The following is an 88,274-nucleotide window of genomic DNA, read 5'->3' as shown; positions in this document are numbered from 1 at the left end:
CAAAAGCCATCCGGCCTGCGCTACACTCTGTCTGCATCGGGTCTCTGGCCTCGCTCGCGGATTTTGCTTTTCCAACAAGAACTTTCGCCGATTTCAGAGCCCGATGCACCTTCCCGTGTGAGATTTCCGGGCTAGGGCTTTGTTAAACGTGCTGCCTGTCCAGAAAAAGGACAACCGCCAGCTATATCAACTGGTTAGACGCGTTTTGCATCTGGGGAAGGGGGCTTGTGAGCTATTAAAAGTCGAATGCTCTACCGACTGAGCTACCGGCTCACCGGAACCGCCTTGCGGTGCGGCTCCGGGTACCGGCTTCAGGCGGTCAAGTCAACCATCAAAGCGGCTGACGGCACAGGGTTGGTCGGCTACGACGCGACCGGACGCATGGAGATGATGCGGTCGGGGTCCTGCACCACGCCGCTCTGACCCGCGCCGCGCTTGACCTGATCGATATGCTCCATGCCTTCGATCACCTGGCCGACGATGGTGTACTGGCCATCGAGGTGGGGCGAGGGCTCGAACATGATGAAGAACTGGCTGTTCGCACTGTCGGGATTCATGGTGCGGGCCATGCCGACGGTGCCGCGCTCGAACTTCGCCGTGCGGCTGAACTCGGCCTTCAGGTCGGGCAGATGGCTGCCGCTGGTGCCGGTGCCCGTCGGGTCGCCGCCCTGAGCCATGAAGCCGTGGATAACGCGGTGGAAGGGAGTGTTGTCGTAGAACCCTTCGGCGGCCAGCGTGCGAATCCGCTCGGCGGCCAGGGGGGCCAGATCGGGGCGCAGTTGGATGATCACGTGGCCGGTCTTCAGTTCCACGTCGACCAGGTCGGCCTTCGGTGCGGTGTCAGACATCGTTCGTATTCCAGTCTTGTTTGCGTGGCGCACGGCATGGATGCCGCGCGGCCCGCGTTATGTCCCCAGTCGCGCCATGATTCGCTGGCGGGTGAAGGGGGGAACGAAGCTGGTGATGTCGCCGCCCAGACGGGCGACCTCCTTCACCAGCCGCGAAGAGATATATTGGCCGCGTTCGGTCGCCATCAGGAACACCGTCTCGATATCCGGGGCCAGATGATGGTTCATGCCGAACATCTGGACCTCGTAATCGAAATCGGTGACCACGCGCAGCCCGCGCACGATCACGGACGCGCCACGGCTGCGCGCTTCCTCGACCAGCAGGTTACCGAAGCCGATGACCGAAATCTGGCTGCCCGTTCGTTCGGCGATGGGCCGGGTTTCCTCGGTGACGCAGATGATGCGTTCGTCCAGCGACATCAATGGCTGCTTGCCGGAATTCTCCGCAACCCCGACGATCAGCCGGTCGACCAGCCGCGCCGCGCGTTCGACGATGTCCAGGTGACCGGTGGTCACCGGATCGAACGTGCCGGGATAGAACCCGGTGCGCGGCCCGGTTTCAGCCATCGGTGCTCTCCTGCGGGGGCGCGTCTTCAGCCGTGGCGTCGCCTTCGTCATCATCGCTCTCCATGACGGGGAAGACGCTGATGACATGTTCGGTCGCGTCCAGCCGGAACAGCGTGACGCCGCTGGCCTGCCGCGACATGACCCGGATCTGGTCGATCGGCACACGGATCAGCCGGCCGGCATCGGTGACCAGCATCACGTCGGTTCCGCCGATGACCGGCAGGGTGGCCACGACTTCGTTCCCGCGCTTGCCGGACGTGAAGGTCATGTTGGCGATGCCCTGGCCGCCACGGCCGGATACCCGGTAATCATAAGCCGAGGACCGACGCCCGAAGCCCGCATTGCTGACGGTCAACAGGATTTCCTCGGCCAGTTCGAGTTCGGCGAACCGGTCCGGGTCGATCATCGAATCGGTGGGGAGCGATTCGTCGTCGGAAGGTTCGGCGGATATGTCGGTCGCGATCTCCTCGGTGTCCTCGCCGCCCTGGCTGGCCGCCAGTTCCGCCCGGCGGCGGGCATTGGCCATGCGTAGATACGACGCCCGTTCCTCGACCGTCGCCTCGACATGATTGAGGACGCACAGGCTGTTGACCTCGTCACCTTCACCCAGGCGGATGCCGCGTACGCCTGAACTGTCGCGACCGGCGAAGACGCGCAGTGTGTCCTCGGTGATCTGGAAGCGGATGCAGCGGGCTTTGCGGGTGGCCAGGAATACGTCCTGCCCCTCGCGGCAGGTCGCGACCCCGATCAGCCGGTCGCCTTCGTCCAGCTTCATCGCGATCAGGCCCGAGGCGCGGATATTACGGAAATCACTTAGTCGGTTGCGGCGCACCGTGCCGGAGGCGGTGGCGAAGACCAGGTGGAGGTTCTCCCACAGCGTCTCGTCCTGCGGCAGGGGCAGGACGGCGGTGATCGAATCGCCGCCCAGATCGGGCAGCAGATTGACCAGCGCCCGGCCCTTTGCGGTGGGACTGGCTTCGGGCAGGCGCCAGACCTTTTCGCGATAGGCCTTGCCGCCCGAGGAGAAGAACAGCACCCACTGATGGGTGTGGGCGTTGAACGACCGGATGACGATGTCGTCGCCACGGCGGCCGGCGGCGGTGCGACCGCGTCCGCCGCGATTCTGCGCGCGGAAGACTTCCAGCGGCGTGCGCTTAATGAAGCCTTCGCGCGTGATCGTCACCACCATCTGGCCGGGTTCGATCAGGCTTTCGTCCGTCTGGTCGCCGGCATAATCGACGATTTCGGTCAGGCGTGGGCTGGCCAGTTCGGCGCGGATCGCCACCAGTTCCTCGCGCATCACTTCCATGCGGCGGGGGCGGCTGGCGATGATGGCCAGAAGTTCGTTGATCTTCTCCGCGACCTCGGACAGTTCCTGCTGGATCTTCTCGCGCTCCAGCCCGGTCAGGCGTTGCAGGCGCAACTCCAGGATACCGCGGGCCTGGGCCTCGGTCAGGTGGACCGTGCCGTCCACGATGACATTGCCTTCGTCCAGGATCAGCGCCAGCAGCGGCTCGACATCGGCGGCCGGCCACGGTGTGGTCATCAGCGCCTCGCGGGCGCTGGCGGCGTCGGGGGCGGCGCGGATCAGCGCGATCACGGCATCGATATTGGCAACCGCGATCACCAGCCCGACCAGCAGGTGGGCACGGTCGCGCGCCTTCATCAGGTCGTAGCGCGCCCGGCGCAGGATCACTTCCTCGCGGAAGGTGATGAAGGCTTCCAGCACGTCCTTCAGCCCCATCAGGCGGGGCTGGCCGTTGTCCAGCGCCAGCATGTTGACCCCGAACGAGGTCTGGAGCTGGGTGAAGCGGTAGAGCTGGTTCAGGACCACTTCGGGCGTGGCGTCGCGCTTGATCTCGATGACGATGCGCATGCCCGACCGATCGCTTTCGTCGCGGATGTCGGAAATGCCCTCGATCTGTTTGGCGCGCACCAGATCGGCGATGCGCTCCTGCAAGGTCGATTTGTTCACCTGGTACGGAATCTCGGTGATGATGATCGCGTGGCGGTCGCGATTCAGGTCCTCGATCTCGGCGCGGGCGCGGATGATCACCGAGCCGCGCCCGGTCTCGAACGCGCTGCGGATGCCGGCGCGCCCCAGAATGATGCCGCCGGTCGGGAAATCCGGCCCCGGGACGATCTTCATCAGCTCTTCGAGCGTCAGGTCGGGCTGGGCGATCAGGGCCAGTGTGGCGTCGATGATCTCGCCCGGATTATGGGTCGGGATGTTGGTTGCCATGCCGACCGCGATGCCCGACGCGCCGTTGATCAGCAGGTTGGGGAAGGCTGCGGGCAGGATCTTGGGTTCCTGCTCGCTTTCATCATAGTTCGGCTGGAAATCGACCGTGTCGCGGTCGATATCGTCCAGCAGGAAGGACGAGGCCTTGGCCAGCCGCGCTTCGGTATAGCGCATCGCGGCGGGGGAATCTCCGTCGACCGAGCCGAAATTGCCTTGGCCGTCGATCAGCTTCACGCGCATCGACCAGGACTGCGCCATGCGGACCATGGCGTCGTAGATCGAGGAATCGCCGTGGGGATGGTATTTACCCATTACGTCGCCGACCGCGCGGGCCGATTTGCGATAGGGCTTGTCGTGGGTGAACCCGCTTTCGCGCATTGAATACAGAATGCGCCGATGGACCGGCTTCAGCCCGTCCCGCACGTCAGGCAGGGCGCGGCTGACGATGACCGACATCGCATAGGCGAGGTAGGAGGAGCGCATTTCCTCCTCGACGGTTACCGGAACGATGTCGGAGGGGGCCGGCGGCTGCGGCGGGTCGGGAATCTCGGTCAAGGCATATCCGTCATGTCAGTGCCATACTCTTCTTGCGCCGGCGCACGCCGCATGGCGGGAACTGGTCCGGGCCCGGCGCCGGTGGACGCGACCACCCTAGCATAGAGTGTCGGCCGGGGAAAAACCGCGCCCCGGTGGGGCCCTGGGGAGAAGCCGCACCGGCGTGGCGCCGGCCGGTCAATTTTTTTGTGGCCCGCTGATCCGGGAAATTCTCATGAGAATTTCCCGGGCGGGACAGTTAGAACGGAATCTCGTCGTCGAGGTCGCTGCCGCCGCCATGTGGGGCATCCCAGCCGCCACCGGCCGGCGCGCTGGGGGCGCCGTGGCCACCACTCGCCGTGTTGCCGCGCGCGCCGCCGATCTGGCGGGGGGCGGCGGCGGAGGCATATCCGCCGCCGCCGTAGCCGCCCTCGTCTCCGGATTCGCCGCCACGATTGCTGTCGAGCAGCACCAGATCGCCGCGGAAGCGGTCAACGACCACTTCGGTCGTGTAGCGTTCCTGTCCGGACTGGTCGGTCCATTTGCGGGTCTGGAGCGATCCTTCCAGATAGACCTTACGGCCCTTGCGCAGGAAGCGCTCGGCCACGTCGGCGATGCGCTCGTTGAAAATCACGACGCGATGCCACTCCGTCTTCTCGCGTCGTTCGCCCGACATCTTGTCGTTCCAGGTGTCGCTGGTGGCCAGCGTCAGCGACACGATTTTCGCGCCGTTCTGGCTGTTCCTGACTTCGGGGTCTTTCCCCAGATTGCCCACGAGGATGACCTTGTTGACGCTACCCGCCATAGTGCTGCCCTGCCGCTGTCCGGTCGGGGGCCGCGCATCCGGGCGCCGCCCCATCAAAAAAACCGTCCTCCCGGACCGGTGCGGTGGGGGGACGGGACTCAGTCGTTATCCTAACCCAGATGGCCGTCGGATGATACCGGCATGTACGGCGCCCCGTAGCTCGGGAGCGGGCCGAGGTGGCATTTTCCGGCGAGTGGATCTTGGCGGCGGCTCTGGAACCCGGCAGAACAGAGTATGAACGACTCAGCCCGGCGCGCGCCGGAGCAGAACGGAGAGCGGACTTCATGGCGAATCGATCCAGCCCGGTCGCGGCCGAGCCGACAGAATCGATCCCGATGCGCGGGGCGCAGGCGATCCGGGTGCGTGGCGCCCGGGCGCATAATCTGAAGAATGTCGATGTCGAGATTCCGCGTGATGCGCTGACGGTGGTGACGGGCCTGTCGGGTTCGGGCAAATCGTCGCTGGCGTTCGACACCATCTATGCCGAGGGGCAGCGGCGCTATGTCGAAAGCCTGTCGGCCTATGCGCGGCAGTTCCTGGAATTGATGGGCAAGCCCGATGTCGATGCGATCGAGGGCCTGTCGCCCGCGATTTCCATCGAGCAGAAGACGACCTCGAAAAATCCGCGCTCAACTGTCGGTACGATTACCGAAATTCATGACTATATGCGTCTGCTGTGGGCGCGGGCGGGGGTGCCTTATTCGCCGGCTACCGGCCTGCCGATCGAAGCGCAGACCGTGAGCCAGATGGTCGATCGCGTGATGGCGATGCCCGAAGGCACCCGGCTGATGCTGCTGGCGCCCGTGGTGCGCGACCGCAAGGGAGAGTGCCGCAAGGAACTGGCGGAATTGCAGCGCAAGGGCTTTGCCCGCGTGAAGGTGGATGGAGAACTGTACGAGATCGGCGATGTGCCGGACCTGAACCGCAAGCTGCGCCATACGGTCGAGGCGGTGGTGGACAGGGTGGTGGTGCGGCCGGGGATGGAATCGCGGTTGGCGGACAGTTTCGAAACCGCGCTGGGGCTGTCGGACGGGCTGGTCTATGCCGAGGAGGTAGGGCGCGCTGGGGCGGAGGTGCCGCCGCATGTCGTGTTTTCCTCACGGTTTGCCTGTCCGGTCAGTGGCTTCACGCTGGAGGAGATCGAACCCCGCCTGTTTTCGTTCAACGCGCCGCAGGGGGCCTGTCCGGCCTGTGACGGGATCGGGACCGAGACCTTCTTCGACCCGCACCTGATCGTGCCGGACGAATCGCTGTCGCTGGCGGCGGGGGCCATCGCGCCGTGGCGCAACACGCAGAGCCCCTATTACCAGCAGACGCTGGAAAGCCTGGCTGCCCATTATGGGGTCAAGATGAGCACGCCGTGGCGCGATCTGCCGGCGGGTGTGCGCGAGGTGATCATGGAGGGCGGCGAGGACGAGGTGGCCTTCCAGTACCGCGACGGGCGCAAGAGCTACAGCCTGACCAAGCGTTTCGAGGGGGTGGTGGCCAACCTGCGCCGCCGGATGGCCGAAAGCGACAGCGTGTGGGTACGCGAGGAACTGTCGCGCTACCAGTCCGACAAGCCCTGTCATGTCTGCCATGGCGCGCGCCTGCGGCCCGAGGCATTGTCGGTGCGGGTGGCGGATCGTACCATCGCCCAGGCCTCGGACCTGCCGATCCGGCGGGCGCTGGAATGGTTCGGCACCGTGGAGGCGACGCTGACGCCGCAGCGCGCGGAGATCGCGCGCCGCATCCTGCGCGAGATTCTTGATCGGCTGCGCTTTCTGGACGATGTCGGGCTGGATTACCTGACGCTGTCACGGGGATCGGCCACCTTGTCCGGGGGCGAAAGCCAGCGGATTCGTCTGGCCAGCCAGATCGGGTCGGGCCTGACGGGCGTGCTGTATGTGCTGGACGAGCCCTCGATCGGGCTGCACCAGCGTGACAATGAACGGCTGCTGGGGACATTGCAGCGGCTGAAGCGGCTGGGAAATACGCTGATCGTCGTGGAGCATGACGAGGATGCGATCCGCTCCGCCGACTGGCTGATCGACATGGGGCCGGGGGCGGGCGTCAATGGGGGCCATGTGGTGGCCATTGGTACGCCGGCGCAGGTAGCGGCCAATCCGGCGAGCCTGACCGGCGATTATCTTTCGGGGCGCAAGCAGATCGCGGTGCCGGCGAAGCGCCGGAAGATAGACCCCAAGCGCATGCTGGTGCTGGAAGGGGCCAGCGGCAACAATCTGCATGATGTCACCGCGCGGTTTCCGCTGGGCACCTTTACCTGCGTGACGGGGGTGTCGGGTGGCGGCAAATCGACGCTGGTGATCGATACGCTATACAAGGCGCTGTCGCGGCAATTGATGGGATCAGGTCAGAATCCGGCGCCGTACCGGCGGATCGCCGGGTTGGAACTGCTGGACAAGATCATCGACATCGACCAGTCGCCGATCGGGCGCACGCCGCGATCCAACCCCGCGACCTATACCGACTTGTTCGCGCCGATCCGCGACTGGTTCGCCGAACTGCCGGAGAGCAAGGCGCGTGGCTACAAGCCCGGCCGGTTCTCGTTCAACGTCAAGGGCGGGCGGTGCGAGGCCTGCCAGGGCGATGGGGTGCTGAAGATCGAGATGCATTTCCTGCCCGACGTGTTCGTGACCTGCGACACCTGCAAGGGCGCGCGCTATAATCGCGAAACGCTGGATGTGAAGTTTCGCGGCAAGTCGATCGCCGATGTGCTGGCGATGACCGTGGACGAGGCGCTGCCGTATTTTTCCGCCGTGCCGCGTATTCGCGACCGGCTGGCCATCCTGCAGCAGGTGGGGCTTGGCTATGTGGCCCTGGGCCAGCAGGCGACCACGCTGTCGGGTGGCGAGGCGCAGCGCGTGAAACTGTCCAAGGAACTGGCCAGGCGCGCCACCGGCCGCACCCTGTATATCCTGGATGAGCCGACGACGGGCCTGCATTCCGAGGATGTACGCAAGTTGCTGGACGTGCTGCATGCCCTGGCGGATCAGGGAAACACGGTGCTGGTGATCGAGCATAATCTGGATGTCATCAAGACGGCGGACTGGGTGCTGGACATGGGCCCGGAAGGTGGCGATGGCGGCGGTCGCATCGTTGCCGAGGGGACGCCCGAGGACATCGTGGCCTGTGCCGAAAGCCACACCGGGCGCTTCCTGGCTCCGCTGCTGCCTGCGTCGAGCAAGGGGCGGAAACGGCGTGCCAAAGGCTGAAACGCGTCCCGGGGAAGAAGCTTGTGTGAAAGGATTGAAAAAAAACAGGCCCGGAGGGCAAAAACGCTTGCGTTGACAGGGGGAAGGCCTTATCAGCGGCCCCCTTGGCCCAAGGGGGCGATCCCGCCCAACAGGCTGTCTACTGGTTTGGGGGTACGTGATGAACGCACTTGCTCAGCTGGGGATGGTCTCGGAACTCCCGAGCAATATCCAGATGTCTTCAACTCCTTCCTCGTCCGACGAGGATCGGAAGGATTATTTCGTCGAGCGGGACGGGATGAAGTTTGCGGGAACGCATCTTCTTGTCGACCTCTGGGAGGCCCGGAATCTGGATGATCCGGAACAGATCGACCGTACGCTGTGCGAAGCGGCGGTGACTGCCGGAGCGACAATCCTGCACAGCCATTTCCATCACTTCACGCCCAATGGCGGCGTGTCGGGCGTGGTCGTGCTGGCCGAGAGCCACATTTCGATCCATACGTGGCCCGAGCGGAATTTCGCCGCTGTCGACATCTTCATGTGCGGCGTGTGCGATCCGCACCTGGCGATCCCGGTGATGCAGCGCCTGTTCCAGGCGGGCCGGGTGGTTGTGGACGAGCAGCGCCGCGGCCGCGTGGCCTGATGGCGAGGGTGCCGGCATGTCCGGCACCCGTCCGTCCGGCGCGGTATGACGCCGTGCGAGATTTCGAGGGCCGGATTCGTCCGGCCTTTTTTTATGTGTCCATTTTTCGTGACGGGGAGACACACGCAATGACCGACGCATGGATCGGCGAGACACTCTATGAAGGCTGGCAGCAGCGTTTCCGTGTTCGCAAGGAACTGGCTCGTACCAAGAGTGACTTCCAGGATATCGTTGTCTTCGAAAGCGAGACGCATGGCCGCGTGCTCGTGCTCGATGGTGTGATCCAGATTACCGAGGGGGACGAGTTCGTCTATCAGGAAATGCTGACGCATGTGCCGGTGCTGGCCCATGGCGACGCGAGGAGCGTCCTGATCATTGGGGCCGGCGATGGCGGCGTGCTGCGCCGGGTGCTGCATCATCGCGGGGTCGAGCGTGCCGTGATGGTCGAGATCGATGGCGCGGTGATCGAACTGTCCAAGCAGTTCCTGCCGGGGATCGCCGGCGATGCGTGGACCGACCCTCGTGCCGAGGTGATCGTGGGGGACGGTATCGATTACGTCGCCAGGGCGGAAAGCGGCTCGGTCGATGTCATCATCGTCGACAGCACCGATCCGATCGGAGTGGGTGAGGTGTTGTTCACCGATGCGTTCTACCAGCATTGCGCCCGTATCCTGACGCCCAATGGCATCATCGTGAACCAGTGCGGCGTGCCGTTCATGCAGGCTGACGAACTGCGCGAGACCAGCCTGCGGCGCGCGCAGTTCTTTCCGCATGTTTCGGCTTATGTCGCTGCCGTGCCGACCTATGTCGGTGGCTTCATGACGTTGGGTGTCGCGGCCAAGGGGACCAACCCGGCCCTCCATTCGGTCGAGACGATCCGCGCGCGGGCAGAGCAGGCCGGCATTCTGGGCACCACCGGCTATTGGACGCCCGAGATCCATGCCGGCGCCTTCAACCTGCCGCCTTATATCGCCAGGAATCTGCCGGCGTCGAAGTAACGCTCCATCCGGTGCGGGGTCATGTTCCCCGCATCGGCTCAGTTCAGGCGCGGTGTGTTGCCAGGAAACGCACGCCGACCGTTTGGATGCCCAAGTCAAGCACCGCGTCGGCGAAAACCTTGTAATGCGGGGTCGTCAGGTGGGTGTCGAATGCCGCCCGGTCGGTATAGACCTCGTGCAGGATGACGACGTTCGGCTCGCCGTTGGGTAGCAGGACGTCGAAGGCGTGGCATCCGGCTTCGTCCGCCACGGAGCGTTCGGCGTCATAGGCGCAGAATTCGAGAAACTTTGTTCGATTTTCGTCGGTTGTCGCGAATTCCGCGATAATGGTCAGCTTGCTGGCATCCATGGTCGGGGCCCCTTCGTCGTCTTCTGTTCAGTCGCCGAGGGTAGGGCGGAGATCGTCCTCGATCCAGCCCCCGCTGGCGATGTCAGGACGATTGACTTGATCGCGCAACATATGCGAAGCATCGGAAAGCTGACGCGGGAGAGACTGGCGAGAGCCAGCGCCGAAGGAGCAACCGCCCCGGAAACTCTCAGGCCAAAGGACCGCCCGGCTTCGACTTCTGGAGAGAGGCGCTTCGAGCGCCCGCCGACGGGATAGCGATCTCAGGCAAACCGACAGAAGGGGCATTCGGATCCGGTCGTGGGTTCAGGAGGCTCTGTTCGTGTCACGTTGGCCGTCTTTCCTTGTTTTCTGTTCGTTCTCCCTCACGCCCGGCGTCGGGAGGGCGGCATGAGCGATTCGCTGCTGCGGACGCCGCTGTACGACCTGCATCTGTCGCTGGGCGGGCGCATGGTGCCGTTCGCGGGGTATGACATGCCGGTCCAGTATCGGGCTGGCGTGATGGCCGAACACCAGCATACGCGCACCGCCGCGGGTCTGTTCGACGTGTCCCATATGGGGCAGGCGCATCTGCGGGCGCGCTCGGGTCGGGTCGAGGATGCGGCCCTGGCGCTGGAACGGCTGGTACCGGCCGATATCCTGTCGTTGAAGACGGGGCGCCAGCGTTATGCCCTGCTGACCGACGGCAACGGCGGTATTCTGGACGATCTGATGGTCTCGCGCCTGGGCGATACGCTGATCCTGGTGGTCAATGCCGCCTGCAAGGACGCGGACCTGGCACATATCGCCGCCGCGCTGCATGAGGATTGCATCGTCGAGGCGCTGCCGAAGCGGGCGCTGATTGCCGTGCAGGGGCCGCAGGCCGGCGCGGTGCTGGCGCGCCTGGCACCGTCGTCGGTGGACATGCGTTTCATGGATGTGGCGGAATTCGAGGTCGCCGGCGTGCCCTGCGTGGCATCTCGGTCCGGTTATACCGGCGAGGACGGGTTCGAACTCGGCATGGCGGCCGATGGTGCCGTGCGTGTGGCCGAGGCGCTGCTGGCGGAACCCGAGGTGGCGCCGGCGGGTCTGGGCGCGCGCGACAGCCTGCGGCTGGAAGCCGGGTTGTGCCTGTATGGGTCGGATATCGATCGCGACACGACGCCGGTCGAGGGCGCGCTGGAATGGTCGATCCAGAAAAGCCGCCGCACGGGCGGGGCACGGGCAGGGGGCTTTCCGGGCGCGGACATCATCCTGGGGCAGATCGCGGGTGGAGTGAGCCGGCGCCGCGTCGGCATTGCGGTCGAGGGCCGCGCGCCGGTGCGCGGCGGGGCGCGTCTGTTCGCCGATGACGCGGGGACGAAGCCTGTCGGGCATGTGACCTCCGGCGCGTTCGGCCCGACCTTCGGTGCGCCTGTGGGCATGGGCTATGTCGAGGCGGGTTTCGAGGCGGCGGGCACGCCGCTGTTCGCGGAATTGCGGGGGCGCTATTTGCCGGCCGCCGTGGCGGCGCTGCCATTCGTGGCGCCCGGCTTCAAACGTTGAATTCCAGAAACTGACCTGTCGGGTGGAGATTGAAACATGACCGTTTATTACACGAAAGAACATGAGTGGTTGCGCGTCGAGGGGGATGTCGCGGTCGTCGGCATCACCGCCCATGCCGCCGAGGAACTGGGGGAACTGGTCTTCGTCGAGGCGAAGGACGAGGGCACCGCGCTGTCGCAGGGCGACAGCGCCGCCGTGGTGGAATCGGTCAAGGCCGCGTCGGATATCTATGCTCCTGTTTCGGGCACGGTCGTCGGCTTCAATACGGCGCTGTCGGATGATCCGTCGCTGGTCAATCGCGATCCGGAAGCCGAGGGCTGGATCCTGAAGCTGCGCGTCGCCGATGCGGGGCAGCTTGCCGAACTGCTGGACGCAGACGCCTACGCCGCTTTGATTGCCTGATCCGATTTTGTCGGGGAGAAACCGATCGTGACCTCCACTACGCTTTGGCAGGGCACCCGGCCCGCCACCGATGCCTTCTGCACCCGCCATGTCGGGCCGGGGGCGCGGGATGTCGACGCCATGCTGGAGGTCGTGGGCGCAGGCTCGCTCGACGAACTGATGGACCAGACGGTGCCGCCCTCCATCCGCCTGCGCGGCGAGATGGGGCTGGGGGCGGGCTTGTCCGAACCCGAGGCGCTGGCCCGGCTGCGCGTGCTGGCGGCCCGTAACCGGGTGATGACCTCGCTGATCGGCCAAGGCTATTACGGCACGGTGCTGCCGGGCGTCATCCAGCGCAATGTGCTGGAGAATCCCGCTTGGTATACGGCCTATACGCCCTATCAGCCGGAGATCAGCCAAGGCCGGCTGGAAGCGCTGCTGAATTTCCAGACCATGGTGCGCGACCTGACGGGCCTGGATGTCGCCAATGCCTCGCTGCTGGACGAGGCGACGGCGGCGGCGGAGGCCATGGCCCTGGCGCGCCGGGTGGCGAAGTCGAAAGCCGACGGGTTTTTCGTCGATGCGGATTGTCACCCGCAGACGCTGGCGGTGCTGCGGACGCGCGCCGAGCCGATGGGCTGGCGGATCGTGGTCGGCGACCCGGCGCGCGATCTGGAGCCGGGGGCGGTGTTCGGTGCGCTGCTGCAATATCCTGGTTCGTCGGGCCTTGTGCGCGATCCGCGCGCGTGGATCGAAAACCTGCATGGCGCGCAGGCGGTGGTGGCGATGGCGGCCGACCCGCTGGCGCTGACCGTGCTGGAATCGCCGGGTGCGCTGGGTGCCGACATCGCCGTGGGCTCGATGCAGCGCTATGGCATGCCGATGGGAGCTGGTGGCCCGCACGCGGCCTATATGGCCGTGCGCGATGCCTACAAGCGCAACATGCCCGGCCGCCTTGTCGGCGTGTCGGTGGACAGCCGGGGCGAGCCAGCCTATCGCCTGGCGTTGCAGACGCGCGAGCAGCATATCAGGCGCGAGAAGGCGACCTCTAATATCTGCACCGCGCAGGTGCTGCCGGCGGTGATTTCCGCGATGTATGCGGTCTATCATGGCCCCGAGGGGCTGTCGGCCATCGCCCGGCGGGTGCATCGGCTGGCGGTGATTCTGGCCGAAGGGCTGCGCGCGCTGTCGATCGATGTCCAAACCGATGCGTTTTTCGACACCATCACGGTCGCGACTGGTGGCGAGGCCGCCCTGGTCCGCGCCCGCGCCGAGGAGGCGGGGATGAACCTGCGCGCGATCGATGACGATCATGTCGGGATCAGCCTGGACGAGACGACGACCCCGGAGGTTGTGCGTGCCGTGTGGCGCTGCTTCTGCCCCGACGCGCAGCGTCTGGCGGCGATGGAGCAGGAACTGGACGTGCCGGACAGCCTGTTGCCGCGGGCGCTGCTGCGTCGGAGCGCCTTCATGACTCATCCGGTCTTTCATGCCCACCGTTCCGAGACCGACATGCTGCGCTATCTGCGCCGCCTGTCCGATCGCGACCTGGCGCTGGATCGCACGATGATCCCCCTGGGATCCTGCACGATGAAGCTGAACGCCACGGCCGAGATGATACCGGTCACGTGGCCGGAATTCTGCGATATTCATCCCTTCGCCCCGGAGGCGCAGCTTCAGGGCTATGCCGCGCTGTTCCGTGACCTGGAGCGGATGCTCAAAGCTGTCAGCGGCTATGACGCGGTGTCGTTGCAGCCCAATTCGGGTGCGCAGGGCGAATATGCCGGGCTGCTGGCCATTCGCGCCTATCACCGGTCGCGGGGCGATGCGGGACGCGATGTCTGTCTGATCCCGGCTTCGGCCCATGGGACCAATCCGGCCTCGGCCCAGATGGCGGGGATGCGGGTCGTCGTTGTGTCCTGCGACGACCAGGGCAACGTGGATATCGGCGATCTGAAGGCGAAGATCGCCCAGACTGCCGACCGGCTGGCGGCGATCATGATCACCTATCCCTCGACGCATGGCGTGTTCGAGGAAACGGTCGTCGAGATCTGCGACCTTGTGCATGAAGCGGGGGGGCAGGTCTATCTGGACGGCGCGAACATGAATGCGCAGGTCGGGCTGTCGCGGCCGGGCGCCTATGGCGCCGATGTCAGCCATTTCAACCTGCACAAGACCTTCTGTATTCCGCATGGCGGCGGAGGACCGGGCATGGGGCCGATCGGGGTTGGAGCGCATCTGGCGCCGTTCCTGCCCGGGGCGCCGCAGGAAGGCGGGGCGAACGCGGTTTCGGCCGCGCCGTTCGGATCGGCGGCGGTGCTGCCGATTTCCTGGACCTATATGACGCTGATGGGCGATGCGGGCCTGCGTCGGGCGACCGAAATCGCGATCCTGAATTCCAACTATATCGCGGCACGCCTGTCGGGCCATTATCCGGTGCTGTATCGCGGGACCAATGGCCGGGTGGCGCATGAATGCATCGTCGATCTGCGCCCCATCCGCGATACGGTGGGCGTGACGGTGGACGATATTGCCAAGCGCCTGATCGACCATGGATTCCATGCGCCGACGGTCAGCTTTCCGGTGGCGGGGACTTTCATGATCGAACCCACCGAATCCGAGGGGCGGGTGGAACTGGACCGGTTCTGCGATGCGATGATCGCCATTCGAGAGGAGATCCGCGAGATCGAACAGGGACGCATCACGGCCGAGCAGAGCCCGCTGCGTCATGCGCCGCATACCGTGCGCGACCTGGCCGATCCCGAGTGGGACCGCGCGTATGACCGGCGTCTGGGGTGTCTGCCGGGCGACGTGGTGGCGGAGTCGAAATACTGGGCACCGGTCAATCGACTGGACAACGCCTATGGCGACCGTAACCTGGTCTGTTCCTGCCCGGATATCTCAGCTTATGTCGAGGAAGGCGCCGCGTGACCTGACGCGGCACACCATTCCACCGGCGTGTCATGCATAAGGCGCCGGGCTTTGCCCGGTGCCGTGCGGCGGGCGCCGGGATTGTGCTGATTGACGTCAAGAGATTGCGACTGATCGCGAATCGCTCTTGGGAGCGGGGTCTGGCAGGGCGCATGATAAGGGGCAACCGGACGAACCCGTCGCAATACGCGACAAAGAAGAAGGGACGGTCCGGGGGAGGCTCATGATGTTTCATATTGGTGCGGCGGGGCCGAAGCGGCCCCTTCTGAACGGTTCGTGGCACGCGATCGCCTTGCGGCACGATGATCCGGCGTGGATTGATGCCCGTGACCGGATGATGGTCGGGCTGATCTGTTGCGGTCTGCTCTGCGCGTTCCTGATCGACATGGCGATCCTGTATTTTTCGATGTTCCGGCCCTGAGCTTCGGGCCGGGAATCGATCAATATTCCGGAAGCTGGCCCTTTATGGGGATTGAGGTCGGGACGCCGGGTGTGCCGGCATAGGTGATCAGGAGTACCGTCTGGGTGTCGCCCGCCTGGCCGCGATGGATGTCGTCGACCGATTCTCCGAAGGCTTCGCCGGCATGATAGACGTGCGACTTGCCGCTCTCGCGGTCGGTGATGGTCAGGGCGCCTTGCAGCACATACACCGCATTGGGGAATGGATGCTTGTGCCACGGCAGGGCGGAATGGGCGGGAATCGTCAGGCGGATCATCGTCAGTTCGGGCCTTGCGGCCGGATAATGCGTGTAGGGCACGCCGTTCCACGAATGGTCGGTCTGGAGCAGGATGTCGCGATGGCCCGAGGCCACCGTCTGCGCGATCGCGGGTGGTGTGATGGCGAGTGCGGACAGAGAGGCGGCAATCAGCGTCGGGCGGATTGAGATAGTCATCGCTTGTACTCCTTCGAGGCCGAAGGGTGATACAGAACGGGCGCTTCGCATCATAAAAAGAGTTTGAATCTTTGGGTCGCCGGGTGTTGCGCGACGCCGTCGGTCATGTGTCGGGGGTGACGGATCTATCTGGCGGGATATAGTTCTCCGGTCGGGAAAGGGCCGGGGATGAGACGATATGCTGCGCAGGCCGCCTTGCGGCTTGTTGTTACGACTGGCTGCCTGGTGTGGCCCGCCATCGGGTATGGGCGTGTGGTGGTGGATATGGCGGGACAGCGCGTGACCGTTCCGGATCATCCGGCCCGGATCGCGGATCTATGGTTCGCGCATAATGCCGTTACCATCATGCTGGGCGCCACCGCGCGGATTGCCGTCACCAATGACCTGCCGGCGACGCGCCCGTGGATGTATCGGGTCGCGCCCGGCCTGCATCGGGCGACCGGCGTGGTCGGGCAGGTGCCGAATGTCGAGATGCTGCGCGATGCCGGGGTGGATGTCGGGTTCGTTTCCACCGGCGCGCCGGCCTTGACGCCCATGCGGCGGATCGGATTGCCGGTGGTGCAGGCGGGGTTTACCGACGAAGCGTCGCTGCGCCAGGCGGTTGCGTTGACGGCGGAGGTGTTGGGCGACCAGCGCGCGCGGGATAAGGCCAGGCGCTATGGCGCGATGCTGGATGCGACGCGCGATCGGGTTGCGGCGATGGTGGGCGGCACGGTGCCGTCGCGCCGGCCGCGCGTGCTGCATATCCAGTCCCTGGCGCCGTTGAAGATCGATGGCACGCATACGATCATCGACGAATGGATCACGCGGGCGGGCGGGCGGAACGTGGCCGATATTCCCGGCAACATGCGTCCGGTTTCGGTCGAGCAGGTCGCCGCCTGGGACCCCGACATCATTATTCTGGGTGGGGATGCCGGGGCGTTCGACCCCGCTTCCGCGCAATGGGCGGGGCTGCGCGCGGTGCGGGCGGGACATGTGTATCGCAATCCGGCGGGGGTGTTTCCGTGGGACCGCTATGGGGTCGAATTTCCGCTCCAGCTTCTTTGGGCGGCGCGAACGCTGTATCCGGACCGTTTTGCGACGCTGGATATGGTGTCGGAAACGATCAAATTCTATCGGGATTTCTTTGGCTACGATCTATCATCCACCGACGCCGCGCGCATCCTGGCGGCCGAGGGGCCCGATCGAGCGCCATGACGGTGTGGCGGGAGCGCACGGGCTGGGCGGTGGCGCTGGGTGGGTTGGTTGTCCTGATGGTGGTGTCGCTGGGGCTTGGCCGCTATCGGGTCCCCCCGAGCGAATTGTTGTCGGTACTGCTGGGGCGTGACGGGGGGATGCCGGACGCGCAGCGGGCCCTGCTGCATGCCATCGTGCTGGCCACGCGCCTGCCGCGCGTTGCCGGCGCGGTGATCGTGGGGGCGGCGCTGTCGGTTTCGGGGGCGGGTTTCCAGGCCGTGTTCCGCAATCCGCTGGTATCGCCCGGGTTGCTGGGGGTACTGGCCGGTGCCGGGTTTGGTGCCGCGTTTGGGATCGTGGCTGGCGCGTCGCCCATGGGCCTGCATCTTCTATCCTTTGCGGGCGGGGCCGTCGCGGTCGTGGCGGCGGTCGGCGTGGCGCGGCTGTTCGATGCCGCGTCGATGCTGATGCTGGTGTTTGGCGGGCTGGTCAGCACCGCGCTGTTCACCGCGCTGCTGTCGCTGCTGAAATATGTGGCCGATCCCGACAAGCAATTGCCGGACATCGTCTTTTGGCTGCTGGGCAGCCTGACGCAGGTGACGGGGGCCGATCTGGGCGTGATGGCGGGGCCGGTGGCGGTCGGCATCGTGGGGCTGACGCTGTGCGGGCGCATGCTGGATGCGCTGGCGATGGGCGATGACGAGGCGCGGACCCTCGGCGTGCCGGTCGAGGCCCTGCGTTATGGGGTGATCGCGGCGGCGACCGTGCTGTCGGCGGTGACGGTGTCCGTGGCGGGGATGATCGGGTGGGTCGGGCTGATCGTGCCGCATGTCGCGCGACTGCTGGCAGGGCCGTGCAATGCTCGCGTGCTGCCGCTGAGCGCCTGCCTGGGCGGGGCGTTTCTGCTGGTCTGCGACGATCTGGCACGATGCGTGTCGGTGGAAGAGATTCCGGTCGGGCTGGTCGCGGACCTGTTCGGGGTTGGTGTCTTTCTGTCTGTGTTGCGGCTGATCCGGCGCGGATGGGTGGAATGACCGGCCTTGTGGTCGATGCCCTGTCCTTTGCGCGGGGCGGTAGGACAGTGCTGGACGGGGTGTCGTTCGTGATGGGGCCGGGTGAGATGGTTGCGCTGCTGGGGCCGAACGGTGCGGGCAAGACGACGCTGCTGCGGCTGCTCCTGCGGCTGCTGCGGCCCCGGTCGGGGCGGGTTCTGCTCGATGGGCGGCCGGTGGCGGCCATGACGCGGCGTGTGCTGGCGACCCATCTGGCCTATGTGCCGCAGGGCCATGGGGTGGTCTTTCCCTATCGGGTGCGCGACGTGGTGGCGTTGGGCCGGCTGGCCGGCGGCGCGATGCTGGCGCCGGTCGTGCCGGCCGCGGACCGGGAAGCCGCCGAACAGGCCATGGCGCGGCTGGCGATCGGCCATCTGGCGGGCCGGTCCTATGCCGCGCTGTCGGGCGGGGAGCGGCAGGCGGTGCTGATCGCGCGGGCGCTGGCCCAGGGGGCGCGCCTGCTGGTGCTGGACGAGCCCGAGACCGGGCTGGATTACGGCCAGCAGCAGCGCCTGTCCGACCTGCTGCGGCGGCTGGCGGCCGAGGGCTATGGCATTCTGGCGACCACGCACGACCCGGTGCGGGCCGCGCGGATCTTCAGCCGTGCGATCCTGATGCGCGAGGGGCGGATCGTCGCGGACGGGGTGGCCGCCGACGCCTTGTCGGCGCGGGCGATCGCCGATCTGTATCGCGGGAATGATGGCTGATCCGGAATAGGCCTGTCACCGTTTCGGGCCGGCCTCGCGCTCGCTTTCATCGATCCAGCCAAGATCGAACATGTCCTGGGTGATCCAGTCGAAATCGGCCTCCGTGACCTCTTCCGCGACGAAGGTGACCGGTTCGGGGGTCGTTTTCTCGTCAAGCGTCGCGAAGGTCGCGCGGGCGGGCAGGGCGAGGCCGCCCTCCTCGGGCGGGAGGGCGAGGCCCTGCGCGATGGCGTGCCGGTTCGCTGGCGCGCGGCAGTACGACACGGCCTCGCCCAGGGCGGCCTTGAGGCGGTCGGCCTGGCCGGCAGCCGCATCGGAAACGACGAGGAGTTTTTCGAGATGGCCGGGCACGATGGTGGAGGAGCCGCCGACCAGGAAGCCGAGGCCGCGCAGGCAGGCTTCGGTGCCCCATGAGGGACCGACGCAGCCGCCGTCGATGGCGCGGTCGGCCAATGCGCTGATCATGTCGGCAGGGGGCATGACGACGAGTTCGATCCCGCTGTCCATATCCACCCCGATCATGCGCAGAAAACGGCGCAGGATGAGCAGGTGGGTGGAATACATATGGACCACCGCGAGGCGGGGCCGGCGGCCCAGGCCGCGTTGCCATTGCGCGAAGGCCTGGTGCCCGGCGGGGCCGGTCGGCCATGGCGTGGCGAGCGGGTTGGTGCCGCGCAGGACCAGCGTGTTGCCGCCGCGGCTGAGCGTGCAGAGCGGGCGCAGGGAGGCGGCGTGGCCACGGCGCCCCAGGGCCGTCATCATGGCCAGGGGGGGGAAAATGACGGCGGCGTCGAGTGTTCGCCAGGCCAGTCCGTCGGCGATGTTGGACCAGGAGGGGGAGACCACGATCTCGGCCGCGATGCCGTGTTGCGCGAACAGGCCGTGATTGCGGGCGATGATGACGGGCGCGCTGTCGGTGAGGCGCAGCAGGCCGATCCGCAGGGCGTGGGTCATGGCGCGTCGTTCCGGTCATGGGCGGACAGGTAGTCGGCGGCGACGGCGGCGATGCGGCGCGCGGACTGCATGGCGCGGCGGCGGAACCAGCGATAGGCCTGATCTTCGGTTGCGTTCTCGTTCTTCATGAAGAGTCTCTTCGCCTGATCGACCAGCTTCTGTTCCGCCAGCTTGCGTTGCGCCTCGGTCAGTTCGCCGCGGGTGCGCTGGAAGCGGCTGTACAGGGCGATCGCGGCGCGCAGCAGGGGTTTGACGTCGTCGGGTGGTGCGTCCAGGACATTGTAGGAACAGATGCCGATATCGAAGGCGGTCTCCATCAGTTGGACATCGTCGCGATCGACGAACAGGGCCACGGGGCGTTCGAGCGCGGGCTGGGACAGGGCGCGGATGCTGTCCAGCGCGTCGCGGTCCGCGCGGCCCATGTCGACCAGTACCACGTCGGGCTGATGTTGCCGTACCGCGTCGATCAGGGCCATGCCCGCCGGGACGGAGAGGACATGCAGTGACGGATCGGCCCGCAGATCGTCAGAAAGGGCGCGGGCGCGGCGAGTGTTGCCGTCGGCGACCAGAACGGTCATCGGCGGACGGGCCGTGCCGGGGGGAGCGTCAGTAGACATCGCGCAGATAGCGGTTCTCCCGCGTCAGTCCGGTCACGAACGTGGCGGCCTCCGGGGCGGACAGGCCGCCATGGCGGGCGATGATCCTGTGCAGGGCGGCATCGACATCCCGCGCCATGCGGGTGGCGTCCCCACACACATAGACGAAGGCGCCGGCTTGCAGCCAGTCCCACAATTCGGCCCCGGCTTCCTCCATCCGGTCCTGAACGTAGATGCGGGTGGCCTGGTCGCGCGAGAAGGCGGTGTCGAGCCGGGTCAGGCAGCCGGCGGCGCGGTAGCTGTCGAGTTCCTGCCGGTAGTAGAAGCCCTGGCCGGCGTGGCGTTCGCCGAAGAACAGCCAGTTGCGGCCGGTGCTTCCGCGGGCCGCGCGCTCCTGGAGGAAGGCGCGGAAAGGGGCGATGCCGGTGCCCGGGCCGATCATGACGATCGGGGCGTCGTCGTCGCGCGGCAGGTGGAAATGGGAGGTCGGCTGGACGAAGACCGGTACCTCGCCGCCTTCCGCCAGCGCGGCGAGCCAGTTGGAGCAGAGGCCGGGCCAGGGGGAGCGATTGACGCCCATGGTCAGTTCCACGATCCGGCCGGAGATCCTGGGGGAGGAGGCGATGGAATAGAGGCGAGGCTGCATGCGCCGGAACAGGGGCGGGATGTCCCGCGCCGCGACCGTCAGGACCGCGTCGCGCAGCAGGTCGGGGAGAAAGCCGCCTTCGGTCCGGCCCAGGGCGGCGAGCAGGGCGGGGTTGGGGCGGGAGAGGTCGAGATGGCGGCGCAGCGCTTCGCGCAGTCCGACGGTGCCGTGGCCGCGCAGGACGATCGGCGTGTCGTCGGGCAGGCGTAGCGCGGCGAGGACGGTTTCGACATGCTCGGGCGGGTTGCAGGGCCAGATGCCCAGCGCATCGCCCGGTTGCCAGGCGAGGTCGGTGGCGCCCAGATCGAGGCCGATGCGGCGGGTGTCCTTCTCCGATCCCGGGTCCGACCCTGGGTCCGATCCGGGACCGCACAGGCGTTCGTTGAGGACGAGGCGGGCGATGGCGGGCAGGTCGCGGGTGCCGAGGGATGGTGCCTGGGGCGGGGCGGGCGGTTCGGCGTCCGTACGGGCGCCGAGGGCGGTCAGCAGCGTGCCGCGCCAGGATTCGACCGTGTCGTCGAGATCCGGTTCGCAATCCGTGCGGTCCAGCAGCATGGTGGCGCCCAGCGCGCGCAGGCGCGCATCCAGCGCGCGGCCGAAGCCGCAGAAGCTGGCATAGGAGGAATCGCCGAGCGCGAGGACGGCGCAGGTGAGGTCGGTCAGCGGGGACTGACGGGCGCGCAGGGCGCTCCAGAACGGGGCGGCGCAGTCAGGCGCGTCGCCGTCGCCGAAGGTGGAGACGACGAAGATGGCGCGGCCGGGGCCGGGATCGCCGGATTCGCAGCTATCCAGGCAGGCGAGGCTGACCGTATGCCCGGCCTCGCGCAGCCAGGTGGCGATGGTGGCGGCGAGGGCCTCGGCGCGGCCGGTCTGCGAGGCCCACCAGACGCGGAGCGCGGGGGGCGGGGCGGCGGCCTCGGCGCGGCTGTAGAGGCCGGCCAGCAGGCCGCCGACATGCGCGCGGGCACGCGGGTCGAGCGGCGCGTTGGCGGGGATCAGCGGCAGGGTGCCGGGCGCGGGCGGGGCGAGGCGCAGCCCTTCGAGAAAGCCGGACAGCCAGGCGCGGCCGTCTTCGCCGAGCGCCAGGGGTTCGGGCGGGGCCAGGCCGAGATGCCGGGCGAGCGGGCCGGGTTCCATGTCGTTCTGTCCCTGGGGAGCGGGTGGGGCGGCGGGGATGCGTTCCAGCGCGACGGCGCAGAGCTTGAAGCCGGGTTGGAGGGAAATCGGATCGACGGCGTCGGAGGTGAGCGTGTTGACGGCGATGTCGTCGCCGAACCGGTCGTTCCAGTGGAAGGGCGCGAAGCAGGTGCCGGGGCGGATGGCCGGCGTGATGCGGGCCGGCAGGGTGATGCTGCCCCGGCGGGATGTGATGCGGACGGCATCGCCCGCCGCGAGGCCGAGCGCGCGGGCGTCCTCGGTGGCGATTTCGACGAACGGGCCGGGATTGAGACGGTTGAGGCTGTCGACGCGGCCGGTCTTGGTCAGAGTGTGCCACTGATGTTGCAGGCGCCCGGTGTCGAGCACGAAGGGGTGGGTTTCGTCGGGCCATTCCCGGGGGCGCATCCAGGGACGGGCATGAAAGACGGCGCGGCCGCCAGGGGCGGGGAAGATGGGTGCGGCCGAGGTCGGGGAGCGGTAGCGGATCGGGTGGCGGGAGGCGGTGTCGCCTTCGGCGCAGGGCCATTGGACGGGGCCCGCGTGGAGGCGGCGGTGGGAGATGCCGGCGATGTCGTAGCCGGTCGCGGGATTGGTGAAGCGGCTGGCCTCGGCGAAGATTTCGGCGGCCGAGGTGAAGGAGAAACCGTCCGCGAAGCCCATGGCGCAGGCGACCTGGGCGATGATCCGCCAGTCCGCCATGGCCTCGCCGGGCGGGGCGACGGCCTGGCGGGCCAGGGTCATGGTGCGGTCGGAATTGACCTGCACGCCGTCGGCCTCGGCCCACAGGGCGCCGGGGAGCAGGATGTCGGCGTGGCGTGTGGTCTCGGCGTCGGCGAAGGCGTCCTGCACGATCACGCATTCGGCGGCTTTCAGCGCGCGGACGACGTGGTCGCGGTTGGCGACGGTGGCGACGGGGTTGGTGCAGATGACCCAGCAGGCGCGGATGGCGCCGCGCTCCATGGCATCGAACATCGCGATCGCGCCGGTGCCGCCCGCGTCGCGCAGCGTGCCGGGGGGGAGAGCCCACTGGCGTTCGGCGAAGGCGCGGTCGGCGGCGACCAGGGCGCTGCGCTGGCCGGGCAGGCCGGGGCCCATATAGCCCATCTCGCGCCCGCCCATGGCGTTGGGCTGGCCGGTCAGCGAGAAGGGGCCGCAGCCGGGACGGCAGATCGTGCCGGTGGCCAGGTGCAGGTTGCACAGGGCGTTGACGTTCCACGTGCCGGTCAGGCTCTGGTTGAGGCCCATGGTCCACAGGCTCATCCATGCGCCGGCTTCGGCGATCCAGCGGGCGGCGGTCAGGATGTCGGCCGCCGGCAGGCCGGTGAGGGCGGCGACGCTATCCGGCGGGTAGTCGGCCAGGAACGCGGGCATGGCGTCCCACCCCGTGGTCGCCTGCGCGATGAAGGCGGGATCGATGGCGCCGTTGCGGACCAGGAGATGCAGCAGGCCGTTGAGCAGGGCGAGGTCGGTGCCGGGACGGATGGGCAGGTACAGATCGGCCTTTTCGGCCGTCGCGGTGCGGCGGGGATCGACGACGATGAGCTTCGCGCCCGCCCGCTTGCGGTCCATCAGGCGCAGGAACAGGATCGGATGGCAGTCGGCCATGTTCGCGCCGATGACGAAGAACAGGTCGGTGCAGTCGAAATCCTCGTAGCTGCCGGGTGGGGCGTCGGCGCCGAGCGAGAGCTTGTAGCCGCTGCCGGCGGCGGCCATGCACAGGCGGGAATTGGATTCGATATGCTGGCTGCGGATGTAGCCCTTCGCCAGCTTGTTGATGAGATACTGCGCCTCCAGCGACATCTGGCCGGAGACGTAGAAGGCGATGGCGTCGGGGCCGTGCGTGTCGAGGATCTGCCGCAGGCGCGTGGCCGTGGCCTCGATCGCCCGATGGAGCGGGACGGGCGTGGGCTCGCGGCCGCGCTGGGCGCGCAGGGCGGCGTTGGCCAGCCTGTGGGGCGAGGACAGGGGCTTGTCGCACGAACTGCCCTTGGTACACAGCCGGCCGGCATTCGCCGGGTGCGCGGCGTCGCCGCGCACCCTGGCGATCCTGCCGTCTTCCACGTCGAGGATGATGCCGCAGCCGACCCCGCAATAGGGGCAGACCGAGCGGATCTCGTCCTTCGCCATGACGTGTCAGGCGGGGACCAGGTCGGGTGTCGCCGGGAGTTTCGCCCGGATCTGCACCTTGCCGTCGCGGAGCCGGGTGTCCCATGTCCGCAGGCGGATGGAGGAGTCTTCGAGGCACTGGCCGTCTTCCAGGCGGAAATGCTGCTTGTAGAGCGGGGAGGCCACGATGCGCTGCCCCTTGAGGTCGCCCATCAGGCCGCGCCCGATGACGTTGGCGTTGGAGAACGGGTCGTGATTGTCGATGGCGTAGACATGGGCGGCGTCGGTCCCTGATTCGGGCAGGTAGAACAGGGCGACCTGGCTGCCGTCATGCCAGGCGACGACGCCGGAGCGGGCGACCAGGTCGGCCTGGGCGCAGAGATCGGTCCAGTCCGCCGGGCCGGCCCCGGCCGCGGTCTCGGGCAGGTTGTCGGCGGGGCGGGTCTGGTCGCGCTCGGGCAGGGTGCGGACGTTCGGGTCCGGCCGGGCGTCGTTGACGAAGGTGCGGAAGCGCCTGAGCTTGTCGCGGTCGTTCAGCGCGTCGCGCCATTCGCAATGATACTGGTCGACCACCGACTGCATCTGCTGTTCCAGTTCCGCGCAGATGCCCAGCGAATCATGGATGATGACGTCGCGCAGATAGTCCAGCCCGCCTTCGAGGTTCTCGCGCCAGACGGAGGTGCGCTGGAGCCTGTCGGCCGTGCGGATATAGAACATCAGGAAACGATCAATATAGCGCACCAGGGTTTCGGCATCGAGGTCGGTCGCGAACAGTTCGGCGTGGCGGGGGCGCATGCCGCCATTGCCGCAGACATAGAGGTTCCAGCCGTTTTCGGTGGCGATGATGCCGACATCCTTGCTCTGGGCCTCGGCGCATTCGCGCGTGCAGCCGGAGACGGCGAATTTCAGCTTGTGGGGCGAGCGCAGGCCCTTGTAGCGGTTTTCCAGGTCCAGCGCCTTGGCGACGCTGTCCTGCACGCCGTAGCGGCACCAGGTGCTGCCGACGCAGGATTTGACGGTGCGGGTCGATTTTCCGTAGGCGTGGCCGGTTTCGAACCCCGCGTCGAGCAGTTCGGTCCAGATGTCGGGCAGTTGGTGAAGCTGGGCGCCGAACAGGTCGATGCGCTGGCCGCCGGTGATCTTGGTGTAGAGGCCGTATTTCTTCGCGACCTGCCCGAGCACGATCAGGCGGTCGGGCGTGATTTCGCCGCCGGCGATGCGCGGGACGACCGAATAGGTGCCGTTCTTCTGCATGTTGGCCATGAACGTGTCGTTCGTGTCCTGCAACGGGATGTAGAGCGGGTCGGTGATCGGCTTGTTCCAGGCGGAGGCGAGGATCGAGCCGATGGCGGGCTTGCAGATGTCGCAGCCCAGGCCGCCATTGCCGTGCCGGGCCATCAGGTCCTCGAACGTCCGGATGCCGTGGACGCGGACCAGCGAATAAAGCGCCTGCCTGGTATGGGAAAAATGCTCGCACAGGCTGTGGTCGACGGTGATGCCGCGAGCTTCCAGCTCGGTCTCGAACACATTTTTCAGCAGGGCCGCGCAGCCGCCGCAGCCGGTGCTGGCCTTGGTGCATTGCTTGAGGGCGGCGAGATCGGTGCTGCCGTCGTCGATGGCGGCGCGGATCGCGCCCTTGGTGACGTTGTGGCAGGAGCAGATCATGGCCGTGTCGGGCAGGGAGTCGGCGCCCAGCAATTCCGCGCCCTCGCCGCGCGGCAGGATCAGCGCCGCCGGATCGGCGGGCGGTTTGATGGCGTTCTGCACATATTGCAGGATCGTGTCGTAATAGGAATTGTCGCCGACCAGCACGGCGCCGATGACCCGCGTGCCGTCGCCCGAGAGGACCAGGCGGCGGTAGGAGCCCTCGGCCTCGCCGATGAAGCGGTAGCTGCGGCTGCCAGGCGTGGCGCCATGGGCGTCGCCGATGGAGCCGACATCGACGCCGAGCAGCTTGAGCTTGGTGGACATGTCGGCGCCGGTGAAGGCGGCTTCCTCGCCCGCCAGGTGGGCGGCGACGGTGCGGGCCATGGCGTAGCCGGGCGCGACCAGGCCGAAGACCTGGCCGTTCCACGCGGCGCATTCGCCGACGGCGAAGATGGCCGGGTCGGCGGTGCGGCAGGTGTCGTCGATGACGATGCCGCCGCGCGGACCGAGGGGGAGCCCGCACGCGCGGGCCAGGCGGTCCTGCGGGCGGATGCCGGCGGAGAAGACCACGAGGTCGGTTTCCAGCGTGCCGCCGTCGGAAAAGACCAGGCGGTGGCGGCATGTCTCGCCGGCGACGATCTGCTGCGTGGCGTGGCCGGTCAGCACCGTGAGGCCCAATGCCTCGATGCGGTGCTTCAGGGCCTGTCCGCCCTCTTCATCGAGCTGGACGGGCATCAGGCGGGGGGCGAATTCGACGACCGTGGTGGCCAGGCCCAGGCCGGCCAGCGCGTTGGCGGCCTCCAGCCCCAGCAGGCCGCCGCCGATGACGGTGCCGCGCGCGGCGCCCGCGGCGGCCGCGCGGATCTGGTCCAGGTCGTCCAGCGTGCGGTAGACCAGGCCGGCGGTGCCGCTGTTGCCGGGCACGGACGGCACGAAGGGCGTGGAGCCGGTGGCGATGATGAGCGTGTGGTACGGCAGGGTGCCTTCGCTGCTTTCGATGGTGCGCGCCGCGCGGTCGATCGCCGTGACGCGGACGCCGCGATGGAGCGTGAGACCGTGGGCGGTGTGGAAATCCTCCTGATGCAGGGAGAGGGCGGCGGCATCCTGCCCGGTCATGTAGGCGGTGAGATGCACGCGGTCGTAGGCGTCGTGCAGTTCCTCGCCGAAGACGTGGATGGCGTGGTCCTGATGCAGGCTGTGCATGACCAGTTGCTCGGCGCAGTAATGGCCGACCATGCCGTTGCCGATGATGACGATGTTGCCGGTGCCGGTCATGCTGTCTCTTCCTTTGTCGTGCCGCGCGCGTCGCGTGGTCAGAACTTGAATTCCACGGTCTGCATGTAGAACACGCCGCTTTTGGCGCCGGCCTGTCGCATGCCCTGCGAGGCGGCCAGGCCCGCGATGTCGTGCGTCCATGTCCAGTGCGGCGCGAAGTGCCATGCCGCCTGTGCCTGGGGTGTGACGCCGATGAACCCGCCATGCAGGGTGTTTCGCCACGCATAGATCTTGCCCGTGCCGTAGACGGCGTCCTGCGTGCTGTCGCGCCAGAATACCGGTACATGCAGCCGCAGGTGAAGGGTGGAAAATGGCGTGGCGGTGATGACGGGGCCGACGCCGATGAGATTCTGCGAGGTGAGGGCCAGCGTGACGTCATTGTAATAAGGCAGCGGGAAATAGGGCGTGGCGAAGGTGCCGACGGCGCCGTCCTTGCTGTGGTAGGACCCGCCCGAGAACAGGTCGGCCTGGATGCCGAGCGAGGGCTTGCCGGGCAGGCCGCTTGCGTTCCAGTTCGCCACGCCGTTGACGGCGTAGGCGCGAACCGCGCGGGTCGGCCCCGCATTGTGCGCCGGGCGGAAGTCGCCGCCCTGGAACACGCCCGTCAGGCTGGCATCGAAGGGGCCGGCGGTGCCCCACAGGCGGGTGCCGATATTGTCGCGGCGGGTCGAGCCGGCCTGGGCCGCGCCGGTCCTGGCCAGCGGCAGGGATGCGGCGGGGCCGCCGAAGAGATAGCCGAGGAAAAAGACGTCGGCGAAGATGTGCGCCTTCTGCCCCAGGATGGTGAAGGCGGGCAGCGACGTGGACGTATAGGCGCCGTACATCCGGGCATTGTAGTTGGTGCCGTCGGCGAAGACGTTGCGCGGCAGCTTGTTGGTCTGCATGAAATCGAACAGGTCGAGGCGGAAGGATTTCCATACCGCGTAGCCCCGGACGCCGTCCCAGGTCTGCTGCACGTTGGGCAGGTCGCGGGCGGACTGCATTGAGATGGGGGCGTCGAGGAACACCTGCCGGCCGCCGATCGCGCCCATCCTGGCGCCGAGGAGCTTGCCCTTGACCTCCAGGATGCCCTGCTGGAGGTCGAGCCGCTCGCGCTGGATGCCGGTCTGGTAGCCGTAATAATTGCTGCCGCCGGCGACGCCCCAGAGAAATTCGGCGTAGGCGCGGACATGGTCGCCCAGATGCAGGTCGGCGCCGTACAGGTTGCGCAGCAGCAGGCGGCTGGCGTTGGTCTTGCCGGCCGTGCCCATCATCGGCTGGTTTTCGAAAATATAGCGCAGCCGTTCCTCGCCGCTGATCGACAGCCAGATATCGCCCTTGTCGGTCAGGCGGATATATTTGAGGCGGTTGAACCAGTCCTGCCGGCGTTGCGCCGGGGGCGTGGTGGCGAGGTCGCTCCAATCCTCCGCCCAGCGGGCCTGGCCGTAGCCGTTCATGGCGCCGAAACCGGCGGCGGCGCCCTTGCCGGCGTTGAAGACGCCCCAGTTGCTAGTGTGGGGCGGCCTGGCGGCGGCGGGCGGGGTCTTTCTTTCCGCCTTCTTCTGGCTGGTCGCGGGCGGTGCCGTGCGGTCGGCCGGGGTGGCGGCGTGGGCCGGTCGGGCCAGGATGGCGGCGGCCAGCAGCGCGGCATGGGCGTGGAGGCGATGCGGGCGAGCGAGGGCACGCGTCTGGCGCGCGCCGGGCGGGGTGTGGGGCACGTTATGGATGTCCGTGGCTCGAAAAAAGATCAGAGGGCGGCGGGAAGTTCCGTATCGCCGGGCAGCGGGGCGGCGGACGCGGCCTTCCAGCGGCGGCGGCAGACGGACACGCAGCCGAGGGCGAGCAGGGCGATGCCCGCGAAGGCCAGGAAGCCGGGACCGTACGACCCGGTCGATTGGCGGGCCGCGCCGAGCGACGAGGCGAGGTAGAAGCCGCCCACGCCGCCGCTCATGCCCACCAGCCCGGTCAGGATGCCGACCTGGTGGGGGAAGCGTGTCGGCACGATCTGGAACACCGCGCCGTTGCCCAGCCCCAGCAGGAGCATGCCGAGGAAGAAGGCGGGGAAGGCCAGCCAGATGGTGGGCAGGCCGTAGCCGATCAGGGCGAAGACGGCGGCGGCGGCGGCGTAGAGGAGGAACAGCGCGCGGTCGCCGCCGATGCGGTCGGCCAGGGCGCCGCCCAGGGGACGGACGAACGAGCCCACGAACACGACCAGCGCCGTGCAGCCTCCCGCTACCGCCGGCGGCAGGCCGTACTGGTCGTTGAAATAGATGGTGAGGAAGGAGGCGAGGCCGACGAAGCCGCCGAAGGTGACGCTGTAGAAGAACATCAGCGCCCAGCAATCGGGTTTTTTCAGGACCGGCAGCCATGCGACGAGGCCGGCGCTGGGGCGGCGGGGCGGCTCCTTGGCCAGGAACAGGAAGGCGACGAGGACGGCGGCCAGCGGCAGGGTGGCCAGGCCGACCACGTTGAGCCAGCCATAGAGGATCGCCAGGCCGGGGGCGAACAGGGCGGCGAGCGCGGTGCCGGAATTGCCGGCGCCGGCGATGCCCAGCGCCGTGCCCTGATAATGCGGCGGATACCAGCCGGAGGCGAGGGGCAGGGCGACGGCGAAGGAGGCGCCCGCCACGCCGAGGACCAGGGCGAGGGGGAAAAGCCCCGAATAGGTGTGGGGGGCGGCGACCCAGGTCGCGGCCAGGCCGGCGATGACCAGGAGCTGCATCAGGATGGCGACGCGGCGGGGGCCGAAATGATCGACCAGCGCGCCGGCGGCGACGCGGAACAGCGCGCCCGCCAGCACCGGTATGGCGACCAGGAAGCCCTTCTGCCCGGCATTCAGGTGCAGGTCATGCGCGATCGCGATGCCCAGCGGCCCGAGGAGCACCCAGACCATGAAGGATGCGTCGAAATAGAGAAACGCCGCAAGGAGCGTGCGCGGGTTGCCGGCTTTGAAGAATTGTCTGTCCACGGTGCAGCATCCAGCGCCCGCCTGGCATCGGGTGGGCGCGCCCTCTGCGGGCATGATGGCCGTCCTTGACCACCTGGTGTCTCGTCGTGTGCGCCGTCGCCCCCGGTTGGTCCGCCGTCATTGGCGGGAACCGATGCTGGAGCGTGCTTCGGAATTATTATCCGGCAAGAATGATATGGAGTCAAAATAATATTTCGGCGAACGGGATTGCGATGACCGAAAGCCGTGTGGACGGCCTGCGCTGTTTGCCCTCGGCCATGTCATGATACGATGTGCATGATGGGCTGTCAGGACGGGCGAGAGAAGCGGGAATGGGATTGAACGGCACGATAAAACCTGTCGAGCGCTCGACGATACAGGAGCAGATCTACACGGATCTCCGTCACCGCATCATGTGCGGCTTTTTTTTTCCGGGGCATCTCTTCAAGCTGATGGAGGTGGCTGCCGCGTATGGCAGCAGCGCGATGCCCGTGCGGGAAGCTCTGTCGCGGTTGGTGGCCGAACGGGCACTGGAAAACGCGCCCAACCGATCGATCGTCGTGCCGGTACTGTCTGAGGACCGACTGGAGGACCTGCGGCGTGTCCGAAAGACAGTGGAGGGATTCGCCATTCGGGCGGCATTCGACCATCTGACGGCGCCCGACCTCGATGAGATCCGGGCGCTCCTGGCGTATCAGGTTTCGCTGGAAGGGACGGGAAACATTCCTGAGGCAGTCGAAGCGAATGCGCGCTTTCATTTCCAACTGTACAGACTGTCTCGTTCGGTCGTTCTGATGCCCATCATCGAAAGTCTGTGGCTGCAATTCGGACCTTATCTCGGCCATGCCACGGCGCTGAACGACCTTAATCCGGGGCGGGGCCTGGTTCATCATCATGCGATGCTCGCCGCGCTGGGCAGGCGTGACCTCGACGCGACGATCGCGGCCTTTGAAAAGGATGTCGACATTTCGTTCGATCTGCTGGCTGCGAACCCGCCCCCCGGCCGAAAGAAAGTCGCGGAGTAGCTAATAATATCTTTGATCAAAGATATTATCCATGCCACATTGTCATCGCAACGTGGAGGATGGCATGGACGAGCGGCCGGCTGCGCCAATGGCGCCCGATGAATTCGAACTGTACGACCTTCGAATTGAGCTTGTCGCGCCGGAAAGTGCCAAGATCTGGTGTAACGGGAAGCCAGGCGATTACTTTGAAATGCGCGGAGAACTCCTGTATTTCCGGGAGGATATGCCGTTTAGCGCCTATTCGCTGGCCGCCGTTCTTCCGCTTCTTCCCGCGAAGCAGCGCGTAACGGCCGCGCAGGACTGGATGAGTACCGATAGCGAGGTAGCCTGTCCTGATCCGTGCTGCCCTTCGCGCCTGCGTATCACCCGTATCGGGCGCCGTCGCTTCAAGCATGAGGAGACAACGGCCGTCCCGCTCGCAATTTCCAAAGACACGGCGGCATAATGGCAATCGAACGTTTTACCCTGGCGCCAGGATATGAAATATCACGAATTATAAAGGGAGGCTGGCATCTGGCCGGCGGGCACGGGGAGGTCGACCGCGCGCAGGCCGTAAAGGACATGGCTGCGTTTGTCGAAGCGGGGATTACGACCTTCGATTGTGCCGATCATTATACGGGTGTCGAGGAGCTGATCGGAGATTTTCGGCAGGCATGCCCGTCGCTGGCCGGGCGGGTGCAGGTCCAGACGAAGTTCGTGCCGGATTTCGACGTGCTGCCGACGATCGACCGGCAATATATTACGGGGATCATTGATCGCTCCCTGAAGCGGCTGAAGGTCGATTGTCTGGATCTGGTGCAGTTCTTCTGGTGGGATTTTGCGATACCGGGCGCCGTCGAAACGGCGCTGGTGCTGAAGGAACTGATGCAGGCGGGTAAAATCGCGAGGCTCGGCGTTACCAATTTCAGCGTTCCGCAACTTAGGAAACTGGTCGATGCCGGTGTTCCGTTTGTTGCGACGCAGAACCAGTATTCGCTGATCGATCAGAGGCCCGCCCGCTTCCTGCAAGGCTATGCGCTCGAAAAGGGAATGAAGATTCTGACCTATGGGCAGCTTGCCGGTGGGTTCTTCTCAGAAACATGGTTGGGAAAAGCCGAGCCTGTGGACGGGGTCGTGAATCGGTCTCTGATCAAATACAAGCTGATCATCGATGATTATGGTGGGTGGGGCGCCTTTCAGTCGCTGCTGCGTTGCCTGGCGGATATCGGCAGGAAGCACGGTGTGGGGATAGGTGAGGTTGCCGTTCGGTGGGTACTCGATCAGCCGTTGGTCGCGGGGTGTATCGTCGGCGCGACATCCACGCGCTATCTTGAAAGAAATAAAGAAATATTCTCGTTTTCTCTGGATGAAGACGATCTTTCCGCAATCAGGACAGAGGTCGGCACGGCAACCGGCGTGGAAGGAGATTGTTATGAGCTTGAGAATGATCGGCAGGGACGCCATGGCCGGATCATGCGTTACAATCAAAACCAGACCTGAGGGCCTGGGTCGGAAAGCGGCCTGATTGATTGTCCGCAGAACGCCGCGGATGTGGGCGATCATCAACCACGCGCAGGATGACGGGAGCGTTGTCTCGACATCCTTCGTGAGGCGGCGGGAACGTCCGATCCATGTCAGTCCGGGCCTGCCTGACTTCATCAGGTTCTTGCGAATCAATGAATCATAAAATCATGAAATCGCGTCACTCGCTTCCGGTCGGATATTGAAATCGATATACGCGCTGCAATGCCGAGATATCGCGTTGGCATGCAAAGTGACTCCAGAGGCGGTGCGCTTTGGAGTCGTTGGAGAAGATAGGAACTCTGGCCTGTCGAACAGGGTGGGCCTTATGCCGAAACGGCCGATTGGTTGTTCAACTGGGACAGCGCGTATGCAAACCGGCTCAGATTTCCGGCATTCAGGCCCGCCAGATTGATTCGTCCGCTCGATGGAATGTAAATGGCGTGCTTCTTCCTCAAATGAATGAGATTCTGCTCCGAGAGCGGCAGGAGTGTAAACATGCCGTGGCCATCGGCGACATGACGAAGGTCGCGTCCGGCAAGTGCCTGATGGCAGGCAAACGTAGAGCGGATTTTCCCCAGGCGATTCTGCATGTCTGCGAGTTCATCGATCCAGATACGGCGAAGAGCCTCATTTGCAAGAATGTGACCGACGATACTGCCACCATGCGACGGCGGCATCGAATATGCTGCGCGAGCAATCGCACTCAGATGGGGGTGGATCGCCATTGCCAGGCCCCGCTTCAGTCCCCCTACGATCAGCGCCCCTACGCGCTCGCGGTACAGGGAGAAATTCTTGCTGCATGAATAGGACAAAAAAGCGATTTCCGCCTGGGAAAATACGCGATGCACACGGCTGATATCGTCGTGCAACCCGCGCCCAAGGCCGTGATAGGCCACGTCGAGTATTGGAATGAGGCGTGAGGCGATGCAGGCGTCGGCGATCGCGGACCATTCCTCGTCTGTCCAGTCGTCTCCGGTGGGATTGTGGCAGCCAGGTTGAAGCAGAATGATGTCACCGGGCCGGGCCTGATGCCTGATGACGCGCATGAACGCCGGAAAATCACGTCGTCCAAGGGAATCGCTGCGGCCGAGACGGCGAACGGTCAGACCCGAGCGCTCCATGACCGGAACATGATTGCTCCAGGCGGGCACGGGAACCCAGACGGTTCTATTTTTCGTGAACCTGCAGAGAAATTCGGCGGCGAGGGAGAGGGCGCCGGTGCCGCCGACGGCCTGGATCGTGACGATGTCGGAGCAGGTGACTTCGCCCCTTGGCAAGAGAAAGCCTGTTATTTCTTCGCAGAACTGCTCGACGCCGTCGGTGGACAGGTAGGATTTCGTCCTTTCGGTTTCGAGAAGATGTTTCTCTGCCGATTTCACGCTTTCCAGGACAGGCGTCTGCCCATGCTGGTCACGGTAGACGCCGATCGTCAGGTCTATTTTCTCCGGCCGACGGTCGAGGCGGGCAAGTTGTGCGACCTGCAAGAGCGGATCGGGGAGAATGGCGGGCAAACTTTTCAGGGGAGACATGTTTCTGCTCTCGTCATGCAACCAGGAATATGGCTGAATCCATGCGTTGTAAAAAGGAATCTCAATTTCTCTTTTCTTTCGAACAGTGAAATAGCATGGAGAGAACTGGATATGGAAGATGTGGGAATTGCATGGTTCTTGCATCGGATGATGCTTTCGAAGCGTTTCATGTTCATATTCCATCGTGGAAGAAAGGAATTTGCATGGAGTGCCTATTTTAGAAAGGAACATGCACGTTCCTTGTAAATTTCGATGAACGCATATTTTCGTTATGGTTTTGGAACGGGATATGGCTTATGAAAGAGGAAATCCGGCGCTGATAAGTGGATTTGGTTCGATCGCATCACGACGAGGGCGTGAAACGGAATGGATAATTTTGATCGGGCGATCCTCTCGGCCCTCCAGGAGAAGGGTGATATCAGCCTTACTGAACTCAGCGCGATCGTAAATCTGTCGAGTTCGCAATGCTCGCGTCGTCTTCAGCGTTTACGTGAGGAGGGGTATATCGCGCGGGTTGTTGCGATTCTCAATCCGGAGAAGGTCAATCTTGGAGTCTCATCGTTCATTATCGTAAAATTGAATTCCCACTCCCAGGAAGTGGAGGAGAGGTTCCGTAGACATATGGAGAATTTGAAGGAAGTCCTGTCCTGCCATTATATAACGGGATCACTTGATTTCATTCTTATGGTACAGGTCAGGGATTTGAAGGCGTATAGAGAATTCCTGTCGCACAGGCTTCTGTCCTTGTCGGATATCGGGTCCATAACGTCGCACATCATTCTGGGAAGTGTGAAGAATACCACGGCCCTGCCTCTGAATTACGTTTGATCCGAACATATCCGTCTTGTTTGGACATCTGTGCGGACGAAATAGATGCGAAACAGAAATGAGATAATCGAATAGGGGTTCTATCGATGCAATTCCGCTATGGCCTTCTGGCTGCCTGTATTCTGACGCCTGTGGCGGTGACGCCTGCGCTGGCCAATCCGAACGATGTGAAGCCGTCGACATCGGCGCATGGCGGTCGACGTGGAGCGGTCGTCAAGGCGACGGCGCACCGGGCCATGCCCCCGAAGGTGACCGCGCGCGCCGAGCCGCCGGAAGCGGTGATCGTGACCGGAACGCATGCGCGGAACGTTACCGCTCGCCAGAGCACGAGTCCGATAACCGTGATCTCGGCAGCCATGTTGCAGCGATCCGGGCAACTGAATCTGGCCGACGGGCTGACGCGTGTCTATCCGTCGATCAACGTCAGCCCGATGGGAACCAATGCGAGTGCCCTGACCTCGGCGATCCGTATGCGTGGGTTGAATCCCAACGAGGTTCTTGTTTTGGTCGATGGAAAGCGCCGGCATACCACGGCCAATATCTCGGCCGATGCGGGGCCGGATTTCGGATCGACGCCGGTTGACCTGAACATGATCCCGGCCGGGGCGATCGACCATATCGAAGTGCTGGAGGATGGTGCGGCAGCGCTCTACGGCTCCGATGCCATTGCCGGTGTCGTGAACATCATTACGAAAAAGACAAATCACGGGATGTCGGCGACGACCCAGACGGGGGCCAATGCCTACAATGGCGACGGTTGGCAATATCAGGTCGGCGCGGATGGTGGCCTTTCCCTTGGGGGAGATGGCTATATGCATATCAGTGGGCAGATTTACCATACGGATCATATGATTCCGAAAGCGTATGACCATCGTCTGCTGGATTGGGCGCCTGTTGGGGCCTATACGGGTTCGAACTATACGGGTTCGGCGAACCCGCCGCGGGATTCCAACCATTTTACCAGCACGCCGGAGGAAACGCGCGAGAATCTGAGCATCAATTTCGGGAAGAAGATCGCATCGGGCGTCCAGTTTTACGGACTGATCACCTATGCGCATCGGCATGCGGAGGCATTCGAGAATTACCGTACGCCCAGTACCGCGCCTTCGATCTATCCGGAGGGGTTTTCGCCCATTCTGGTGAACGAGGAAAATGACTATGCGGCCACGCTGGGGCTGAAAGGGGACAATTTCCTGGGATTCAACTGGGACCTGAGCACGACATATGGTGCCGACCAGACGCGGATCGACAATCAGGACACCGTCAATCTCGGCATGTTGAGTCCGGAAGGGGCCGGATGTTCGACATCGGTTTCCAGCGCCTATTATTCCTCGCGGGGGTGTGGCTGGTCGCCGACCAAGGTGCGGGCGGAGACGTTCCGGATGGCCCAATGGACCAACAACCTGGATTTCCGTCGTCAGTTCAATATCGCGCATGCCGTGCCCATGACGTTGGCCTTCGGTGCGGAGCACCGGCTGGAGACCTACCAGATCAAGGCCGGGGAGCCGGCGTCGTACGAGGACGGAGGTGTTTCCGCCTTCAATGGCCTGCAGCCGCAAAGTGCCGGCAACTGGAGCCGTGACATCTGGGCCGGCTATCTGGATGGCGATTTCCATTTCACACCCAAATGGGATGTGGATTTCAGCGGGCGTTTCGAGCATTACACGGATGTCGGCAATACGGAGAATGGAAAGGTTGCCACCCGGTACAATGTCTCCCGTCGTTTTTCCATTCGCGGGACGATCAGCAACGGGTTTCGTGCTCCGACGCTGGCCGAGCAGCATTACAGTTCGATGACTGTTGGGCCGACTGGCGCGGGTGGTCTTCTGAGTGTCGACTCCGCTGCCGCTCAGGCCCTGGGTGCGTCGAAGCTAAAGCCAGAGCGTTCCACCAACGTCAGCGCCGGATTCGTGCTGGAGCCTGTTGATGGCTTCCATGTCGAAGCGGACGTCTACCAGATCAATATTCGCGATCGTATCGTTCAGGGTGGCGTCGTGAACGGTGCCATGGCGATGAATGCCTTGGCGGACTCGGGGTATTTGTTGAGTTCGAACGTCTTGCCTGCCGACGTGACGGCCTATTACTTTACGAATGGGGCGAGTACGCGCACACAGGGGCTCGATATCAAGGCGGATTATCTCTGGCGCATGCGGCAATATGGCAACCTTGATCTGAGCCTGGCGCTCGACCTTAACCGCACGAGGCTGCATCACAACGGAACGTATACGGACCCGAATACCGGCGCAGTCGCGCAATATCTGAACGCGTCGAATATTTCCTCGATTACGACGGCCTATCCCCGCAGCAAGATCATTCTGAATGCCTATTGGACGAATGGTCCGTGGGACGTCAACATTCGCCAGACGCGCTACGGGCAAACGACTTCGATGCTGCAATACATGGACTGGGCCACGGGGACCTGTCCGGATGGCAGTCCCAAGCAGTTCTCGCAGACCTGTTTCGGTAAGTTCGTCAACACTCCGCGCTGGCTGACCGATATCGAGATCGGCTATCGCATCACGCCACGCTGGCATATCGCGATCGGTGCGAACAATATCTTCAATGTCCGGCCGAGGAGACTGCCGGATTCCTTGAATTATGTCGGGGCGCAGCTTTATGATTACCAGTCGGCCCAGGTGCCGATGACCGGCGGATATTATTACGGTCGTGTCAACCTATCCCTATGAGGGTAATTTGAGGTTGCTGGACCTCGGCGGGTATTCGAATGTTTTCTGGAAGCGCAGCGCATGAAGAATCTGTTTATCCTGTTTTTTCTTTTTATGTGCGCGCTTCTTTCCTATACTGATAGGGAGGTTCTGAGCCTTTTCGTCGATTTTATAAAAAATGATCTTTCTGTTGATAACTATCAGTTCGCTCTTCTGATCGGGACGTTCTTCGGCGTGGTTTATGCCGTCATGGGATTGCCGACCGGTTGGATGGTCGATCGCCTTCCGCGCAAGCCATTGCTCTGCGGCGCCATTGCGGTGTGGAGCGCGGGCACCATTCTGTGCGGCCTTGCCCACCATTTTCCACAGATGCTTGCCGGACGCATTCTCGTGGCATGTGGCGAGGCCGCGCTGGCACCTGTGGCATTGTCCCTGATCGGCGATCTCTTCCCCGGACCGCAGCAAGGCCGGGCAATGGGATTCTACTTTACCGGTATCGTGGCCGGCGGTGGGGTATCGATCATCATCGGCGGGCTTCTGCTGGGTCCGCTGGGCGATCTTCTGCTTGCGCCGTGGATGCCCGATCTTGCCGCATGGCGACGGATCTTCGTCTTTCTTGGTTGCGTCGGATTCGTAATGTCTGTGCTGTCGGTCGTTTCCTTCGCGGAACCGGCACGGAAACGGGGCGGGCCCGCTCGGGAGACCGTCGGGCGGGATGGCGGAGGGAGGGAGACGCTGTCGAGGCTGGCGCGGTTGTGTCTTGCCGTTGCAATCCTGTCCGTCATCGATAACGCGGTCGGGGCGTGGGCTCCTTATGCCGTCGAGAATATGTTCGGCCTGTCGCCGGCGCGTGTCGGGGAGGTTCTGGGCTGGTTCATGATAGCGGGCGGTCTGGGTGGTGTGACATTCGGCGGTATGGTGAGCGACCGCTATACGAAAATGGGCCGCCCCCGTGGGGTACTCCGCATCGTTTTGGCACTTTTGTGCGTGCTTATTCTACCCTGCCTGATGATCGGGCAGATAGGGTATCCGCTGACGTTATTGATGATCACGGTGATTATCGCCATCGCCGGGGCGTGTTCCACGATCGGGCTGAACCTGATCCTGCAGTTCGGGCCGGCCGACGGGCGAGGCATGATGACCTCGATCAGTTTCTTTCTCAATGTGCTGGTGGGGGCGAGTGCCGGGCCGCTTCTTGTGCCTGTCGTGCAGGCCCGTCTGGCGCATGGCGCCACCCTGAATGCCCTCTGTATCGTGGTGGCGGCCGCCGCAATCTGTTCGGCGACGTTGCTTTTGCCCTTGTCGCGTTCGGTGGCGGGGAAGGCTTCAATTCAAGGGAGGTCGATAGTCGAGTCGTGACCGGAATCGGAATAATCAATACTTTCGCCGGAAGTCTTGCGGGGCTGGCGCTTCTGGTCGGTGTGGCAGGTGGAGCGGCGGCTGCGGAGGACGCGGTCGGCAGCGGGGGTGTGCTATCCGGTGCGGCGATCGAGACGGTGATCAGCCGGATGACCCTGGCGGAGAAGCTGGGGCTGCTGGATGGCGGCGGGCGGTCCGATGCGCGTTGTGTCGGCTATACGCTCGGTGTACCCCGGTTGGGCATTCCCGCGCTATGCATGGGCGACGGCCCGGCGGGCGTGGGCAATGGACTGAAATCGGTCACGGTATTTCCCGCGCCGATCGCGATCGGCGCAAGCTGGGATACGGCGCTGGCCGTGCGTTATGGCGCGGTTCAGGCCGAGGAGCAGAGCGGCAAGGGGAGAAATGTCGCGCTTCTTCCCACGATCAACATCCTGCGCAATCCATTATGGGGGCGGGCGGCCGAAACGCTGGGCGAAGATCCGGTTCTGACGAGTGCGCTGGGCGTTGCGATCGTGAAGGGGGTTCAATCCCGGCATGTCATTGCGATGCCGAAGCACTTTGCCGCGAACAATCAGGAGACCGATCGATTTGGTGATGCGCCCGACTGGAAGGCGATGAATGCCGTCGTTTCCGAGCGGGCTCTGCGGGAGATTTATCTGCCCGCCTTCAAGGCTGTCGTGCAGGATGCGCAGGCCGGCTCGATCATGTGCGCCTATAATCGGGTGAACGGTCAATATGCCTGCGAGAATCGGAACCTGTTGCGGATTCTGCGCGATGAGTGGCATTTCGGCGGGTTTGTGACTTCCGACTGGCTGTTTGCAGGGCGCAGTACCGTTGCGTCGATCAAGGCTGGCGCGGACCAGTTGATGCCTGGCGGAAAAAATCCATATGGACTGCCGGATTATTACGGGGCGCCCCTTGTTCAGGCCCTGAAGCAGGGTGCCGTGGACGTGGCCGATGTGAATCGTATGGTCGGGCATGTGCTGAATGCCATGCGGCGCATCGGCGTCGAGGATGCATCCGTCGATCGTTCGGCCGCCGACGTGCGGTCACAGCGGCATTCCGACGCGGCGCGGGATTTTGCCCTGGCGGGGATCGTGCTGCTGAGGAACGCGCATGAGACCCTGCCCATTGGCGACGATATCAGGCGCCTTGCGATTATTGGGCCGGACGCGGATGATCAGCGGAAGATCACGGAGCCTTATGGCGGGTTCGTGCCGGAAGATCCTGCCCATGTGGCGGTAACACCGCTACAGGCCATCAGGCGGCTGGCCGGCCGGAATCGGGAGGTCGTCTTCCAGAAGGGAACCGAAGGGGTTCGACCTCTGCCGCCGTTGCCCTTGCGCCTGGTCTGGGATGAGGCGCATGAGGTGCAGGGGTGGAGAATGAGCGTGCAGGACCAGGCTGGCCAGGCGGCTCCGCCGACTTGGGCGCATGTGAAGGATATCGGCGACCTGTCGGTGCTCCGGCACGGCCGCATTCTTCGCTGGGATGGTTTCGTCACGCCGGATGAAGGTGGCGTGTATCGTTTCTCGCTTGCGGGGGGCGGGGCGGCGAAGCTCCTGGTCGATGACAAGGAAGTCGTTTCTTTTCAGAAGGAGGAATTCAACGCCGTTTCTCACGGTGAAGTCGTATTGGCGAAAGGTCGGCGGACTCATTTGACTGTGATATACGACCCGACGAGCGCGATCCTGCCGCTGAAGCTCGCACTGGGCTGGGCGCCCCCTTCCTCGATCCGTGCTGCCGCGGTGGCCGCGGCACGGAAGGCCGACATGGCGATCGTGTTCGTCAATGACGAGGTTTCGGAAGGGGCCGACCGCAGCGGGCTGGGCCTTCCGGGGGATCAGGACGCCCTGATTACCGCGGTGGCCGAGGCCAACCCGCGCACCGTCGTGGTGATGGACACCGTCGCCGCCGTGCTGACGCCATGGAGGAACAAGGTCGCCGGCATTCTGGAAGCCTGGTATGGTGGGGAGAGGAACGGGGACGCGATCGCCGATATCCTGTTCGGCCGCGCCAATCCGTCTGGTCATCTGCCGCTGACGTTTCCGGCGGATGCGTCGCAGGGTGTTGTTTCGACATTCCGGCAGCAGATGCCAGACAGAAGGATGGATGTGAAATACGATGAGGGCATCATGGTCGGCTATCGCTATTATGATGAACATCGCCAACTGGCGGCCTATCCGTTCGGCTTTGGGCTCACCTATACCAGCTTTGCGATATCGCACGTGAAATTGGAGACGGATTCTGTCTCGTTCGACCTGAAGAATATTGGAAAAAGGCCCGGTGATGCAGTCATCCAGCTTTACGTCGGATTTCCGGAGGGAGCCGGGGAGCCCCCGCGACAATTGAAGACATTCATCAAGTCATCTTTGCGGCCGGGACAGTCTCGGCATATGCTCATGCCATTGTCTGGAAGCATGTTTCAAAAGTGGGATGATGGTACACATGCCTGGAGGAAAATAAGAGGCGACTACAAAATTTATCTCGGTTTTTCTTCGCGCGATATGGCGTTTGAGGGAGATCTGACCATTTAGTGAGATGGCGATTATCCTATTGGCGCGTCTCGGGTTTCCCGGCGGCTCACCATCCGTGAGAAGGCGCTATGATGAACATGATGGGCCGGAGAATTTCGCCCGAGCTGTAGCATCTCCAGAACGCCGCGTTGGGCATTCTGCTGTGGTTCTGACGATGCGAAGGATGCGGCTGCCGGCGCGCCCCGGCCTGCGAGAGCGTCATAAACTCAGCAGGAAGGCGGTGCGCCATCTGGTGTCGGGGCGGGCGGGTTCGAGGGTGAGCGAGCCGCCGTGGGCGAGGGCGATCTGGCGGGCGAGGCTGAGCCCGATGCCGCTGCCGTCGGGCTTCAGCGAGAAGAACGGGCGGAAGATCGCCTCGCGGTAGGCGTCCGGGATGCCGGGGCCGTTGTCGCGGACGGCGATCAGCATGCCCGTCGAGGTGGCGTGGCCCTGGAGCCAGACGGTGGGGTCGGGGGCGGTGGCGTCGCCGGTGGCGGCGAGGGCGGCTTCGGCGGCGTTGTTGAGGAGATTCAGCAGCGCCTGTTCCATCTGCGCCGCGTCCAGGCGGACGATGACGCGCTGGGGGGGGAGGGTGGTTTCGAGCTGGACGCGGCCGGTCCAGCGGGCGTCGAACAGCGTGCCGAGCGCGCGCAGCAGGTCGTGCAGGTCGGTCGGGCGCGGGTCGGGGGGCGGCAGGCGGGCGAGGTCGCGATAGCCCTGCACGAAGCGGTCGAGGCCGCGCGTGCGGCGCAGGATGGTGGCCAGGGCCTCGCGGATCGTCTCGGCCGCCGCCGGGTCCAGCGGGTGCTCGGTGATTTCGTGCGCGGTTTCGGCCAACGAGACGATCGGGGTGAGGGAATTCATGATCTCGTGGCCGAGGATCTGGAGCAGGTCGCGCAGGGTGCGCGCGTCGGCGGCGTTCAGTTCCGCCTCGATATCGGTCAGGGCCAGGAAATGCGTGACGCCGCCCGCGCCGCCGCCCTGCGCGACCGCCAGGGCGAAGGTGCGGGGCGGGGCCTCCGGCACGGTGGGCATGCGCAGGACGCGGCGTTCGGGCGACAGGGTGCCCAGCAGGGTGGCGGCGGCGGCGGGCAGCCGGTCCTCGGTGGCGAACAGGCGCCGGGCGGCGCGGTTGGCGGCGTGGAGCACGCCGTCGCCGGTGCGGTAGAGGAGCGGAATGGGGGCGTGGTCCAGCAGGGCCCGGTTGCGCAGACGCTCGCGGTCGGCCGGGCGGACGATCGCGGTCTCGACGCGCACCGGCCGCCGGAGCAGCGAGGTCAGCGTGCCCAGATGGGCGAGGATGGCCGCGCAGGCGACCAGGACCAGCAGGGCGGTGCTGGCATAGAAGCCCGCCGCCAGCGCGCGGGGCGCCAGCAGGCAGGCGGCCGCCACCAGGACGATGCAGAGGACGAAGCTGCGGATGACGCGCATCTACAGCCCGTAGCGCGCCATGCGGCGATAGAGCGCGGGGCGGGTGAGGCCGAGGTCGCGCGCCGCGTGGGAGACGTTGAAGCCGTGCCGGCGCAGGGCGGCCTCGATCAGCGTCCGTTCGGACTGGGCCAGGGTGGGGGTGTCGGGCGCGCGGTCGCCGTCGGGGGACGGGGGCGCCGTGGTGTCGCCCAGGATCACCATCCGCTCCATCGCCGCGCGCAGTTCGCGGACATTCTGCGGCCAGGGGCGCAGGCAAAGCGCGTCGAGCGCGGGCTGGTCGAGCGCCGGCGCGGCGAGGCCGTGGCGGGCGGCGAAATAATGCAGGAAATGGGCCGCGAGGGCCGGAATGTCGTCGGGGCGCGCGGCCAGCGGCGGCAGGGTGACGCGCACCGCCCCGAGGGGCAGCCACAGGCGGGGCGGCAGGCGCGTCGCGAGGTCGTCCGCGCCCACGGACGACAGGGCCAGGACGCGCGGCGGGGCGGCCGCGTCCAGCCGGTCGGCCAGCAGGCGCTGGAGGGGCGGTGCCAGGGATTCGATCGCGCGCAGGACCCAGGTGCCGCGCTCGGCGGGCAGGGCGGACAGGCCCTCCGCATCGAGGATCATCGGGGGGGCGGCGTCGCCCGAGCGCGCGTGGATCCGGCGGGCCAGCATCGTCTTGCCGCTGCCGGGCGGACCGGACAGCAGCATGTGCGCGCGGGTCGGCGCGATGCGGTCGGCGAGGGCGACGGCGGCGCGCATCGGGTCGGAGACCGCGATCAGGACCGGCTCGGCGGCCTCGGTATCCGGCCGGGCCTCGTGCCGCCGGCGGTCCAGCGTGTCGTGCAGCAGGGCCACCAGCCGTTCGTTGTGCCATGGCTTCATGACGAAATCGGTCGCGCCCTCGCGCATCGCGGCGACGGCGATGGCGACCCCGCTATGGCCCGTCACCACGATGACGGGCAGGGTGGGGCGGAGCGCGTGCAGGTCGCGCAGCAGGGCCAGGCCCTCGGCCCCGGTGGTGGCGCCCGGCGCGTAGTTGAGGTCCAGCAGCACCAGGTCGATCCGGTCGGCGGCGACGCGGGTCAGGGCCTCGGCCGCGTCGTGGGCCGCCAGGACGCGGAAGCCGCGCCGCGTCAGCAGGAGGCGGGCGGCGGACTGGATGTCGGTATCGTCGTCGACGAAGAGGATCGTGGGCTGGCCGGCGGGCTCCGTCATCGTGAAGGGGGCTCCTGCTTCCGTCCTTCCGGCGCTGGTCCGGCGCGCGGGCGGCGTGGAAAAACGGTGCTGCGATATCGATGTTTTTTTAGCGTGCGGGACGACAGGTCGGAAACATACACGGTTTTCACCGGAGAGGAACCGGGCGGGCGAGATCGCGCATGTGGCGCGCGAGCCAGGCCGCGAAGATCCGGCGGCGCGGGTCCTGCGCGATCGGGAGCGGGGACAGGCAGACATAGCGCGTGCCGTCGGGCGCGAAGCCGTGCGGGGCGGCCAGCAATCCGGCGCCGAGATCGGCGGCCGCCATGTAGACCGAGGCGATGGCCACCCCCTGTCCGGCCTGCGCGGCCTCCAGCGTCTGATAGAAATGCTCGAAGACGTGCCTGCGCGCGCGCGTGGGCCGGAGGCCGCTATTGCGGCACCAGGTGCGCCACGCCTCGGGGCGGGTCTGGCTGTGCAGCCGGGGGAGGTGGCCGATGGCGCCTTCATGGTCGCGCAGCAGGGCGGGCGACAGCACCGGTCCCGCCATTTCGTCCGCCAGGGGGTAGAGGTCGAGCGCGGGATCGATCGGGAAATCGGTCCTGCGGATGGCGAGGTCGATGCCGTCCCGCGCGAAATCCACCGGGCCGCCCGCCGCGAGCAGCTTGATGTCGAGCCCGGTATCGGCCTTGAGGGGGGCCAGGGCGCGGATCAGCATCTTCAGGCACAGCGTGGGTTCGCAGGATACCGACAGCGGCTGTGCCGGGCCGTCGCGCCGGAAATCCTCCAGCGTGTGGGACAGGTCGTCGAATATCGCGTGCAGCGCGTCGGCGAGCCGGCGGCCGCGCGGGGTGAGGACACGGCCGCGCCCGCGCGGGGAGAAGAGGGGCTCGCCCAGCGCCTGTTCGAGCTGATGGATCTGCCGGCTGACCGCGCCGTGGGTCACATGCAGGTCCTCGGCCGCCTGGTGCAGGGTGTCGCGGCGCGCGGCGGCGGCGAAGGCGCGCAGCGCGTTGAGCGAGGGAAGGGGCGGACGCGCGGCGGACACCGGGGACTCCTGTTTCGTCCTGTGAGGATTTCTCACGGAATCGCGTCAGATCAAATCGATTTTTCCGGAGGCGCGCGCCTGGCACAGCGGGGCTTTCCCCTGATGTGGAGCGTGGCGCGGTATGGAGCATTATCTTGTCGTCCTGTCGGTGACGGGCCTTGCGGTGATCAGCCCGGGCGCGGACTTCGTCATGGTGTCGCGCAACAGTTGCCTGCATGGCCGCCGCGCCGGCGTGCTCTCGGCGCTGGGGATTGCCGTTTCGTGCTGGGTGCATGTGGGGTATGCCCTGTTCCTGCTGGCGGGCGCGCGCGCCGTGGTGCCGGGCCTGCTGCTGTATGTGCGGATCGCCGGCGCGCTCTACCTGGCCCATGTCGGGCTGCGGAACATGCGGGCGGGGCCGGCGCTGGAAGACGGGGGGGCGGGCGACTGCGTATTGTCCGGCGCGCGGTCGTTCGCGAGCGGTTTCCTGACCAATGTGCTCAATCCCAAGACGGCGCTGTTCGTCGTCAGCCTCTACACGCAGGTGATCGGACCGGGTTCGACCCTGGGCCAGGCCCTGGTGTGCGGCGCCATGATTTCGCTGCTGCATCTGCTGTGGTTCGCGCTGGTGGCCTGCGCGCTGTCCCATGACGTGGCCCGTGCCTGGGTGCTGGGGCATGCCGGGCTGTTCAACCGGGTGATCGGCGGCGTGCTGCTGGCCGTCGCGGTTGCGCTGCTTGTCACCATCTGAACGGCGATTCGGCCGGACGGGTGTTGACAGGGGCGGTGGGACTGTCCGGTTTCGGACAGTTTGTCCGCTGCCGGACAGGGGGGACGGGAGGTGAAAAAAGATCGTTTTGCGTCAATGAGATAAAAATCTGTCCTGGTGTCGTACACTGTCTGCGAACGAGGGAAACAGAGCATGGACCGACCGATTTCATCGCCCGACGCCATTCCGCAAGCGACGCCCCCGGCGAAGGGGGGCGGGATGGACCGGGCCGTGCGCCGTCCGCGCCACCAGGTGATGGCGCGTCGCGCGGTGCGGTGGGGGGCCGGGGCGGCGGCGGTGGTGGCCGGCGTGATGGTGTGGCGGATGGTGCCGGCGGCCGGCACGCTGTCGGTGCGGGCCGACCAGGTCACGATCGAGACGGTGCGCTCGGCGCCGTTTCTCGATTACCTGCCGGTGCGGGCCAGCGTGTCGCCGCTGCATGTGACCTATGTGGGCGCGGTGCAGGGCGGCGACGTGCTGGAGGTCGTGGCGCGGGACGGCGCGCTGCTGGCCAGGGGCGATGTCCTGGTCCGGCTGGCCAACCCGCAGCTTCAGTTGGATGTCACGTCGCGCGAGGCGCAGATCGCCAGCCAGCTTGGCGCGGTGAGTGCGCAGCGGCTGGCGTTGCAGCAGACGCGGACCAGCGAGGAAAGCCAGCTTGGCGAGGCGCGCTACAATCTGCTGAAAGCCCGGCGGCAACTGGAGATTCACGAACAGCTTCATGGGCAGGGGTTCGAATCCGACGCCAACCTGCAAAGCTATCGGGACGAGGCCGAGTATGATTCCAGCCGGCTTGCGCGGCTGGAGGCGGCGCGGACGCAGGACCTGGCGGTCGCGGGACGGCAGAGCGACGAAATCGACCGCGAGGTGCTGCGGCTGCGCAGCAACCTGGCGGTGGTGGAGGACAGTCTGAACGCGCTGGTGCTGCGCGCGCCGGTGGCGGGGAGGCTGACGAATTTCGACCTCCAGCCGGGGCAGTCGCTGAAGGCGGGCGACCGGATCGGGCAGATCGACAGCGAGGGGCAGTATCGGCTGGATGCCGATATCGACGAATTCTATCTGGGCCGGGTTTCGGTCGGGCAGCGGGCGGAAGCGGAGATCGGCGACGCGCGGGTCGCGATGACGGTGGCGCGCGTCCACCCGCAGGTGACCAACGGCCAGTTCCGCGCCGAACTGACCTTCGACGCGGCCATGCCCGCGGGGTTGCGCCGGGGGGAGAGCGTGGACGTGCGGATCACGCTCGGCGAGACGCATCCGGCGCTGGTGCTGCCCAACGGCGCGTGGCTGGAAGCCGGCGGCGGAACGGCGGCCTTCGTCATGACGCCGGACGGGCATGGGGCCGACCGGACGGCGATCGCGTCCGGACGGCGCAACCCCGAGCAGGTCGAGATTACGCAAGGTCTGCGCGCCGGGGACCGGGTGATCGTCTCGTCTTATAATTCCTTCAAGAATTTCAACCATCTTTCAATCCACTGACCGAACGGAACGTCACGGACATGCTGATCGATCTTTCCCACATCCAGCGCCTCTATCGTTCCGACGAGGTGGAGACGACCGCGTTGCTCGATATCGAACTCGGAATCGAGTCCGGCGAATTCGTCGCCATCATGGGGCCTTCGGGCTGCGGAAAATCCACGCTGCTGAATATCCTCGGCACCATCGACCGGCCGACCGGCGGGTCGTACCAGTTCGGCGGGCAGGAGCTGACCGCGCTGGGCGAGGCGGCGCTGGCGGCGTTTCGCCGGGAAAACCTGGGCTATGTCTTCCAGAGTTTCAACCTGATCGACGAGCTGACGATCGAGGAGAATATCGAGCTGGCGCTGATCTATCGCCGGATGCCGCGCGCCGAGCGGCGCGAGCGGGTGGCGCATGCGATGGATCATGTGGGGATTGCCCATCGCGCGCGCCATTATCCCTCGCAGCTTTCGGGCGGGCAGCAGCAGCGCGCGGCGATCGCGCGTGCCATCGTGGGCGCGCCGCGCCTGATCCTGGCGGACGAGCCGACCGGCAACCTCGATACCGAAAACGGCGCGCAGGTGATGGATATTCTCCAGCGCCTGAATGACGAGGGGGCGACCATCGTGATGGTGACCCATTCGCCCAGCCATGCCGACCTGGCGAAGCGCCGCGTGGACATGCTGGACGGGCAGATCGTGATTTCGGTCCGCAACGCGATATAGGAAACGGGGACCATGCTGACCACCATCCTGCGCGGCGCGGTGCGGCAGGCACGGCGTCATCCTGTCTATGTCGGGCTCGACCTGTTCGGCCTGGCGCTGGGGATCGGCGTGTTCCTGACCCTGGCGCTGCTGGTGCGGTATGAATCCAGTTTCGATGCCGGGGTGCCGGGCGTCGAACGGCTGGTGCGGGTGGACGCGAATTGGACGCTGTCCGGAATCGTGCCGATGGAGGAAGCGCATGCCAGCTTTCTCCCCCTGCCTTTTCTGCGGCAGGATTTTCCGGAAATCGAGGATGCCGTGCGGTTCATGCCGTCGACATTCCGTACCGGGCGGGAGGGCGCGTTTACGAAATTCGATGGTTATGAAGCGGATCCGTCGTTCTTTCATGTCTTCGGAATCGCCTTGTCGCGCGGGGTGGCGGATGATGCGCTGGTGCGGCCGGACGGGCTGGTGCTGTCGGAAGCGGCCGCGATGAAGGCATTCGGGACACGCGATATCCTGGGCCGGCGCGTCGAACTCAACGAGGCGGGGGTGCGGTCGGTTCATGTCGTGACCGGTGTCATGGCGCCCGTCCGTGGGCCGAATCTGCTTGCCCGTGCCGAGATGATCGTGCCCATTCCCGGCGAGGAAGCGCGGACGCGATCGTGCTTTCTGTATTGGGGATCGGCGTGCGGCGCGCTCGTCCTGCGTCTGAGGACGCCGGAGGATATCGGTGCCATGCGCGCGCGGCTGCGTGATTTCGTCATCCGCCACGCCTCGGGCGCCGACGACGATCGCGTCGCCCTCGGCCCGCATCCGGAGAAGATCTATGACATGCGGCTGGTGCCGCTGCGTCGCCTGAATTTTTACGATGTGGGCGTGGTGGACAGCGATGACGGCGTGGACCGCAATGTGGTCGATGCGATCGGGCTGGTCGGATTCCTGGCGCTGGTGCTGGCCTGTGCCAATACGGTCAATCTGGCCACCGCGCGGGCCGGGCTGCGGGCGCGGGAGGTCGCGGTGCGCAAGACGCTGGGTGCCACGCGCCGGGTGCTGTTCGTCCAGTTCATGGGCGAGGCGCTGGTCGTCACCGCCGTCGCGGGGATTGTCGGCCTGGTGCTGTGCGAGATCCTGACGCCCGAGATCGCGAGCCTGACCGGGGAAGGGGTGACGGTTTCATACGGGTTCGTGCTGGCGGTGCTGCCGGTGGTGGTCGTGGTGGCCGGCCTGGCCAGCGGGTTTCATCCGGCCACGATCCTGTCCGGTTATCGGCCCGCGGCCGTGCTGGCGGCGGCGCGCATGCCCTCGGGCGGGCGGGGTGCCGCGCGGCTGCGCAATGCCCTGGTCGCGGGGCAGTTCGCGATCGCGATCGCCATCGTCATCTGCACGCTGGTGATCGACCGGCAGACCGCGTTCATGCGCGATGCCGACCGGGGATACAGCAAATCCGGCCTGCTGATCGGCCAGCAGGTGCTCGGTGGGGACCTGGGGCAGCAGCGCGGGATGCTCGATACCCTGCGGGCGGTGCCGGGCGTTGCCGCCGTCGGGTTTGGCGAACTGGAGCCGGCGCCCCATTCGATGTCGCGCTCGGATTACAAATATGCCGGGCCGAACGGCCCGGTTTCAATCCAGATGCTGTTCGACCGGGTCGGGCCCGGTTATTTCGAGGTCTATCGGCCGCGCCTGCTGGCGGGGCGCTGGTTCGACCCCGGACGGGGGCAGGACGAGGGGCCGGATGCCGACGATCTTCTGAAGAGCAGGGGCAGTTTCAATGTCGTCGTCAATGCCAGGACGACGGTGACGTTGGGCTTCGCCACGCCCCGGCAGGCGATCGGCCAGGTCCTGACGGCGGATGGGTTGAGAGCGCGGATCATCGGTGTGGTGGAGGACATGCGCTTCGTCTCGCCACGGGAGGAGGTGGCGCCGGAGATCATCTTCTTCGACACGTTGGCCCGGGTGCCGTTCGTCGACCCTATCCCGGCCGTGCGCTTTGAGGGTGTGGCGCCGGCGGAGATGGCGCGGCGCCTCGACCGGGCCTGGGGCTCCGTCCGGCCGGAACTCGCCAGCAACTTCCAGCCGGCAGACGAGCGGATGGCCGAACTGTTCGTGGGCGACGAGCGGCGGGGGCATATCTTTACCGTCGGCGCGGTGGTGGCGCTGCTGATCGCCTGCATGGGGCTGTACAGCCTGGCGGCGTTCTCGGCGATCCGGCGGGTGCATGAGATCGGCATCCGCAAGACGCTGGGGGCGTCGGGCCGGCAGATCGTCAGCCTGCTGCTGCGCGATTTCCTGCGGCCGGTGGCGTTGGCCTGCGTGCTGGCCTGCCCGGTGGCGTGGGTCGTGATGCGGGCGTGGCTCTCGGGCTTCGAACAGCGCGTGCCGCTGACCCCGCTGCATTTCCTGATCGCGGTCGCGGGGGCGTTGCTGATCGCGACGCTGACGGTGCTGGGGCAGACGCTGCGTGTCGCGCGCGCCGAGCCGGCGCGGGCGCTGCGGGCGCAGTAGGCGACATGACGGCATCCATTTTCATTCCGGTCGTGCTTCCCGCCCTGGCGGGGAGGGTGGCCTTTCGCCCTGTGGCGGCCTGGGGAGGCATTGCGTGCTTGCTACCATCCTGAAAAGCGTCGTGCGCCAGATTCGGCGGCATCCGCTCTATGTCGGGCTCAATGTCTTCGGGCTGGCGCTGGGGATCGGCGTGTTCCTGACGCTGGCGCTGCTGGTGCGCTACGAATACGGCTTCAACGCCGGGTTGCCGGATGGCGACCGGCTGGCGCGCGTCGACGCACACTGGACCCTGCCCGGCGTGGCGCCTGGCGAGTACGCGTCGAGCAGCTTTCATGCCCTGCCTTTCATGCTCCAGGATTTTCCGGAAATCGAGGCGGCCGTCCGGCTGAGGGGGACCGGGTTGCGCGTGGTGCGGGACGGGGCCTTCGTCGCGCTCGACTCCTATCAGACCGATCCGTCCTTCTTTCGCGTCTTCGGGTTGAAGCTGCTGCATGGCGTGGCGGACCGGGCGCTGGCGCAGCCTGACGGGCTGGTGCTGTCGGACCGTGCGGCCATCCGGCTGTTCGGCACGACGGATGTGATGGGGCGGGTCGTGCCGCTCAATCGCGGCGGGGTGACGGTGAACCATGTGGTGACCGGCGTGCTGGCCAGCCGGACGACGCCGGATTTCCTGTCCGGGGTCGAGTTGCTGGCGCCCATCCCGTCGTCGGAGCTTGGCTTTTCCTGCTTTGTTTCCTGGGGGAGCGATTGCGGCAGCGTGTATCTGAAGCTGCGCCGGCCGGGCGATATCGCCGCGCTGAATGCGCGGATGCGCGATTTCGTCATCCGCCATGCCGCGGGCGCGGACAATGATGCCAATGCGATTGGCCAGCATCCCGAAAAGGTGTTCGGGCTGTCGCTGATGCCGCTGCGCGAGGCGCGGTTTCGTGATTTCCATGTCCTGTACGCCGATGACGGGGTGGACCGTGCCGTCATCGACGGGATCGGGCTGATGGGCGTGCTGGCGCTGGCGCTGGCCTGTGCCAATGCGGTCAACCTCGCGACCGCGCGGGCGGGGTTGCGGGCTCGCGAGGTGGCGATCCGCAAGACGCTGGGTGCCGCGCGGCGGGTGCTGTTCGTCCAGTTCATGGGCGAGGCGATGCTGCTGGCGGCCTGTGCGGGCGTGCTGGGCCTGGTCCTGTGCGAAATGCTGGTGCCCGCGCTGGCCAGCCTGACCGGGGAGGCGCTGGCCGTCCGCTATGGGCTGGTCGGCGGGCTGCTGCCGCTGATCGTCATCGTCTGCGGGTTTGCCAGCGGGGTTTATCCCGCCATGGTGCTGTCGGGCTATCGGCCGGCCGCCGTGCTGGCCGCCACGCGGATGCCGTCGGGCGGTCGGGGGGCGGCGCGGCTGCGCGACGGGCTGGTGGCCGGGCAGTTCGGCATCGCGGTGACGATCGTGATCTGCATGCTGGTGATCAATCACCAGACGGCCTTCATGCGCTCGGCCGATCCGGGTTACACGCGCGCCGGGCTGCTGATCGGCTCCGCGATGCCGGGCGGCGACCTGGCCGCCCAGCGCCGGCTGCTGGATGCGCTGCGGACGGTGCCGGGGGTGGCGGCCGCGAGTTTCGGCGAACTGGCGCCGAGCCCGGACAACAAGACCCGCTCGACCTATCGCTATGATGGGCCGGCCGGGCCGGTGCGGGTGCATCTGTTGCAGGACACTGTGAGCACCCGCTATTTCGACGTTTATCGGCCGCGCCTGCTGGCCGGGCGGTGGTTCGACGCGGCGCGCGGGCAGGACGACCTGCCGCTGCCGGCGGAGCAGGCGAGCCATACGGTGAGCGCGATTCTCAACCGGGTGGCGGTTTCCCGTTTCGGCTTCGCCTCGCCGGACGCGGCGATCGGCAAGGGTCTCGATACGGACGGGCTGCATGCCCGGATCATCGGCGTGATCGACGATGTGCGTTTTGAATCGCCGCGCCAGGCCATCTATCCCGAAATCATGTTCTTCGACACGCTTGCGAAGCGGCCCCTCATGGAGCCTATCCCGGCCGTGCGGTTCGAGGGTGTGGTGCCGTCGGAGATGGCGCGGCGGCTGAACCGGGCATGGGTGGGCGTCCTGCCCGACGCGGCCGGCGAATTTTCGGCCGTCGATGTGAAGATGGCGGCCTACTACACCGGCGACGAGCGGCGTGGGCGGATCTTCACGCTGGGGGCGGCGGCGGCGCTGCTGATTGCCTGCCTGGGGCTGTATGGGCTGGCGGCGTTCGCGGCCGCGCGGCGGATGCATGAGGTGGGCATCCGCAAGACGCTGGGGGCGACCGGGCGGCAGGTCGTCGTGCTGCTGCTGGCGGATTTTCTCCGGCCCGTGGCGCTGGCCTGCGTGCTGGCCTGTCCGGTCGCCTGGATGCTCATGCGGCGCTGGCTGGCCGGGTTCGACGAGCGCATCGCGCTGACGCCGGCGCATTTCCTGATCGCGGTGGCGGGGGCCTTCGCCATCGCCATTCTCACCGTCCTTGGACAGACCTTTCATCTGGCGCGCGCCGAGCCGGCGCGCGCCTTGCGGGCGGAGTGATCGCCATGCGTGTTTTTTTCGCGGCGCTTGGACTTTGCTGCGCGGCCATGTCGCCTGCCGTCGGGCAGACGCTTCAGGAATCGCTGGCGATGGTCTATCGCGGCAATCCGACATTGCTGGGCGAGCAGGCGAACCAGCGCGCCGTGACCGAGAATTCGGCGCAGGCGCGCAGTGGCTGGCGGCCGACCGTGTCGGTCAACATGGATGCGAATTACCAGCAGGGGCCCTATACCAGCGCCTTCGCGCTGGGGACCTTCACGTCGAATTATGCGGAAGGATATGTCTCGGCCAAGCAGACGCTTTATTCCTTCGGGCATGTCGCCAATCAGGTGCGGGCGGCGGATGCGCGGTCGCGGGCCGAGGGGGAGACCCTGCGCCTGACGGAATCGCAGGTCTTCACCAGTGCCATCAGCGCCTACATGGATGTGCTGCGCGACCGCTATGTGCGGGACGTGCGGCAGGCGGACCTGGAGATGCTGACCCGGCAGGTGCGGCTGATTACCTCGCGCTACACGCTGGGGGGCGCGCCGGGCGAGCAGGTGACGCGTACCGACGTGGAGCAGGCGGAGACGCGGCGGCGCTCGGCCGAGGTCTCGCTGGCGCAGGTGCGGGCCACGCTGGCGGCGTCTGAGGCGAATTTCCGGGCCGTCATCGGGGTCGAGCCGGGGCAACTGGCCATGCCCGACGGGCTGCCCGGCCTGCCGCCCTCGATCGAACTCGCCGTGAGGGAGGCGGTGGCCGCCAATCCGCAACTGGCGCAGATGCGCGAGGTGAAATCGGCGACCGAGGCGGATATCGATACCGCGCGCTCGCAATGGGGGCCGCAGATCCAGGCGCAGGGGCTGTTCGGCACCGTCGGGCCGGCCTCGCCGTTTCGCGGGCATGAATATGCGGAGGAGATCGGCGGCACGGTGTCGCTGGTCCAGCCGCTTTATAACGGCGACCTGTACAATTCGCAGATCCGCCAGGCGCGCGACAAGGACGAGCAGGCGCGCCAGAAGCTGGAACAGGCGCGCCGCGCGGCGTTGCAGGATGTGGTGACCAACTGGCGGGCCGTCGAGAACGGCCAGCAGGCGATCGCGGCCAGCCAGGCGGAGGTGCGGTCGGGCGAGACGACGCTGAAGGGCTACCAGGTCGAATATGGCTATGGGCTGCGCAGCACGACCGACGTGCTGTATGCCGACCAGAACTTGCGGGCGGCGCAGGTGGACCTGGCGACCAGCCGCCACGACACGATCGTGGCGGAGGCGAAATTGCTGGCCTCGATCGGGCGGTTGCAGGCGCGCGACCTGCTGCCGGGCATTCAGCACTACGACAGCGCGACCATGTTGCAGCGCGCGCGGACGCGCGGGTGGGAGCCGCTTCAGGCGCCGATCGCCGCCCTTGACCGGGCGGGCTGGTAGAAATGGCGGGTGCGGGAGGGCTGGCGATGTTTGCATCCGGTTTCGGGATTCTGCCCCGGCGTGGGCTCTATGGCGCGCTCAACCTGCTGGGGTTGGGGCTGGGGGTCGCCGTCTTTCTGACGATGATGCTGATCGTGCGATACGAATACGAGTACGACAGTTACCTGCCCGGTGCGTCGCATATCTATCAGGTCGATGATGATCTGCGCCCGGCGGGGCGGGCGCCCTATGAGAATTCCTGGATCAGCTTCGTGCCGGTTCCGTTCATGAAGCAGGATTTTCCGGAAATCAATCAGGTGCTGCGTATTATCGAGACTCCGATGCCGGTTCGAGCGGGGCCGGTACTGGAGCAGGATATGGTGACGCTGACCGATCGGAATTTCATGTCCGTCTTCGACCTGCCGATGCTGGAGGGCAACAAGGCGACGGCGCTCGATGGCCCTGGCAAGGTCGTGCTGTCGGCGACGATGGCGCGGAAATATTTCGGCACCATCCATGCGATCGGCCGGCGGATGCGGATCGATAATAGCGGCGAGGATGAAATCGTCTCGGCCATCGTCGCCGATCCGCCGCCCAACGCGACCAGTGATTTCGGGATTATCATGGTCTTTCCCAGTGCATGGCTGGAAAAACTGCCGTTTCACAACTGGGGCAGCCAGTGGGGCCATGTGTGGGTGCGGATCGACGATCCCAGGGCGGTGCCGCGTATCGCCGCCGGATTGCGCGGATTTCCGTATCGGCATCCTGCCGGTTGGACGGAAAGCCTGATCCGTTTCGTCTATGGCGATGGCGGATTGACGCTGGTGCCGTTGCACGCCGTGCATTTCCATAATGCAGCCATCGGCGAAGGGGGCGTCAGCCGCCGGCTGATCGATATTCTGGGGTTGGTCGGGCTGGCGGCATTGGCGACCGCGATCGTGAATTACGTCAATCTGGCCACCGCGCGGGCGGCATTGCGGGCGCGTGAGGTTGCGATGCGCAAGGTGCTGGGGGCGACCCGGCGGGCGTTGATCGGGCGCTTCATGGGCGATGCCGTGGCGCTGGTTGCAATGGCGGTCTTGGTGGGGCTGGCGTTGACCGAGCTTTCGTTGCGATGGGTCAACATGCTGGGTGGATGGAATATCGCCTTCGACTGGACCTATGTGCTGCCGGTGTCGGTGCTGATCGTTCTGATCGTGGGGATCGTGGCCGGGATCTATCCCGCGCTGGTCCTGTCGTCGTTTCGTCCGGCCGCCGTGCTGGCCGCCAGCCGGATGCCGGCGGGCGGACGGGTCGAGAGCATGCTGCGCAGCGCGCTGGTGGTGTTGCAGTTCGGGTTTGCGATCGTGCTGGCGGTCTGCACTCTTGTAATGACCGATCAGGCGGCGTTTGTCCGGGTGATGGACCGTGGGATCGCCAAGGACGGCGTGATCGTCATCGATGCACTGGCCGATTCCAGTCTGACGGCGCGGCAGGCGGAGATCGTGCGCCGGTTGGCCGATGTGCCGGGGGTGCGGAGTGCGACACGATCGGACATGTACCCCCACCACACCATCGACAGCAACCTTTGGCGTCGCCCCGGCAGCGACAGGCGGATCTCGGTACGATGGGGCCGCGCCGCGCCGGGATATTTCGAGACGATCGGCGCGAAACTGGTGGCGGGGCGTCTGTTCGACGAGCATCAGGGCAATGATTATCATGCCGGTTCGGAGCAGGAGGGGGCGGGCACCAGCATCGTCATCTCGCGCCTGACGGCGGAACGGTTCGGCTTTGCGTCGCCAGAGGCTGCGGTGGGACAGGAATTGCGGGCGGATGACACCGCGCACAACGATCGCATCATCGGAGTGATCGACGATATCCGGTTTGGCGATGCGCATGATCCGATGAGCCCACTGTTGTATTTCGGGCGGTCGGGGTCATTCGACTATGTGGCGGCGATCATTCGCTATGAGGGCGCGTCCCGGGCCGAGGAGATGGCGCGGCTGCGCTCCGCCTGGGCGCGTATTGCGCCGGATGTTCCGTTCTCGGCTCGGGAGGTGACCGACATCTTCGCCGTCGATTTCCGCGCGGACTGGAGTTACGGCGCGCTGTTTGGCATCGGTTCCGCTGTGGCGATCGGCATTGCGTGTCTGGGCTTGTTCGGCCTGTCATCGTTCAACGTGTCGCGCCGCCAGCACGAAATCGGCGTGCGTAAGGTGCTCGGAGCCGGTCGCCGGCAGATCCTGGCGCTGCTGGTGGGCGAGTTTCTCCGGCCGGTGTTGATCGCGAACCTGATTGCGTGGCCGGTGGCGTGGCTGTTCATGAGCCGGTGGCTGTCGGGGTTCGACCAGCGGATCGCGCTGACGCCGTGGCCGTTCGTGATCGCGGCTGGAGGTGCCGCGCTGATCGCGTTGCTGACCGTGCTTGGGCAGACGGTGAGGGCGGCGGCCAATCCGCCGGCGGAGTCCCTGAGAGCAGGGTAGAGGAGGGCGCATGTTCGACGGGCGGTGGACATGATATGATGCGCGTCGTTCCGTGGGGCCGGTGTGGGAACGGCGGGGCTTTCCGGGCGTCTAGACCGGGTGCGGTTGGGCTGACGCGGCGGCCCGGACGGAGAGGGGAAGCATGCGGACAGTTTTTCCGGTGACGGTTCCACGGTTGGGGGCCGGTTTCCTGGCGTTCCTTTTCCTGTTGCCGGCGGCCGATGCCGCTTTTGCCGACCCGATGCCTTTGCTGCCCGAGGCCGCGACGCCGCCGGTCGTGGCCCCGCCCCCGGCGGGACCTGCGGAGCCGGAGAGCCCGGCGATCGATATTCCGCCCCTGCCGGCGCTCGACGACGCGGCCGCCAGGGGGGAGGCGCGGCATCTGCTGGAGGCCATGCGACACGAGATTCCGCATTTTCAGACGGCGTCGCCCAAGGATGCCGAGCGGTGGGTGGCGCTGGCGCGGGCGCAATTGGCGCGGGCCAATGTCACGATCGACCGGGCGCAGATATTGATGGTGGTGGATCGCAATCCGCATGTGCAGCGGGTCTGCTTCGTGCTGGCGCTGCCGGACGACGATGCCTGGGTGGCGTTGGGCGGCACCCGTGTTTCGACCGGGCAGGCGGGGCGGAAATATTATTATCTGACGCCGACCGGCGTGTTCATCAATTCGCCCGATCGGCTGGGCTATCGGGCCGAGGGCACGCGCAACGAGCATGGGATTCGCGGGTTGGGCGCGCGCGGCATGCGGGTGTGGGACATGGGCTGGCAATGGGCGGTGAAGGGCTGGCGGGCCGATCGGGAGCAGGGGCAGATCCGCCTGGAGATTCACGCGACCGATCCGGATTTCCTGGAGGCGCGGCTGGGGCATCCGGCATCGGAAGGGTGCGTGCGCATTCCGGCGGCGCTGAACCGGTTCATGGACCGGCATGGATTGCTCGACGCGCAATATGAACAGGCGGCCAGTTATGACGGCCGCTTCCGGGCGTTGCTGCCGCGCGACCGGACGCCCTCGCCGGTCGCGGGGGATGCGCTGGTGGTGGTGGATTCCGCGCCGGGCGAAGGCATGACGTGAACGCCGCGGCGTTTGAGAACCGGCTGACGGGAGAGCATGGATGATCGATGGCGCGGGAATGGTGCTGGCGGCCGCGGTCGCATTCGTCGGGACACATTTGGCCCTGTCGCATCCGCTGCGGCGCCCGCTGGTTTCGGTGCTCGGCGAGAAGGCGTTCGCTGGCCTCTATTCGCTCGTGGCCGTCGTTACGCTCGGTGCCCTGGCCTGGGCGTACAGCGCCGCGCCGGCCACCGAACCGGCGTGGGCGGTGGGGGACGGCCTGTGGGGGCTTGCCACCGTGGCGATGCTGGTTGCCTCCATCCTGCTCATGGGCTCGCTGATCGGGAACCCGGCGCTGCCCGGCGCCCGCGTGCAGGTGGCGATGACGCCGGCGCGCGGCGTCTACGGCGTCACCCGGCACCCCATGCTGTGGTCCTTCGCGATCTGGGGCGGGTGCCACATCATGGTGTGGCCGATCACCAAGAACTTCATTCTGTGCGGTGCCATCATCTTCCTCTCGCTGGTGGGGACGGCCATGCAGGATCGGAAGAAAATGCTGCTGGACCCGCTCGGCTGGCCGGCATGGCAGGCGCGTACCAGCGCCCTGCCGTTCCTCGCCATCGCGCAGGGGCGCGCGCGGTTCGGCGGGTTCGGCCCCCATGCCGTCCTTGGCGGCACTGTCGTCTGGCTGGCGGCGACCTGGGCGCATAGTCCGCTGGCCGGGTGGCCGGCTGGTATCTGGCGCTGGCTTGGGTGATTGGCTCCGGTGCTCGTGGCCGGGGTCGCGCGTACCGCGCGCGCCAACGTTCGCTTTGCAAGGAAGCCCGTTTCGCTCATGATCATGTGATGAGACAATGCGGATTGCTTCCTTGCCTTGTTCTGTCGTCGCTGTTCGCGCTGTCGCCGGCCTGGGCTGCGCCGGCAGGTCAACCGGCGGGGCAGGGCGCGCCAACGCCCGGCAGCGTCGCGGCGTCGATCCGGGCGGATGGGGCGGGGCCGGCGCTGGGGGCGCTGGCCGACAACGATATGTTCGATACCGTGACCGACGGGATCGCGGCGGCGGACCCGGCGTGGCTGGCGCTGGTGCCGGCGATGGCGCCGGGACTGGATGCCGATAGCGGGCCGGCGGTTTCGGCGGCGCTGGCCCTGGCGCTGCCGCTGAACCCGCGCCTTGTGCTGCCGCTGCTGGACCCCGGGACGCCGGCGCTGGATCCGGCGCGGGTTTGTGCCCGCCCGTTCATGCATGACGAGGTGCCGGACATGAAAGGCTATGTCCGGCGCACCCGGGCTGCGTTGCGGCAGGTGCGTGAGGGCGGATTGCGCGCCGTGCGGGACCGGTGCCTGGCGGTGATGGGCCGGGCGAAGTCGGTTTCCTGAGCGCCCGGCTGGTGCTGTGCTTAGGGTTGGGCGGGTTTCGCGACCGATTTCCAGGCGCGCAGGGCAGCCAGCGTGCCGCTGATATGGCCCTCGGGGGCCATGGCGCTATAGGCGTAGAGGATATGGCCGTTCGGCGCGATCACGTATGACGTGCGGTTGGCGTAATGCAGCAGCGGCATCTTGGAATCGTAGGAACTGGCGATCTTGCCGGCCGGGTCCGACGCCACGGGAAAGCGGCTGCGGCATTCGCTGACCGAGAAGCGGTCGAGCTTTGCGATATCGTCCATCGATACGCCGATGACCGTGGCGCCCAGCGCCTGGAACTGGTCCATCGCGTCGGCGAAATCATGGGCCTCGATCGTGCAGCCGCGCGTGAAGGCCGCCGGGTAGAAATACAGCACCACCGGACCCTTTTTCAGGGCCTCGGCCAGCGAGAAGCGGAACTGCTTGCCGCCCAGGCTGGCGGGGGCGTCGAACAGCGGCGCGGTGCTGCCCAGAGGCAGGGCCGCCCGCGCGGGCGAGAGCGACGTGACCGCCATGTAGGACAGGGCCATCGCCACGGGCAGCGCCATGCCCAGCCTGGTGGCGCAGCGGAGGATATCGGAGCGGAGCATGGGCGTACCTTTCGACCGGAGGCGCGCGATCAGGACCGCGAGTCAGGGGAAATGATGACGCAATTGTCCGCGCCCGTCGACAGGCGATGGCAGGCTTCGACCGCCGCGTCGTGCGACAGGCCGGTCAGCCGCGCGCGATAGAGCATGCCGTGCGGCGCGTGGACGCCGGCGACCTGCGGGCGAGCGGCGCCCAGCACGCCGGCGGCGCGGCTGCGCGCATGGCCCGCCGCCTGCGTGGCCTGCGAGGCCGAGCCGAAGGCGCCGACCTGGATCGCCCAGTCATGCTGGGCGGGCGCCAGGCTGCCGCGCCGCAGCAGCGGCGCGGGCTCGGCCATTGCCGGGGGGACGAACTGGAAGCCGCGAGCGGCCGGGCGGTGGGACGGGGCGGCGACCGGCGGCGGAGACGCGGAGGCGATGGCGACCGGAGCGGAGGGGAGCGCGGTGGAAGGAGCCACGGCAGAAGGGGCCGGAGCGGACGGGACGCGGGAGGCCCAGGCGGCGCGGACCGCGTCGGCCGAGGTGCCCTGGCCGGCGGGGGCGACGTTTTTCCATGCCGTATAGGCGGGCGCCGGGGCGGGGCCGGAATCGGCCGGGGCCTCGGCGACCTGGATCGGCTGGCTGTCATTATCCTGATGGTCGATGCGGTGGGCCCAGGCCGAACGGACCGAGCGGGTCTGGCTGGAGGTCTGCGCGGAGGCATAGACGCGGCCGCGCGCCACGTCATGGGCCTCGACCATCAGGTCGGCCTGCGAGCGGACATTGGGGGTGATGCCGGCGATCTGCGGCCCGATCGCGGCGACGTAATTGCGCGTCTCGCGCGGCAGCGAGCGGTTGTGCAGCAGGAAATCGTCGAGCCGGCCCGGCCCGGTATTGTACGCGGCCAGGAAGCCGGGGGAGCCGTAGATATCGTACATCTGCCGGATATAGGCGGTGCCGGCCATGATGTTGTCGTGCGGATTGAACGGATCGTCGCCCAGCCCGTATTGGGCCTTTATCTCGTCATAGGTCGGCGGCATGAGCTGCATCAGGCCCATCGCCCCGGGGGCGGAGGTGACGAACTGCCCGTTGCGGTAGAGCTGGCCGCCGGATTCGCGCTGCATGACCGAACGGATCCAGGTATCGGGCACGTCGAAGCGTCGGGAGGCCTCCATGATATAAGGGCCCCACGGATCGTCGGGCGGCCCGGGCGGGGCGTAGTAGGATTTGGCGTGGGCGCGGTATTCCGCGGCTTCCTGCATCACCGGGACCTGCCGGCCGGGGCTGGTGGCGCAGGCGGCCAGCAGGCCGGACAGGCCGACCGCGCCGGCGACGCGCAGGGCGACCCCGGTGCGTGCCGATCGGGGCTGGTCGTCGGCAGGCTCCGCCATGCGCCGGGACGGACGGGTGGAGCGGGCCTGCTTCGGTCGGGTCATCGGGCGGTCATCCCAGGGCAAAGCCAGAAATTCGGTGCCGATTATGGCGAAAATAGGGGCCCGCATCCTTTTTGCGCGTCGGAACGGCCGTCGGCATCGTGATCGCATCCCGGTCCTGTGCGGAGGTTCAGGTCTGAAAGGAGGAATCCAGGCTAAATCCTTACAGAATGACGTACTTCCGCGCAATATGATCGCGCGTGCCGGGCCGATCTCAATTGGTGATCCGGACCTGGATCGTCTGGGTGCGCCGCACGACGTTGATCGCCACTTCCTCATCCACGCGGACCAGGCGCACCGTGACCTTCTCGCCGCCGACCTCCAGGTTGTACAGCGTCATTTCATCGAGAAATTCGGGCAGGCGCGGGCGCTGGAAATGCACCGCCACGGCCGCCGGGTCGAACGTGAGCCCCAGGGTGGACTGGATGAGCGCGGGCAGCGTCGCCGCCGCCCAGGCCTGCGGCGAGCAGGCGACCGGATAGCGCACCGGGCCTTCGGCGCGGTTGCGGGTGAAGCCGCAGAACAGTTCGGGCAGGCGCCGCAGGTCGGTATAGAACGCGGCGTCGAACATGCCGCGGAACAGGCGTTCGGCCTCGTCGCGATAGCCGTGGCGGGCCAGGCCGAGCCCGATCAGGGCATTGTCGTGCGGCCAGACCGAGCCGTTGTGATAGGCCATCGGATTATAGCGGGCCTCGCCCTCGGGGATCGTGCGGATGCCCCAGCCCGAGAAGGAGGAACGGTGCATCAGCCCCGCCACCAGGCGGGGGACGCGGTCCGACGTCGCGATGTCGGTCAGCAGGATGTGGCCCGCGTTCGACGAGCGGACGCGGCAGGGCCTCTTGTCGCCGTCCAGCGCCAGGGCGTAGGTGCCCAGCTCCTCGACCCAGAAATGGGCGTTGAAGGCGACGCGCAGGGCCTCGGCCTGATGGTCCTGCCGGTCGGCATAGGCGGTCTTGCCCAGGCGGCGGCCGATGGTCGCGGCGGCGCGGCGGGCGGCGTAGACATAGGCCTGGACCTCGCACAGCGCGATCGGCCCCTCGGCCAGCGTGCCGTCGGCGTGGAAGATGCTGTCGAAACTGTCCTTCCAGCCCTGGTTGATCAGCCCGTCGGAGTTGCGGCGGCCATATTCGACGAATCCGTCGCCGTCGCGGTCGCCATAGCGGTCGATCCATTCGACCGCGCGTTCGATGTTCGGCCAGATCGTGGTCATCAGCGCCACGTCGCCGGTGCGGTCCAGATACTGGCCCGCCAGCATGACGAACAGCGGCGTGGAATCGATCGAGCCGTAATAATGGCGGAACGGGACCTCGCCCAGCTCGGCCATTTCGCCGTGGCGGACCTCGTGCAGGATCTTGCCCGGCTCGGCGTCGGCGGCGGGGTCCTCGGTGCGGGCCTGGTGGCGGGCCAGGTAGTTGAGCACGCCGCGCGCGATCTCCGGGTCCAGCCACAGGGTCAGCATGGCGGTGATCAGCGCGTCGCGGCCGAAGGCGGTGCTGTACCAGGGCACGCCGGCATAGGGGTAGGGGCCGGTCTTCTTGTCCGTCAGCAGCATGTAGATGTCGCAGACGCAGCGGCGGATGGCCTCGTTGAAGATCTCGTTGGAGGTCGCGATCGCCGCCGCCCGGGACGAGGCCAGGCGCAGCGCTCGCCTGGCCTCGACCGCGCCGCGCAGGAAGCGCCGGTTGGGCTGGGTGTCGTGCTGCTCGGTGGGATCGCACTCGATCTCGTAATGCATCAGCACCCGGTGCCCCGGCGGCAGCTCGAAGCGGAAGGCGGCGTGGCGGGCCGTCAGTTCGGCCGGCGGCGGCCAGAAGCGCAGCAGGGTGGTGCGGCGCCGGTCGTCCAGCCCGTCATAGGACAGCGTGACCTCGGAATCCTCGATTTGCGGCGCGCGTATCGTGCCGCGCCGGGGGCGGGTCGAGCCCCTGGCCTCGAACAGATCGGCGAAATCGGCCAGGAAGCGGATATCGAGAAGGGCGGTATGGGGCTCGACGTCGAAATTGCGGATTTCGACGCGCTCGTAGCAGACGCGGTTCCACAGGAAGCGGGACCGGCGCACATGCAGCAGGTCGTGGTTCATGCGCGTGCCTTCGGGGCCGTCGATATCCGTGTTGGTCAGGTCGACCGACAGCATCACGTTGTTCTCGCGCACCGTCGAGGACAGCAGGATCGGCCGGTTGCCCTGCAAGGTCATCGACAGGCCAGACAGATAGCGCGTGTCGTGGAAATACAGCCCGTCCGCTATGCCGTCGCCGTACAGAATGTCGCCGGTCTGGTCGAAGACGCCGAACATGTCGCCCTGCTTGAGCGTGTGCAGCCGGCGTTCGGAGAGCAGCGATTTCGCGGCGACGGGGAAGCCGTCCATGTCCCCGGCGTGAGTCGGGTTTTCGGCTTGGCTGTCCATGGCGTGAGTCCTTACGCTTGAATCGGTTCTATCTGTGACCCGATGCGCCCGGCGGCGGGGGCGATCAGAGCAGTCTGGTGAATTTCAGCAGCAGCCAGGCGATGACCATGAACAGGAAACAGACGCCGCCGGCCTCCACCGTGCCCAGCGGGCCGCTGGCCAGGAACATGCCGCCGGTATTCATGCCGAAGAACCCGGTCACGAACGTCGCCGGCAGCATCAGGGTCGTCAGGACCGACACCGTGTACAGGCGCCGGTTGGTTTCCTCGGCCTGGCCCGAGGCCACTTCATCCTGTAACGATCGGGCGCGATCCTGCAAGGCCATCAGGTCGTCGAGCGCCGCGTGGATCTGGCGTTGCGAGCGGTCGCGGATATCGTCCTCGGCCCATTCCGGCAGTTCCAGGTCCTCGTTATGGAAGATCCGGTCGACCGGCGAGATCACGCGCCGCAATTCGGTCGAGCGGCGCCGGACCTTGCCGATCAGGCCGGTGATGCGGCCGAGTTCGGTATGCTGGTCGAGCGTCAGCAGCAGGTCTTCGGCGCGGTCGAGCTGGTCGTCGAGCATCGCGATGTTCCGCCGCACGCTGTCGGCGAATTCCAGCAGCGTGCGGTCCACGATCTCGGCCGGGGTGCGCGGCACCTCGTCGCGTTGCAGCCGGCGAAAGGCGGCCCCTAGGGCCGGGACGGGGTGGCGGCGGGTGGTGACCAGCAGGTCGGGCAGCACCGCGAAGCGCCAGGCCGACACGCTGGTATCGTCGTCGGTCATGCCGTCATCGAAGCCGGGAAGCGCGCCGTAGACGATCTCGCCGTCGGCCTCCAGCCTCGTGCCCCTGTCGGTGCCGGCGAGCGTGGCCCGGGCTTCCTCCGGCAGGCAGGCGATCGCCTCGACCCGCGCCCGGCTGGCGGAATGGACCACGTCGTAATGCAGCCAGACCCAGCCGGGCGGCCGTTCGTCGGCGGGAGCGGGTGGCGTGCCGGCGTCGTCGGCACAGGGGGGGAGGCTGGCCAGGTGTTCGGCCACCTGCTGGGGCGAAAGCTGGACCGGCCGCTGTCCGGGAAGGCAGGAGACCGCCCAGACCAGCCCGTCCGCTGCGTCGCTGCGCGGCGTGTCGGCGAGGGACAATTCGGTCTGGGCTATCGTATCGGGCATCGTGATATCCGGGACCGCTCGCAATGCAAGCGCACACTTGGCATGAGAGCCGCCCGGTTGCAATCCCGCAGGCGCGGATGAGGGAAGGCGGGGTCAGCCCGCCGGAGCGGGCGCGCACCAGAAGCCGCGATGGGGTTGCGCGGCCTCGTCCTCCAGCAGGGGGCCCAGGACCGCGACATCATGCTGTCCGCGCGCGAAGACCTCGCGGCAGGGCAGGGAGAAGGTCGGGTTTTCCGGATGCGCGCCGGTCAGGCCCAGCAGGCCGTGTTCGGACAATCCGTATACCACGCGGCGGATATTGGTCCAGTAGACGGCGCCGGCGCACATGCAGCAGGGCTCGGCACTGGTATAGAGCGTGCAGCCGGCCAGCGTCTCGGGCGGCAGCCGCCGTGCGGCCTCGGCCACCGCGCGCAGCTCGGCATGCTGGGTCGGGTCGCCCTCGGGCGGCATGGAATTGTTGATCGCCTGGCTGACGACCCGGCCATCGGCGTCGGCGACCAGGGCCGCGAACGGGTGGCGTCCGGCGGCCCGGGCCTCGGCCGACAGGGCGATCGCCTGGCGCAGCATGGAGAGGTCCTGCGGTGTGGCATCCTGCATCGGTCGGCCCCCCCGGACGAGCGCGAGGCGGAGCAGGTGCCCCGCCCCGCCATGTGGATTATTTCAGGTCGTCGGGGACCTTGCCGCCATTTTCGGCCAGTTTCTGCATGACCTGCCGGTGCAGCCAGATATTCATCGACGCGCTGTCGCTGGTGTCGCCGGTATAATGCAGCTCTCCGGCCAGTTGCTTGCGCGCGGCCAGCGAACTGTCCAGACCCAGCAATTTCATCAGGTCGACGATGGAGTGCTGCCAGTCGAGCGTCTGCGGTGCCTTGGCGGCCAGGGCGGTGAGGATGGCGGCGACATCCACCGGGGCGGACGGCGCGGGTGCCGGGGTGCCTGCCGGAGGCGTCGCTGGGGCGGATGCCGCCCCCGCTGCCGTCGCGGGGGCCTCGGCCGGTGTCGCGGGCGGCGTGGCGCCGGCGTGGCCGAAGATGGTGGACAGGATGGTGCCGAAAATGCTCATGCGGAAACCTGCCTTGCATGTCTGGGCCGCCCGGGCGTGGCCCGGGCGGCGGGTGCGTCCTAGTAGCGGTACAGGTCGTTCTTGAACGGCCCGTTGACAGCAACGCCGATATACTCGGCCTGTTTCTGTGACATCTTCGACAGTTCGGCGCCGACCTTGGCCAGGTGCAGGGCGGCGACCTTCTCGTCGAGATGCTTCGGCAGGGTGTAGACCTTGCGCTCGTACTTGCCCGCGGGAGCGGTCCACAGCTCGATCTGCGCCAGCGTCTGGTTGGTGAAGGACGCCGACATGACGAAGGACGGGTGGCCCGTGGCGTTGCCCAGATTGACCAGGCGCCCCTCGGACAGCAGGATCAGGCGCTTGCCGTCGGGGAACACGACCTCGTCCACCTGCGGCTTGATGTTGTCCCAGGGGTAGTTGCGCAGGGCCTCGATCTGGATCTCGGAATCGAAATGACCGATATTGCAGACGATGGCGCGGTGCTTCATCGCGCGCATGTGGTCGACGGTGATGATGTCGACATTGCCGGTGCAGGTGACGAAGATGTCGCCGCGCGGGGCGGCGGCTTCCATCGTCACGACCTCGTAGCCTTCCATCGCCGCCTGCAAGGCGCAGATCGGGTCGATTTCGGTGACCAGCACGCGGCAGCCGGCGTTGCGCAGCGAAGCGGCCGAGCCCTTGCCGACATCGCCGTAGCCGGCGACCACGGCGACCTTGCCCGCCATCATCACGTCGGTGCCGCGACGGATCGCGTCGACCAGGCTTTCGCGGCAGCCGTACAGATTGTCGAACTTCGACTTGGTGACGCTGTCATTGACGTTGATGGCCGGAACCGCCAGCGTGCCCTTTCGGGCCATTTCCCACAGGCGATGCACGCCCGTCGTCGTTTCCTCGGACAGGCCGCGCACGTCCTTCAGCATGGCGGGATATTTGTCGTGCATCAGGACGGTCAGGTCGCCGCCGTCGTCCAGGATCATGTTCGGCGTCCAGCCGTCGGGCCCGGTGATGGTCTGCTCGATGCACCACCAGAACTCGTCCTCGGTCAGGCCCTTCCAGGCGAAGACCGGCACGCCGGTCGCGGCGATCGCGGCAGCGGCGTGGTCCTGGGTCGAGAAGATGTTGCAGGACGACCAGCGGACCGTGGCGCCCAGGGCGGTCAGCGTCTCGATCAGCACGGCGGTCTGGATCGTCATGTGCAGGCAGCCGGCGATCCGCGCGCCCTTCAGCGGCTGGCTGGCGCCGAATTCCTCGCGCAGGGCCATCAGGCCGGGCATTTCGCCCTCGGCGATCGAAATTTCCTTGCGGCCCCATTCCGCGAGCGCGATGTCGCGTACCTTGTAATCCGTGCTGGCGGTCATGTCTGGTCCCGTTTTGTTGATGCAGAATCCGGACGGGTATAGACGCTCGGGCGGGGGAGGGCTAGCGGCCGGCGGGATCGCGCCGCGCCGTTCAGCCCGGCGCGGCGACGGCTTCGGCCGCGCGGAGCACGCGCAGGAAATTGCCGCCCCAGATCGCCGCGATCTGCTCGCCGTCATATCCGCGCCGTTGCAGTTCCGCCGTCAATGCCGGCGACTGCGCGGCGTTGCGCCAGCCCTCGATGGTGCCGCCGCCGTCGAAATCGGAGGAGATGCCGACATGGCGCACGCCGATCCGCCGCGCGATGTAATCGATATGATCGACATAATCGGCCACGCCGACCGGCCGTTGGGCCCGGATGTCGCGCGGGCACAGGAAGCCATCGACGGCGGTGACGTGGACCACGCCGTCGCAGGCGCGCAGCGCGTCGAGCTGTTCGTCATCGAGGTTGCGCGGGTGGTCGCACAGCGCGCGGGCGTTGGAATGGGAGGCCAGCACCGGGCTGCGCGACAGGCGCACCGCCTGCATCATCGTGCTGCGCGCGGTGTGCGAGACATCGACCAGCAGGCCCAGCCGGTTCATTTCGGCGATCGCCTCGCGCCCCAGGCCGGACAGGCCGCCATGGCGGGATTCGGGGTCGTTCAGCGATGCCATCGGCCGCGCCGAATCCGCCAGTGCGTTGTGGCCGTTATGGGTCAGCGTCATGTAGCGCGCGCCGAGCGCGCGGAACCGCTCCAGCATCGACAGGTCCTCGCCCATCGCGTAGCCGTTCTCGACCGCCGGGATGATGGCGGTGATCCCGGCGTGGAACGCGGCCTCGATCTCCGCCGCCAGGGGGCAGATGCGCGCCGGGGCGCCCTCGACTCCGCGATTGATCGCATCGAGCATCGCCAGCGTCTGGCGGGAGATGGCGGCATGAGCCGCCGGATCGGTGGCGCCCTGTCCGACATAGGCGACCAGGCAGGCCGCGGCGATGCCGCCCCGCCGCAGCTTGGGCAGGTCGACATGGCGGTAGTCGGTGTCCTGCGTGAAATCGCCCCGGTCGGGCCAGGGAATGTCGATATGGGTGTCGACGGTCAATAGGTTGGCGTGCAGTGATTCGGTCGGTGGTTCGGTCATCGTGGGTCAGTCTAGCCGGAAACGCGGCGAGCCGTAAGGGAGCGTGCCCGGAACGCGGCGCGTTCATCCCGCCGGCGCGTTGCGGGCGGTCTGGCTCTCGTGGTCGCCGAGGAGCGTGCCGATGGCTTCGACGAGGGTTTCCCACCGCGCGGCGCGCACTTCATCGCCGGCATCGCGCGCCTGGGCGAGGGAGGTGCGCGCGATCAGCAGGGCCTGGGGACCATGACGCGCCACCAGGTCGACCGCCTCGGCCGGCACCGGTTTGCTCGGGATATGCATCGCCCGGCCTCCTGTCTCCAACGGTTGTCGGATAGCAGGTGGCGCATGCCGGCGATGCCTTCAATCCGATCTCGGCGATGTGATCGCGCGGTGTCGCCGGTTTTGGAAAGGGCGGGACGCGGGAAGGCCCTGTTCGCTCCGGGGGCGGCGACGCCATGCCGGGCGGGGCGGGTCTCGCCGCCCCGGAGGGGAGCTGATATAGGAGCGGACCGCATCCCGTGGGCCGGCGCCCATGCGGATCGACGTCACTGCGTGAAGAGCGGATGCCTTGCCCCAGGAAAATGGATTGTCCGCCCCCAGGACCGTCGTCGTCAGTGGAGCGACGGGAGGAATCGGGCGATTTCTCTGTCACCAGCTTCGGCGCCAGGGCTATCGGATCGTCATCCTGACGCGTCGGGCGGATGGGGCGCCCGACATCGCGGCCGACCGGGTGGTGACGTGCGACCTGATGGACGGACGGTCCATCGCGGCGGCGGGCAAGGCGATTCGCGAGGTGTGTCCGAGGGTGGACCTGTTCATTGCCTGTGCCGGCGCGATCGTTCCGCAATCCGCCGGCGCGCTGGACGGGGAGGATGTGCGGCGGCAGGTCGAGACCAACCTTACGGGCGTGATCCTGCTGACGCATGAACTCTTGCCCGATATTCCGGCCGGGGGGCGGATCCTGTTCGTCAATTCCATGGCGGGCGTCTTTCCGCTGGCCGGCAGCGCCGTCTATACCGCGTCGAAATTCGGCCTGCGCGGATTCGCCCGGGCCCTGGCGCTGGAACTGAGGCCGAGGCGCATCCATGTCGCATCGGTGTTTCCCGGCAGCGTCGAGACGTCCATGTTCCGCGATGAGATGGAGCAGGGCGGGTCCGTCCTGAATTTCATGGCCTGGCCGCAGGCGCCCGAGCGGGCGGCCGCGTGGATCCTGAAGGCGGCGGAGGGACGGAGGGAGGAGTATTTTCCCTCGTGCATCGACCGGGTCTTTCCCGGCCTGTTCCTGTCGTGCCCGGCTTTCCTGCGCCTGTGCCTGCCGTTCATGATGGTCTGGTCGCGCCTGACCAGGTGGTGCTATCTGCGGCGGCGGGCCCGCGGCTAGGGCTTCGGCTTCAGTTTTCCGGGGTCGGCAGGACCTGCACCCGCACGGCGTGGCCGCCGCGGTCGTAATAGAAGATCGCGTTGCCCCTGCGTTCGGCGTAGCCGTCCGGCGTGCCCTGCGGCGTCCAGAACAGCAGGCGGTCGGCGTCGGATTGCTCGATGACCTTGTCGCCGGCCGGACGATAGAGGAACTGGCTGAAGTCCTTGCGGGCGCTGGGCACCGGCGGACGGGCGGCCAACTGGTGCATCGTCGGGCCCTTGGGACCGTCATCCTCCTGCGCCAGTGCCGGCGCCGACATGGCGGCCAGGCCGAGGGATACCGCCAGAATACGCAGTGCCCTGTCCCGCATGACCGTATCCTCCTTCGTCCGATGGTCCGATCCGCGGGAACATCCTCCGTTTTGCCCTTCGGCGCAACCGGGCATGGCCGGGCGCCGCTACTGGAAGGGCAGGTAGCGGAAATCGAAGAAGATCTGGCTGATGCCGGTCGCGGGCGCGCCGCCGATGGCGCGCCAGGTCTGCACGCGCGAATAGGCGAGCTGGGTCCCGACCTCCAGCGTGCCGTAGCGGCCCCTGAGGAAGCGCCACCATGCGCCGACCGTGAATTCCTGCACCGAGCGGATGCTGGCCGTGCAGGCCAGCGGCGACATTTCGACCGCGCACCCCGCGTTGGAGGAGAGCGGATTGCCGTAGCCGTAGGCCGCGCCGCCGGAGGAGAAATAGTCGCGGCCCGACCTTTGCATGCCGTAATAGCCATAGAGGTCGATCTGCTGGGTCGGGTGGGCGATGAGGCCCGCCGTCGCCTGCGCATCGGGCAGCGGCTTCGGCTTGCCCTGCCGCGACAGGGTGACGTCGGGCAGCAGCACCGATCCGTAGCGGCCGATCCCGACGCCGGCCAGGCCGGCCAGGTGGATTTCCAGCGTGTGCGGGATGATCGGCAGCACCGCCGACGCGCCGCCGCCGCCCGCGATCGCCGTATTGTTATGGCCGGCGCCGTTCGCGAACACGCGGTCATGGGGGAAGCGGACCACGCCTTCGGCCTCGTAATGGCCCCAGGACGGGTCCCACGCGACCTTGCCGATGACGTCGGGCGCGATTTCGTCGGAATAATTGGTGGTGAATTCGGTCAGGCCCGTGCCGTTGGACCCGATGGTGGCCGTGCCGCCGCCGGGCAGCGGGACCGAGCCGTTATTGTTGGTGAAGCCCGTGGTGTCGTAGAGCGTCGCCGGATTTTCGATCGACAGGCCGAACCAGAGCCGGTGGTGCAGCATCTCATGGACGTAGCGGGCCTGCCATTGGCGGGTCCAGGTCTGGCCGGCCAGCATGGAGGATTCGATGGTTTCCGGCAGGCTTTCCTGGCGCGCGATGATGCCGGCCCGGCCGGGGGTGAGCAGGCTCCAGGCCTGGCCGACCAGCAGGTGATCGCCGTCGCGTGTGTCGTCATAGCCCAGATAGGCCTGGCGCAGGCGCGGCACGTAGGCATTGCTCTCGTACGGGTTGGTCGTTTCCGCGCCCGCGCCGAAATCGGTTTCGACGAAACCCGAGAGGGTGGTGTGCGAATCGATATTGCCCCGGGCCAGGATCGAGAAGCGGCTGTAGCGCGGGCTGCCCTCGAAATTGTTCTGGTGGTAATTGCCGCTCTGCGGAAAGGGCAGGGCCTGCCAGTAATTGAACGTACCCGACGCGACATGGCGGTTTTCCAGCACCGCCGACGTGTCGAAATAGCCGCCAAGGATCACCGTGAGGGGGCCGACATGGAACACGCCGTGGTCGCCCAGCGCGCCGGCGGCCTGCGCGCCCGCGCTGCCGCGGGAATGGGGACCGACATTGTTCTCGGCGACGCGGTTGACCAGGTCCTCGTCCCGCTGGCCGATGACGGCGGCGTAGGTCGGGGTGTCGCCGCCGATCGTGGGGGGCGGGACGTCGCTGGGCAGGCGGGCCGGATGGATGGGGGGCGGAGGGGCGGCGGCGTTGCGGGCCAGGGTCGCGGGTTGCGCCGTGCCGCGCGGGGCGGCGGGACGGGAGCCGAACACGCGCGCCCGGTGCTGCGCCAGTTCGCGGCGCATCGCCGCCAGGTCTTTCTGGAGTTCGACCTGCTGTTCCTGGATGCGGGCGATCTGGCTTTCCATCGCCTCGATCGCCTCGGCCTCGTCCGCTGCCTGGCCGTGGGCCTGGGCTCGGGCGGCGGCCGGGAGCAGCATGGAACAGCAGAGCAGGAGCAGCCTCAGGCCGCGCGGCATCGAAGGGAAGGGCTCGGGCATTCGGGACAGTCGCATGGGAGACGATGACATTCTAAAATTATGTCAAAACATTTCCTGGATAAGGTAAATAATATTTTCTTGTCTTTTGTGTAATTTGTAATAAAAATTATAATACATATGTATTTATCGAATAAATTTTCATCTATTGGCGCATGTTCTGCACGATCGTCCTGTCGGGATGCCGGGGCATGCCGGAAGGGAGTCCGAAACGATGGCGAAACTGATCCATTCCATGATCCGGGTGCGGGACGAGGCGGCGTCGCTGGCGTTCTATGAGCGTGCCTTCGGCCTTGCGGTCGCGGACCGGCTGGTGTTCGACGGTTTCACCCTGATCTATCTGTCCAACGCCGAGCAGGCGTTCGAACTGGAATTGACGGTCAACCATGATCGCGACCGGCCTTACGACCTGGGGGACGGGTATGGGCACCTGGCGGTGTCGGTCGCGGATATCGATGCCGAGCATGCCCGTTTTGCCAGCGAGGGGCTGTCGCCGCAGCCGGTGAAGCAACTGGCGGTGGGGGGGCGGGTGGTTGGCCGCTTCTTTTTCGTGGTCGATCCCGACGGGTACCGGATCGAAGTGCTGCAACGCGGGGCGCCCGGTCGTTTTCTTTGATATCGGCGGGGCGCGTGGCCTATAAGGCGCGCATGATGATCCCCTTCAGCAAGATGCACGGGCTGGGCAACGATTTCGTCGTGGTGGACGAGCGTGTGGAACGCCACGGGCTGACGCCGGCGCGCATTGCCGCCCTGGCCGACCGTCATCGCGGAATCGGGTGCGACCAGTTTGTGGTGCTGCGCCCGGCCTGCCAGGCGGGGGCGGATGTGTTCGTCCGGTTTTTCAATGCCGATGGCAGCGAGTCCGGCGCCTGCGGCAATGCGTCGCGCTGTGTGGCCGATCTGCTGTGGCGTGGCGAGGGGCGGCGGCGGAGCGTGTTGCAGACCCGGGCCGGGCTGCTGCCGGCCTCGGTCGATGGGGAGACCGGGCTGGTGACGGTCGATATGGGGCCGCCGGCTCTGGCATGGCGCGACGTGCCGCTGGCGGAGCCGGCCGATACCCTGCATTTGCCGCTGGCGGGCGATCCGGCGGCGGCGTCGATGGGCAATCCGCATGTCACCTTCTTCCTGGCCGACCTGCTGGACCTCGACCCGGTGGTGGCGGGGCCGTTGCTGGAACATGATCCGCTGTTTCCCGAGCGGGCCAATATCGGGTTCGCGCAGGTCCTGTCCCGCGCGGCCATGCGGCTGCGGGTGTGGGAGCGGGGCAGCGGGCTGACGCTCGCCTGTGGCTCGGGCGCCTGCGCGGCGGCCGTCAATGCCGTGCGGCGCGGGCTGGTCGAGCGTACCTGCCGGGTGGAGATGGATGGCGGGGCCTTGTCGATCACCTGGCGGGACGGGGACGGGCACGTGCTGATGACCGGGCCGGCGACCACCAGTTTCGTCGGGTCCTTCGATCCCGAGATCTATCCGTCATGAGCGGGGCGCCCGAGATCCTGACCTTCGGCTGCCGGCTGAACACGTATGAGAGCGAGGTGATGCGTGGCCATGCGGCGGGGCTGGACGATGTGATCATCGTCAATACCTGCGCCGTGACCGCCGAGGCCGAGCGCCAGGCGCGGCAGGCGATCCGCCGCGCGCATCGCGACCGGCCGGAGGCGCGGATCGTCGTGACCGGCTGCGCGGCGCAGATCGACCCGGCGCGCTGGGAGGCGCTGCCCGGCGTGGCCCGCGTGCTGGGCAATCGCGAGAAGCTGGACGCCGCGAGCTGGACGCCCGTGGCGCTGGGCGAGGGGCGCGCGGTATCGGACATCATGGCGGCGACCGAGACGGTACCGCATCTGGTGACGGAATTCGCCGGCCGTACCCGTGCCTTCGTCGAGGTGCAGCAGGGGTGCGACCATCGCTGCACCTTCTGCATCATCCCGTTCGGGCGGGGGCCGTCGCGGTCGGTGCCGGTGGGCGTGGTGGTGGAACAGGTGCGCGCGCTGGTGGCCGCGGGCTATCGCGAGGTGGTGCTGACGGGGGTGGACATTACCTCGTGGGGCGGGGACCTGCCGGGGCGGCCCGCCCTGGGGCAGCTTTGCCGCCGGCTGCTGGCGCTGGTGCCGGAGCTGGAGCGGCTGCGCCTGTCGTCGGTCGATCCGGTGGAGATCGACGAGGATCTGTGGCGGCTGCTGGAAGGCGAGCCGCGATTCATGCCTTATCTGCATCTGTCGCTCCAGGCCGGGTCGGACATGGTGTTGAAGCGGATGAAGCGGCGGCATCTGGTGGCCGACGTGGCGGGCGTGATCGCGCGGGCCCGTGCCTGCCGGCCCGAGCTGGGCATCGGGGCCGATGTGATCGCGGGCTTTCCGACCGAAAGCGACGAACTGTTCGACGAGACGCTGGCGTTCGTGCGGGGGCAGGGGCTGCCTTATCTGCATGTGTTTCCCTACAGCGAGCGGCCGGGGACGCCGGCGGCGCGGATGCCCGCCGTGCCCGTGCCGGTGCGGCGCGAGCGCGCGGCGCGGCTGCGGGCGGCGGGACGGGAGGCGGCGGGGGCCTATCATGGCGGGTTGCTGGGGCGCACGCTGAACGTGCTGCTGGAAACCGCGACCAGTGGGCATTCGGAGGAATTCGCGCCGGTTCGGCTGGCGGCGGGCGAGTCCGAAGCAGGGCGCATCGTGGCCGTGCGGGCGACGGCGGTTGACGAAAACGGTCTGGTGGCGGACATCCTCTGACATGGCACTTGGCTTCTTTTCCCGCCTGAAGGCGGGCCTGTCCCGATCGACCCAGAAACTGGGTGGCGGGATCGCCGCGGTCTTTACCCGCCGCAAGCTGGACGACGCCGCGCTGGAGGAACTGGAGGATCTGCTGATCGCGGCGGATCTCGGCCCCAATGTCGCGGCGCGGGTGATCGAGTCCTTCCGGCGTTCGCGATTTGGCACCGAAGTCACCGACGAGGAGATCCGCACCGCGCTGGCGGCGGAAATCGCCCAGGTGCTGGAGCCGGTGGCGCTGCCGTTCGTGCCCGATCCGGCCCTGAAGCCGCATGTGGTGCTGGTGGTCGGCGTGAATGGCAACGGCAAGACCACGACCATCGGCAAGATGGCGCGCTTCTATGGCGAGCAGGGGCTGAAGGTGATGATGGTGGCCGGCGATACGTTCCGTGCCGCCGCCGTCGAGCAGTTGGAGATCTGGGGCCAGCGGGTGGGAGCGCCGGTGATTGCAGGGCCGCCGAATGCAGATGCCGCCGGGCTGGCGTTCGACGCGCTGAAGCGCGCGCGGGCCGAGGGGGCGGACCTGCTGCTGATCGATACCGCCGGGCGACTGCACAACAAGGGCGCGCTGATGGAGGAACTGGCCAAGATCATCCGCGTGATGTGCAAGTTCGACGAGACCGCGCCGCATTCGGTGCTGCTGGTGCTGGATGCGACCACCGGGCAGAACGCGATCGAGCAGGTGCGGGTGTTCAAGGAACTGGTGAACGTGACCGGGCTGATCGTGACCAAGCTGGATGGTTCGGCGCGGGGCGGGATCGTGGTGGCGCTGGCCGATACGTTCGGGCTGCCGGTGCATGCGGTGGGGGTGGGCGAGCAGGCGGAGGACCTGCGGCCGTTCTCGGCCGAGGCGTTCGCCAACGGGCTGGTCGGGCCGGCGATCGCGCTGTCGTCGGGCGAGGCGGAGAAGAAGGAAGGCGAGGGCGACCCGGCCTGATACCGGATCGCCGCCCGCGCGTCAGAGCGGGAGAATCCGCCCGGACAGTTCGCCCAGCGCCTGGATGCCGGGCAGGGTCTTGCCTTCCAGCCATTCCAGGAAAGCGCCGCCGGCGGTCGAGGTGTAGGACATCTCGTCCGCCACGCCCGCGTGGCGCAGGGCCGAGACCGTGTCGCCGCCGCCGGCAACGCTGGTCAACTGGCCGGCCTGGGTGCGCCGCGCGACCTCGGCCGCGACCAGGTTGGTGGCGGTGTCGAACGGGTGGAGTTCGAACGCGCCCAGCGGGCCGTTCCAGACCAGCGTCTTCAGCCCCACGATCTTTTCCGTCAGCAGGCGCACCGTTTCCGGCCCCGCGTCCAGGATCATCGCGTCGGCGGGGACGGCGTCGACCGGCACCGTCTTCGTCGGCGGGTCGGCGCGGAATTCCGTGGCCGTCACCGCGTCGACGGGCAGGACGATCTGGCAGTTGCGGCTCGCCGCCTGTTCCATGATGGCGCGGGCGGTGTCGTGCATGTCGGCTTCCTGCAACGACTTGCCGACGGCGACGCCCTTGGCCGCCAGGAAGGTGTTGGCCATCGCGCCGCCGATGATCAGGACGTCGACCTTGTCCAGCAGGTTGCCGATCAGGTCGAGCTTGGTCGAGATCTTGGCGCCGCCGACGATCGCGCCGACCGGGTGGACCGGATTTTCCAGCGCGATGTTCAGGGCGTTGAGTTCCGCCTCCATCAGCCGGCCGGCGAAGGACGGCAGGAAGCGGGCCACGCCCTCGGTCGAGGCGTGGGCGCGATGGGCGGCGGAGAACGCGTCGTTGACGTAATCGTCGGCCAGCGCGGCCAGCGCCTGGGACAGGTCGGGGTCGTTCTTTTCCTCGCCCGGGTGGAAGCGGGTGTTTTCCAGCACCAGCACGTCACCGTCCTGGAGGCTGGCGACCGCCTGCTCGGCCACCGGGCCGATGCAATCCTCGGCGAAGCGCACCGGGTGGCCCAGGGCGGCGGCCAGGGCGGCGGCGATCGGTTCCAGCGACATGGACGGCACGCGCTGGCCCTTGGGGCGGTCGAAATGGCTGACCACGATCACCCGCGCGCCCTTGTCGGCCAGTTCGCGGATGGTGGGCGCCAGGCGCTCGATCCGGGTGAGGTCCGTGATCTGGCCGTCGCGCACCGGCACGTTCAGATCGGCGCGCAGGAGTACCTTGCGCCCCTTGGGCTGCAAGGCGTCCAGCGTCTTGAAGGACAGCCTGGCCATCAGAGCGCGCCGAAGACAGCGGCCGTATCGGACATGCGGTTCGAGAAGCCCCATTCATTGTCGTACCAGCTACAGATCCGAACCAGCTTGCCGCCGTCGATCAGCGCCGTCTCGGTCGCGTCGAAGGTCGAGGAGGCGATGGAGTGGTTGAAGTCGGAACTGACCAGCGGCGCGGTGTTGTAGGCCAGGATGCCCTTGAGCGGGCCCTCGGACGCCGCCTTCAGCATCGCCTCGTTGACCGCTGCGACCGAGGCCGGGATGCGGGTGGGCACGAAATCCAGCGAGACCAGCGAGACGTTGGGGGTCGGGACGCGGATGGCCGTGCCGTCCAGCTTGCCCTTGAGGTGCGGCAGCACCAGGCCGACCGCGCGGGCGGCGCCGGTCGAGGTCGGGATGATGTTCATCGCCGCCGCGCGGGCGCGGCGCGGGTCGCCATGCAGCGTGTCCACCGTGCGCTGGTCGCCGGTATAGGAATGGATGGTGACCATGTAGCCGCGCTCGATGCCGAACGTCTCGTCCAGCACCTTGGCGACCGGCGCCAGGCAGTTGGTGGTGCAGGAGGCGTTGGAGATCACGGTCATGTCGCTGGTCAGCGTGCCCTGGTTCACGCCGTAGACGATGGTGGCGTCGACATGGCTGGCGGGCGCCGAGATGATGACCTTGCGCGCGCCGGCCTCGATCAGGTGGGCGGCCTTTTCCTTGTTGGTGAAGCGGCCGGTGCATTCCATCGCCACGTCCACGCCTTCGAACGGCACCTTGGTCGGGTTGGCTTCGGCCGAGACGGCGATGGGCGCGTAGGTCCGGCCGTTGGCCGTGATCACGATATTGTTGCCTTCAACGCGGACTTCGCCGGGGAAACGGCCGTGGATGCTGTCGTAGGTCAGCAGGTGGGCGTTGTCGGCGACGCTGCCCAGGTCGTTGATCGCCACGGGCACGACGTCGGTGCGTCCGCTTTCGATGATGCCGCGCAGGACGAGGCGACCGATGCGCCCGAAACCGTTGATTGCGACTTTGACAGCCATTCTGTTTCTCTCCCGATATCAGCCTCTCGGTCGAAGGATCGACCAGGCTACGTGATGCCTCCGGCAGCGGATCGTGCGCGATGACCATCCGCTTTCTGCCCCGAAGGCGATTGAAAGTCACGTCCCGTCTCATTGACAAGGCGGATCGCGGTTTCGTGTACGCGTTCGGCCGTTATGCCCAGCCGGCGGTACAGTTCGTGCGACGGCGCGGCCTCGCAGAACGTCTCCATGCCGATGAAGGTGCCGCGCGGGCCGAGCCACCGGTCCCAGCCGAAGCCCGACGCGGCCTCGATCCCGATGCGCGGGGCATCGCCCAGCACCTGGTCGCGATAGGCGGCATCCTGGCCGGCGAACAGTTCCCAGCAGGGCAGCGACACCAGGGCGGCGCCGATTCCGTCGCGGGCCAGGAGAAGCTGCGCCTGCCGCGCGATTCCGATTTCGCTGCCGGTGGCGATCAGCGTGACCTGGCGCTGGCCGCGGGCTTCCTCCATCACATAGCCGCCGCGGGCGCTGCCGTCGCGTGGCCGGTAGGGGCGCAGGCCCGGGGCGGGGACGCCGGAGGCCATCGGCGACAGCGCGATCAGGCTGGGGCCGTCGGCGCGGCGGAGGGCGAGTTCCCAGCATTCCATCGTCTCGCGCCGGTCGGCGGGGCGGAAGACCAGGACGTTGGGCATGGCGCGCAGGCTGGCCAACTGTTCGACCGGCAGCCAGCCCGCGCCGTCCTCGCTGAGGGCCAGTCCATCGTCGGTCAGCAGGTAGATCACCTGCCGGCGCATCATCGCCGCGAAGCGCAGGGCGGGGCGCATGCGGTCGATGGCGACGAAGGTGATGGCGCCGCAGGGCACCAGCCCGCCATGCACCGCGATCCCGTTCAGCAGCGCCGCCAGGCCGTGGACCAGCGTGCCGCAATCGGGCAGCGCCTGGTCGGCCGGCATCGCCTCGGTCCGCTCGCGCCCGCGCCGGGAGGACAGGCAGAGCATTTCCGGCAGCAGGTCGCGCAGGATCTCCAGCCCCTGGCGCCCGTAGCCCAGCGTGGTGTCGGGGCCGGATGCGGGCAGGATCGCGGGCATCGCGGACATGTGCCATGTGCGCCGCCAGTCCTCGCGCCAGAATGGGGGGAGGCGGCGGGTGGCGACGCGTTCGAATTCTCCGCGATACCGGTGCTTGACCAGCCGGCGCAGCCACGACCGCCGGGCCGAGGCGCCGCGGCGGGCGGCGCCGGCCCACAGCAGCGTCGAATGGTCGGGTTCCGGGCCGGCGCCGGGCGAGGCGGGTGGGCGCGGGGCCGGGCGCAGGGTGACGGAGCAGGCGAGGATGGAGGGCTTGCGCGAGCGCAGCGCCGCCGACAGCGCGGCCTGCACCGCGTCGTGGTCGTCGGCATCGACCTTGCGGACCATCCAGCCGGTCGCGGCGTAGCGGGCCAGCGTGTCCTCGGCCTCGTCTTCCTCGTGCGGTGCGATTTCGAACAGGACGGTGAGGCGGTCCAGGCGCATCCGCGCGGCCAGGGAAGAGGCCTCCATCGCCACGCCGGTCGCCAGTTCGGTGCCGCAGGACAGGGCCCAGACCCGGTGATTGACGATCGAGCGACCGAAGCGCGCCGCGAGCTGCCGCTCGGCCAGCGCCATGCCGATCGCGGCCCCCACCCCCTGGCCGCTGGGGCCGAAGGCCATTTCCACCGCCGGATGGACGCCATATTCGACCGTCGGGCCGTCGGGGGCCGGCGTCTGGCCGGCCAGGCGCATCAGCGCGTCCAGCAGCGGCCGGTGCCGCGTGGACGAGACGACGAAGCGATCGCGGTCGGGCCAGTCGGGGCTGGCGGGATCGAAGCGGAGGAACTGATTCCACAGGACGCAGGCGGGGACCGCCATCGCCCCGGCCTGCGCCGCGTCGGCCGGATCGTCCAGCCGGAGCGCGACATGGGCGCGGACCGCGTCGCGCAGGGCGTGGATCGTCTCCCGCGTCGCCGGCTCGACCGGGGGCGGCGCGTCCAGCTCGGTGGCGGGGGCGGTCGGCGCGCGGGACATGGGGCGGGCGTCCTGAAATCCGGGCGGTCGCGCCCGCAGGGAGCGCGCCGCCGGAGAAAACGATCTACAGTCGGCTATAGGATCGTGCCGCCCGCTCCGCAAGCATGACGCGATCGGTCGGCGGTTTCGGCCGGGTACTCTTGCTCCGTATCGTGGATGCTGTAACCGTGGCCGCCCATGTTTCATCGCATTCGCACCGCTCCGATCCTGATGGCCGTGTCCGCCCTGTGCATGGGCGGGCTGGCGGCCTGCGACCTGGTGGACCAGCGGACCTTCGACGCGCGGGCCAGCCGGCCGCCGGTGCCGCATTATCCCCCCAGGCCGCCCGCGCCGCGCCCGGTGCCGCCGCTGGTCGATATCCGTGCCGGCACGCCGGACAGCCAGTGGCGGCCGGTGCTGGCCGGCGCGGTCACGCGGGCGCTGGCGCGCAAGCCGAACGTGCTGTTCACCGTGCGGGTGCTGGTTCCGGCCGGGCCGACGCCGGAGCGGGAGGCCGAAGCGATGCGGCGCGCGGTGGCCACGGACGGCCAGGCGGTGGCGGCCGCGATCGTCGCCGCCGGCGCGCGGCCGGAACAGGTGGAAATGGCGGCCATGTCGGATTCGACGATGACCATCGGCGCCGTCCGGGTGTATGTGCGATGAAACAGGATCGTGGTTCGCCTGATGGCGGCGGACCCACCGTAGCGGCGGCGGCCGTGCGGGCCGCCCGGCCCGTGACGGCGTCACGGGAGAATGACAGCGTGCCCAGTATCGATGTGGATCGGCATCCTTTCTATCGCTTCTGCCGGGAGTCTCTGGACGGGATCCGGGCGCAGGGACGATACCGCCGCTTCACGCCGCTGGCGCGCCAGGCCGATCGCTATCCCGTCTATGACCATGTGACCGCGCCTGCCGCCGAGCCGCCCGTGGGGCGCGAGGTGGTGGTGTGGTCGGCCAACGATTATCTGGGCATGGGCGTGGAGCCGGCGGTGGCCGAGGCCGCGATCGCCGCGATCCGCGAGCATGGGGCCGGGGCCGGCGGCACGCGCAACATCGCCGGCACCAGCCCGCTGCACGCGGAACTGGAAGCCGAACTGGCCGACCTGCATGGCAAGGAGGCTGGGCTGCTGTTCGTATCCGGCTATGTCTCGAACCAGGCCAGCCTGCAGACCATCCTGACCAGCATGCCGGGATGGATCTGCTTTTCCGACCGGCAGAACCATGCCTCGATGATCGCCGGGATCAAGGGAGCGCGCGGGGCGTCCTGCGTCATCTACGAACATAACGACCTGGCGGATCTGGAGGCCAAGCTGGCCGCCGCGCCCGGGGACGCGCCCAAGCTGGTGGCGTTCGAGAGCGTGTATTCGATGGATGGCGATATTTCGGATATCGGCGCCACCTGTGCCCTGGCGCGCAAATACGGCGCCCTGACCTATCTGGACGAGGTGCATGCCGTGGGGCTGTACGGCGCGGAAGGCGGCGGCGTGGCCGAGCGTGACGGCGTGGCCGACCAGGTGGACATTATCGAGGGCACCCTGGCCAAGGGGTTCGGTGTCCATGGCGGGTATGTCGCCGGGTCGGCGGAACTGGTCGATTACCTGCGCTGCGCGGCATCGGGCTTCATCTTCACCACCGCGCTGCCGCCGTCGGTGGTGGCGGCGGCCCTGGCCAGCGTGCGCATGGTGCGGCGCGAGGGATGGCGCCGCGAGAAGATGTTCGAGCGGGTGGCGACGTTCCGCGCCAAGCTGACCGAGGCGGGTATCCCGTTCATGCCCACGCCCAGTCATATCGTGCCGATCCCGGTCGGGGATGCCGATCGCTGCAACGAGATCAGCCGCCGCCTGCTGGCGGATTTCGGGCTCTATGCCACTCCGATCAATTATCCCACCGTGGCGCGCGGGACCGAGCGGCTGCGCCTGACGCCCGGGCCGCACCATACGGACGAGATGATGGACGACATGGTCTCGGCCCTGGGGACGCTGCTGCGGATCAACGCGCGCCACGCGGGCGAGGCGGCCTGACCGTGCCGGGCGCGGGTCAGAGGCCGAGGAAGCGCCGGGTGTCCGGGTCGATCGGGATGCCTTCGGCGGCGCGGCGACGGGCCGTGGCCCATTCGCGGTCGCCGGGTGCCATGACCGGATGGTCGGTGTCGGCCGGCGGGACGGCGCGGAGCTGGCGCAGGTAATCCGTCATCGCCCGGTCGTAGGCGGCGCGGCCCACGAAGCGCGCCGGGTCGATCGCCAGGCAGAATTGCCCAACATTGCGGGCCGTCGTCCGGTCGTCGGTGTCGGTCATCGGGATCATGTCCGGGTCGGGCGTGGCGCCGGTCAGCACCGCCGAGAGGATCGTGACCAGTCCGGCCAGCGCCGCGCCCTTGAAGCCGTATTCCGCGCCGCCCAGGGGCAGCAGCATATGGGCGGCGTGCGCGCTGGTGGTCTCGTGCCCCCGCGCGTCGGCGGCCACGCCGGGCGGCAGGGGGCGGTCCAGCGCGCGGTAGAGGCGCACCCGGTTGAAGGGGATGGACGAGGTCGCGATATCGAGCAGCCAGGGCGGCTGGCCGGCGACCGGGGCGGCCATGGCGATCGGGTTGGTGCCGTGGAAGGGCAGGCTGCCGCCGAACAGCGTGACGTTGGCATCGGAATTGCTGGTGACGATGCCGACCATGCCGGCTTCGGCGGCCTTCAGCGCGTAGGCGCCGGCCGCGCCGCAATGCGACGAGCGGACGATCCCGACCGCGCCGATCCCGGTTTCGGCCGTGAGGTCGAGGGCGAGGGCCATGGCCCGATCGCAGGCGTAATGGCCGAGCCCGTCATCGGCGTCGAGCATCGCGGTGGCGGGGGCGGTGCGCCGGATCGTCAGGGTGGGGGTGCCGTTCAGCCGGCCCTGGCGCAGCATGGCGGCGTAATGCGCGGCCAGCCGGACGCCGTGGCTGTCGATGCCGGTTCGCGAGGCGTGCATCAGCGCGTCGGTCGTGGCGGCCGCCGAGTCCGGCGAGGCGCCGGCGGCCAGCAGGGCGGCGGTGACGCGCGATGCCAGCGTCGCGGGGTCGGCGAGGATGGTGTTCGTCATGATTGCTTCAGGACCTCGGCGGCGCGGTTGCGGTCCAGCTTGCCTTCCCACGCGCCGATGACGACCGGGGCCACGCAGTTGCCGGCCAGGTTGCCCACCGCGCGGGCGATGCCGATGAACCAGTCGACCGCCAGCAGCATCACCAGGCTGGCGACGGGGATCGAGGGAATGGCGGACAGGGTGGCGGCCAGCACCACGATGGCGATGCCGGGCACGCCGTGCGCGCCCTTGGAGGTGACGAGCGCGGTTGCCAGCATGATCAGGACCTGCCACGCGCTCAGCACCGTGCCCGTCGCCTGGGCGAGGAAGATGACGGCGAGGCCCAGATAGATCGACAGGGCGTCGAGGTTGAAGGAATAGCCGGCCGGGACCACCAGCCCGACCACCTGGCGGTCCACGCCGAGCTGCTCCAGCTTGGCCATGATGCTGGGCAGCACGGCGTCCGACGCCGTGGTGGCGAAGGTGATTGCGAACTCGGTGCGGAAATAGCGGAAGAAGCGGATCGGGCTGACGCCCGACAGGCGCAGGCAGAGGCCGAGGCCACCGATGATGAACAGGCCGATCGCCACGAAATACAGCACGACGAAGGCGGCGAGGTGCCCGATCGCACCGAGGCCGTAGCGCGCGGTGGTGGTGGCCATGGCGCCGAAGACGCCCAGCGGCGCCAGCGCGATGATGAAGCGCATCATGCGCGAGAACAGGGCGGACAGGGCGTCGATCAGGCGGACGATCGGCGCGCCGGCTTCGCCGATCTGGCTGAGGCAGCAGCCGAACAGGATGGCGAAGAACAGGATCTGCAACACGTTGCCCTGCGCGAACGCGTCGGCGGGGGTGTGGGGGATCAGCCCCAGCGCGAACTCCGTGACGCCGCCCTCGTGCATGACGTGGGCGTTGCGGGCGTAGGACGAGATCATGCGGGTGTCGTCGGCCGTGGGGGTGAACACGATGCCCCGGCCGGGCTGGAGGAGCAGCGCGATGCCGACGGCGGCGAGGAGGGCCAGGGTGGTCATCGCCTCGAAATAGAGGAGCGCCTTGGCCCCCAGTCGCCCGACCGTGCGCAGGGAGCCGGCGCCGACGATGCCGGTCACGATGATGCAGAACAGAAGCGGCCCCACCGCCATGACGATGAGGTGCAGGAACAGGTCGCTGGCCCAGCGGGTCTGGGCGGCGAGGCCGGGCGCGAAGACGCCCAGCGCCAGGCCCAGCAGGGTGGCGATGACGACCTGGAGGAACATGCCGGCGCGCGCGGTGGGGCCGGCCTGTGTCGCGGGGAGGGTCGTCTCGCTCATCCTGTGGGTCCTTGCCTGGTTCAGTAGGTGTAGTTGATGCGCGCGCCGACGAAGCGCGGCATGCCGGGGATGACGCCGTAGAAGGTGGCCTGGGTGCCGGCCGACAGCCAGTAGCGGCGATCGGCGAGGTTCTGGCCGTAGACGGTGACCGACCAGTGCTGCCGGGGGGCGGCGAAGGTCAGGAAGGAGTTGACCAGGAAATAGGCCGGCGAGCGGTAGATGCCGGTCTGGCCGATATATTGCGGCTGGGTCTGGCGGCCGCGATAGGAATAATCGACGTCGAACGTCATCCGGTAGTCGTGGAAGACGGTCCATGTATAGGCGGCGGCGCCGGACAGGGTGAGGTTGGCCAGCCCCATGTTAACGTTGTCGTAATTCGTGTTGATGGCCTGCCAGACGCCGGTGGCGGCGAAATTGGCGGTGGTGGCGGAGCGGTTGAGGCTCTGGAACTGGGAGTAGACGCCGTTCTGGTAGCCGAAATTCTGCGTCAGAACCATGCCGTGGAACGGATGGGCCTCGGCATCGAACTCCGCGCCGTAGATGTAGGAGCGCGGGGCGTTGACGTAGCCGCCCAGCACGCCGTAGGGCGGGACCAGGACCGTGCCCAGGAGCTGCTGGTCGCGATAGTCGTAGTAGAAGCCGGCGGCGTTGAGGCGCAGGCGGCGGTCGAACAGCATGGTCTTGAAGCCGCCTTCGTAGGTCAGGATCTGTTCGGGCTTGAAGGGGCGGAGCTGGGCGGCCTGCTGGGTGATGTTGGCCGAGAACCCGCCCGGCTTGAAGCCGCGGCTGAACATCACGTAGCCCATGATGTTGCGGGTGAACTGGTATTGCGCGCCGACACGGCCGCCGAACTCGTTGCTCAATGCGCCGCTGTTGCCGAAATCGGTCGGCTTGCCGACGATGCCGCCGGTATCGAGATTGTAGTTCGTGCTGGTGACGTTGAGCATCTGCCGGTCGTCGGATTCATGCAGGATGGCACCGATCAGGCGCAGCCTGGGCAGGATGCGGTAGGACAATTGCACGTACTGATTGAAATTCTGCTGATTCTGCCGGTAGCGGGTCTGGTTGAGCGGCGTGGTGCCGGGGCGATCGGAGGAATCGTACCAGAAATTCTGTGCCATGCGCGACCGGCTGTAATACATGCCGGTTTCCCAGTGGAACCGGGCGCCGGGGTCGATCGATTCCAGTTTGACTTCCTGCGAGAACACGTTCGTCTGGTTGTTGCGGAACATGTTGCCGTAGGAGAGGACGGAATCGGTCTGGTTCGTCAGTTCGTGCTCGTCGGCCATTTCATAGGCGCTGATGGTGGACAGCCGGCCCCATGAGAAATTCTTCGTATAGCGCACGTTGGCGCCCCAGAAGATGTTGTCTTCACGCGGTTTGGTATTGTTGCCGTCGATGCCGATGATTTTCGCGAAACGCGGGTCCAGGCCCCATTCGGTCTCGTAGAGGTCCTGCGTCACGGGGACGTGGTAGGAATTGTAGAGATTGTGGCCGGATGCGTATTCCGACTGGTCGGTCGTCCAGTGGCCGCCGACGATCAGGTTCGACGTGTCGTCGATGTCCCATTTCAGCTTGGCGCGCAGGGCGCCCAGATTGGCGTTGCCGAAGCCCTGGCCCGCCGCGTTGTGCTGGTAGCCGCCGCCGGTCATGGACTGGCCGGCGATGCGGAAGGACACCGAGCGGGAGAGCGGGCCGGAGATGTAGCCCTCGACGCGGTTGCGGCCGTAGCTGGCGATGTCCTCGGTGATGCCGGCATGGAACTGGCGGGTGGGGTCGGCGGTGTGGAAGTCGATCTCGCCGCCCGTCGTGGCCTGGCCGTGCGTGTAGCCCGAGGGGCCGGCGGCGATGGAGATGTCGTCGAGATCGAACATCATGCCGGTGGTCATGATCGAGACCGGCAGGGCCACGCCGTCGAGATACGGCATGGTGGAGGGCGTGTTGTTCTGCGTGAAATCCATCAGCCCGACGCCGCGCAGGGTGAAGTTGAGCGCGCCCGAGCCGAAGGATGGCTGGATGGTGAGGTTGGGGGCCACGCGCTGGATGTCGGTCATGACGCGGATGTTGCGATTGGTCAGTTCCTGACGGGAAATGACCGTTTCGGAATGGGCGTTGTGCTGGCCCGCGCCGTTCGCGCCCCGGCGGGCGGAGACCGAAACCGTTTCGGCCGGCGCAGGCTTGCCGGGTGCGCGAGCCTGCGCCGCGGTGTCGGCCAGGGCGGGCAATGGCAGGCTGATGCCCGCCAGGACGCTGGTCATGATCGCCTGGCTCCTGATGGACGGCCGGGCGCGGCGCGGGAGAAACATGTCTGTCTTCCTTGGTCTGGGAGAGGGGTGTGCGGTGGGGAGGCGGTCTTCGGTAATCTCAAATATGAAATGATGGTCCAGATTGGTCTACAAAATAGGCAATTTCTGAGGAGCAATGTTGCATACAAGGTGTAAAACAATCCGAAACGAAACGCTTCCGGAAAATGCGGCGGGTCGGAAAGGTGGATGAAAATTAATGATATTCATTAATTTATTGATTTAAAATGATAATTTTGTTGGATGCGTCTGCGGGGTTTTTGGAAGTCTGTTTTTGTGCGGAATAATTATTCATTTTGATGGGCAATTGATCGGAATATGTGCATGGGCCGATGCTGGCCCGGGCGTGCGATCCGCCCCGGGGCCACGGGATGCCGATTGCGGAACGGCATCAGTCTGCGCATACTTCTTGTATGCGAGATGTCGCCGAAAAAGATGCACACAAGAATCCGCACCTGATCGAGGACCGCATCATCCATGCGGCGCTCTCGGGCCGCGTCGCGCCGGGCGAGCGGCTGGGCGAGAAGGAATTGTCCGAGATTTTCGGCGTATCGCGGACGCTGGTCCGCGAGGCCATGATGCGCCTCCAGGCGCGGGGAATCGTGGAGGTCTCGGCCCGTCGGGGCTGGTTCGTCATCGAGCCCTCGGTCGAGGAGGCGCGCCATACGATCGACGCGCGGCGTGCGTTGGAAGTCGGCATGCTGGTGACGCTGGAGCGGGCCAGTCCGGCCATGATCCGGGCCCTGCGCGAGCATGTGCGGGCCGAGCAGAAGGCGATTGCCAGCGGCGACCGGGCGGAGCGCAGCTATCTGCTGGGGCATTTTCACGTCTGCCTGGCCGAGACGCTGGGCAATCCGGTCCTGGCGTCGCTGTTGCAGGATCTGACGACGCGCACGGTGCTGATCGCCGCGCTGTATCAATCGTCGCATGACGCGCATGAATCCTGCGGGGAGCATGGCGGAATCATCGACGCGCTGGAAAAGGGCGATGCGACCGAGGCTGCCCGCCTGATGGACGTGCATCTGCGGCATGTCGAAAAGGCCCTGAACTATCGCAGCGCGTCGAGCCGGCTGGAGCATCTGAAGGCCGCGCTACAGGGTTCGGGCACGTAGCCGGCCGTTGGGCGCGGCAATTCCGGTTGTGTTCCGCCGCTTCTTGTATGCAAGATGGTATGGAATGCATGTGCCCGGGTGGCACGGACGGACGATGAGGAATGACGATGTTCGGAGAGATCGACCCGCCGCATCGGCTGCTGATGGGGCCTGGCCCGGTGAACGTGCATCCGCGGGTGCTGCGTGCGATGTCGGCGGACATGCTGGGGCAGTTCGATCCGGAGATGACGGGATACATGAACGAGACGATGGCGCTGTATCGCCTTGTGTTCATGACGGAGAACCGGTGGACGTTCCTGGTGGACGGCACGGCGCGGGCCGGGATCGAG

Annotated in this window: 68 protein-coding genes, 2 pseudogenes and 1 riboswitch; of the genes and pseudogenes, 36 read left to right on the top strand and 34 right to left on the bottom strand. The window is 66.9% G+C overall.

Annotation, left to right across the window (positions count from 1 at the left end; genetic code table 11):
* Positions 1-362: 362 nt before the first annotated feature.
* The 4 genes from HLH48_RS14925 to ssb all read right to left on the bottom strand — a co-directional run bounded on the left by HLH48_RS14925 (position 363) and on the right by ssb (position 4,996).
* Positions 363-848: a peptidylprolyl isomerase gene (locus HLH48_RS14925; protein WP_182998282.1), complete on the bottom strand. Its 486-nt coding sequence runs from the start codon at positions 846-848 to the stop codon at positions 363-365.
* Between the two features lie 57 nt (positions 849-905).
* Positions 906-1,415, bottom strand: a complete 510-nt coding sequence (gene coaD, locus HLH48_RS14920) for a pantetheine-phosphate adenylyltransferase (RefSeq protein WP_182998281.1) — start codon at positions 1,413-1,415, stop codon at positions 906-908.
* Positions 1,408-4,212, bottom strand: a complete 2,805-nt coding sequence (gene gyrA / locus HLH48_RS14915) for a DNA gyrase subunit A (RefSeq protein ID WP_182998280.1) — start codon at positions 4,210-4,212, stop codon at positions 1,408-1,410. Before gyrA ends, coaD begins: the two co-directional genes overlap by 8 nt.
* 238 nt (positions 4,213-4,450) lie before the next feature.
* A complete protein-coding gene (gene ssb / locus HLH48_RS14910) occupies positions 4,451-4,996 on the bottom strand; it encodes a single-stranded DNA-binding protein (RefSeq protein ID WP_182998291.1) in 546 nt (181 codons plus the stop codon).
* 335 nt (positions 4,997-5,331) lie between these two features.
* Between ssb and uvrA the strand changes: the two genes are divergently transcribed.
* The 3 genes from uvrA to speE all read left to right on the top strand — a co-directional run bounded on the left by uvrA (position 5,332) and on the right by speE (position 9,831).
* Positions 5,332-8,211 (top strand): excinuclease ABC subunit UvrA, encoded by a 2,880-nt coding sequence (uvrA, locus tag HLH48_RS14905; protein WP_182998290.1) that lies wholly within the window; start codon positions 5,332-5,334, stop codon positions 8,209-8,211.
* A 160-nt stretch (positions 8,212-8,371) separates the two neighbouring features.
* Positions 8,372-8,833, top strand: coding sequence for an adenosylmethionine decarboxylase (gene speD / locus HLH48_RS14900; protein WP_182998279.1), 462 nt, complete (start codon positions 8,372-8,374; stop codon positions 8,831-8,833).
* A 128-nt stretch (positions 8,834-8,961) separates the two neighbouring features.
* The gene (gene speE, locus HLH48_RS14895; RefSeq protein ID WP_182998278.1) at positions 8,962-9,831 is read left to right on the top strand and encodes a polyamine aminopropyltransferase; all 870 of its coding nucleotides are present in this window, start codon (positions 8,962-8,964) and stop codon (positions 9,829-9,831) included.
* A gap of 43 nt (positions 9,832-9,874) precedes the next feature.
* Here speE and HLH48_RS14890 read toward each other — a convergent pair whose 3' ends face one another.
* Entirely contained in the window at positions 9,875-10,180 is a 306-nt protein-coding gene (locus HLH48_RS14890) for a putative quinol monooxygenase (RefSeq protein WP_182998277.1), read from the bottom strand.
* Positions 10,181-10,305: 125 nt separating this feature from the next.
* Positions 10,306-10,393, top strand: a riboswitch (glycine riboswitch).
* 174 nt (positions 10,394-10,567) lie between these two features.
* On the opposite strand from HLH48_RS14890, the gene gcvT reads away from it, so the two are divergent.
* The 4 genes from gcvT to HLH48_RS14870 all read left to right on the top strand — a co-directional run bounded on the left by gcvT (position 10,568) and on the right by HLH48_RS14870 (position 15,434).
* The gene (gene gcvT / locus HLH48_RS14885) at positions 10,568-11,701 is read left to right on the top strand and encodes a glycine cleavage system aminomethyltransferase GcvT (RefSeq protein ID WP_182998276.1); all 1,134 of its coding nucleotides are present in this window, start codon (positions 10,568-10,570) and stop codon (positions 11,699-11,701) included.
* Positions 11,702-11,737: 36 nt separating this feature from the next.
* Positions 11,738-12,103, top strand: a complete 366-nt coding sequence (gene gcvH / locus HLH48_RS14880) for a glycine cleavage system protein GcvH (RefSeq protein ID WP_182998275.1) — start codon at positions 11,738-11,740, stop codon at positions 12,101-12,103.
* 27 nt (positions 12,104-12,130) lie between these two features.
* Positions 12,131-15,013, top strand: coding sequence for an aminomethyl-transferring glycine dehydrogenase (gene gcvP / locus HLH48_RS14875; RefSeq protein ID WP_182998274.1), 2,883 nt, complete (start codon positions 12,131-12,133; stop codon positions 15,011-15,013).
* A 223-nt stretch (positions 15,014-15,236) separates the two neighbouring features.
* On the top strand, positions 15,237-15,434 hold the full coding sequence (locus HLH48_RS14870) for a hypothetical protein (RefSeq protein WP_246387367.1): 198 nt from the start codon (positions 15,237-15,239) through the stop codon (positions 15,432-15,434).
* 19 nt (positions 15,435-15,453) lie between these two features.
* Here the strand turns inward: HLH48_RS14870 and HLH48_RS14865 are convergent, their stop codons facing one another.
* Complete coding sequence (locus tag HLH48_RS14865; protein ID WP_182998273.1) at positions 15,454-15,906, bottom strand: cupin domain-containing protein; 453 nt, start codon at positions 15,904-15,906, stop codon at positions 15,454-15,456.
* Between the two features lie 168 nt (positions 15,907-16,074).
* Here HLH48_RS14865 and HLH48_RS14860 point away from each other — a divergent pair, with 168 nt between their 5' ends.
* Genes HLH48_RS14860 through HLH48_RS14850 form a run of 3 tightly spaced genes read left to right on the top strand, consistent with a single transcriptional unit; the run spans position 16,075 to position 18,841 of the window.
* Positions 16,075-17,103, top strand: coding sequence for an ABC transporter substrate-binding protein (locus HLH48_RS14860; RefSeq protein ID WP_182998272.1), 1,029 nt, complete (start codon positions 16,075-16,077; stop codon positions 17,101-17,103).
* Positions 17,100-18,116 (top strand): FecCD family ABC transporter permease, encoded by a 1,017-nt coding sequence (locus HLH48_RS14855; protein ID WP_182998271.1) that lies wholly within the window; start codon positions 17,100-17,102, stop codon positions 18,114-18,116. The genes HLH48_RS14860 and HLH48_RS14855 overlap by 4 nt, the downstream gene beginning before the upstream one ends.
* The gene (locus HLH48_RS14850; protein WP_182998270.1) at positions 18,113-18,841 is read left to right on the top strand and encodes an ABC transporter ATP-binding protein; all 729 of its coding nucleotides are present in this window, start codon (positions 18,113-18,115) and stop codon (positions 18,839-18,841) included. The genes HLH48_RS14855 and HLH48_RS14850 overlap by 4 nt, the downstream gene beginning before the upstream one ends.
* Before the next feature lie 15 nt (positions 18,842-18,856).
* Here HLH48_RS14850 and HLH48_RS14845 read toward each other — a convergent pair whose 3' ends face one another.
* Genes HLH48_RS14845 through HLH48_RS14820 form a run of 6 tightly spaced genes read right to left on the bottom strand, consistent with a single transcriptional unit; the run spans position 18,857 to position 30,170 of the window.
* The gene (locus HLH48_RS14845; RefSeq protein ID WP_182998269.1) at positions 18,857-19,795 is read right to left on the bottom strand and encodes an ABC transporter substrate-binding protein; all 939 of its coding nucleotides are present in this window, start codon (positions 19,793-19,795) and stop codon (positions 18,857-18,859) included.
* Positions 19,792-20,373: an ANTAR domain-containing response regulator gene (locus HLH48_RS14840; RefSeq protein WP_182998268.1), complete on the bottom strand. Its 582-nt coding sequence runs from the start codon at positions 20,371-20,373 to the stop codon at positions 19,792-19,794. The genes HLH48_RS14845 and HLH48_RS14840 overlap by 4 nt, the downstream gene beginning before the upstream one ends.
* A gap of 28 nt (positions 20,374-20,401) precedes the next feature.
* Positions 20,402-24,322, bottom strand: coding sequence for a bifunctional nitrate reductase/sulfite reductase flavoprotein subunit alpha (locus HLH48_RS14835; protein ID WP_182998267.1), 3,921 nt, complete (start codon positions 24,320-24,322; stop codon positions 20,402-20,404).
* A gap of 6 nt (positions 24,323-24,328) precedes the next feature.
* Positions 24,329-27,223, bottom strand: coding sequence for a nitrite reductase large subunit NirB (nirB, locus tag HLH48_RS14830; protein ID WP_182998266.1), 2,895 nt, complete (start codon positions 27,221-27,223; stop codon positions 24,329-24,331).
* Between the two features lie 38 nt (positions 27,224-27,261).
* Positions 27,262-28,920, bottom strand: a complete 1,659-nt coding sequence (locus tag HLH48_RS14825; protein WP_373320239.1) for an alginate export family protein — start codon at positions 28,918-28,920, stop codon at positions 27,262-27,264.
* A 29-nt stretch (positions 28,921-28,949) separates the two neighbouring features.
* Positions 28,950-30,170, bottom strand: a complete 1,221-nt coding sequence (locus HLH48_RS14820) for a nitrate/nitrite transporter (RefSeq protein WP_182998265.1) — start codon at positions 30,168-30,170, stop codon at positions 28,950-28,952.
* A 311-nt stretch (positions 30,171-30,481) separates the two neighbouring features.
* Here HLH48_RS14820 and HLH48_RS14815 point away from each other — a divergent pair, with 311 nt between their 5' ends.
* From HLH48_RS14815 to HLH48_RS14805, 3 genes are all read left to right on the top strand, one after another.
* A complete protein-coding gene (locus HLH48_RS14815; protein ID WP_182998264.1) occupies positions 30,482-31,174 on the top strand; it encodes a GntR family transcriptional regulator in 693 nt (230 codons plus the stop codon).
* A gap of 64 nt (positions 31,175-31,238) precedes the next feature.
* On the top strand, positions 31,239-31,619 hold the full coding sequence (locus tag HLH48_RS14810; RefSeq protein ID WP_220795142.1) for a TIGR04076 family protein: 381 nt from the start codon (positions 31,239-31,241) through the stop codon (positions 31,617-31,619).
* Positions 31,619-32,653, top strand: a complete 1,035-nt coding sequence (locus HLH48_RS14805) for an aldo/keto reductase (RefSeq protein WP_182998263.1) — start codon at positions 31,619-31,621, stop codon at positions 32,651-32,653. Before HLH48_RS14810 ends, HLH48_RS14805 begins: the two co-directional genes overlap by 1 nt.
* A gap of 12 nt (positions 32,654-32,665) precedes the next feature.
* Here the strand turns inward: HLH48_RS14805 and HLH48_RS14800 are convergent.
* Together HLH48_RS14800 and HLH48_RS14795 are read right to left on the bottom strand one after the other, a co-directional pair.
* Positions 32,666-32,785, bottom strand: a pseudogene (locus HLH48_RS14800) (IS5/IS1182 family transposase); the annotation flags it as partial.
* A gap of 215 nt (positions 32,786-33,000) precedes the next feature.
* Positions 33,001-34,437 carry an aromatic amino acid transaminase gene (locus HLH48_RS14795; RefSeq protein ID WP_182998262.1) on the bottom strand — a complete coding sequence of 479 codons (1,437 nt, stop codon included), beginning with the start codon at positions 34,435-34,437 and terminating at the stop codon, positions 33,001-33,003.
* A 135-nt stretch (positions 34,438-34,572) separates the two neighbouring features.
* Between HLH48_RS14795 and HLH48_RS14790 the strand changes: the two genes are divergently transcribed.
* From HLH48_RS14790 to HLH48_RS14775, 4 genes are all read left to right on the top strand, one after another.
* Positions 34,573-35,034, top strand: coding sequence for an Lrp/AsnC family transcriptional regulator (locus HLH48_RS14790; protein WP_182998261.1), 462 nt, complete (start codon positions 34,573-34,575; stop codon positions 35,032-35,034).
* 86 nt (positions 35,035-35,120) lie between these two features.
* Positions 35,121-37,721: a TonB-dependent receptor plug domain-containing protein gene (locus HLH48_RS14785; protein WP_182998260.1), complete on the top strand. Its 2,601-nt coding sequence runs from the start codon at positions 35,121-35,123 to the stop codon at positions 37,719-37,721.
* 60 nt (positions 37,722-37,781) lie between these two features.
* Positions 37,782-39,059 carry an MFS transporter gene (locus tag HLH48_RS14780; RefSeq protein WP_182998259.1) on the top strand — a complete coding sequence of 426 codons (1,278 nt, stop codon included), beginning with the start codon at positions 37,782-37,784 and terminating at the stop codon, positions 39,057-39,059.
* On the top strand, positions 39,056-41,599 hold the full coding sequence (locus HLH48_RS14775) for a glycoside hydrolase family 3 protein (protein WP_182998258.1): 2,544 nt from the start codon (positions 39,056-39,058) through the stop codon (positions 41,597-41,599). Before HLH48_RS14780 ends, HLH48_RS14775 begins: the two co-directional genes overlap by 4 nt.
* A 198-nt stretch (positions 41,600-41,797) precedes the next feature.
* Here HLH48_RS14775 and HLH48_RS14770 read toward each other — a convergent pair whose 3' ends face one another.
* From HLH48_RS14770 to HLH48_RS14760, 3 genes are all read right to left on the bottom strand, one after another.
* Entirely contained in the window at positions 41,798-43,009 is a 1,212-nt protein-coding gene (locus HLH48_RS14770) for a sensor histidine kinase (protein ID WP_182998257.1), read from the bottom strand.
* Positions 43,010-44,203 carry a sigma-54-dependent transcriptional regulator gene (locus tag HLH48_RS14765; RefSeq protein WP_182998256.1) on the bottom strand — a complete coding sequence of 398 codons (1,194 nt, stop codon included), beginning with the start codon at positions 44,201-44,203 and terminating at the stop codon, positions 43,010-43,012.
* 127 nt (positions 44,204-44,330) lie between these two features.
* Entirely contained in the window at positions 44,331-45,230 is a 900-nt protein-coding gene (locus tag HLH48_RS14760) for a LysR family transcriptional regulator (protein ID WP_182998255.1), read from the bottom strand.
* Positions 45,231-45,351: 121 nt separating this feature from the next.
* Here HLH48_RS14760 and HLH48_RS14755 point away from each other — a divergent pair, with 121 nt between their 5' ends.
* The 10 genes from HLH48_RS14755 to HLH48_RS14710 all read left to right on the top strand — a co-directional run bounded on the left by HLH48_RS14755 (position 45,352) and on the right by HLH48_RS14710 (position 59,474).
* Complete coding sequence (locus tag HLH48_RS14755; RefSeq protein WP_182998254.1) at positions 45,352-45,960, top strand: LysE family translocator; 609 nt, start codon at positions 45,352-45,354, stop codon at positions 45,958-45,960.
* 171 nt (positions 45,961-46,131) lie between these two features.
* Entirely contained in the window at positions 46,132-47,454 is a 1,323-nt protein-coding gene (locus HLH48_RS14750) for an efflux RND transporter periplasmic adaptor subunit (RefSeq protein WP_246387366.1), read from the top strand.
* A gap of 20 nt (positions 47,455-47,474) precedes the next feature.
* Positions 47,475-48,158: an ABC transporter ATP-binding protein gene (locus HLH48_RS14745; protein ID WP_182998253.1), complete on the top strand. Its 684-nt coding sequence runs from the start codon at positions 47,475-47,477 to the stop codon at positions 48,156-48,158.
* Between the two features lie 12 nt (positions 48,159-48,170).
* The gene (locus HLH48_RS14740; RefSeq protein WP_182998252.1) at positions 48,171-50,642 is read left to right on the top strand and encodes an ABC transporter permease; all 2,472 of its coding nucleotides are present in this window, start codon (positions 48,171-48,173) and stop codon (positions 50,640-50,642) included.
* 94 nt (positions 50,643-50,736) lie between these two features.
* Entirely contained in the window at positions 50,737-53,199 is a 2,463-nt protein-coding gene (locus HLH48_RS14735; RefSeq protein ID WP_182998251.1) for an ABC transporter permease, read from the top strand.
* Between the two features lie 5 nt (positions 53,200-53,204).
* Positions 53,205-54,602 (top strand): TolC family outer membrane protein, encoded by a 1,398-nt coding sequence (locus tag HLH48_RS14730; protein WP_182998250.1) that lies wholly within the window; start codon positions 53,205-53,207, stop codon positions 54,600-54,602.
* A gap of 26 nt (positions 54,603-54,628) precedes the next feature.
* Positions 54,629-57,043 carry an ABC transporter permease gene (locus HLH48_RS14725; protein ID WP_182998249.1) on the top strand — a complete coding sequence of 805 codons (2,415 nt, stop codon included), beginning with the start codon at positions 54,629-54,631 and terminating at the stop codon, positions 57,041-57,043.
* 142 nt (positions 57,044-57,185) lie between these two features.
* A complete protein-coding gene (locus tag HLH48_RS14720) occupies positions 57,186-58,118 on the top strand; it encodes a L,D-transpeptidase (RefSeq protein WP_246387365.1) in 933 nt (310 codons plus the stop codon).
* A gap of 40 nt (positions 58,119-58,158) precedes the next feature.
* Positions 58,159-58,854: an NnrU family protein gene (locus HLH48_RS14715; RefSeq protein ID WP_220795141.1), complete on the top strand. Its 696-nt coding sequence runs from the start codon at positions 58,159-58,161 to the stop codon at positions 58,852-58,854.
* A 104-nt stretch (positions 58,855-58,958) separates the two neighbouring features.
* Positions 58,959-59,474 carry a hypothetical protein gene (locus tag HLH48_RS14710; RefSeq protein ID WP_246387364.1) on the top strand — a complete coding sequence of 172 codons (516 nt, stop codon included), beginning with the start codon at positions 58,959-58,961 and terminating at the stop codon, positions 59,472-59,474.
* Positions 59,475-59,494: 20 nt separating this feature from the next.
* On the opposite strand, the gene HLH48_RS14705 is transcribed toward HLH48_RS14710, so the two are convergent.
* From HLH48_RS14705 to HLH48_RS14665, 9 genes are all read right to left on the bottom strand, one after another.
* Positions 59,495-60,088, bottom strand: a complete 594-nt coding sequence (locus tag HLH48_RS14705; RefSeq protein WP_182998248.1) for a peroxiredoxin — start codon at positions 60,086-60,088, stop codon at positions 59,495-59,497.
* Between the two features lie 29 nt (positions 60,089-60,117).
* Positions 60,118-61,455, bottom strand: coding sequence for a lytic transglycosylase domain-containing protein (locus tag HLH48_RS14700; protein ID WP_246387369.1), 1,338 nt, complete (start codon positions 61,453-61,455; stop codon positions 60,118-60,120).
* 256 nt (positions 61,456-61,711) lie between these two features.
* Positions 61,712-63,901 carry an amylo-alpha-1,6-glucosidase gene (locus HLH48_RS14695; protein WP_182998246.1) on the bottom strand — a complete coding sequence of 730 codons (2,190 nt, stop codon included), beginning with the start codon at positions 63,899-63,901 and terminating at the stop codon, positions 61,712-61,714.
* Positions 63,902-63,965: 64 nt separating this feature from the next.
* Positions 63,966-65,051, bottom strand: a complete 1,086-nt coding sequence (locus HLH48_RS14690; protein ID WP_182998245.1) for a CorA family divalent cation transporter — start codon at positions 65,049-65,051, stop codon at positions 63,966-63,968.
* 93 nt (positions 65,052-65,144) lie between these two features.
* A complete protein-coding gene (locus HLH48_RS14685) occupies positions 65,145-65,648 on the bottom strand; it encodes a nucleoside deaminase (protein WP_182998244.1) in 504 nt (167 codons plus the stop codon).
* Positions 65,649-65,706: 58 nt separating this feature from the next.
* Complete coding sequence (locus HLH48_RS14680) at positions 65,707-66,114, bottom strand: DUF3597 domain-containing protein (RefSeq protein WP_182998243.1); 408 nt, start codon at positions 66,112-66,114, stop codon at positions 65,707-65,709.
* Positions 66,115-66,173: 59 nt separating this feature from the next.
* Positions 66,174-67,472: an adenosylhomocysteinase gene (gene ahcY / locus HLH48_RS14675; protein WP_182998241.1), complete on the bottom strand. Its 1,299-nt coding sequence runs from the start codon at positions 67,470-67,472 to the stop codon at positions 66,174-66,176.
* 91 nt (positions 67,473-67,563) lie between these two features.
* A complete protein-coding gene (locus HLH48_RS14670; RefSeq protein ID WP_182998240.1) occupies positions 67,564-68,589 on the bottom strand; it encodes a dipeptidase in 1,026 nt (341 codons plus the stop codon).
* Between the two features lie 63 nt (positions 68,590-68,652).
* Entirely contained in the window at positions 68,653-68,868 is a 216-nt protein-coding gene (locus HLH48_RS14665) for a hypothetical protein (protein WP_182998239.1), read from the bottom strand.
* Between the two features lie 286 nt (positions 68,869-69,154).
* Between HLH48_RS14665 and HLH48_RS14660 the strand changes: the two genes are divergently transcribed.
* Positions 69,155-69,949: an SDR family NAD(P)-dependent oxidoreductase gene (locus HLH48_RS14660; RefSeq protein WP_182998238.1), complete on the top strand. Its 795-nt coding sequence runs from the start codon at positions 69,155-69,157 to the stop codon at positions 69,947-69,949.
* A gap of 10 nt (positions 69,950-69,959) precedes the next feature.
* Here the strand turns inward: HLH48_RS14660 and HLH48_RS14655 are convergent, their stop codons facing one another.
* A complete protein-coding gene (locus HLH48_RS14655) occupies positions 69,960-70,298 on the bottom strand; it encodes a hypothetical protein (protein ID WP_182998237.1) in 339 nt (112 codons plus the stop codon).
* Between the two features lie 87 nt (positions 70,299-70,385).
* On the bottom strand, positions 70,386-72,224 hold the full coding sequence (locus tag HLH48_RS14650) for a hypothetical protein (RefSeq protein WP_246387363.1): 1,839 nt from the start codon (positions 72,222-72,224) through the stop codon (positions 70,386-70,388).
* Positions 72,225-72,420: 196 nt separating this feature from the next.
* Here HLH48_RS14650 and HLH48_RS14645 point away from each other — a divergent pair, with 196 nt between their 5' ends.
* Genes HLH48_RS14645 through ftsY form a run of 4 tightly spaced genes read left to right on the top strand, consistent with a single transcriptional unit; the run spans position 72,421 to position 75,902 of the window.
* A complete protein-coding gene (locus tag HLH48_RS14645; protein WP_182998236.1) occupies positions 72,421-72,822 on the top strand; it encodes a VOC family protein in 402 nt (133 codons plus the stop codon).
* 32 nt (positions 72,823-72,854) lie between these two features.
* The gene (gene dapF / locus HLH48_RS14640; RefSeq protein WP_182998235.1) at positions 72,855-73,682 is read left to right on the top strand and encodes a diaminopimelate epimerase; all 828 of its coding nucleotides are present in this window, start codon (positions 72,855-72,857) and stop codon (positions 73,680-73,682) included.
* Complete coding sequence (gene mtaB, locus HLH48_RS14635) at positions 73,679-74,926, top strand: tRNA (N(6)-L-threonylcarbamoyladenosine(37)-C(2))-methylthiotransferase MtaB (protein ID WP_182998234.1); 1,248 nt, start codon at positions 73,679-73,681, stop codon at positions 74,924-74,926. The genes dapF and mtaB overlap by 4 nt, the downstream gene beginning before the upstream one ends.
* Before the next feature lies 1 nt (position 74,927).
* Positions 74,928-75,902, top strand: a complete 975-nt coding sequence (ftsY, locus tag HLH48_RS14630; RefSeq protein WP_182998233.1) for a signal recognition particle-docking protein FtsY — start codon at positions 74,928-74,930, stop codon at positions 75,900-75,902.
* Positions 75,903-75,923: 21 nt separating this feature from the next.
* Here the strand turns inward: ftsY and HLH48_RS14625 are convergent, their stop codons facing one another.
* Genes HLH48_RS14625 through HLH48_RS14615 form a run of 3 tightly spaced genes read right to left on the bottom strand, consistent with a single transcriptional unit; the run spans position 75,924 to position 80,193 of the window.
* Positions 75,924-77,147 (bottom strand): phosphoglycerate kinase, encoded by a 1,224-nt coding sequence (locus tag HLH48_RS14625; protein ID WP_182998232.1) that lies wholly within the window; start codon positions 77,145-77,147, stop codon positions 75,924-75,926.
* A complete protein-coding gene (gap, locus tag HLH48_RS14620; RefSeq protein ID WP_182998231.1) occupies positions 77,147-78,169 on the bottom strand; it encodes a type I glyceraldehyde-3-phosphate dehydrogenase in 1,023 nt (340 codons plus the stop codon). Before gap ends, HLH48_RS14625 begins: the two co-directional genes overlap by 1 nt.
* 47 nt (positions 78,170-78,216) lie before the next feature.
* Positions 78,217-80,193: a transketolase-like TK C-terminal-containing protein gene (locus tag HLH48_RS14615; protein ID WP_182998230.1), complete on the bottom strand. Its 1,977-nt coding sequence runs from the start codon at positions 80,191-80,193 to the stop codon at positions 78,217-78,219.
* Positions 80,194-80,370: 177 nt separating this feature from the next.
* Here HLH48_RS14615 and HLH48_RS14610 point away from each other — a divergent pair, with 177 nt between their 5' ends.
* Both HLH48_RS14610 and hemA read left to right on the top strand, forming a co-directional pair.
* Positions 80,371-80,835, top strand: a complete 465-nt coding sequence (locus HLH48_RS14610; protein ID WP_182998229.1) for a hypothetical protein — start codon at positions 80,371-80,373, stop codon at positions 80,833-80,835.
* 98 nt (positions 80,836-80,933) lie between these two features.
* Positions 80,934-82,193, top strand: coding sequence for a 5-aminolevulinate synthase (gene hemA, locus HLH48_RS14605; RefSeq protein WP_264813498.1), 1,260 nt, complete (start codon positions 80,934-80,936; stop codon positions 82,191-82,193).
* A 16-nt stretch (positions 82,194-82,209) separates the two neighbouring features.
* Here the strand turns inward: hemA and HLH48_RS14600 are convergent, their stop codons facing one another.
* The 3 genes from HLH48_RS14600 to HLH48_RS14590 are packed head-to-tail and all read right to left on the bottom strand — an operon-like array spanning position 82,210 to position 86,836.
* The gene (locus HLH48_RS14600) at positions 82,210-83,241 is read right to left on the bottom strand and encodes an Ldh family oxidoreductase (protein WP_182998227.1); all 1,032 of its coding nucleotides are present in this window, start codon (positions 83,239-83,241) and stop codon (positions 82,210-82,212) included.
* On the bottom strand, positions 83,238-84,530 hold the full coding sequence (locus tag HLH48_RS14595; RefSeq protein ID WP_246387362.1) for a cation:dicarboxylate symporter family transporter: 1,293 nt from the start codon (positions 84,528-84,530) through the stop codon (positions 83,238-83,240). Before HLH48_RS14595 ends, HLH48_RS14600 begins: the two co-directional genes overlap by 4 nt.
* 20 nt (positions 84,531-84,550) lie before the next feature.
* Positions 84,551-86,836 (bottom strand): TonB-dependent receptor, encoded by a 2,286-nt coding sequence (locus tag HLH48_RS14590; protein ID WP_182998226.1) that lies wholly within the window; start codon positions 86,834-86,836, stop codon positions 84,551-84,553.
* Positions 86,837-87,246: 410 nt separating this feature from the next.
* Here HLH48_RS14590 and HLH48_RS14585 point away from each other — a divergent pair, with 410 nt between their 5' ends.
* Entirely contained in the window at positions 87,247-87,945 is a 699-nt protein-coding gene (locus HLH48_RS14585) for a GntR family transcriptional regulator (protein ID WP_182998225.1), read from the top strand.
* 107 nt (positions 87,946-88,052) lie between these two features.
* Positions 88,053-88,274, top strand: a pseudogene (locus HLH48_RS14580) (alanine--glyoxylate aminotransferase family protein); the annotation flags it as partial.

The sequence above is a fragment of the Gluconacetobacter sacchari genome (assembly GCF_014174255.1).
GTDB lineage: Bacteria > Pseudomonadota > Alphaproteobacteria > Acetobacterales > Acetobacteraceae > Gluconacetobacter > Gluconacetobacter sacchari.
This window is presented reverse-complemented; position numbering and strand designations above follow the sequence as displayed.

Coding starts and splice junctions, on each gene's coding strand:
- HLH48_RS14925 (WP_182998282.1), bottom strand. CDS start 848: ATGTCTGACACCGCACCGAAGGCCGACCTGGTCGACGTGGAACTGAAG.
- coaD (WP_182998281.1), bottom strand. CDS start 1,415: ATGGCTGAAACCGGGCCGCGCACCGGGTTCTATCCCGGCACGTTCGAT.
- ssb (WP_182998291.1), bottom strand. CDS start 4,996: ATGGCGGGTAGCGTCAACAAGGTCATCCTCGTGGGCAATCTGGGGAAA.
- uvrA (WP_182998290.1), top strand. CDS start 5,332: ATGCGCGGGGCGCAGGCGATCCGGGTGCGTGGCGCCCGGGCGCATAAT.
- speD (WP_182998279.1), top strand. CDS start 8,372: ATGAACGCACTTGCTCAGCTGGGGATGGTCTCGGAACTCCCGAGCAAT.
- speE (WP_182998278.1), top strand. CDS start 8,962: ATGACCGACGCATGGATCGGCGAGACACTCTATGAAGGCTGGCAGCAG.
- HLH48_RS14890 (WP_182998277.1), bottom strand. CDS start 10,180: ATGGATGCCAGCAAGCTGACCATTATCGCGGAATTCGCGACAACCGAC.
- gcvT (WP_182998276.1), top strand. CDS start 10,568: ATGAGCGATTCGCTGCTGCGGACGCCGCTGTACGACCTGCATCTGTCG.
- gcvH (WP_182998275.1), top strand. CDS start 11,738: ATGACCGTTTATTACACGAAAGAACATGAGTGGTTGCGCGTCGAGGGG.
- HLH48_RS14870 (WP_246387367.1), top strand. CDS start 15,237: ATGATGTTTCATATTGGTGCGGCGGGGCCGAAGCGGCCCCTTCTGAAC.
- HLH48_RS14865 (WP_182998273.1), bottom strand. CDS start 15,906: ATGACTATCTCAATCCGCCCGACGCTGATTGCCGCCTCTCTGTCCGCA.
- HLH48_RS14860 (WP_182998272.1), top strand. CDS start 16,075: ATGAGACGATATGCTGCGCAGGCCGCCTTGCGGCTTGTTGTTACGACT.
- HLH48_RS14855 (WP_182998271.1), top strand. CDS start 17,100: ATGACGGTGTGGCGGGAGCGCACGGGCTGGGCGGTGGCGCTGGGTGGG.
- HLH48_RS14850 (WP_182998270.1), top strand. CDS start 18,113: ATGACCGGCCTTGTGGTCGATGCCCTGTCCTTTGCGCGGGGCGGTAGG.
- HLH48_RS14845 (WP_182998269.1), bottom strand. CDS start 19,795: ATGACCCACGCCCTGCGGATCGGCCTGCTGCGCCTCACCGACAGCGCG.
- HLH48_RS14840 (WP_182998268.1), bottom strand. CDS start 20,373: ATGACCGTTCTGGTCGCCGACGGCAACACTCGCCGCGCCCGCGCCCTT.
- HLH48_RS14835 (WP_182998267.1), bottom strand. CDS start 24,322: ATGGCGAAGGACGAGATCCGCTCGGTCTGCCCCTATTGCGGGGTCGGC.
- nirB (WP_182998266.1), bottom strand. CDS start 27,223: ATGACCGGCACCGGCAACATCGTCATCATCGGCAACGGCATGGTCGGC.
- HLH48_RS14815 (WP_182998264.1), top strand. CDS start 30,482: ATGGGATTGAACGGCACGATAAAACCTGTCGAGCGCTCGACGATACAG.
- HLH48_RS14810 (WP_220795142.1), top strand. CDS start 31,239: ATGGACGAGCGGCCGGCTGCGCCAATGGCGCCCGATGAATTCGAACTG.
- HLH48_RS14805 (WP_182998263.1), top strand. CDS start 31,619: ATGGCAATCGAACGTTTTACCCTGGCGCCAGGATATGAAATATCACGA.
- HLH48_RS14795 (WP_182998262.1), bottom strand. CDS start 34,437: ATGTTCCTTTCTAAAATAGGCACTCCATGCAAATTCCTTTCTTCCACG.
- HLH48_RS14790 (WP_182998261.1), top strand. CDS start 34,573: ATGGATAATTTTGATCGGGCGATCCTCTCGGCCCTCCAGGAGAAGGGT.
- HLH48_RS14785 (WP_182998260.1), top strand. CDS start 35,121: ATGCAATTCCGCTATGGCCTTCTGGCTGCCTGTATTCTGACGCCTGTG.
- HLH48_RS14780 (WP_182998259.1), top strand. CDS start 37,782: ATGAAGAATCTGTTTATCCTGTTTTTTCTTTTTATGTGCGCGCTTCTT.
- HLH48_RS14770 (WP_182998257.1), bottom strand. CDS start 43,009: ATGCGCGTCATCCGCAGCTTCGTCCTCTGCATCGTCCTGGTGGCGGCC.
- HLH48_RS14765 (WP_182998256.1), bottom strand. CDS start 44,203: ATGACGGAGCCCGCCGGCCAGCCCACGATCCTCTTCGTCGACGACGAT.
- HLH48_RS14755 (WP_182998254.1), top strand. CDS start 45,352: ATGGAGCATTATCTTGTCGTCCTGTCGGTGACGGGCCTTGCGGTGATC.
- HLH48_RS14750 (WP_246387366.1), top strand. CDS start 46,132: ATGGACCGACCGATTTCATCGCCCGACGCCATTCCGCAAGCGACGCCC.
- HLH48_RS14745 (WP_182998253.1), top strand. CDS start 47,475: ATGCTGATCGATCTTTCCCACATCCAGCGCCTCTATCGTTCCGACGAG.
- HLH48_RS14740 (WP_182998252.1), top strand. CDS start 48,171: ATGCTGACCACCATCCTGCGCGGCGCGGTGCGGCAGGCACGGCGTCAT.
- HLH48_RS14730 (WP_182998250.1), top strand. CDS start 53,205: ATGCGTGTTTTTTTCGCGGCGCTTGGACTTTGCTGCGCGGCCATGTCG.
- HLH48_RS14725 (WP_182998249.1), top strand. CDS start 54,629: ATGTTTGCATCCGGTTTCGGGATTCTGCCCCGGCGTGGGCTCTATGGC.
- HLH48_RS14720 (WP_246387365.1), top strand. CDS start 57,186: ATGCGGACAGTTTTTCCGGTGACGGTTCCACGGTTGGGGGCCGGTTTC.
- HLH48_RS14715 (WP_220795141.1), top strand. CDS start 58,159: ATGATCGATGGCGCGGGAATGGTGCTGGCGGCCGCGGTCGCATTCGTC.
- HLH48_RS14705 (WP_182998248.1), bottom strand. CDS start 60,088: ATGCTCCGCTCCGATATCCTCCGCTGCGCCACCAGGCTGGGCATGGCG.
- HLH48_RS14700 (WP_246387369.1), bottom strand. CDS start 61,455: ATGGCGGAGCCTGCCGACGACCAGCCCCGATCGGCACGCACCGGGGTC.
- HLH48_RS14695 (WP_182998246.1), bottom strand. CDS start 63,901: ATGGACAGCCAAGCCGAAAACCCGACTCACGCCGGGGACATGGACGGC.
- HLH48_RS14690 (WP_182998245.1), bottom strand. CDS start 65,051: ATGCCCGATACGATAGCCCAGACCGAATTGTCCCTCGCCGACACGCCG.
- HLH48_RS14685 (WP_182998244.1), bottom strand. CDS start 65,648: ATGCAGGATGCCACACCGCAGGACCTCTCCATGCTGCGCCAGGCGATC.
- HLH48_RS14680 (WP_182998243.1), bottom strand. CDS start 66,114: ATGAGCATTTTCGGCACCATCCTGTCCACCATCTTCGGCCACGCCGGC.
- ahcY (WP_182998241.1), bottom strand. CDS start 67,472: ATGACCGCCAGCACGGATTACAAGGTACGCGACATCGCGCTCGCGGAA.
- HLH48_RS14670 (WP_182998240.1), bottom strand. CDS start 68,589: ATGACCGAACCACCGACCGAATCACTGCACGCCAACCTATTGACCGTC.
- HLH48_RS14665 (WP_182998239.1), bottom strand. CDS start 68,868: ATGCATATCCCGAGCAAACCGGTGCCGGCCGAGGCGGTCGACCTGGTG.
- HLH48_RS14655 (WP_182998237.1), bottom strand. CDS start 70,298: ATGCGGGACAGGGCACTGCGTATTCTGGCGGTATCCCTCGGCCTGGCC.
- HLH48_RS14650 (WP_246387363.1), bottom strand. CDS start 72,224: ATGCGACTGTCCCGAATGCCCGAGCCCTTCCCTTCGATGCCGCGCGGC.
- HLH48_RS14645 (WP_182998236.1), top strand. CDS start 72,421: ATGGCGAAACTGATCCATTCCATGATCCGGGTGCGGGACGAGGCGGCG.
- dapF (WP_182998235.1), top strand. CDS start 72,855: ATGATGATCCCCTTCAGCAAGATGCACGGGCTGGGCAACGATTTCGTC.
- mtaB (WP_182998234.1), top strand. CDS start 73,679: ATGAGCGGGGCGCCCGAGATCCTGACCTTCGGCTGCCGGCTGAACACG.
- ftsY (WP_182998233.1), top strand. CDS start 74,928: ATGGCACTTGGCTTCTTTTCCCGCCTGAAGGCGGGCCTGTCCCGATCG.
- HLH48_RS14625 (WP_182998232.1), bottom strand. CDS start 77,147: ATGGCCAGGCTGTCCTTCAAGACGCTGGACGCCTTGCAGCCCAAGGGG.
- gap (WP_182998231.1), bottom strand. CDS start 78,169: ATGGCTGTCAAAGTCGCAATCAACGGTTTCGGGCGCATCGGTCGCCTC.
- HLH48_RS14615 (WP_182998230.1), bottom strand. CDS start 80,193: ATGTCCCGCGCGCCGACCGCCCCCGCCACCGAGCTGGACGCGCCGCCC.
- HLH48_RS14610 (WP_182998229.1), top strand. CDS start 80,371: ATGTTTCATCGCATTCGCACCGCTCCGATCCTGATGGCCGTGTCCGCC.
- HLH48_RS14600 (WP_182998227.1), bottom strand. CDS start 83,241: ATGACGAACACCATCCTCGCCGACCCCGCGACGCTGGCATCGCGCGTC.
- HLH48_RS14595 (WP_246387362.1), bottom strand. CDS start 84,530: ATGAGCGAGACGACCCTCCCCGCGACACAGGCCGGCCCCACCGCGCGC.
- HLH48_RS14590 (WP_182998226.1), bottom strand. CDS start 86,836: ATGTTTCTCCCGCGCCGCGCCCGGCCGTCCATCAGGAGCCAGGCGATC.
- HLH48_RS14585 (WP_182998225.1), top strand. CDS start 87,247: ATGCGAGATGTCGCCGAAAAAGATGCACACAAGAATCCGCACCTGATC.